At 61.9% G+C, this 115,343-nt stretch carries 92 protein-coding genes, 1 tRNA gene and 2 pseudogenes (2 of these 95 only partly in view); 55 read left to right on the top strand and 40 right to left on the bottom strand.

Annotation, left to right across the window (positions count from 1 at the left end; genetic code table 11):
- The 4 genes in view from HPO_RS03455 to HPO_RS03470 are tightly spaced (at most 53 nt apart) and all read right to left on the bottom strand, a layout consistent with a single transcriptional unit that may run on beyond the window.
- Positions 1–298: the 5' end (the start) of a GNAT family N-acetyltransferase gene (locus tag HPO_RS03455; protein WP_051612223.1), read on the bottom strand. It extends 866 nt beyond the left edge of the window; only the first 298 of its 1,164 coding nucleotides appear in the window; its start codon is at positions 296–298; its stop codon lies beyond the left edge, outside the window.
- A gap of 11 nt (positions 299–309) precedes the next feature.
- Complete coding sequence (locus HPO_RS19540) at positions 310–1,044, bottom strand: glycerophosphodiester phosphodiesterase family protein (protein WP_051612224.1); 735 nt, start codon at positions 1,042–1,044, stop codon at positions 310–312.
- Between the two features lie 5 nt (positions 1,045–1,049).
- Positions 1,050–1,511 (bottom strand): RidA family protein, encoded by a 462-nt coding sequence (locus HPO_RS03465; protein ID WP_035594512.1) that lies wholly within the window; start codon positions 1,509–1,511, stop codon positions 1,050–1,052.
- Positions 1,512–1,564: 53 nt separating this feature from the next.
- A complete protein-coding gene (locus tag HPO_RS03470) occupies positions 1,565–2,839 on the bottom strand; it encodes a DNA polymerase IV (RefSeq protein ID WP_035594514.1) in 1,275 nt (424 codons plus the stop codon).
- A gap of 138 nt (positions 2,840–2,977) precedes the next feature.
- On the opposite strand from HPO_RS03470, the gene HPO_RS03475 reads away from it, so the two are divergent.
- The 3 genes from HPO_RS03475 (at position 2,978) to HPO_RS03485 (ending at position 6,024) form a co-directional block, all read left to right on the top strand.
- A complete protein-coding gene (locus tag HPO_RS03475) occupies positions 2,978–3,370 on the top strand; it encodes a response regulator (protein WP_035592468.1) in 393 nt (130 codons plus the stop codon).
- Positions 3,367–4,734, top strand: a complete 1,368-nt coding sequence (locus HPO_RS03480) for a PleD family two-component system response regulator (protein WP_035594516.1) — start codon at positions 3,367–3,369, stop codon at positions 4,732–4,734. Before HPO_RS03475 ends, HPO_RS03480 begins: the two co-directional genes overlap by 4 nt.
- A 63-nt stretch (positions 4,735–4,797) precedes the next feature.
- Entirely contained in the window at positions 4,798–6,024 is a 1,227-nt protein-coding gene (locus HPO_RS03485) for an MFS transporter (RefSeq protein ID WP_035594519.1), read from the top strand.
- A gap of 66 nt (positions 6,025–6,090) precedes the next feature.
- Here HPO_RS03485 and rpmG read toward each other — a convergent pair whose 3' ends face one another.
- From rpmG to HPO_RS03525, 8 genes are all read right to left on the bottom strand, one after another.
- The gene (gene rpmG / locus HPO_RS03490) at positions 6,091–6,258 is read right to left on the bottom strand and encodes a 50S ribosomal protein L33 (RefSeq protein WP_035594522.1); all 168 of its coding nucleotides are present in this window, start codon (positions 6,256–6,258) and stop codon (positions 6,091–6,093) included.
- Between the two features lie 158 nt (positions 6,259–6,416).
- On the bottom strand, positions 6,417–7,142 hold the full coding sequence (locus tag HPO_RS03495) for an NUDIX hydrolase (RefSeq protein WP_035594526.1): 726 nt from the start codon (positions 7,140–7,142) through the stop codon (positions 6,417–6,419).
- A gap of 167 nt (positions 7,143–7,309) precedes the next feature.
- Positions 7,310–9,628 carry a ribonuclease R gene (rnr, locus tag HPO_RS03500; RefSeq protein WP_051612225.1) on the bottom strand — a complete coding sequence of 773 codons (2,319 nt, stop codon included), beginning with the start codon at positions 9,626–9,628 and terminating at the stop codon, positions 7,310–7,312.
- 59 nt (positions 9,629–9,687) lie between these two features.
- Positions 9,688–10,053 (bottom strand): hypothetical protein, encoded by a 366-nt coding sequence (locus HPO_RS03505; protein WP_035594528.1) that lies wholly within the window; start codon positions 10,051–10,053, stop codon positions 9,688–9,690.
- 64 nt (positions 10,054–10,117) lie between these two features.
- On the bottom strand, positions 10,118–10,456 hold the full coding sequence (locus tag HPO_RS03510) for a hypothetical protein (protein WP_035594531.1): 339 nt from the start codon (positions 10,454–10,456) through the stop codon (positions 10,118–10,120).
- Positions 10,457–10,526: 70 nt separating this feature from the next.
- Positions 10,527–13,115 carry a type I DNA topoisomerase gene (gene topA, locus HPO_RS03515; RefSeq protein WP_035594534.1) on the bottom strand — a complete coding sequence of 863 codons (2,589 nt, stop codon included), beginning with the start codon at positions 13,113–13,115 and terminating at the stop codon, positions 10,527–10,529.
- 72 nt (positions 13,116–13,187) lie between these two features.
- Positions 13,188–14,309 carry an LPS export ABC transporter permease LptG gene (lptG, locus tag HPO_RS03520; RefSeq protein ID WP_035594537.1) on the bottom strand — a complete coding sequence of 374 codons (1,122 nt, stop codon included), beginning with the start codon at positions 14,307–14,309 and terminating at the stop codon, positions 13,188–13,190.
- Positions 14,309–15,451 (bottom strand): LptF/LptG family permease, encoded by a 1,143-nt coding sequence (locus HPO_RS03525; protein ID WP_035594541.1) that lies wholly within the window; start codon positions 15,449–15,451, stop codon positions 14,309–14,311. Before HPO_RS03525 ends, lptG begins: the two co-directional genes overlap by 1 nt.
- A gap of 115 nt (positions 15,452–15,566) precedes the next feature.
- On the opposite strand from HPO_RS03525, the pseudogene HPO_RS03530 reads away from it, so the two are divergent.
- The 3 genes and pseudogenes from HPO_RS03530 to HPO_RS03540 form a co-directional block, all read left to right on the top strand.
- A pseudogene (locus HPO_RS03530) lies at positions 15,567–17,039 on the top strand (leucyl aminopeptidase); the annotation flags it as partial.
- Between the two features lie 226 nt (positions 17,040–17,265).
- On the top strand, positions 17,266–17,739 hold the full coding sequence (locus tag HPO_RS03535) for a DNA polymerase III subunit chi (RefSeq protein WP_035594547.1): 474 nt from the start codon (positions 17,266–17,268) through the stop codon (positions 17,737–17,739).
- A 5-nt stretch (positions 17,740–17,744) separates the two neighbouring features.
- Complete coding sequence (locus tag HPO_RS03540; RefSeq protein ID WP_035594551.1) at positions 17,745–18,053, top strand: hypothetical protein; 309 nt, start codon at positions 17,745–17,747, stop codon at positions 18,051–18,053.
- A 2-nt stretch (positions 18,054–18,055) separates the two neighbouring features.
- Here HPO_RS03540 and HPO_RS03545 read toward each other — a convergent pair whose 3' ends face one another.
- Complete coding sequence (locus HPO_RS03545; RefSeq protein ID WP_035594554.1) at positions 18,056–18,394, bottom strand: zinc ribbon domain-containing protein YjdM; 339 nt, start codon at positions 18,392–18,394, stop codon at positions 18,056–18,058.
- Positions 18,395–18,548: 154 nt separating this feature from the next.
- On the opposite strand from HPO_RS03545, the gene ndk reads away from it, so the two are divergent.
- Positions 18,549–18,971, top strand: coding sequence for a nucleoside-diphosphate kinase (gene ndk, locus HPO_RS03550; RefSeq protein ID WP_035594557.1), 423 nt, complete (start codon positions 18,549–18,551; stop codon positions 18,969–18,971).
- Between the two features lie 162 nt (positions 18,972–19,133).
- On the opposite strand, the gene HPO_RS03555 is transcribed toward ndk, so the two are convergent.
- Entirely contained in the window at positions 19,134–19,847 is a 714-nt protein-coding gene (locus HPO_RS03555) for a DUF1003 domain-containing protein (RefSeq protein ID WP_035594559.1), read from the bottom strand.
- Between the two features lie 105 nt (positions 19,848–19,952).
- Between HPO_RS03555 and HPO_RS19545 the strand changes: the two genes are divergently transcribed.
- Positions 19,953–20,291 carry a hypothetical protein gene (locus HPO_RS19545; RefSeq protein ID WP_051612226.1) on the top strand — a complete coding sequence of 113 codons (339 nt, stop codon included), beginning with the start codon at positions 19,953–19,955 and terminating at the stop codon, positions 20,289–20,291.
- Positions 20,291–20,710 (top strand): phage holin family protein, encoded by a 420-nt coding sequence (locus HPO_RS03565; protein WP_035594563.1) that lies wholly within the window; start codon positions 20,291–20,293, stop codon positions 20,708–20,710. Before HPO_RS19545 ends, HPO_RS03565 begins: the two co-directional genes overlap by 1 nt.
- Here HPO_RS03565 and HPO_RS03570 read toward each other — a convergent pair.
- The 4 genes from HPO_RS03570 to purM form a co-directional block, all read right to left on the bottom strand.
- Positions 20,707–21,720 carry an NADP-dependent oxidoreductase gene (locus HPO_RS03570; protein ID WP_035594566.1) on the bottom strand — a complete coding sequence of 338 codons (1,014 nt, stop codon included), beginning with the start codon at positions 21,718–21,720 and terminating at the stop codon, positions 20,707–20,709. The genes HPO_RS03565 and HPO_RS03570 overlap by 4 nt on opposite strands.
- 14 nt (positions 21,721–21,734) lie before the next feature.
- On the bottom strand, positions 21,735–22,049 hold the full coding sequence (locus HPO_RS03575; RefSeq protein WP_035594569.1) for a GNAT family N-acetyltransferase: 315 nt from the start codon (positions 22,047–22,049) through the stop codon (positions 21,735–21,737).
- Positions 22,050–22,198: 149 nt separating this feature from the next.
- Positions 22,199–22,783: a phosphoribosylglycinamide formyltransferase gene (gene purN, locus HPO_RS03580; protein WP_035594572.1), complete on the bottom strand. Its 585-nt coding sequence runs from the start codon at positions 22,781–22,783 to the stop codon at positions 22,199–22,201.
- The gene (gene purM, locus HPO_RS03585) at positions 22,780–23,808 is read right to left on the bottom strand and encodes a phosphoribosylformylglycinamidine cyclo-ligase (protein ID WP_035594574.1); all 1,029 of its coding nucleotides are present in this window, start codon (positions 23,806–23,808) and stop codon (positions 22,780–22,782) included. Before purM ends, purN begins: the two co-directional genes overlap by 4 nt.
- 144 nt (positions 23,809–23,952) lie before the next feature.
- Between purM and HPO_RS03590 the strand changes: the two genes are divergently transcribed.
- The 4 genes from HPO_RS03590 (at position 23,953) to HPO_RS03605 (ending at position 29,390) form a co-directional block, all read left to right on the top strand.
- The gene (locus HPO_RS03590; RefSeq protein WP_035594576.1) at positions 23,953–24,972 is read left to right on the top strand and encodes a hypothetical protein; all 1,020 of its coding nucleotides are present in this window, start codon (positions 23,953–23,955) and stop codon (positions 24,970–24,972) included.
- Complete coding sequence (locus HPO_RS03595) at positions 24,969–25,700, top strand: P-loop NTPase family protein (protein WP_114105299.1); 732 nt, start codon at positions 24,969–24,971, stop codon at positions 25,698–25,700. The genes HPO_RS03590 and HPO_RS03595 overlap by 4 nt, the downstream gene beginning before the upstream one ends.
- Before the next feature lie 67 nt (positions 25,701–25,767).
- On the top strand, positions 25,768–27,906 hold the full coding sequence (locus HPO_RS03600; protein ID WP_035594819.1) for an RNA degradosome polyphosphate kinase: 2,139 nt from the start codon (positions 25,768–25,770) through the stop codon (positions 27,904–27,906).
- Positions 27,903–29,390, top strand: a complete 1,488-nt coding sequence (locus tag HPO_RS03605) for a Ppx/GppA family phosphatase (protein ID WP_035594578.1) — start codon at positions 27,903–27,905, stop codon at positions 29,388–29,390. Before HPO_RS03600 ends, HPO_RS03605 begins: the two co-directional genes overlap by 4 nt.
- A 7-nt stretch (positions 29,391–29,397) precedes the next feature.
- On the opposite strand, the gene rnd is transcribed toward HPO_RS03605, so the two are convergent.
- Positions 29,398–30,564: a ribonuclease D gene (gene rnd, locus HPO_RS03610; RefSeq protein WP_035594581.1), complete on the bottom strand. Its 1,167-nt coding sequence runs from the start codon at positions 30,562–30,564 to the stop codon at positions 29,398–29,400.
- Positions 30,565–30,661: 97 nt separating this feature from the next.
- Here rnd and aspS point away from each other — a divergent pair, with 97 nt between their 5' ends.
- Positions 30,662–32,485 carry an aspartate--tRNA ligase gene (aspS, locus tag HPO_RS03615; RefSeq protein ID WP_035594584.1) on the top strand — a complete coding sequence of 608 codons (1,824 nt, stop codon included), beginning with the start codon at positions 30,662–30,664 and terminating at the stop codon, positions 32,483–32,485.
- 85 nt (positions 32,486–32,570) lie between these two features.
- Here aspS and HPO_RS03620 read toward each other — a convergent pair whose 3' ends face one another.
- Positions 32,571–33,293, bottom strand: coding sequence for a pentapeptide repeat-containing protein (locus tag HPO_RS03620; RefSeq protein ID WP_162173997.1), 723 nt, complete (start codon positions 33,291–33,293; stop codon positions 32,571–32,573).
- Between the two features lie 177 nt (positions 33,294–33,470).
- Positions 33,471–35,723, bottom strand: a complete 2,253-nt coding sequence (locus HPO_RS20800) for a TSCPD domain-containing protein (protein ID WP_051612229.1) — start codon at positions 35,721–35,723, stop codon at positions 33,471–33,473.
- A gap of 206 nt (positions 35,724–35,929) precedes the next feature.
- On the opposite strand from HPO_RS20800, the gene HPO_RS03630 reads away from it, so the two are divergent.
- The 3 genes from HPO_RS03630 to HPO_RS21185 are packed head-to-tail and all read left to right on the top strand — an operon-like array spanning position 35,930 to position 37,414.
- Entirely contained in the window at positions 35,930–36,322 is a 393-nt protein-coding gene (locus HPO_RS03630) for an NADH:ubiquinone oxidoreductase subunit NDUFA12 (RefSeq protein ID WP_035594587.1), read from the top strand.
- The gene (mlaD, locus tag HPO_RS03635) at positions 36,315–36,866 is read left to right on the top strand and encodes an outer membrane lipid asymmetry maintenance protein MlaD (protein ID WP_051612230.1); all 552 of its coding nucleotides are present in this window, start codon (positions 36,315–36,317) and stop codon (positions 36,864–36,866) included. The genes HPO_RS03630 and mlaD overlap by 8 nt, the downstream gene beginning before the upstream one ends.
- Positions 36,863–37,414 carry a DUF2155 domain-containing protein gene (locus tag HPO_RS21185; protein WP_051612231.1) on the top strand — a complete coding sequence of 184 codons (552 nt, stop codon included), beginning with the start codon at positions 36,863–36,865 and terminating at the stop codon, positions 37,412–37,414. Before mlaD ends, HPO_RS21185 begins: the two co-directional genes overlap by 4 nt.
- Positions 37,415–37,437: 23 nt before the next feature.
- Here the strand turns inward: HPO_RS21185 and aat are convergent.
- The 4 genes and pseudogenes from aat to aroQ form a co-directional block, all read right to left on the bottom strand.
- Positions 37,438–38,034: pseudogene (gene aat, locus HPO_RS20175) on the bottom strand (leucyl/phenylalanyl-tRNA--protein transferase); the annotation flags it as partial.
- Positions 38,035–38,091: 57 nt separating this feature from the next.
- Complete coding sequence (gene accC / locus HPO_RS03650; protein ID WP_035594592.1) at positions 38,092–39,465, bottom strand: acetyl-CoA carboxylase biotin carboxylase subunit; 1,374 nt, start codon at positions 39,463–39,465, stop codon at positions 38,092–38,094.
- Between the two features lies 1 nt (position 39,466).
- The gene (gene accB, locus HPO_RS03655; protein WP_035594594.1) at positions 39,467–39,940 is read right to left on the bottom strand and encodes an acetyl-CoA carboxylase biotin carboxyl carrier protein; all 474 of its coding nucleotides are present in this window, start codon (positions 39,938–39,940) and stop codon (positions 39,467–39,469) included.
- 5 nt (positions 39,941–39,945) lie between these two features.
- Positions 39,946–40,389: a type II 3-dehydroquinate dehydratase gene (gene aroQ / locus HPO_RS03660; RefSeq protein WP_035594597.1), complete on the bottom strand. Its 444-nt coding sequence runs from the start codon at positions 40,387–40,389 to the stop codon at positions 39,946–39,948.
- Between the two features lie 63 nt (positions 40,390–40,452).
- Between aroQ and thiS the strand changes: the two genes are divergently transcribed.
- The 4 genes from thiS to HPO_RS03680 all read left to right on the top strand — a co-directional run bounded on the left by thiS (position 40,453) and on the right by HPO_RS03680 (position 43,890).
- On the top strand, positions 40,453–40,665 hold the full coding sequence (thiS, locus tag HPO_RS03665; RefSeq protein ID WP_035594599.1) for a sulfur carrier protein ThiS: 213 nt from the start codon (positions 40,453–40,455) through the stop codon (positions 40,663–40,665).
- A gap of 115 nt (positions 40,666–40,780) precedes the next feature.
- The gene (locus tag HPO_RS03670; RefSeq protein WP_035594602.1) at positions 40,781–41,578 is read left to right on the top strand and encodes a thiazole synthase; all 798 of its coding nucleotides are present in this window, start codon (positions 40,781–40,783) and stop codon (positions 41,576–41,578) included.
- 22 nt (positions 41,579–41,600) lie between these two features.
- Positions 41,601–42,233 carry an HAD hydrolase-like protein gene (locus HPO_RS03675; RefSeq protein WP_035594605.1) on the top strand — a complete coding sequence of 211 codons (633 nt, stop codon included), beginning with the start codon at positions 41,601–41,603 and terminating at the stop codon, positions 42,231–42,233.
- Between the two features lie 118 nt (positions 42,234–42,351).
- Positions 42,352–43,890 carry a leucyl aminopeptidase gene (locus HPO_RS03680; RefSeq protein ID WP_035594608.1) on the top strand — a complete coding sequence of 513 codons (1,539 nt, stop codon included), beginning with the start codon at positions 42,352–42,354 and terminating at the stop codon, positions 43,888–43,890.
- 76 nt (positions 43,891–43,966) lie between these two features.
- Here HPO_RS03680 and HPO_RS03685 read toward each other — a convergent pair whose 3' ends face one another.
- Together HPO_RS03685 and HPO_RS03690 are read right to left on the bottom strand one after the other, a co-directional pair.
- The gene (locus HPO_RS03685) at positions 43,967–45,103 is read right to left on the bottom strand and encodes a DegT/DnrJ/EryC1/StrS family aminotransferase (protein WP_035594611.1); all 1,137 of its coding nucleotides are present in this window, start codon (positions 45,101–45,103) and stop codon (positions 43,967–43,969) included.
- A gap of 110 nt (positions 45,104–45,213) precedes the next feature.
- A complete protein-coding gene (locus HPO_RS03690; RefSeq protein WP_035594613.1) occupies positions 45,214–46,161 on the bottom strand; it encodes an isopenicillin N synthase family dioxygenase in 948 nt (315 codons plus the stop codon).
- A 156-nt stretch (positions 46,162–46,317) separates the two neighbouring features.
- On the opposite strand from HPO_RS03690, the gene HPO_RS03695 reads away from it, so the two are divergent.
- From HPO_RS03695 to HPO_RS03705, 3 genes are all read left to right on the top strand, one after another.
- A complete protein-coding gene (locus HPO_RS03695) occupies positions 46,318–47,733 on the top strand; it encodes a Wzz/FepE/Etk N-terminal domain-containing protein (protein WP_035594615.1) in 1,416 nt (471 codons plus the stop codon).
- A gap of 78 nt (positions 47,734–47,811) precedes the next feature.
- Positions 47,812–48,519, top strand: coding sequence for a P-loop NTPase family protein (locus HPO_RS03700; protein ID WP_035594618.1), 708 nt, complete (start codon positions 47,812–47,814; stop codon positions 48,517–48,519).
- A 173-nt stretch (positions 48,520–48,692) separates the two neighbouring features.
- Positions 48,693–48,782: transfer RNA gene (locus HPO_RS03705), tRNA-Ser, on the top strand.
- A gap of 61 nt (positions 48,783–48,843) precedes the next feature.
- Here HPO_RS03705 and alkB read toward each other — a convergent pair.
- A complete protein-coding gene (gene alkB / locus HPO_RS03710) occupies positions 48,844–49,494 on the bottom strand; it encodes a DNA oxidative demethylase AlkB (protein ID WP_035594835.1) in 651 nt (216 codons plus the stop codon).
- A 178-nt stretch (positions 49,495–49,672) separates the two neighbouring features.
- Entirely contained in the window at positions 49,673–52,024 is a 2,352-nt protein-coding gene (locus tag HPO_RS03715) for a TonB-dependent receptor (protein ID WP_035594621.1), read from the bottom strand.
- 283 nt (positions 52,025–52,307) lie between these two features.
- Here HPO_RS03715 and HPO_RS03720 point away from each other — a divergent pair, with 283 nt between their 5' ends.
- Positions 52,308–53,750 carry an aldehyde dehydrogenase family protein gene (locus HPO_RS03720; RefSeq protein WP_206742115.1) on the top strand — a complete coding sequence of 481 codons (1,443 nt, stop codon included), beginning with the start codon at positions 52,308–52,310 and terminating at the stop codon, positions 53,748–53,750.
- Positions 53,751–53,757: 7 nt separating this feature from the next.
- Here HPO_RS03720 and HPO_RS03725 read toward each other — a convergent pair whose 3' ends face one another.
- Positions 53,758–55,365 (bottom strand): GMC family oxidoreductase, encoded by a 1,608-nt coding sequence (locus HPO_RS03725; protein ID WP_035594625.1) that lies wholly within the window; start codon positions 55,363–55,365, stop codon positions 53,758–53,760.
- Positions 55,366–55,645: 280 nt separating this feature from the next.
- Here HPO_RS03725 and HPO_RS03730 point away from each other — a divergent pair, with 280 nt between their 5' ends.
- The 3 genes from HPO_RS03730 to HPO_RS03740 all read left to right on the top strand — a co-directional run bounded on the left by HPO_RS03730 (position 55,646) and on the right by HPO_RS03740 (position 59,342).
- Entirely contained in the window at positions 55,646–57,124 is a 1,479-nt protein-coding gene (locus HPO_RS03730) for an AMP-binding protein (protein WP_035594628.1), read from the top strand.
- A gap of 64 nt (positions 57,125–57,188) precedes the next feature.
- Positions 57,189–57,941, top strand: a complete 753-nt coding sequence (locus HPO_RS03735) for an enoyl-CoA hydratase/isomerase family protein (protein WP_035594838.1) — start codon at positions 57,189–57,191, stop codon at positions 57,939–57,941.
- Between the two features lie 78 nt (positions 57,942–58,019).
- Entirely contained in the window at positions 58,020–59,342 is a 1,323-nt protein-coding gene (locus tag HPO_RS03740) for a spinster family MFS transporter (RefSeq protein WP_051612233.1), read from the top strand.
- Between the two features lie 13 nt (positions 59,343–59,355).
- Here HPO_RS03740 and HPO_RS03745 read toward each other — a convergent pair whose 3' ends face one another.
- On the bottom strand, positions 59,356–60,279 hold the full coding sequence (locus HPO_RS03745) for a LysR family transcriptional regulator (protein WP_035594630.1): 924 nt from the start codon (positions 60,277–60,279) through the stop codon (positions 59,356–59,358).
- 133 nt (positions 60,280–60,412) lie between these two features.
- Here HPO_RS03745 and HPO_RS03750 point away from each other — a divergent pair, with 133 nt between their 5' ends.
- The 3 genes from HPO_RS03750 to HPO_RS03760 are packed head-to-tail and all read left to right on the top strand — an operon-like array spanning position 60,413 to position 63,978.
- Positions 60,413–61,318 (top strand): SDR family NAD(P)-dependent oxidoreductase, encoded by a 906-nt coding sequence (locus HPO_RS03750; protein ID WP_035594633.1) that lies wholly within the window; start codon positions 60,413–60,415, stop codon positions 61,316–61,318.
- The gene (locus HPO_RS03755) at positions 61,318–62,781 is read left to right on the top strand and encodes an OB-fold domain-containing protein (RefSeq protein ID WP_035594635.1); all 1,464 of its coding nucleotides are present in this window, start codon (positions 61,318–61,320) and stop codon (positions 62,779–62,781) included. The genes HPO_RS03750 and HPO_RS03755 overlap by 1 nt, the downstream gene beginning before the upstream one ends.
- Positions 62,782–62,784: 3 nt before the next feature.
- Positions 62,785–63,978 carry an acetyl-CoA acetyltransferase gene (locus HPO_RS03760; RefSeq protein WP_035594638.1) on the top strand — a complete coding sequence of 398 codons (1,194 nt, stop codon included), beginning with the start codon at positions 62,785–62,787 and terminating at the stop codon, positions 63,976–63,978.
- Positions 63,979–64,081: 103 nt separating this feature from the next.
- On the opposite strand, the gene HPO_RS03765 is transcribed toward HPO_RS03760, so the two are convergent.
- Positions 64,082–65,227 (bottom strand): aminotransferase class V-fold PLP-dependent enzyme, encoded by a 1,146-nt coding sequence (locus HPO_RS03765; protein ID WP_162173998.1) that lies wholly within the window; start codon positions 65,225–65,227, stop codon positions 64,082–64,084.
- A gap of 470 nt (positions 65,228–65,697) precedes the next feature.
- On the opposite strand from HPO_RS03765, the gene HPO_RS03770 reads away from it, so the two are divergent.
- From HPO_RS03770 to HPO_RS19550, 12 genes are all read left to right on the top strand, one after another.
- Positions 65,698–66,249, top strand: a complete 552-nt coding sequence (locus tag HPO_RS03770; protein WP_051612236.1) for a CinA family protein — start codon at positions 65,698–65,700, stop codon at positions 66,247–66,249.
- Positions 66,246–67,268 carry an SDR family oxidoreductase gene (locus tag HPO_RS03775; protein WP_035594651.1) on the top strand — a complete coding sequence of 341 codons (1,023 nt, stop codon included), beginning with the start codon at positions 66,246–66,248 and terminating at the stop codon, positions 67,266–67,268. Before HPO_RS03770 ends, HPO_RS03775 begins: the two co-directional genes overlap by 4 nt.
- 74 nt (positions 67,269–67,342) lie before the next feature.
- Positions 67,343–69,124 (top strand): glycoside hydrolase family 15 protein, encoded by a 1,782-nt coding sequence (locus HPO_RS03780; protein ID WP_035594654.1) that lies wholly within the window; start codon positions 67,343–67,345, stop codon positions 69,122–69,124.
- Between the two features lie 336 nt (positions 69,125–69,460).
- Positions 69,461–72,478 (top strand): response regulator, encoded by a 3,018-nt coding sequence (locus HPO_RS03785; RefSeq protein ID WP_051612256.1) that lies wholly within the window; start codon positions 69,461–69,463, stop codon positions 72,476–72,478.
- Complete coding sequence (locus HPO_RS03790; RefSeq protein WP_035594658.1) at positions 72,475–73,338, top strand: CheR family methyltransferase; 864 nt, start codon at positions 72,475–72,477, stop codon at positions 73,336–73,338. Before HPO_RS03785 ends, HPO_RS03790 begins: the two co-directional genes overlap by 4 nt.
- Positions 73,328–75,163: a response regulator gene (locus HPO_RS03795; protein WP_035594661.1), complete on the top strand. Its 1,836-nt coding sequence runs from the start codon at positions 73,328–73,330 to the stop codon at positions 75,161–75,163. The genes HPO_RS03790 and HPO_RS03795 overlap by 11 nt, the downstream gene beginning before the upstream one ends.
- A gap of 295 nt (positions 75,164–75,458) precedes the next feature.
- Positions 75,459–76,091, top strand: coding sequence for a TetR/AcrR family transcriptional regulator (locus HPO_RS03800; protein ID WP_206742117.1), 633 nt, complete (start codon positions 75,459–75,461; stop codon positions 76,089–76,091).
- A 149-nt stretch (positions 76,092–76,240) separates the two neighbouring features.
- The gene (locus HPO_RS03805) at positions 76,241–78,517 is read left to right on the top strand and encodes a TonB-dependent receptor (RefSeq protein WP_035594665.1); all 2,277 of its coding nucleotides are present in this window, start codon (positions 76,241–76,243) and stop codon (positions 78,515–78,517) included.
- Positions 78,518–78,521: 4 nt separating this feature from the next.
- Positions 78,522–79,889: a spinster family MFS transporter gene (locus HPO_RS03810; protein WP_035594668.1), complete on the top strand. Its 1,368-nt coding sequence runs from the start codon at positions 78,522–78,524 to the stop codon at positions 79,887–79,889.
- Complete coding sequence (locus tag HPO_RS03815; protein ID WP_035594670.1) at positions 79,886–81,532, top strand: carboxylesterase/lipase family protein; 1,647 nt, start codon at positions 79,886–79,888, stop codon at positions 81,530–81,532. Before HPO_RS03810 ends, HPO_RS03815 begins: the two co-directional genes overlap by 4 nt.
- The gene (locus HPO_RS03820) at positions 81,529–83,145 is read left to right on the top strand and encodes an AMP-binding protein (protein WP_035594673.1); all 1,617 of its coding nucleotides are present in this window, start codon (positions 81,529–81,531) and stop codon (positions 83,143–83,145) included. The genes HPO_RS03815 and HPO_RS03820 overlap by 4 nt, the downstream gene beginning before the upstream one ends.
- 18 nt (positions 83,146–83,163) lie before the next feature.
- Positions 83,164–85,695 (top strand): FG-GAP-like repeat-containing protein, encoded by a 2,532-nt coding sequence (locus tag HPO_RS19550; RefSeq protein ID WP_051612237.1) that lies wholly within the window; start codon positions 83,164–83,166, stop codon positions 85,693–85,695.
- Here HPO_RS19550 and phnE read toward each other — a convergent pair whose 3' ends face one another.
- Genes phnE through HPO_RS03845 form a run of 3 tightly spaced genes read right to left on the bottom strand, consistent with a single transcriptional unit; the run spans position 85,696 to position 88,405 of the window.
- Positions 85,696–86,703, bottom strand: coding sequence for a phosphonate ABC transporter, permease protein PhnE (phnE, locus tag HPO_RS03835; protein ID WP_035594676.1), 1,008 nt, complete (start codon positions 86,701–86,703; stop codon positions 85,696–85,698).
- On the bottom strand, positions 86,700–87,485 hold the full coding sequence (locus HPO_RS03840; protein ID WP_051612238.1) for a phosphonate ABC transporter ATP-binding protein: 786 nt from the start codon (positions 87,483–87,485) through the stop codon (positions 86,700–86,702). Before HPO_RS03840 ends, phnE begins: the two co-directional genes overlap by 4 nt.
- The gene (locus tag HPO_RS03845; RefSeq protein ID WP_035594679.1) at positions 87,482–88,405 is read right to left on the bottom strand and encodes a phosphate/phosphite/phosphonate ABC transporter substrate-binding protein; all 924 of its coding nucleotides are present in this window, start codon (positions 88,403–88,405) and stop codon (positions 87,482–87,484) included. Before HPO_RS03845 ends, HPO_RS03840 begins: the two co-directional genes overlap by 4 nt.
- A 203-nt stretch (positions 88,406–88,608) precedes the next feature.
- Between HPO_RS03845 and HPO_RS03850 the strand changes: the two genes are divergently transcribed.
- A complete protein-coding gene (locus HPO_RS03850; protein WP_051612239.1) occupies positions 88,609–89,511 on the top strand; it encodes a MurR/RpiR family transcriptional regulator in 903 nt (300 codons plus the stop codon).
- A 5-nt stretch (positions 89,512–89,516) separates the two neighbouring features.
- Here the strand turns inward: HPO_RS03850 and HPO_RS03855 are convergent, their stop codons facing one another.
- Positions 89,517–90,284 carry an HAD-IIA family hydrolase gene (locus HPO_RS03855; protein WP_051612240.1) on the bottom strand — a complete coding sequence of 256 codons (768 nt, stop codon included), beginning with the start codon at positions 90,282–90,284 and terminating at the stop codon, positions 89,517–89,519.
- A 227-nt stretch (positions 90,285–90,511) separates the two neighbouring features.
- Between HPO_RS03855 and HPO_RS03860 the strand changes: the two genes are divergently transcribed.
- Entirely contained in the window at positions 90,512–93,115 is a 2,604-nt protein-coding gene (locus tag HPO_RS03860) for a TonB-dependent receptor plug domain-containing protein (RefSeq protein WP_241767857.1), read from the top strand.
- Positions 93,116–93,231: 116 nt separating this feature from the next.
- The gene (locus HPO_RS03865) at positions 93,232–94,770 is read left to right on the top strand and encodes an alkaline phosphatase D family protein (protein WP_035594682.1); all 1,539 of its coding nucleotides are present in this window, start codon (positions 93,232–93,234) and stop codon (positions 94,768–94,770) included.
- A gap of 164 nt (positions 94,771–94,934) precedes the next feature.
- Here the strand turns inward: HPO_RS03865 and HPO_RS03870 are convergent, their stop codons facing one another.
- Positions 94,935–96,248 carry a ferredoxin reductase family protein gene (locus HPO_RS03870; protein ID WP_035594684.1) on the bottom strand — a complete coding sequence of 438 codons (1,314 nt, stop codon included), beginning with the start codon at positions 96,246–96,248 and terminating at the stop codon, positions 94,935–94,937.
- Between the two features lie 442 nt (positions 96,249–96,690).
- Here HPO_RS03870 and HPO_RS20935 point away from each other — a divergent pair, with 442 nt between their 5' ends.
- Complete coding sequence (locus HPO_RS20935; RefSeq protein WP_479682594.1) at positions 96,691–97,092, top strand: HU family DNA-binding protein; 402 nt, start codon at positions 96,691–96,693, stop codon at positions 97,090–97,092.
- Between the two features lie 217 nt (positions 97,093–97,309).
- Positions 97,310–97,882: an ECF-type sigma factor gene (locus tag HPO_RS03880; protein ID WP_051612241.1), complete on the top strand. Its 573-nt coding sequence runs from the start codon at positions 97,310–97,312 to the stop codon at positions 97,880–97,882.
- Between the two features lie 4 nt (positions 97,883–97,886).
- On the opposite strand, the gene HPO_RS03885 is transcribed toward HPO_RS03880, so the two are convergent.
- From HPO_RS03885 to HPO_RS03895, 3 genes are all read right to left on the bottom strand, one after another.
- The gene (locus HPO_RS03885; protein ID WP_035594685.1) at positions 97,887–100,283 is read right to left on the bottom strand and encodes a serine/threonine-protein kinase; all 2,397 of its coding nucleotides are present in this window, start codon (positions 100,281–100,283) and stop codon (positions 97,887–97,889) included.
- A gap of 373 nt (positions 100,284–100,656) precedes the next feature.
- Positions 100,657–102,351 carry a class I adenylate-forming enzyme family protein gene (locus HPO_RS03890; protein WP_035594687.1) on the bottom strand — a complete coding sequence of 565 codons (1,695 nt, stop codon included), beginning with the start codon at positions 102,349–102,351 and terminating at the stop codon, positions 100,657–100,659.
- A 111-nt stretch (positions 102,352–102,462) separates the two neighbouring features.
- Positions 102,463–105,969, bottom strand: a complete 3,507-nt coding sequence (locus HPO_RS03895) for an autotransporter family protein (RefSeq protein ID WP_035594688.1) — start codon at positions 105,967–105,969, stop codon at positions 102,463–102,465.
- Positions 105,970–106,410: 441 nt separating this feature from the next.
- Between HPO_RS03895 and HPO_RS03900 the strand changes: the two genes are divergently transcribed.
- The 7 genes from HPO_RS03900 to HPO_RS03930 form a co-directional block, all read left to right on the top strand.
- On the top strand, positions 106,411–106,971 hold the full coding sequence (locus tag HPO_RS03900) for a DUF2141 domain-containing protein (protein WP_035594690.1): 561 nt from the start codon (positions 106,411–106,413) through the stop codon (positions 106,969–106,971).
- Positions 106,916–107,659, top strand: coding sequence for a response regulator (locus tag HPO_RS03905; protein ID WP_051612242.1), 744 nt, complete (start codon positions 106,916–106,918; stop codon positions 107,657–107,659). Before HPO_RS03900 ends, HPO_RS03905 begins: the two co-directional genes overlap by 56 nt.
- Positions 107,656–109,239, top strand: coding sequence for a HAMP domain-containing sensor histidine kinase (locus HPO_RS19555; protein ID WP_051612243.1), 1,584 nt, complete (start codon positions 107,656–107,658; stop codon positions 109,237–109,239). The genes HPO_RS03905 and HPO_RS19555 overlap by 4 nt, the downstream gene beginning before the upstream one ends.
- A gap of 153 nt (positions 109,240–109,392) precedes the next feature.
- Positions 109,393–111,942 carry an outer membrane protein assembly factor BamA gene (bamA, locus tag HPO_RS03915; RefSeq protein WP_241767858.1) on the top strand — a complete coding sequence of 850 codons (2,550 nt, stop codon included), beginning with the start codon at positions 109,393–109,395 and terminating at the stop codon, positions 111,940–111,942.
- Between the two features lie 98 nt (positions 111,943–112,040).
- A complete protein-coding gene (locus HPO_RS03920; protein WP_035594691.1) occupies positions 112,041–112,847 on the top strand; it encodes an enoyl-CoA hydratase/isomerase family protein in 807 nt (268 codons plus the stop codon).
- 127 nt (positions 112,848–112,974) lie between these two features.
- Entirely contained in the window at positions 112,975–114,099 is a 1,125-nt protein-coding gene (locus HPO_RS03925) for an acyl-CoA dehydrogenase family protein (protein ID WP_035594693.1), read from the top strand.
- A 15-nt stretch (positions 114,100–114,114) separates the two neighbouring features.
- Positions 114,115–115,343: the 5' portion of an acyl-CoA dehydrogenase gene (locus HPO_RS03930; protein ID WP_035594694.1), read on the top strand. 31 nt of this gene lie beyond the right edge of the window; only the first 1,229 of its 1,260 coding nucleotides appear in the window; it begins with the start codon at positions 114,115–114,117; its stop codon lies off the right edge, out of view.

Genomic DNA, 115,343 nt, shown 5'->3' on the forward strand with positions numbered 1-115,343 from the left:
CCCGCTCCCAGGCTTCGGCCCAGCTCTGGTCGAACACGAACTCGCCGCGCGAATGGTATTTGAACCACATCGGCATGGCTGCCCGCAGGCGCCCATTAGCATCGCGAACCAGGATATGCGCGCCGCGCCAGCCGGTGCGGGGCGAGGCCGCGCCGGAGCTTTCCATCGCTTCCAAGAATTCCCAGGTCAGGAACGGGTCGTACGGGGCGCCCGGCGGATTGGCGACGGCGTTCCATTCGGCCGGATCAATACCGGCGAGGGAGGAAACAGAGCTGATCTGGGGGAGGGCGGCGTCCATGACCCCCAAATCTAGGGCGCGACGGCGCCCAGCGCCAGCGCCGGGCTGAAGTGTTCGAAGATCACAGCGGGTTTGTGCGCCTTCAGGGCAGCGAGGTCTGCCTCCGTGCGGACGGTCCACACCACAAACGGGATATCCCGCCCCTCCAGGGCAGCGGCAGCGCGGGCAGCGTCAGTGTAATGGACGGCCAGATAGTCGATCCCATCGGCGATGGCCGCTTCCGCGAAGGCATCGAAATAAGCCTCGCCATACTGCGCGCTGGGCGCGATCAACTGGCCGCGCATCAGGCCTTCCGGCAACGCGCGCACGGCGATGTCGGAAAAGCTCATGGCCGCAGCAAGGCCGGGCCAGTCCATCAACCGCTCGCCCACCCTGCGGGCAAAGGCGGCGGGGTCTGTGCTGCCGTCGATCTTCATCTCCGCCAGCATCGGCAGGCGTTGCGGCCAGAGGGAGAGCAGATCCTGGAAGGAAGGCAGAGGCTCATCCCCGCCATTCAGGCTGCGGGTCTTGAGGGTGCTGGCCGGCAGGGTTTCAAACGCGCCTGCTGCGCCGGTCATCCGCTGCAGATCCGGATCATGGAACACCATCACCTCGCCATCGGCCGAGGGGCGCAGGTCAAACTCGATGCCAAGGCCGGCTTCCGCCGCTGCCCTGAAGCTGCCGAGGGAATTCTCCGGCAGGCCGTCCTTCGTCCACAGCCCGCGATGGGCATAGGCAAAATCCTTCAGGGCAAAGCGGCGGGCCATCGGGATCAGGCGATCTCGAAGATGGCGTCGACCTCAACGGCCACGCCAAGCGGCAGGGTGGGGCACGCCACGGCCGAGCGGGCATGGGCGCCTACTTCCGGGCCGAACACGTCGACCATCAGGTCCGAGCAGCCGTTCACCACCTGCGGAATGTCCACAAAGGATGGCGCCGCATTGACGAAGCCGCCCAGCTTCACAACGCGCTTGATGCGCGAAAGGTCGCCCACGGCCGCCTTGGCCTGCGCGATCAGATTGATGCCGCAGATGCGCGCGGCCTGCTGGCCGGCGGAGAGTTCCATATTCTCGCCCAGGCGGCCCATGATGCGGCCCTCGGCCGTTGCCGAAACCTGCCCCGAAACGAACAGCATGTTGCCGGTGATCACGAAGGGCACGTAGGTGGCGACCGGCTTCATCGGCGTCGGCAGGGCAATGCCAAGGGCATCAAGGCGGGCTTCGGGTGTGGACATGGGGTTACTCCTGTAAGCGTTCGCGCCCGTCCTAACCTGCCGTGGCGGCAGAGTCAGCCCTCAGGTTTCTTCCCATGTTTCGCCGCCCGTCCGGTCACGACCGCGCCGGATCCGAATTTGGCGCGGGCCTTGTCTGAGGCGCGCTCGGCGGCGGCGCGCTTGGCAATCCTGGGGTCGATCAGGTCCACGGCATCTGCCCGGTAGTCGGAAAGCTCGGAAAGGCCGACGCCGATCAACCGGTATTTCACCCGGCCGGTCGCCTCCTTGATCAGCAGCGGCCGGGAGGCCCGGAACACTTCCTGAGCCAGTTGGGTCGGCTCGGCCAGCGAGAGGCGCCGGGTCAGCGGGTGGAAGTCAGAGGTCTTGAGTTTCAGCGTCACCACGCGGCCGGAGACGCCTTCGGCCTTGGCCCTGTCCGCGGTCTTTACGCTGAGGCGCCAGAGATGGTCCTCCAGGATATTCAAGTCGGCAGTGTCCTCGAAGAAGGTCGTCTCGCTGGAGACCGACTTGCGGTCCTCATGCGGATTTACTTTCCGGTTGTCCCGCCCATGGGCGCAGCGTTTCAGCCAGTCGCCCGTCTCGCCATAGCGCCGGATCAGGCTCTTGAGGTCTGCATGCTGAATGTCTTCGATGGTGTAGAATCCGTCCTTGTTCAGCGACTCGGCGAATTTCGGGCCGACGCCATGCAGGAAGTTGACGGGGTGGGGCGCCAGAAATGCCTCGGCCTCCTCCGGCGCGATGATGGCAAAGCCGCGCGGCTTGTCGAGCTCGCTGGCCGTCTTGGCGAGAAACTTGTTGGCTGACAGGCCGACGGAGATCGTCACGCCCACTTCCCGCTCCACAGTCTTCGCCAGCCGGGCAAGGCTGGCGGCGGGCGGGGCGCCGTGCAGGCGCTCGGTTCCGGAGAGATCCAGATAGGCCTCATCAATGGAAACCTGCTGCACCAGAGGTGTCAGATGGTCCATCTCGGCCCGAATCGCTTTGGCCGCTTCCCGGTATTTCCGGAAGTCCGGCGGCAGGACGACCGCGTCCGGGCAGAGTTTCAGCGCCTTGAACATCGGCATGGCCGAGCGCACGCCGTAGAGGCGCGCGATATAACAGCAGGTGGTCACCACGCCCCGCTGGCCACCGCCAACAATCAGCGGCTTGTCCTTGAGCGTTGGATTGTCTCGCTTTTCCACCGTGGCGTAGAAGGCATCACAGTCCACATGCGCAATCGAGAGGCTGAAAAGGGCCGGATGGGTCACGATCCTGCGGCTGCCACAGGCGGGGCAGGCGGCGAGTTCGACCTCGCTCCGGTGCTGGCAATCGCGGCAAAGACTCGACATGACAGTTGTGTTCCTGCCATGTTCCGGGGCCTGCCGCAAACACGCCCTGCCGCAGGCGTAAAGGCGCGTTAATAATTTGCAGTATAGCTGAAGCTGGCGCACCCGCGCCCGTGCGAATCGTCAACTAATCGGAAACCGATGGTCAAGAAGCGATCCGGAAAGGTGCTTGTTGTTGAGGACAATGAACTCAACATGCGCCTCTTTTGCGACCTGTTGGGCGCATACGGTTTCACGACCTTCCAATGCCGTGACGGCGCCAAGGCCGTTGAGATCGCGCGCAAAGAGCTTCCAGACCTCATCATCATGGATATCCAGCTGCCGGAAGTGTCGGGTCTCGACATCACGCGCTGGCTGAAGGACGACAAGAAGGTCGCCCACATCCCCGTTCTCGCCGTCACTGCCTTTGCCATGCGCGCTGATGAGCAGCGGGTGCGCGAAGCCGGGTGCGAGGGCTATCTCTCCAAGCCGATCCAGATCGCTTCTTTCATTCGCGCCGTTGAGGCGCTGATGCCGAAAGAACCGGCGGCATGACAGCCCGCATCCTCGTTGTCGATGATATCGAGGCGAACCGGCGTCTGCTGCAGGCAAAGCTGGAGGCGCAGTACCATACCGTACTTCTCGCCGAGAACGGCCCACAGGCGCTGGAAGTCGCCCGCCTGGAGCATCCCGAGATCATCCTGCTGGACGTGATGATGCCCGGCATGGATGGCTATGAAGTCTGCCGCCGGCTCAAGGCTGACCCGGCAACGTCCTATATTCCGGTCGTCATGGTCACCGCGCTCAGCGAGCTGGAAGACCGGGTGAAGGGGCTGGATGCCGGGGCGGAAGATTTCCTGACCAAGCCTGTCGATGATTTCCTGCTGAACTCCCGCATCACTGCGCTGATGCGTTACAACACCGTGGCGTCCGAGCTGCGCCAGCGGGAGGCGAGCGGCTTGCGCTCCGGCGCGATGGAAGAACTCAGCCGCGAAGAGATAGACCGGCCCTCCCGCATCTTTATCGTGGATGACGATGCCCGCTCCTCCGGCCGCCTTGCCAACACCCTGCGCGCGCAAGGGCACAAAGCCACGACCCTCATGGAAGCCGGCGACATGGGCGAGCTGGCGACCGAGCGCGTCGATGTGCTGATCCTGTCCCTGTTTGCCCGCAGCTTCGATCCGCTGAAACTGATCGCCCATTTCAAGATGAACCCGGTGACGCGGTCCATTTCGGTCATTTTGATCTGTGATCCGCATGACAAGGCGAAGGCCCTGCGCGGGCTTGAGATCGGCGCCAGTGACATGATCACCATCCCGATTGACCGTCAGGAACTGGCTGCGCGCATCCGCACCCAGACGCGCCGCACACGCTATATCGATATCCTGCGCCAGCGTGTGGACCGGGGCCTCGAGCTGTCAGTCATCGATCAGCTCACCGGCCTGCATAACCGGCGCTACATGAACGGCCAGCTTGAGCAGTTCATGCAGCGGGCTGTGCGTGGCAACCAGCCCTTGTCGCTGATGATGACTGACATCGACCATTTCAAGGCCGTCAACGATACGCACGGCCACCAGGCCGGCGATGATGTGTTGCGCGAGATCGGCAAACGCCTGCGCGCGAATGTCCGGCCCACCGATGTTGTCTGCCGCACAGGCGGGGAAGAGTTTGTTGTGCTGATGCCCAACACACCGGGCGATCTGGCCTGCGCGGCAGCCGAGCGTATCCGCAAGGCGGTGGCCGCGGCGGAGTTTCCGGTGCTGGGCGGCACGAAGGAGCTTCGCATCACCGTCAGCGCGGGCGTCTCCACGCTCCAGGGCGCTGGGGATACCATCGACGACCTGATGCACCGGGCCGACACCGCGCTCTACCAGGCCAAGACCGGCGGGCGGAACCGGGTCGAGAGTATCGCCGCCTGATTGACTTTGCGGCACCGGAGGCCCACAGCGGCTGACCAGCCGTGAGGGAGCCTATTCGCGCTCATGTCAGATCGTTTCGAAGCGTTCCGGTACCCGTCCTACACCCGGTACTTCATTTCGCGCTTCTTCACGTCCTTTTCCACGCAGGTTCTCTCGGTTGCCATCGGCTGGCAGATCTATGACGAGACGCGTAATCCCATCTGGCTTGGCTGGATCGGTCTGGTGCAGTTCCTGCCGGCGCTGGGCCTTGTGGTGGTGACCGGCAACGTGGCCGACCGGGTGGGCCGGCGCCTTGTGATGGCGAGTTCGATGCTGCTGATGATGGCGTGCGCGGGCGCCATCCTTTACCTCGCCCTGACTGGCCAGTTCCAGCCGGTGCCTGTGCTGAGTGTGCTGACGGTGTTTGGTGTTGCGCGCGCCTTCTATGGGCCCGCCTCGTCCAGCCTCGTGGCCAATCTGGTGACGAGAGAGGCGTTCCCGAACGCGGTGGGGTGGATGTCGTCCTCCTGGCAGCTGGCGTCCATTGCCGGGCCGGTCGCGGGCGGCCTGTTGGCGGGCATCTCCCCACCTTTTGCTTACGGAACGGCCATGAGCCTGCTGACCGTTGGCGCGCTGCTCATCCTGACGCTTCCCAAGCCTGATCAGAGGATCGAGCGGACACCTACGACACTTTCAAACCTGCTGGGCGGCTTCAGCTATATCTGGAAGGAGAAGATCGTGCTGGGCGCGATCACGCTGGACCTGTTCGCGGTGTTGCTGGGCGGGGCTGTGGCGCTGCTGCCGGTTTATGCGCGGGATATTCTGGATGTGGGGGAAGCCGGTCTGGGCCTGTTGCGGGCGGCGCCGGGGGTGGGGGCGATCATCGCGATTGTGCTGATCACGGCGTTTCCCATCCGCGACTATGCCGGCTGGATCCTGCTGGTTGCTGTGGCGCTGTTCGGGCTTGCCACAGCGGTTTTCGGGGCCTCCACGCTCGCATGGCTGTCGATCCTGGCGCTGGTGCTGGTGGGCGCTTTCGACATGGTGTCGGTCTATATCCGCGACATCCTGGTGCAGATATGGACCCCTGACCAGGTTCGGGGGCGGGTGAATGCGGTGAACTCGATCTTTGTCGGGGCTTCCAATGAGCTTGGGGAGACGCGGGCGGGGTTCATGGCGTTCTTTCTGGGGCCGGTGTTTACCGTGGTGGCAGGCGGCATTGCGGCGGCGGGGATTGCTTGGCTTTCAGCCTTCCTGTTCCCGAAGCTGCGGGACGCGCGCAAGCTGCATGACGGGCGACCAGACACCTGAGCCCAAAAGAAAAAACCCGCGCCGGAAAGCGCGGGTTCTTTGAAAAGCTCCAAAAGGAACAAGACCTTACTTGATCTTGCCTTCTTTGAACTCGACGTGCTTCTTCGCGATCGGGTCATACTTCCGCTGGACCATTTTCTCGGTCATCGTGCGCGGGTTCTTCTTCGTCACATAGAAAAAGCCGGTATCAGCCGTCGAGTTGAGGCGGATCTTGATGGTTGCGGGTTTGGCCATGTCGCGGCCCTTCTGAGTCAGGGTTGAATCCGGAAAACGCGCTTAATGGCGAGGGTTCCAGGTGAAGTCAAGCGGCAGACACGGTCAGTCCTGTGCCAATTCGCGGACAGTTTCGGACAAATCCGGACAATTCGTGACAAATCCGGGCACTTCCGGCGTCACAGGCGGTCAGTCTGGTGACCGGTACGGGTCCATCGCAGGAAGGGCGGGCGATGCGCATCCTGGGGCTTGGCCAGACGCTCGGCAATCTCTCCCAGCATGAAGCGGGTGACCGAGGGCAGGTCGAGCTTCATGGCATCAGCCAGCGTCACCCATTGAAGGTCGGAGAGTTCTGCCCCGTCGACCGGGGGGCGCTCGTCGATCAGGGCCTCTTCGGCCTCGGCCATGAAGAAGCGGGCATCGAAGCGCCGGGGCCGGTAGGGCGGGGTGACGGCGCGGCCGATGAAGGTCAGCGGGGCCAGATTGGGCACCACATCCAGCCTGTGGAAATCCTCCCAGCCGATGGGGCAGGCATCCGGCATCTCGGCGGAGCGGCCCATGATCAGGCCGGTTTCCTCAAACAGCTCACGGATGGCCGTCAGCGCCATGGACCGGGGCAGGCGGCGCGATTGCAGGCGCAGCTTTGCCTCGACCTCGGGGTGCAGCTCCTCCCAGGCAAGGGCCTTGCCGTCATGCGGGTCAACGCGGCCACCGGGGAACACGTATTTGTCCGGCATGAAGGCGTTGGTGCCCGCCCGTTTGCCCATCAGCACGCGGGGCTGGGTTTGATCGCGGCGCACGAGGATCAGCGTGGCCGCATCCTTGGGGCGTGGGCTCGGTTTACCCTTGATGACGACGTCGCCGTCTTCTTCCTTGTCGAACGCGGTTTTGAGCATGCCTGACATATGGCAATCCTACAGGCGGACCGCAGCCTTTGAAAACAGTGACGCTGGGTTAGCCTCCAGCGCCCCTCCGTCTCGCTGCTGTGGCGCGTCGTTCGGCGGGTCATCGCAGTGCGATGCCTGTTCCGCCTCACCCCCGCTTTGCAGGGAAGGGTGAGAAACCAATATTCCTACCGGCGCTTGCCTTTGCCCTTGCTGCCTTTGGGCAGGGTGCGCTTGTCGAACTTTGGTTTGCCGCGGCGCGGGGGACCACCGCCGCTGCTGCGGCCGGCGCCGCCACCCCCGCCGGTGCGCCCGCGGGGGGCGCCGCGTTCGCGGGTGATGGCCTGACGGGCGGCCTTGCGGCCGGCCGGCGCGGGCAGGGGATCGGAGATCATTTCCAGCAGCAGGCCGCCCTGCAGAGGCGTGACTTCCAGGAGCCGTACCCGGACGATCTGGCCAATGGAGAAAGTTTTTCCCGAGCCGCGCGCATAGACGGCGACAGCGGCTTCGTCATGGATCCAGTATTCATCCGAGAGCGACGAGATCGGCACGAAGCCATCGGCGCCAGACCCGGCGAGCGACACAAAGAGGCCCGCCGGTGTGACGCCGGTGATGCGGCCTTCAAACTCTGCGCCCACGCGGTCTGACAGGAAGATTGCCAGATACCGGTCGGTCGCGTCGCGCTCGGCGGCCATCGAGCGTCGCTCTGTCATCGAGATGTGCTCGGCGATTTCCTCAAGGCGCACGGCCGCGCGCTCGGAGAGGCCATCGGGGCCGAAATCATGCGCCCGGATCAGCGCGCGGTGGACGACAAGGTCGGCATACCGGCGGATGGGCGAGGTGAAGTGGGCATATTTGGGAAGGTTCAGGCCAAAGTGGCCCAGGTTTTCTTCCGAATAGATCGCCTGGGCCTGCGTGCGCAGCACCATCTGGGAGATCATGCCTTCACAATCCCCGCCGCGTATCTCTGCGAGCAGGCGATTGAACTTGTGCGTCTGCGGACGTTCGCCAATGTTCCATTTCATGTCCAGCGTTTGCAGGAACTCTGCGAACGCCGCCACTTTCGCGTCAGATGGCGTATCATGCACGCGGTACATGACGGGGCTGTTCTTCTGCTCCAGTGTTTCGGCAGCGGCCACGTTTGCCTGGATCATGAACTCTTCGATCAGCCGGTGGGCATCGAGGCGCACCTTGGTGGTGATGCCGTCAACCTGGCCTTCGGGCGTGAACATGATGCGCCGCTCGGGCATGTCGAGGTCGAGCGGGCTGCGGATGTCGCGCGCCTTGGAGACGGCCGCATAGGCGCCCCAGAGCGGCTTCAGCACCGTTTCCAGAAGCTCGCCCGCCTTGCCTGACGGATTACCATCAATGGCGGTCTGCGCCTCCTCATAGGAGAGCTTGGCGGCAGAACGCATGGTGGCGCGCAGGAAGCGGTGGCGCTTCTTGTGGCCATCCCTGGAGAAGATCATCTCCACGGCGAGGCACGGCCGGTCTTCGCCCTCGCGCAGCGAGCAGGCATCTGCCGAAAGCTCGAATGGCAGCATGGGGACGACCCGGTCCGGGAAGTAGGTCGAGTTGCCGCGCTTCTCCGCTTCCCGGTCCAGCGCCGAGCCTTCGGTGACGTAGGCGGCGACATCGGCAATCGCGACGATCACCTTCCAGCCGCCATCTTCCATCTCTTCGGCCCAGACGGCGTCGTCATGGTCGCGCGCGTCATGCGGGTCGATGGTGATCAGCGGCGTATTACGAAGGTCCGTTCTCGGAACGTCGGCGGGTTCTTTCTCGCGCGCTTCCTTCAGGGCGGCTTCGGGGAAGTCCACCGGAATGTCATGCGCATAGATGGCGATGAGGCTGGCTGATCGGGCATCGGTAATGTGGCCGATGACCTCTTTGATCACGCCCAGCGGCGGACCCATCTGGCGGCGGCCTTGCGGCTTTGGCTCGGCCACGACGAGATCGCCATCCTTGGCGCCCTTGCGGTCGCCTTCCTGAATCAGCAGTTCACGGCGTTCCTTCCGGCTGGCGGGGATGACGCGGCCGCCACGCGGGGCGTGCTCATAGAGGCCGACGATGCGGTCGCTGAGGCGTTTCTCCAGCAGCGTGATGACGTAAGCGCGCCATTCGCCATTGTCGCGCTGGGCAATCTTGCACACGGCCCGGTCGCCCTTCGCCGGAGCGCGGCCACGGCTTTTGCCGGAGGGGCCGCCATAGACGAGTTCGGGGCCGAAGAGGCCGCTATCGCCGACGCACTGGCCGAGGAGGTCGCCGTCCTTGGTGAGGCGGGTGAATTCGACGAGGCCGGAGGGCGGGGGCCGGTCTGCCTGGGCGAAGCTGCGCTTGCCGGTACGCTCCAGCTTGCCTTCTTCTTCAAGCTCCTTGAGCACGTCGCGCAACACGGCGCGCTCGCGGCCCTTCACTTTCAGGCCACGGGCAATATCGGCTTTGCTGGTTGCGCCTGGATTTTCCCTCAGGAAATCAAGGACAGTCTGTCTATCTGGAAAACTCATGAGGCCGCATATAGTGTAATTCGGGCGCAATTGCGCGGGAATTTATGCGGAACGCCTTTTCAGCGCACCAGTTGCACCAGGATCGCGGTGCTGCCGCCTGCTGTGTTTGTCGTCAGCCGGACCAGCCGGGCGGAGATGAACACGCACTGGCCGGGCACGATCACTGTCTCGATCGTGTCGTCCTCGTCAAAATCCGGATCGCCCGAGAGGATGACCGCATTGGCCGCCCCGCCGCCGCCATGGCAAACCTGCAGCACCGGCGTGGACAGCACCTGCGCGCCCTGGGGCAGCGGCTGGCTCACCAGCACGGGCACCACCTCCTTGCCTTTGGCGGTGACCCGGATGGGCGGGGGCACATCGGCGCGGGCGGCCAGCGGCAGGGCCAGGATGGCGGCAAATGTTGCCAGCAGGATTTTCCGGATCATGATGATTGATGTCCCCACGACTCATTCTGACGGGAGGTTGCTTGCAGCAGCGGCGGTGTCAATCTCAGCGCAGCAGGGTGACTGTGGCGCGCAGGGTGCCCTCGCCCTTCCAGACGGCGAGGTCGATCTGGTCGCCCGCAAAGAAGCTGCACTTGCCGGGGGAGAGCAGCTGGACCCGCGCGCCGATATGTACGCTGAGGGTTTCCGGGGCCGGGGTGGAGGCGGCGCTGCGATAGCAGATGCGGAAGACGGGCAGGGTGCCCGCTGCGGCCATTTCCGGCGGAGCGAGGAAGACGGTCTCGCTCGTCTTGTCACGGACGTAGATTTCCATCTCATAGGCACTCGCCCCGCTGGCGGGCGAAGCCATCAGGGCAAGGGCGGAGAAAAGGGCAGGCAAAGGCATGGTCGGGGGCCTCCGGTCAGCTTCCTCCGCATAGGGACAGACGGAATCTGAAGGGAGGGTGAATGGGAGATTACGCCTCGTCCTTCTTCGCCGCCGCCTTCTTCTTCGGAGCGGCTTTCTTCGCAGCTGGTTTCTTCGCGGCGGCTTTCTTGGCGGGCGCTTTTTTCTTCGCGCTGCCGCCTTTGGCGTTTACCAGTTCGATGGCTTGCTCGAGCGTCACCACATCCGGCGTGACGTCCTTGGGAAGCGTGGCGTTGACCTTGCCCCATTTCACGTAAGGGCCATAGCGGCCTTCGAACACTTCGATGGCGCCGCCATCGGGATGGTCGCCGAGGGTTTTGAGCGCGGCTGCGCCGGCGCGGGCAGAGCCGCGGGCTTTCTTGTCCTCGATCAGCGCGACGGCGTGGTTGACGCCGATGGTGAACACATCGCGCGGATCTTTCAGGTTCGCATAGGTCTTGCCATGCTGAACATACGGCCCGAACCGGCCGAAATTGGCGAGGATCATCTCGCCATCTTCCGGGTGGGGACCAACTTCGCGCGGCAGCATCAGAAGCTCGACGGCGCGCGCCAAGGTGAAGCCGTCCAGATTGTCCTTGTCCGCCTTGGTCAGCGAGGCGCGCTTGGGTTTTTCGCCATTCGCCATCTCAACATAGGGGCCGAAGCGGCCGGATTTGAGGAAGATAGTTTCGCCCGTATCCGGATGAACGCCAAGCTCATTGCCGTCCGGGCTGATGGCTGCGCTCTCTCCGCCTTCGGAGGAAAACTGGCGCGTGTATTTGCATTCGGGATGGCGCGAGCAGCCGACAAAGGCGCCGAATTTGCCGAGCTTCATCGACAGTTCGCCCTCCTTGCAGAGGGGGCACTGACGCGGATTTTCAATCGGGTTGCCTTCGGCGTCCTGGCGCGGGAACACATAGGCGCCCAGCGCCTCGTTCAGCGCGTCCAGCACGGCGGAGACGCGCAGTTCCTTGGTGCCGTCAATATCAGCGGCAAATTGCTGCCAGAATTCGCGCAGGAAGGCTTTCCAGTCGAGCTTGCCGTCAGAAATCACGTCGAGCTTTTCTTCCAGCCCGGCGGTGAAGTCATACTCCACATAACGGCTGAAGAAGTTTTCGAGGAAGGCGGTGACAAGGCGGCCCTTGTCTTCGGGCACGAGCGCCTTGCCTTCGATGCGGACATAGCCGCGGTCTTCCAGCGTCGAGAGGGTGGAGGCATAGGTCGACGGGCGGCCGATGCCGAGTTCTTCCAGGCGCTTGACCAAGGAGGCTTCGGTATAGCGCGGGGGCGGCTGGGTGAAGGACTGGTTGGCTTCTGCCTTCAGAAGGTCTGCATGCTGACCTTCCGCCATCTTCGGCAGGCGCCCTTCGGCATCGTCATCATCATCGCCGGCGTCATGGCCTTCGGTGTAGAGCTTGATGTAGCCGTCAAACACGACGACCTGGCCGGTGGCGCGCAGGCCTGCGCGCTTGTCCTTCGAGATCAGGTCGATGGTGGTGCGCTCGAACACGGCCGCTTCCATCTGGGACGCCACAGCGCGGCGCCAGACCAGCGTGTAGAGTTTCTTCAGGTCTCCGTCGCCGTGATAGTCTTCGGGGCGCAGATTGAAGTCGGTCGGGCGGACGGCCTCGTGGGCCTCCTGCGCGTTCTTCGCCTTGGAGGAATAGCGGCGGGTGTTTTCCGGCAGGTAGCGCGCGCCATAGTTTGACTGGATCATGGCGCGGGCGGCGGCATAGGCCTCCTCGGCCATGTTGACGCCATCTGTCCGCATATAGGTGATGCGGCCTTCTTCGTAGAGTTTCTGGGCGGCCTGCATGGTGCGCTTGGCCGAGAAGCCGAGTTTGCGGCTGGCTTCCTGCTGCAGCGTGGAGGTGATGAAGGGCGGGGGCGGGTTGCGCTTGACCGGCTTTGCCTCAACCGTGCTGACCGAATAGCCGCCGGCCTTGACGATTTCCAGCGCCCGGTCTGCGTCGCCCTTGTTGCCAAGGGTGAACTTCTTCAGCGTCTCGCCATCCAGCGAATGGAGCCGGGCCTCGAAATGCGACCCATCGGGCGCGCGCAGCTCGGCGGCGATGTTCCAGTATTCCTGAGGCCGGAACATCTCGATCTCGTTCTCGCGGTCGCACACGATGCGAAGCGCGACCGATTGCACCCGGCCGGCCGAGCGGGAGCCCGGCAGCTTGCGCCAGAGGACGGGAGAGAGGTTGAAGCCGACGAGATAGTCCAGGGCCCGGCGGGCGAGGTAGGCGTCGACCAGTTCCTCGTCGATCTTGCGCGGCTGTTCCATGGCTTGGGTCACGGCGCTCTTGGTGATGGCGTTGAACACCACCCGCTCGACCGCCATGTCCTTTTTCAGCGCCCGGCGCTTTTTCAGCGCCTCGATCAGGTGCCAGGAGATGGCTTCGCCCTCGCGATCAGGGTCAGTCGCGAGGATGAGCGTATCTGCATCCTTCAGGGCGTTGGCGATGTCGGAGATCCGCTTGGCGGATTTGGCATCGGCCTCCCAGACCATTTCGAAGTCGTTTTCGGGGTCAACCGAGCCGTTTTTCGACGGCAGATCCCGGATATGCCCGTAGGACGCGAGGACTTTATAGTCCTTGCCCAGGTACTTGTTGATCGTTTTGGCCTTTGCCGGAGACTCGACGACGACAAGTTTCATGCGGGGGGTCCACCTCTTCAAGGGCGGCAGAGATGGTCTGCCACGGCAGGGGCTGTCAAGGCCGGGACAGCGTCAGCCGTCTTCGCGGTAGGCAATGAAGGCCAGGCTGACGAACAGGAAGAACAGCGGCGGAGACCATGCGGCCACCGCCGCGGGCGCCGCCCCGGTTGCCCCCAGGCTGGAGGAAAATTGCGTGAAAAAATAAAGCCCAATGGCCGCCATGACGCCGGTGGCCAGCAGTCTGGAAGTGCCCCCCAGACGCTGCAGGCGCAGGCAGGCCAGCGCCCCGATAAGGGCCATTGCGGTAAATAGCACGGGTGTCGCCGTAAGGGTGAACCAACGCATCGTATAACGCGAAGTGTCCAGTCCTGCGGCGCGCGTTTCAAAAATGAAGCGCGGCAAATCCCAGAAACCGATGGTGTTGGGCGTGGCAAACTCGTCCAGCAGGCGGACTGCGTCCAGCGAGGTTGGGATCGCCAGCGTGGCACGCCGTTCCGGCACCTGATTGGGCAGGTTCTCGACCAGGTTCTCGAGCTGCCAGAAACCATCGTTCAAAACGGCTCGCTGAGCGTCGATCCGGCGCACAAAGGCAAAGTCATTGGTCGGCTGACGCCCATTATAAAGACGTTGCTCCTCGATGATCTTCACGCCGGTCAGCGTCCGGCCGCCATCTTCAACCCGGCGCGCATGGATCACATACTGGCTGGTATCGTCGCCCTGGCGCAGCCAGATGCCGGTTTCGCCCACCGCAACCGTGCCCCGGCCAATGTTCAGCAACCGGGCGCGTTCGGCCTCGTAAGACTGGGCAAGGCTGGCGGTAAACGGGTTCAGCACCATGGATGAGAACAGGCCCAACATGATGCCCAGCACGATCACCGGCGTGAGGAACCGCCAGGCCGACAGGCCGCTTGCGCGGATGATCGAGAGTTCGGAACGCCGGTTCAGCCGGGTAAACGCCATCATCGTCGCTGCCAGAAGGGCGAAAGGCAGGGTCTGTTCGACAATCATCGGCAGTTTCATGGCCGACAGGCGCAACGCGTCCAGCAGCGTGATCTCCACGTCGCTGCCAACGGTGCGCATCTGCTCCACCACGTCGATCATCATGATCGCCAGCAGCAGGATAGCCAGCACCAGCGCGAGGCCCGAAAGACACTCGCGCAGGATATAGCGCTGGATGCGGGAAAACAGGGGCATCAGGCGCGCGCTCCGGGTATGTATCCCGGTGGGGGCGGGGCAATCCTTTGTTTCCGCCCGATCCGGGCACCGCGTCCGAAATAGATCCAGCCCAGCATCAGGCTGGTCAGCACAGGCACGGCCCAGAGGGCAATATTGAGCTGCGGATCATCTGCCGCTGCCGATTGCAGCGCCAGATGCACCACCAGCACGAAGATCGCTCCGCTTGTCGCGATGCCGATCCGCTTGCTGTAGCCCTGCCGGCTGAAATCCCCGCCCAGAACGGCAAAGATTGCCAGCAACGCCATGACGATGTTGAGCAGGGGCGAGGTGAGGCGCGCATTCGCTTCGGCCAGGAAGCTATCGGCCTCCTTGTTCTCGAAATAGTTCCTCCGGTCCACGAACAGCAGCTCAAACAGGAATTTGTCGGACGCCTTGAGTACCAGTTCGGAATCTTCCTTCATGAAGTCCGTCAGGTCGAACATGTACTGGTCAAATTCCAGGACCGACAGCTGCTGGTTGGCATCCAGCTGCTGGCTGAGCGCGTCGCGCAAGAGAAGGGTGGGGTGCCCGTCGACCGTCACCAGCGCCGCCGACCGGGCGAGAATATCGGTCGGATAGTCCGGATCGGTCATGTCCGAAATCAACACGCCGCGCAGTTCCCCACCCACCTGGTCGCGCGCATAGAATGTGAGCCGTTCGCCATTGGAGGTGAACTGACCGGCCCGGAAAAGGGCTGCGGCAAGGTCTGCCCGCGCGTCGGCCACCGCCTCGCGCATCGCCCGCTGGGACATCGGCTGAACCCACAGGTTCACCGACATATGCGCCAGCATGCACACCACCGCCAACCGCATGACGGGCGAGGCAACCTGCCAACGCGTCATCCCGGCAGCCTGCGCCACCACGATTTCCGAATCCTTGTGGATACGGTTCAGCGACCAGACCCCGGCGACGAACAGCGCCAGCGGCAACAGCAGGGCAATCACCTGTGGCGAGCCGAGCATGACGATATAGAAATATGTGAGCGCCGACTGCCGGTTTTCCAGGATTACATCCGTGCGGGACAATCCCTGCGCCAACAGTGCGACCATCACGAGGCTGCCCACGATGATCAGCACGGCCTGCAGGACCTGCCGGAATAGGTGCAGCTGGATCTTGGTCATAAGCGGGGCGCGGGCACTCTAGCGTCCAGAAATCGAACCGGAATTGGCAGCATTTCTCTAGCTAACGAGTTGCGCTTGGCGCGTCGATGCTTAGTTTCCGCTTCAAACGGAGTTTCCACACATGAAGATTACATTCGCAGAAGCCGCAAAGGCCGACATCGCCGCTTTCATCGCCGATGAAGGGGCTGGTCTGCCGGGCAGCGCAGAAGCGCTCGACAAGGCCGCGGGCGGTCTGATCGCTGAAGCCATCGAGGGGGGGCGATTCGACGGCAAGGTTGGCCAGCAGGTGGCGGTTGTGCTGCCCAAGGGTTCGGACGCGCGCCGCGCTGTCGTTCTGGGCGGTGGCAAGCCGAAGAAGCGCGACGCTCGCGCCCTGGAGAATATCGGCGCCCATTTCATCAAGGCGTTTGCTTCCTCCGGCTTCAAGTCGGCCTCGATTACCGTTCACACCGCCGAGGAAGCTGCGCGTATCGCCGCCGGCGCCAAGCTCGCCGCCTACCGCTTCGACACCTATTTCACCAAACTCAAATCCGACCAGAAGCCCAGCCTTTCGGGCCTGACCATCGTGTGTGACGATCCCAAGGCCGCCAAGGCTGCTTTCGTCCTGCTGGACGCTGCTACGGACGGTACCTATCTGGCGCGCGACCTCGTCAACATGCCGCCCAACGACCTTCACCCGGAAAGCTTTGCCGAGAAGATCAAGGAACTCGCCGATCTGGGCGTGGAAGTGGAAGTCCTCGGCGAGAAGCAGATGGCCAAGCTCGGCATGGGCGCGCTGCTCGGCGTCGGCCAGGGTTCGGTGAAGGAAAGCCAGCTTGGCATCATGAAATGGAATGGCGGCAAGCCGGGTGAGGATCCGGTCATCCTCGTCGGCAAGGGCGTCTGCTTTGATACGGGCGGCGTCTCGCTGAAGCCTGGCCCCGGCATGGAAGAGATGCGCGGCGACATGGGCGGCGCGGCGGCAGTCACCGGCACGATGCGCGCGCTCGCCCAGGCCAAAGCCAAGGTGAACGTCGTCGGCCTCATCGGCCTTGTGGAAAACATGCCCGATGGCAACGCCATCCGCCCCGGCGATATTCTCCGCTCGGCCTCCGGCCAGACCATCGAAGTGCAGAACACCGACGCCGAAGGCCGTCTCGTTCTGTGTGACGTGCTCTGGTACGCGCAGGAGCATTTCAAGCCGAAAGCCATTGTGGACCTTGCCACGCTGACCGGTGCCATCGTCATCTCCCTCGGCCACCATCATGCCGGCCTCTTCACCAACAGTGATGACCTGGCCGACGAGCTGACCAAGGCGGGTCTCGCCGAAGGTGAGCGCGTGTGGCGCCTGCCGATGGGCTCGGAATACGACTCGCTGCTCAAGTCGAAGTTCGCAGACATGCGTAACATCGGCGGGCGCGCAGCCGGCTCGATCACGGCAGCGCAGTTCCTCAAGCGTTTCGTCAAAGACGGCGTGCGCTGGGCGCATATCGACATCGCTGGCGTTGCCTGGGTCGAAGGCGAGAAGTCGCCAACTGATCCGAGCTGGGCATCGGGCTACGGTCCGCGCCTGCTCAGCCGCTGGATTGTGGATAACTACGAGGCGTAATTGCCCCGCTCTCATCGCTCGTCACCCTCGACGGGCAACGCCCGTCTGAGGGCCCATCTCCAAACCTCACCGTCTGCGAAAGCGGAAGGGGCAGGAGATGGGCGCTCAGATGGCTTTCAGCCATCGGGCGTGAACAACGGGTAGGTTCCTTTATCCGTTGCCCCCGGCTTGCAACCCTGCTCATCCTGAGCGAAGTCCAAGGACGAGCAGAGGAGCGCGCCGCAAAGTGTCCCAGCCAGCAGCCCCCGAATGGTGGTTCTACCATCTCTCGCGCAGCGCGCTGGAAGAGGCGGCCGCGCCGCTTCTGCAGAAATGCCTCGAAGTCGGCTGGCGCGTGCTGGCCGTTTCTCCGCGTGCGGAGCGCCTCGCCAAGCTCGACGCGGTGCTCTGGACGTTTGAGGACGCTTCCTTCCTGCCGCATGGCCAGGCCGATGCGCCGGGGCTGGATGTCGCCCGCCAGCCGGTGCTGCTCTCAGCCAAGCTCGCCAACGCCAACAACGCCGAAGCCCTGATGCTGATGGACGGCGTGGAAGCGCCGGTGGACGCCGCCTTCAAGCGCTGCATGGTGATGTTCGAGGACGCCGACACCGGCACCCGCAACAAGGCCCGCGCCCAGTTCAAAGCTGCCAAGGACGCTGGATTAGTGACGCGCTATTTTCAGCAGACGGAGCGTGGCGGCTGGAAAGAGGCGGGGGTTTAATCAACATGAAACGTCCCAAAGTGCGTCTGTCGCGTCTTAGAGACATCGGCTGGAGGCTCTGGGACCCAATCGGCTTGTTGGCAAATGCCGCGAGCTGGGAAACTTGCGGATTTGAAGACGAGTACGATGGCTATCTGATGCGTGCTGCAACGATGGTTCGAGATGGTGAAGCTGCAAGCGTTGTCGTAGATTACTTAATCTGGGCGGAGATAGAGAATATGGGTCTTTCTCTATCGCCGGACGCTCGAGAGAGGGCGGAGGCGGTTGTGAAGGCAATTCAGTCAGACGAACAGATTTGGTCCAACTTGTCCTAGACTCACCCCTTCTTCACAAACTCCGATTTCAGCCCCATCGCGCCCACGCCGTCGATCTTGCAGTCGATGTCATGGTCGCCGTCCACGAGGCGGATGTTCTTCACCTTGGTGCCGCGTTTCACGACCAGGGACGAACCCTTCACCTTCAGGTCCTTGATCACCGTCACCGTGTCGCCATCGGCCAGCACATTGCCGACCGAGTCCTTCACCACCTTCGGCCCGTCTTCAGCGGCGGCCTCGCCCGGCGCCCATTCATGCGCGCATTCGGGGCACACCAGCAGGGCGCCGTCTTCATAGGTGAGGGTGGAGCCGCATTTGGGGCAGGAGGGAAGGTCGGACATGGGCAGGGGTCTTTCGAATGGCGGGGCCTCAACGCCCCTAATCCCCGGCGGGCACCACTGCAACCCCCGGTATGTCCCCGCTTGCCCCGGCGGGCAGGCGCCGCTATAGGCCCGGCAAATCCCCGGAAACAACCAGAACTACAGGAAGCCCCTCATGGCCGTGCAGCGCACCTTTTCCATCATCAAGCCCGACGCCACCGAGCGTAACCTCACCGGCGCCATCAACGCCGTGATCGAGAAAGCCGGCCTGCGCATCGTCGGCCAGCGCCGCATCCAGATGACGCGCGCCCAGGCTGAGCGTTTCTATTCGGTTCACTCGGCCCGCCCCTTCTTCGGCGAGCTGGTGGATTTCATGATCTCCGGCCCGGTCGTCGTCCAGGTTCTGGAAGCTGAAGACGCCATCGCGAAATACCGCGAAGTGATGGGCGCCACCAATCCGGCCGACGCCGCTGAAGGCACCATCCGCAAGCTGTTTGCCAAGTCGATCGGCGAGAATTCGGTCCACGGTTCGGACTCGGCTGAAAACGCCGCCATCGAGATCGCTCAGTTCTTCTCCGAAGCTGACATCACCGCCTAAGCGGCGCGCCCCAGGGCGAAACATCAAGCCGGAGGCTGGGCCCGCCCGCCTCCGGTTTTTTGTGTCCGGAATTGTCCCATCGCTGTCCGAAACTGTCCGGATTTGTCCATGAGAGGGCTGGCGTTGTCACGGGAATGACGCCCGCTGACCCGGTTTTGAGGCCTAATTGCGGGCGCCGTCGCCCCGCGCGGCTTCTTCGAGAAGCTCGATCTGAAGCCTCTGGATCGAGGCAAGCCTTTCCCACTGGCGGTGCAGGTGAAGGTCCAGTTTCTCGTGCAGGTGCCGAATTTCCAGCTCCGCCTTGAGGTTCACCTTATAGTCGTTCTCCGAACGTAGCCTGTCCTTTGCCTCCTGGCGGCGCTGGCTCATCATGATGATAGGCGCCTGCAAGGCCGCAATACAGGAGAGGACCAAATTCAATAAAATGAAGGGGTAAGGGTCAAACCTGCCCAGGATGAATCCCGTGGCGTTTACCAGCATCCAGACTATCAGGATGAAGCAGAACAGCAGGATGAACGTCCAGGAACCGCCAAACCGCGCCACAGCGTCAGCGGCCCGCTCGCCAAAGCTGCGCGCATCGTCCCAGCCGGCATCTGGCTCATCGGCCACCAGGGTGCCCGTCTCCAGGCTCTGCAGAACCTGTTCGTCGAGCGCTGTCAGCTCGCCGCGCTCCTTTTCCAGCAACTGCTCAAGATACAGCCGCCGCATCCTCGCAATATCAGGCAGGCAGACATGCTGGTCCGGCTGGATGTCAGGCAATTGCGCGCGCAGGGCCGCCTGCGTGCCCGGCGTTGAGTCGCACACTCGCCGGACTTCCGCGAGAGAGAAGGTCTTGTGACATACCGCGCAGGTAACGTCGCCAGTATCCGCAGCCATCAGCTTTTCCCATTCAGAGTAAAATTGGCCGGTTAACCTTCATCCAAAAACAATAAAAATCTGATATTGCAAATGCTGGAAGTAAATTTTCAGGTAGTATGTCCCATGTCCAAAGCGCCCAAAAATACCGAAGCAAAACAAGGCTCAGAAGACCTGGAAGCCCGGCTGGTATCGCTGCGTGCGGAGATTGATGAGATCATGGCGGCTCTCGCGGAAAAGGCACAGGCTGAGGCTGAAGAAGCAACGCAATCTGCTGCAGATACTGCAGAAGACATTGGCGAGGAAGTTCTCAAGGAAGCCCGCCGTGCCCTGAAACAGATCCACAAGCAGGCCAATTCGCTGGAGAAGACGCTGGGCGTGCAGACCCGCGCCAACCCGCTGCAGACACTGCTGATCGCCTTTGGCGCCGGCTTCGTTGTTTCGCTGCTGATGACGCGCCGCTGATGTTGTCTTTCTTGTCGTCGTTGCTGCAGGGCCAGGTAGGCGAGCAGGTGAACCGGGGCATCAAGGGCCTTGGCACGCTTGCCGTCGTCGGTGTCATGCTGCTCACGGCTTACATCGCGGCTGTGGCGGCGCTGGCATTGTTCCTGGCGGAACGGATGAGCCCCTGGGCCGCCGCTGCCTTCATCGCGCTCGGCTTTTCCCTGATGGCAGGGGCGATCCTGCTGGTCATGTCGATGAAGAATAACGCGGAGAACCGCGCCGAAGAGGCCGCTGCCAAAGCCCGTCAGGACGCGCAGCAACAGATGCTTTCGGCCCTCACGGGCGGAGAAGGCGGCGGCAAGCAGGCGATGGTGATCGCCGCGATTGCCGGCATCGTGCTTTCCAGCCTGCTCGGCAAGGGCGATGGCGACGACGACTAATCCGCGCCGACCCTGACCACGCGGCGGCCGGTATTCTCGCCTCTGAAAAGCCCGCAGAAGGCTTCCGGCATCGCGGCGATGCCCTCGAAGCGTTCTTCCTGCGTCTTCAGCGTGTCGCCCGCGATCATCTTCGCCATGCTGCCGAGTGCTTCGGGGAAGCCGCGCGCAAAGTCGAACACGACGAGGCCCTGCATGTTTACCCGGTGGGTGATGAAGGGCTTGGTATTGACGATGCCGGGGGTCTCCTCGGGTGTCAGGTTATAGTCGGCGACCTGCCCGGAGATGCAGATGCGTCCGTTCAGCGCCATCAGCGGCAGCACACGGTTGACCATCGCATTGCCGACATTGTCGAACAGGATGTCGACGCCTTTGGGAAATTCGGCGGCGATGGCGGCGGTGAGGTCGTCGGCGGACTTGTAATTGATCGCCGCGTCGAAGCCGGCGACCTCCGTCAGCCAGCGGCATTTCTCATCCGATCCCGCCACGCCGACGACTTTCGAGGCGCCCCAGCCTTTGGCGAGCTGGCCCGCCGTGGCGCCCACCGGACCAGCGGCGGAAGTGATAAGCACCGCGTCGCCTTCCTTGAAGCGGGCCACATCCTTCATGCCGAACCAGGCCGTCAGCCCCGGCACACCCAGGACGCCGATCCAGGCCGAAAGCGGAACGCCCGGCACATCGGCCACCTTGCCGATGAAACCTTTGCCGGATTGGAGCGAATGGGTTTTCCAGCCGCCAGCGCAGAACACTTTCGTGCCCACCGGCCAATCGGAATGGTTGGAGGCATCAACCACACCCACGCTGAAGCCATCAATGGGTTTGCCGAGCGGCAGTGCGGCGGCGTAGCTGTCTCCGCCAGAAAGGCGCGAACGGGTGCCGGGATCGACCGAGCACCAGGCATGGGCGACGCGAAACTGGCCGTCCTTCGGCTCTGGCAGGGGCAGGGTTTCGAGGCGGAAATCAGATGGTTTGGGCGCGCCCTCGCAATACTGGGCCAGCACGATCTGCTGCATGGATTGGTCGCTCCTCAAGGATCTTCACCCGGCTTGGTTGTGAACAGATCGGACCATTCAGGATGCTTGGCATATTGCCCGCGCACATAGGGGCAAACCGGCACGATCTTGAATCCCTTGGTGCGGGCGTCTTCCAGCATGAAATCGAGCAACGCGCGGGCCACGCCGCGCCCGCCCATCGCTTCGGGGACGCGAGTATGGTTGGCGCTGATGATGCCGGGGGCGGGATAGGTGAACTCGATCTCGCCGACCGCATCAATGCCGTCGATGCGCGCGGCATAGCGGCCTTTAGGCTCGCCATCCTCGCGGTTGATCACGATGTCGCTCAAGCCAGCCTCCGATGCCCTGTTCCGCCATGCCTTCGGGGATAGCGGCTGGAGGCTGCGGTGTCCACAAGGGCGCGGAACCGCCTCATGCATCCAGACTGAACCAACCTCCCGAACGGCTCACCCTGAGCGTTGCGCTGGGTGGCTTGGGGTCAGGTCCTCAGCCGCGCGCAGGCGATGGCGAGGGCGCGGGGATACAGCCTGTGCTCCTCCGGCAGCAGGCGCGCGGCGAGGCTGTCGGCGGTATCGCCCGGCAGGATGGGGATGGCGGCCTGCGCGATGATCTCGCCCTCATCCACGCCCGCGCTGACCCAATGCACGGTGCAACCGGCTTCGCGGTCGCCCGCATCAATCGCGCGCTGATGGGTATCGAGGCCTTTGTATTTGGGCAGCAGCGAGGGGTGGATGTTGATCATCCGGCCTTCCCAGCGGGTGACGAACCAGGGCGTCAGCACGCGCATGAAGCCCGCCAGCGCGATGATCTCGATGCCAGCATCGCTCAGCGCCTTGTCCAGTTCGCGTTCGAAGGCTTCGCGGTCTTTGCCGTAGAGTTTATGGTCGATGGCGAGGGTGGGGACGCCGGCGCGGGCGGCGGTTTCGAGACCTTTGGCATCCGGGCGGTTGGAGAGGACCAGCGCGGGCTTTGCCGGAAAGGCGGGATCTTCGGCAGCCTTCAGCAGGGCTTCCATATTGGAGCCGCGCCCTGAAATCAGGATCGCCAGTTTCAGGTGGTTCATGCGCTGGCGAGCTCGCCGACCACGCGGGGGTCTTCACCGGCAGCTGTCAGCTCGGCCATAACGGCGTCTGCCTCTTCAGGCGCAACGGCCAGCACGAGGCCGATGCCCATGTTGAAGGTGCGGTGCATCTCTTCCAGGTCGACCTGACCGGCATCCTGCAGCCACTGGAACACCGGAGGCGGCGTCCAGGCGGCGCGGTCGATGCGCGGGACCAACTCGTCCGGGCACATGCGGGGGGTGTTCTCGGTGAGGCCGCCGCCTGTGATATGCGCGAGGCCTTTCAGCTTTCCGGCGCGGATCAGCGGCATGACGATGGGCGCGTAGAGGCGTGTCGGTGTCAGCAGCGCTTCGCCAAGGGTTTCCGAATTGGAGAAGGGCGAAGGGCCGCCATAGAACAAGCCCTCGCGCTCCACGATGCGGCGGATCAGCGAATAGCCGTTGGAGTGGGGGCCGGAGGAAGCGATGCCGATCAGCACATCGCCCGGTTTCATGTCGCCCATGCGGGGCAGCACTTTGGCGCGGTCCACAGCGCCGACGACGAAACCGGCGAGGTCGTAATGGCCGGGGGGATACATACCGGGCATTTCGGCGGTTTCCCCGCCCACGAGGGCGCAGCCAGAGCGGCGGCAGCCTTCAGCGATGCCGGAGATGACGGCTTCAGCGATGCCGCCTTCGAGCTTTCCGGTGGCGAAATAGTCGAGGAAAAACAGCGGCTCAGCGCCTTGGGCGAGCACATCATTGGCGCACATGGCCACAAGGTCGATGCCGACGGTGTTGTGGATGCCGGTCTCGAAGGCCAGCATCAGCTTGGTGCCGACGCCGTCTGTGCCCGAGACGAGGATGGGATCGTCATAGCCGGCAGCCTTCAGATCGAAGAGGGCGCCAAAGCCGCCGAGGCCGCCCATAACACCGGCGCGGGCGGTCGCTTTCGCCATCGGTGAGATTGCATCGACGAGGCGTTCGCCTGCCTCAATATCGACACCAGCGTCACGGTAAGAGAGAGGCGTCTTGGATGGAGTGTTCATCGGATTCTAGCCCCTCGGTTTGCCTGAATCGGCGCGTTAGCATGAGCAGGGGCCAAGTTCCAGTGAAGCTTCGGAAGTGAAGCAGCAGGTTCCCGCAGCCCGGATGGCTTGTTAGAAGGGGCACCGACAAGGAGTTTAACCACGATGATTCGATGGGTACTTGCCGCCGCGTTCCTGATTTTTGCCGCAACGCCGCTGGCTTTCGCTGACATCCGCGATGTTTACACGATCCGCGATATTGAGGTGGATCAGCAGGCCGCCACGGTGATTGAAGCGCGCGAAGCGGCGATGGCCTCGGCCCGTTCTGCTGCGGCGCGCGCCCTCATCAACAAGATCACGCTGGCGTCCGACCGGAATGCCGCCGGTGGCATCCCGATTGATGGCGCGCTGGCGGCCCGCATGACGGCGGCTGTCGATGTTCAGGAAGAGACCGCAGGCGCAGGCCGGTATCGCGGCAAGCTGGCCGTGGTGCTGAACCCGCAGATCGTGCGGGCGCATCTGGACTCCCTGAAAGTGCCCTATCTGGATGCCCAAGCCCCGCTGGCGCTGATGGTGCCGGTGACCTCCAACGCCGCTTCGGCAGATCTCTGGCGCCAGGCCTTTGGGGAACGCAACAATGGTGCGCTGGTCCCCTATGTGACCGCTGTGGGCAATTTCTACACGGCCTACAGCGCCTGGCCCGAAATCTCGGCTGAGGCCGTGCCGGTGAATGCCCGCCGCGCCCTGATCGCTGATCTTCAGGGCCGGGAAGGCGCTTGGCGCGTGGTTGTCTCGTCTGTAACCGCCGTGGGTAATGAGCCCGTAGGTGCAACGCCGCCGGTGGCAACGCTGGCAGATGCGGCGAAGGCGGTCTCGACCCTGCTGGGCGAAAGTTGGAAAGAAGCCTCCATCGTACGCGATGGCAGCCGCACCAGCGTGGAAGCCTCGGTGCGCTACACCTCGCTGGCCGAGTGGAACACGCTGCGCGGGGCGCTGGCACGCTCGCCGCTGGTGTCGGATTTCCGTACCAAGGCTGTGGCCCGCGAAGGCGCGCTGGTATCGTTTGCCTATGCCGGTGATGAGAACCGCCTGCGCAGCGATCTGGTTCAGCGCGGTGTGAGTATCGGCCGCGAAGACGGCAGGCTGACGCTTCGTTCGGCCGTTTCAACGACCGGTATCCAGTGACATCTGATCCTAACGGACCGCAGGACAGTCCGGCGCAGCCCCTGCTTTCCTTCCCGGCACCCGAGGCGCACTGGGATGGGCTGGTGCGCGGCGCGGCCAATGATGTGGCCGCCGGGCTGGCAAGCCGGCCGGAGGCGTGGGCGACCCATGCCCTCTGCGTGACGGGCCCGGCCTTCTGCGGGCTCAGCTATCTGGCGCGGGCGTGGGCAGACCGGTTTGGCGGGCAGTATTTGACCGCGGCAGAGTTCAATACGCTGAAACTCGGCGCGCTCGATGCGCTGGCGGCCGGGCACGTGTCGCTTGATGATGCTGATCTGATCGTGGCCAAGCGGGATGAGCAGTTTCTGTCCTTCTACAACATGGTCGGCGCCAAGGGCGGGCGGTTGCTGTTGGTGGCCCATTCCGGGCCGGCGGCCTGGCGCACGGGCATTGCCGATCTGCGCTCGCGGCTCAACGCCATGCCGCTGGCTGAAATCAGCCAGCCGGACGAGGATCACCTCCGGGCGCGGCTTCGAGCCGCAGCGGCGCAGCGTTTCATGAAACTGTCGCCGGAGACGGTCAATTACCTCGTGCCCCGTATTGACCTTTCCTATGAGGCGATTGAGACCCTGATGGACAGGCTCAGCGGGGCAGTGAGCATGGCCGGGAAGGCGCCGGGGCTGGCACTTGCCCGCGCGGTGCTTGAAGGTTTGGATGAAGACGGCGAAGAAGACGAGGGCGCAGGCTGAATGCCGGGCGCCGGAGCAGGGGTGACCGATGCCGGACGGGCAACAGCAGCGCGCAATCAGACAGCTCATGGCGTCGCCGCAGAGATTCCTGAACCGGGAGCTTTCCTGGCTTCAGTTCAACCAGCGTGTGCTGGACGAGGCGGATAACCCCGCCCATCCACTACTGGAACGGCTGCGGTTCCTGTCGATCTCGGCCAGCAACCTCGATGAATTCGATATGGTGCGCTATGCGGGCCTGCGCGAGCAGGTGCGCGCCGGCGTGACCAGGCCCAGCCAGGACGGCCTGACCCCGGCCCAGCAGGTAGCCGAAATCGAGACCGCGTCGCTGCGCCTGATCGCGGCGCAGCTTGACCAGTGGCGAAAGCTCAAGGCCGAGATGGCCGAGCAGGGCATTTTCGTGCTGGAGCCGAGTGAGCTGACCCGCAAGGAGCGGGCGGAGCTGCAGGAATATTTCAATACCAATATCTTCCCGATCCTGACGCCGCTGGCAGTGGACCCGGCACATCCCTTCCCGTTCATTCCCAATCTCGGCTTCACCATTGCCTTCGACCTCGAGTCCGAGACCGGCGGGGAGGGGCAGGTCGGCATTGTGCCGATGCCGACTTTCGTGCGCCGGTTCATCCGCCTACAGACGGGTACCAAGCCGGGCATCCGGTTTATTCCGCTGGAGGATGTGATCGGGATGTTCCTGGGAAACCTATTTCCAGGATTCAAAGAGGTGGGGCGCTGTCTTTTCCGTATCGTACGCGACAGTGATATCGAGATCGAGGAAGAGTCTGAAGACCTTATCCGCGAATTCGAGGTGTTGCTGAAGCAGCGCCGCCGGGGCCGGATTGTCCGTCTGCGGATGCAGGCGAGCGCGCCGGAGAAGCTGCGCGAGTTCATCATGCGCGAGATGGGGGCGGAGCCCTCAGATATCGTGCTTTATGATGGCATTCTCGGCATGGCGCGCCTGTCTGAGCTGATCGTGGATGACCGGCCTGAATTGTTGTTCCCGGCCTATGAGCCGCGGTATCCCGAGCGCATCCGTGAGATGGGCGGGGATATATTTGCGGCCGTCCGGGCGAAGGACATTCTGGTTCACCACCCCTTCGAGAGCTTTGACGTGGTGGTGGAATTTGTGCGCCAGGCGGCGGCAGACCCGCTGGTGGTCGCGATCAAGCAAACGCTTTATCGCACGACCGTGAATTCCCCCATTGTGGGCGCGCTGATCGAGGCGGCGGAATCCGGCAAGACGGTGACGGCGCTGGTGGAGATCAAGGCGCGCTTTGATGAGGAGGCGAACCTGCGGCTGGCGCGCGACCTGGAACGCGCCGGTGTGCAGGTGGTTTACGGCTTCATCGAGTACAAGACGCATGCGAAGGTGTCGCTCGTGGTGCGCCGCGAGGGCAATGAACTTCGCACGTACACGCACTATGGAACCGGGAACTACCACCCGATCAATGCGCGGATCTATACTGATCTTTCCCTGTTCACGGCGGATCAGGGGCTAGGGCGGGATGCCAACCGCCTCTTCAACTATGTGACGGCGTATCGAGAGCCGCCCGAAGTGGCGCCGCCCTTTGAGGTGATCGGCATGTCACCCGTTACGCTCAAGAAGCAGTTGATCGAAATGATCGAGGTGGAAGCCATGGCCGCCCGGAAGGGCAAGCCGAGCGGCGTCTGGGCCAAGATGAACAGCCTGGTTGATCCAGATGTGATCGACGCGCTTTACAAGGCCAGCCAGGCGGGCGTTCCGATTGTTCTGGTGGTGCGGGGCATCTGCTGTCTGCGGCCGGGCATTCCCGGCGTGTCGGAGAATATCACGGTCAAGAGCATCGTTGGCCGTTTCCTGGAGCATTCGCGCATCCTCTGCTTTGCCAATGGCGAAGCGCTCCCCTCGGCGAATGCGAAGGTGTTCATGTCCTCGGCGGACTGGATGCCGCGCAACCTGATGCGCCGCGTGGAAGTGCTGGTGCCTCTGACGAATCCTACCGTTCATCGGCAGGTGCTCAATCAGATCATGGTTGCCAATCTCAACGATGAGCGCCAGACGTGGCTGATGCACTCGGACGGCACCTATGAGCGGTTTCCTGTGTCTTCGCCTGAAACAGCCTTCACAGCGCACGGATACTTCATGGACAATCCCAGCCTATCTGGACGCGGCAGCGCGCTGGAAGTCAGCCTTCCGCCGCGCCTCTCCTATCGCGAGATCCAGCCTAAATGAGTTTTCCCAAGTCCAGGCTGGCGGGCGTTATCGATATCGGGTCGAACTCGGTGCGCCTGGTGATTTGCGAGGTCATGGGGGCCTCGATCCTGCAGACCTTCAATGAAAAGGTCATGGCGGGCCTAGGTGAAGGGATGCCGAAGACGGGCCATCTCTCCCCCAAGGGTGTTGAAGCGGCGCTACAGGCCTTGAGCCGTTACCGCGCGATCCTGCGCGCGCTGAATGTGGAGACGTATCAGGCTGTCGCGACGGCTGCCGTTCGGATGGCGGGCGATGGCGAGGTATTTCTCAAACAGGCCGCCAAGGTGCTTGGCCGGCCTGTCCGCCTGCTGAGCGGGGAGGACGAGGCGCGGCTTTCTGCGCGCGGCGTTGATCTCAGCATCCACAACCCCATGGGACTGATCGGGGATCTGGGGGGCTCCAGCCTGGAGCTGAAGCGCATCGGTTTGGAGAAGGGGCTGGACGCGGGCGAGAGCCTGATGCTGGGCCCCTTGGCGCTGGGCGATATCGTCAACGATCCCAAGGAGCTGCGCAAACGGGTGCGCGAGGCACTCAAGGCCAGCGAAGTGATCAAGGGAGCCAAGGGACGATTTTATGCCGTGGGCGGCGCATGGCGCGCGTTCGGCCGGCTCGTGATGGAAATGGACAAGTATCCGCTGCATGTGCTGCAGGGTTTTCAGATCAATGAAGGGCAGGTGGCGCGGGCGGCAAAACTCTGCCTCGATTCATTGACCAACCCAGCGGCCCGCCAGCAGATCGAGACGATCGACAAGAAGCGCGCGAAACATTTCCCGATGGCGGCGGTGCTGATCGAAGAGATCCTTTCTGTCAGCGCGCTGGAAGGGGTGACTATTTCTGCGGCGGGTGTTCGTGAGGGTGTCCTGCACGACCTTCTGAGCATGAGCCTGGATGATCCGCTGGCGGATGGAATCATCGCCTATGCGCGGTTGGATCATAACCAGATTGCCTTCGGGCGCGCGCTGCACGATTTCATTTCGCCTGCGCTCATCCCGCAGCCTGACCTGTTCGGGTCGCCCGCCGCAGACATCCGTATAGAGATGGCTGCGTGCATGATGGCGGACAGCGCGGGACGGTTCCATCCTGATCACCGCGCCGAGATGGCCTATGATCAGGCGCTGCGCGCGCCCTATCTGGGTGTGACGCATCCTGAGCGCGCGATGATCGCCCATGCCATCGGCTGCCGCTATGAGAAGGATTTCAAACGCCCGGTCGAACATGTGGCCCTGACCACGGAGCAGCAGGCGGAACGGGCAAAGCAGATCGGCCTGCTGATGCGCCTGGGCGCGGTTTTCTCCGGCCGCTCTGGCCCCATTTTGCAGCGCGCTTCACTTCGCCGGGAAGGCGACGTCCTGGCGCTGGAGGTTCACCGCAAGGACGCCAACCTCATTTCAGAAACGGTCGAGCGGCGCCTTGCGCAGGCGGCGAACATGCTGCGCCTGAAATCAACCACGCTGGTGCGCTGAATACGCCTTACACGTCGAACAGGCGAACCTGGCCGCCGGCGAAGGACACAGCGAGCTTGCCTGACAGGAGGGCGATCGCCTTCTTGCCGAACATGTCATAGCGCCAGCCGGTCATGGCCGGGATGTCTTCGCTGGTCTCGCCGCGGGCGATCCGGTCGATGTCGCTGGAGTTGGCAATCAGGCGCGGCACGACATCGTGTTCGTCGGAGATGTGCTTGAGCAGCACTTTCAGCAGCTCCGGCGCACCTGCCGGGATCTGCGGGTTCTGCACCGGGCGTGTCAGCTCGGGCGCAAAGGCGTCCGGGTTGGCGAGCGCTTCCTTGATGGCCTCGATCAGGCCCTGGCCATGTTTGGAGCGGATGAAGCCGTTGGGCACCGCGCGCAGCTGGTTGAAGTCTTCTTCGGTGCGCGGCTTCTGGGCGGCGATCTCCTGGATGGCGTCATCCTTCAGGATACGGCGGCGGGGTTTGTCCAGCTCCTGCGCCGTGCGTTCGCGCCAAGCGGCGACGGCGACGACGATGGCGGCATAGTCTTTCTTGGGCATGCGCAGTTTCAGGCGCTGCCAGGCATTCATCGGGTCGGTGTCATAGGTGGCCGGGTCTTCAAGCTCGGCCATCTCTTCGCGCACCCAGTTGAGGCGGTCAGTCTTCTCCAGCTCGTCGCGCATCTTCTGATAGGCGTCGCGCAGGTGGGTCACGTCGCCCAGCGCGTAGACCAGCTGTTTCTGGCTGAGCGGGCGGCGCATCCAGTCGGTAAACTGGCTGGACTTGTCGATATGCTTGCGCAGGACGCGCTGGATCAGGTTGTCGTAGGAAATCGAATCGCCAAAGCCGAGCGCCATGGCGGCAACCTGGGTATCGAACACCGGGCCGGGGGGATGGCCGATCAGCCGGTTGAAGATTTCAATGTCCTGACGGGCCGCGTGGAATACCTTAGTCTGGCGGTCTGAGGCGATCAGATCCAGGAAGGGCCGGATATCAAGGTCTTCTGCCCTGGGGTCGATCAGGCCCTCAACGCCGGGGGCGGAGGCCTGGATCAGGCAGAGTTCCGGCCAATATGTCGTCTCCCGGTGGAACTCGGTGTCCACGCAGACAAAGTCGGATTCGGCGAGCGCGCCGCACAGATCTTCCAGTGCGGACTGCTCTGTGATGGGGGTCAGGGTGTTGTCAGTCATCCCTTGAGCGCTTATCGCACCAACTTGACAAAGGCGAGGGGGTCTGTGCCCTACGCCGCTTCTTTCTGATTCAGCGATTTTCCGGAGATTTCGCCCGATGCATGCCTATCGCACCCATACCTGCGGCGAGCTGCGCAAATCCCATGTGGGAGAAACCGTAAAGATTTCAGGCTGGCTGCACCGCCGCCGGGATCATGGCGGGGTCATGTTCATCGACCTGCGCGATCATTACGGTCTCACCCAGATTGTCTTCAATCCGGGCTCGCCGGGCTTCGCCACGGTTGAGCGCCTGCGCGCGGAAAGCGTCATCACGGTTGAGGGCAAGGTGGTTGCCCGCGACGCTGAACTGGTGAACGCAAACCTTGCCACCGGCGAGATCGAAGTGGTGGGCGGGGAAGTCTCCGTCCAGTCCGAAGCCGCCGAGCTGCCGATGCCCGTGTTTGGCGACCACTCCTATCCGGAAGAAATCCGCCTCAAGCACCGCTATCTGGACCTGCGCCGCGAGCAGCTGCACAAGAACATGATCCTGCGCAGCCAGGTGATCGCCAGCCTTCGCCGCCGCATGGTGGCCGAAGGCTTCACCGAATACCAGACGCCGATCCTGACGGCCTCCAGCCCTGAAGGCGCCCGCGACTTCCTCGTGCCGAGCCGCCTGCATCCGGGTGAATTCTACGCCCTGCCGCAGGCGCCCCAGCAGTTCAAGCAGCTGCTGATGGTGTCGGGTTTCGACCGTTACTTCCAGATTGCGCCCTGCTTCCGCGATGAAGACGCGCGCGCCGACCGCTCGCCCGGTGAGTTCTACCAGCTCGATATCGAGATGAGCTTCGTGACGCAGGAGGACGTGTTCGGCGCGATTGAGCCGGTCATGCGCGGCGTGTTCGAGGAGTTTGCGGACTGGGAAGGCAAGGGGCGCACTGTGCCCGCCGGCCCGTTCCCGCACATTCCCTACGCTGAAGCGATGCTGAAATACGGCGTCGACAAGCCGGACCTGCGTAACCCGATCATTTGCTCGGATGTTTCCGACATCGTAACGCGCGATGACGTGACCCTCGCCGTGTTCAAGAAGATTGTGGCGGGTGGCGGCATCGTGCGCGCCATTCCGGCACCGAATTCCGCTGAGCAGCCCCGCAGCTTCTTCGACAAGATGGACGCCTGGGCGAAGAAGGAAATGCAGGCGCCGGGCCTCGGCTACATGCGATTCGTGGAAGAGAACGGCCAGCTGGCCGCGACCGGCCCGATTGCCAAGTTCTTCGAGCCGGCTGCCCTGGCGGCGCTGGCTGAGCGCGCCGGCATCAAGGCAGGCGACGCGCTGTTCTTCTCTGCCGGCGACAAGACCGCCGCCGTGAAGCTGCAGGGACAGGCCCGTATTCGCATCGGCGAGGAACTCGGCATCATTGAACCCGGCGTGTTCCGCTTCTGCTGGATTGTCGATTTCCCGATGTATGAATGGGATGAAGACAACAAGAAGGTGGACTTCAGCCACAACCCGTTCTCGATGCCCCAGGGCGGCATGGAGGCCCTGCTGGCGGCCGATACGGTCGAGAAGCAGCTGGACCTCAAGGCGTTCCAGTACGACATCGTGTGTAACGGTGTGGAGCTGTCTTCGGGCGCGATCCGGAACCACCGCCCGGATGTGATGCTGAAAGCGTTCGAGTTGGCCGGCTATGGCCCTGAAGTGGTCGAGGCGAAGTTCGGCGGCATGCTGAACGCGTTCCGCTATGGCGCCCCGCCCCATGGCGGCATTGCGCCCGGCGTTGACCGGATTGTCATGTTGCTGGCCGAAACCGACTCACTGCGCGATGTGATCCTGTTCCCGATGAACCAGCAGGCCCGCGACCTGCTGATGGGCGCGCCGAGCCCGGTAGACGAGCGCCAGCTGAAGGAACTCAACATCCGCCTCGCGCCGGTGGTGAAGGCGTAAGCCTCACCCCTGAGCCTTGGGCCTGAAAACGAACCGCCGGGCGACGAGCCCGGCGGTTTTGATTCGTGGCTGTGATCGGGCGGGATCAGTCCTCAGTTTTTATGAGAGACACATCGCACATGGGCAGGCTCATATTTGCCGGCAGGCGGGTGGTGAGTGAACCGCAGGCGCCGGCAAAGTCTGCCGTGGATGCGCCGGTGATACCGGTCAGGTCTGCGCCCGGCAGGCGGGCGTCCCGGAAGGAGGCGTTGGACACGTCTGCCCCGGCAAAGCTGGCATCTGTCAGGTTGGCGCCATTGAAAATGGTGCCGCGCAGATTGGCCCGGTCCATCACAGTGTCGGTGCAGTTGGCGCCGGAGAGATCTGCGGTTTCAAGCCGTGCGAAGAGGAGCGTGGCGCCTTCGAAATTCACGCCGATCAGGCGGGCTTTCTCAAGGTTTGCGCCCTGCATGCGCGCGCGGCGGAAATCAGCGCCTGAGGCGAGTACGTCCTGCATACGGGCGTTGTTGAACACGGCATCGGCCAGGCGCCCGCTGGTCAGATCTGCCCCGCGCAGGTCGGCGCCGGTAACATTGGCGTTCTGCATATTGACCGCAGTGGCTCGCACGCCGCGCATGAAGGCGTAATCGAAGCGAGCACCGGAATAATTGGCGCCGTTCAGTGTCCATCCGGCGAGGTTGCGCCCGGAGAGATCACAATCAGCACATGCACCAATATAGCTGGGAGACCATGCAACGGGCTGGCTTTGAGCCAGAGCCGTGTTGGCAAACGCAGCCGTCATGAGACCGGCCAGTGAGATGAGACGCATTTGTGGCGCGAACATATGACTTGGATAATGGCAATTCTGAAAACTCTAAACTGAACAAACAGTAAGAAGTGTAAAAGCCGCGTAACTGTTGCATGCGTGCAATAACTCTTGCACTTGCCGCTTGGTTAATTGCCTGCCCCGAGGGGCAATTTACGGCTGGTCACTCGCGTGTGGGGATTATTGGGTGGCTCTGCTTTCTTCACCGCAGGTGTCGCAGGCGTGGTGTCCGTCCGGGCCTGCTTCAAAAAGGGTAAAGCTTCCGCAGGCCGGGCAGGCTTGGGCGAGATAGGCCGGCGTCAGGTCAATCGTGCCGTCATCATCTGCATCTGGCTCCTCCGCAGCCTTCTCGGCCCGCCGCTTGTTCAGAATCACGATGTTGTCCGGCAGCTGGCCACGGGAAAAACCGCGGGAGATAATCTGGGCTGCTTCTGTGGTGAACGCGGCAGTCTGCGCGCCGCGTGTGGCGTCGCCCGCGCCCCGGCCGAGGCCATCATGGGTGACATCGGCTTCGGCAAGATCATCGCGGCCCAGATAGGAGAGGGCAAGCTCGCGGAAGATATAGTCGAGAATCGAGGTGGCCTTGGTGATCCGGTCATTGCCGGTCACTTCCCCGGCCGGTTCAAACCGGGTGAATACGAAGGCGTCTGCATACTCTTCCAGCGGCACGCCGTATTGCAGGCCCAGCGAGACGGAGATGGCGAAATTGTTCATCAGGCTGCGGAAGGCGGCGCCTTCCTTGTGCATGTCGATGAAGATTTCGCCCAGGCTGCCATCATCGAATTCGCCGGTGTGGAGATAGACCTTGTGGCCGCCGACGGTGGCTTTCTGGATATAGCCTTTGCGGCGATCCGGCAGGCGTGTGCGGCGCACGGGTGGGCCCTGCTCTGTGAGCACCGGCAAGGCGGGCAGGGCTTCAGCGTCCTCGGCAAGTTCTTCGGCGAGCGAGAGGATCTGTTCCATGCGCTCCCGCACGTCTTCCGAGGGCGGGGTGCGGTGGCCGGTAAGCAATACGGAGAGGCCAGCCGCCATCGCCGCCTCGGCCATGGCCAGCCCTTCCTGGGCAGGCACGCGGAGCATGGCCATGCCATTGAGGGCCCGGGCGGCTGCGGAGGTGAAGCGCAGCTCGGCATCCATCGAAACGTTCAACGAGAAGCCGGCAGTGGCGAGGCCTTTGCCGGCAATGTCTTCCACCGCGCCGTCGATGGCGGCTTCTGCCGAGGCAATGTCTTTTTTGGAGAAGCCGACGGCGGACAGCAGCGCGCGGCCATCGGAGTCGAAACGCTCCGGCGACAGGCGCAGGTCATTGGTGATGATCTCGTCGCCCAGCACCCAGCGGGAGAAGGCCGCATTCAGCGGCAGGCCATCGCCAATGGCGCGGGTGACGCGCTCAAGGGCATCGTCACTGAAGCCGCGATCCCGCAGCTTTGAGCGGCCAAGGGCGGCGTCCAGATCCTGCTCACCGGCACTGGCTAGCCGGCCCAGCAGGACCGGGAGTTGTTCGGGCGCGCGGCGGGCAAGGCCGAGGCGGGCGGCCCGGCCGAGGGAGGGAGATTCCTCGCCATAGGCGAGCACGGTGCGGACCGGAGCGGCGCCTTCGCTTTCACAATCTGGCAGGACGCCGCCAAGATCGCTCAGCGGCAGGATAGCCACCTGGCAGCCCCGCCGTCCGGCAGCCTTGATGGCTTCAAGGCCCAGCACCCGGGCATGGGCGGCCGGCAGGGCAGCGCCGGTCGCGGCGGTGCGGACGAGCGCAGTGAGGGCGGCGCCAGCAGCGATGCCGGCTTCGGAAGCATAGTCGAGCCCGAGGGACATGACCGCCGCGCCAAGCCCGGCGATGACCAGCACGCCATCTGGCAGCGAGCGGGCAGCTGCGTCGGCAGCGCTCACGAGATAGTCCGCCTCAAGCCCGCCAGGGCCGATGGCAGCCGCCACATCAATCACGCGGCAGCGGGTGGCCGCGTCGGGCAGGGGCGCGCGGGCAAGATGGATCTCGGCGCCTTCGTCCAGCACCGCATCGAGGGCGGCGCGGACGGGCGCGTCGAGATGGCCGGTTTCGAACATGCCGGGGCGGGGCGAGGGCGTGCTGACGGCTGCCGCACGCAGGGCAGCCGCGGTTTTCTGGATACCGCCAGGCTGGCGGAGGGCCTCTTCCAGGACATCCTGCGGCAGGCCGGCGGCAATGGCTTCGGCAAGCTCGGCATTACGCGGCGCATCCCCGAGGCGCTCAAGCATTTCGGCGGTGGCCAATTGGGAGACCCCGAGGAGATTGGCAGCCGACCAGGCGGCCCGCACCTGTTCCAGAGCGGCGGGCGTCAGCGGCTGAAGGGCGCGTCCGGCCGAGCGGGAAATGTCCCGCATCCTTACCTCTCGGGAGATCAGCCCATCGGCTTCTGCTGCTTCGAGGATTTCCGAATGCGATTTTGCCGCCATCTGTCCCGTGCTCCTGCCGAATCAGTCCTGGTCAGGGTGCCTGCTCGCCCTCTTTGCGGCAACCGCTTTTCAGGCGCTCAAAGCAGTGGATTGCCTGTAATGACGCGCCCCGCGCGCCCAGGGCGCATTGCCTGCCTGCCATGGATGGATTAATCGCCGGGGCATCGCCATATTGCGGCCATCAAACACGGTCAGGAAAGCCTCAGATGCTGAAGCAGATATTCACCTGGTGGAGCGGAAACACCGTCGGAGCCGCCTTCGACATCAAGCGGCGTTCGGCCTTTGTCGGCACCGATGAATACGGCAACCGCTATTTCGAAGAGAAGAAACCCTCGATCGAAGGCCGCCGCCGCCGGTATGTGATGTATAACGGGTTGGCAGAACCCTCCAAGGTGCCCGCTGACTGGCATGGCTGGCTGCACCACACGCTGGACGCGCCGCCGACCAAGATGCCGCTGGAGCGCCGCGAGTGGGAGACCGACCACATGCCGAATATGACCGGCACGCCCTATGCGGTGAAGCCCAAGGGCTCTCTGTCCAACCAGCGTGAGCGTCAGCGCTCCGACTCCGATTACGAGGCGTGGACCCCGGATGCGTGAATCGTTTTTTGAAACCCTGATCGGGGCCGTGGTCGTTGGTGTCGCTGGCTTCTTCCTCTGGTTTGCCCTGGCACGAGGCGGCGATTCGAGCGGCATGGGCGCCAACCAGTACGAAGTGACCGCACGCTTCAACAGCGTATCGGGCATCTCGCGCGGATCAGACGTGCGCATTGCGGGCGTGAAGGCCGGGGTTGTGAAATCCATTGATGGCGACCCGCAGACCTTTGAAGCGGTGCTCAAGCTCGCGCTCGATTCGAAGTGGGAGCTGCCCGACGATACCGACGCGCGGATTTCCACGGATGGTCTGCTCGGCGGCGCCTATATCGCGCTCGAGCCCGGCGCCGGTTTCGACAACATTGCGCAGGACGGCACGGGCGAAATCCAGTTCACGCGCGGCAGCGTCGATCTGCTGACCCTGTTTGCATCCTTCGCATCAGGCGGCGGTGGTGGCAGCAGCAATAGCGGCACGTCTTCTTCTTCGGCCGCAGATGATTTCGGCCCTGTGGATCCCCCGGAAGTTCCCTCTGATGGAGCTGGTGAATGAAAATTGCTTCGCGCCTTCTGGCAGCTACCGGCTTTGCCGTAGTGGTGGCTCTGACCGCTTCGGCGAGTACGATGGCGCAGAAGAACCAGGCGACGCTGCGCGCTCTGGACAAGATTACCGGGCGCTCGACGGACATTGTCGTGAAGGTGGGCGAGCCGGTGACCTTCGGGTCGCTGCGGGTGGAGCTGAAAACCTGTTATCAGGCGCCGCCTGAAGAAGTTCCCGAAAGCGCTGCCTTCCTGCGGATCGCTTCGACCCAGCCTGTGGCGGTGGAAACCATGGAGGCTGTCGCCGCCAAGGACGCGCCCGCTGCGGCCGCTCAGAACCCCACCCTGTTTTCAGGCTGGATGTATGCCTCTTCGCCGGGTCTCAACGCGCTGGAACATCCGGTTTATGATATCTGGGTGATCCGTTGCACGGCGCCGGAGCCGGTAAAACTGCCGGAACGAGTAACCATCCCGGAAAGTGTCGAGCCGCTGTATGATGACATGCCGGCCGGTGTAACCGAAACTGAAACCCCGCCGGACGAGGACATCCCGATCGACTGATCGGAGAGCGCCTCCGGCAGGCTTCCATGAAAATCTGCATCGACCTTCAGCGCCGCCTTCAGGCGCGCCTTGAATGCGTCGCGGCTGATCTCGATCAGGCCGAACTGCACGAGGTGCGGGTTGTGGAATTGCGCGTCCAGCAGCACATAACCCCGGTCAATGAGCCGGGCGACCAGATGCACCAGCGCAATCTTTGACGCGTCCGTCGCGCGGGAGAACATGCTCTCGCCAAAGAAAGCGCCGCCGAGGGCCACACCATAGAGACCGCCCACAAGCTCGTCGCCGTCCCAGCATTCCACCGAATGGGCAAAGCCCTGCCGGTGCAGCGTGCTGTAGAGGTTCACGATGGGCGAGTTGATCCAGGTGTTCGGGCGATTGTCATGCGGCTCCCCGCAGGCTTCGACGACGCGCGTGAAGGCAGTGTCAAAGCTGACCCGGAACGGGTCCTGGCAGACCCGGCGCTTCAGGCGTTTGGGAATGTGGAACGCGTCCAGGGGCAGGATGCCCCTGAAGTCCGGGTCGACAAGGAACAGCCGCGGATCATCCCGCGAGTCGGCCATGGGAAAAACGCCCCGGCGGTAGCAGGCAAGCAGGTCTTCAGGGCCGAAGCGGGCGGACATCAGATCAAGATATGGGTTGCGCCGCGTTGACTGTAAACGCGGCGCAATGACGGGCCCTTATTCGCCCGGTTGGATCTTGTTCTCGGCCAGGAATTTCTCGAGCCAGTGGATGTTGTAATCCCCGGCCTGAACGTCATCGTTTTCCACAAGGCGGCGGTGCAGATCGAGTGTCGTGTGAACGCCGCCGACGACCATTTCCTGCAGGGCGCGCTTGAGACGCATCAGGCATTCGCGGCGGGTGCGGCCGTGGACGATCAGCTTGCCGATCAGCGAGTCGTAATGCGGCGGGATGCGGTATCCGGCATAGGCGGCGCTATCGAGGCGCACATCCGGGCCTCCCGGCGCATGGAACTCGGTGATGAGGCCCGGCGATGGCACGAAGGTTTCCGGATGTTCGGCGTTGATGCGGCACTCGATGGCGTGGCCGACGAGCATCACATCTTCCTGGCGGAAAGAAAGCGCCTTGCCGTCGGCAATGCGGATCTGCTCGCGCACAAGGTCGATGCCCGTGATCATCTCGGTGACAGGGTGTTCGACCTGAAGGCGGGTGTTCATTTCGATGAAATAGAACCGGCCATCTTCGTAGAGGAATTCGATGGTGCCGGCGCCGCGATAACCGAGCTTCTGCATCGCGCGGGCTACGATGCCGCCGATTTCCTCGCGCTGCACCTGATTGAGTGCTGGCGAGGGGGCTTCCTCGAAGACTTTCTGGTTGCGGCGCTGGAGGGAACAGTCGCGTTCCCAGAGATGGGCGACGTTGCCGTGGGTGTCCGCAATCACCTGGATTTCGATGTGGCGCGGGCCCTGGAGGTATTTTTCCAGATAGACAGCGTCGTCACCGAAGGCGGCCTTGGCCTCGGTCTTCGCTGTTTTCACAGCGTTTTCGAGGTCCGCCTCGGTCATCGCCAGCTTCATGCCGCGGCCACCGCCGCCGGCAGACGCCTTCACGAGCACCGGGAAGCCGATTTTCTTGGCAGCCTTTTTGGCTTCGGCGATGGTTTCCACCGCGCCATCGGAGCCCGGCACGCAGGGCACGCCAGCCTCGATCATGGCCTGTTTGGCGGCGATCTTGTCGCCCATGACGCGGATATGTTCTGCCGTCGGGCCGATGAAAGCGATGCCGTGGGCTTCGACCATTTCGGCAAACTGGGCGTTTTCCGACAGGAAGCCATAGCCGGGATGGATCGCGTCAGCGCCGGTGATTTCGGCAGCGGCGAGAATGCGCGACTTCTTCAGATAGCTTTCCGAAGACGGGGCAGGCCCGATGCAGACGCTTTCGTCAGCCAGGCGCACGGCCATGGCATCGCGGTCTGCCTCGGAGTGAACGACGACGGTGGAAAGGCCCATTTCCTTGCAGGCGCGGTGGATTCGCAGGGCGATTTCACCGCGATTGGCGATCAGGACCTTCTGGATGGGACGGGGAGCCGACATGCTACTCGATCAGGACCAGGGCTTCGCCAAATTCGACCGGCTGGGCGTTCTCGACATAGATTGCCTTCACGGTGCCTGCGCGGTCTGCCTCGACGGGGTTGAACGTCTTCATGGCTTCGATGAGCATGAGCGTGTCGCCCTTTTTCACCTTGTCGCCAATGGCGATATAAGCCTTGGAGTTCGGGTCGGGAGACAGGTAAACCGTTCCGACCATTGGAGATTTTACGGCATTGTCTGAAGCCGCAGCCGCCGCTGGAGCGGCGGCGGGGGCTGGCGCGGCAAGCGCTGCGGGGGCCTGCATGGCCGCCGGCGCAGCCGGAGCCACGGCCTGAACCATGGTTGGTGCAGCCGGTTTGGAGACCCGCACACGCAGGCCTTCATGCTCGACTTCCAGCTCGCCCAGGTCGGCTTCGCGCAGGATTGCAGCCAGTTCCCGGATCAGGCCGGTGTCCAGCTTGTTCTTGGCAGTACTCATGTTTTTTAGCTCCTCGCCTCTCCCGATAGCCTCAGGGCCGCGCTCAGCGCGAGTTCATATCCATAGGCACCTAGCCCGGCAATTGTACCAACTGCAACAGGCGCCACGTAGTTGACATGCCGGAAAGCCTCGCGCGCGGCGGGGTTCGACAGGTGTACTTCGATCAGCGGAATCTTCAGCGTTTTCAAGGCGTCATGCAGAGCGATCGACGTGTGCGTGTAAGCGGCTGCATTAAGGATCAGAGCCCGGCCCTCACGGGCGGCCTCCTGCACCCAGGACACGAGCTCACCTTCAGAATTCGTCTGACGCGCGACAATTGCCACGTCGCCTGCAAGCGCCCTGAGTCGGGCGTGGATATCTTCGAGCGTATCCCGCCCGTAGATTTCCGGCTCGCGCGTACCCAAAAGGTTGAGGTTCGGCCCGCCGAGGACATATACCGGTTTCGACATGCGCCTTCGTTTGCGCTGTAACGGCCAGCGTGGCAAGAGGGCAACAGTCAGGGAATTTTACGGATGCAGATCACGCTGAACGGTGAGGCGCTCGAGATCGCCCCGGGCACGACGGTTGCGCAGCTTGTCCACCGGATATCCGGCGAGACCGGCCGTGATCCGCGCGGGGTTGCCGTGGAGCGCAATCGCGAGATTGTGCCCAGGTCCGAACATGCCATGACCGTCCTCACCGAGGGGGACAGGCTGGAGATCGTGCAGTTCGTAGGGGGTGGATAAGGGGCGAAAAAAACTCCAACGGTTCCTCCAACGAACGCCCGGATTCCTCCAACAAAACGCCAACCGCAGCGCCCCTACGCGCCCCATTTTGAAGTTCAGTCAGGAGACACGCCCCGTGCCCGACACCGCCGCCCAGAGCCCCGTCAACGACCCGCTGGTGATCGCCGGCAAGACCTATGCCTCGCGCCTGATCGTCGGCACGGGCAAATATGCCTCCTATGAGCAGAATGCCGACGCCGCGCGCGCGGCGGGGGCCGAGATCGTCACCGTGGCGCTGCGCCGGGTGAACCTGTCGAACCCGAACGAGCCGCGCCTGACCGATCATGTGAAGCCGGACGAGTTCACCTATCTGCCCAACACAGCGGGCTGTTACACGGCCGACGAGGCGGTGCGCACGCTGCGCCTGGCGCGCGAGGCGGGGGGCTGGAACCTCGTGAAGCTGGAAGTGCTGGCTGATCAGAAGACGCTTTATCCGAACATGCCGGAGACGCTGAAGGCGGCTGAGGCCCTCATCAAGGATGGCTTCGAGGTGATGGTCTATTGTTCGGACGATCCGGTCTATGCGCGGCTTCTGGAAGAGGCGGGCTGTGTGGCGATCATGCCGCTGGGCAGCCTGATCGGTTCTGGCCTCGGCATCATGAACCCGGTGAACATCCGCCTGATCATTGAGGCCGCGCGCGTGCCGGTGATTGTCGACGCGGGCGTGGGGACGGCATCTGACGCCGCGATTGCGATGGAGCTGGGATGTGACGGTGTGCTGATGAATACGGCCATCGCGCAAGCCAAAGACCCGATCCGCATGGCGCGGGCGATGAAGCATGCCGTGATTGCGGGACGCGAAGCCTATCTGGCTGGCCGGATGCCGAAGAAGCGGTATGCTGATCCGAGTTCGCCGCTGGCGGGGCTGATCTGAGGGGAGTGTGAGGGGGGAGCACATGGCCACAAAACCTGACCTCATCATCTTTGATTTTGATGGCACGCTGGCCGATAGCGTGGGGTTTTTCCGTGAGCTTTTGCCGGAGCTGTCGCAGAAGTTCCGGTTCCGGTTGCCGAGCTTTGAGGAGCAGGAGGCGATGCGGGGGCATCCGCCACGGGAGGTAATGCAGTCTCTGGGCATTCCGGGATGGAAGTTGCCGCTGATCGCCGTGCATGCGCGCAAGCGGGCAAAGGCGGCGGAGACGTTTCCGCTGTTTGAGGGCACGCGGGACCTCTTGGATACACTGATGGCGCGGGGCATTCCTGTGGCGGTGGTATCATCCAATTCCGAAGCCGTTGTGCGCCGGGCACTGGGGCCGGAAATCAGTTCACGGATTTCTGCCTGGAGCTGCGGGGCGGGCATGTTCGGCAAGGCCAAGCATTTCCGCGATGTGATGAAGCGCCTGAAGGCAGACCCGGCGCGGACGCTGGCAGTGGGCGACGAGATCCGCGATATTGATGCGGCGCGGGAAGTGGGCATCCGCTGCGTGGCCGTGAGCTGGGGATTTGCGCCGCGCGAGGCGCTGACCGCCGCGCGGCCAGACCATGCCTTTGGCTGCGGGGAAGACCTCAAGGCTTTTCTGGCCGGCTGAGGCAGCGCTTAGTTGCCCGCGTGCGGAATCTGTTGCGTCCATGCCCCAAAAGGGCTGGACAGGCGGCCAGATTTTTCCGAGGCAAAATGTAATATTAGAACAGAGAAGGACACCGCCCATGAAAATATGGATCACCGCCGCTGTTTCCGCGATGGCGCTGGCGATGCCGGCGCTTGCCGAAGTGCCGGGCATCGATTTTGCCAAGGCGGAACGTCCCGCCAGAGGCGCTGTGGCGCTCCCTGTGGGCAAGGATGGCGCGCTGGAGGGGATTTCCCGCGACGCCGACCGGGCTGCGAAGGGGGCGATTGCCGAGGCCATCAAGACGGCCGGTTTCAAGGGCGCTGCCGGGCAGACGCTCACACTGTACGGCGTTGGCCCCTACGGGGCGGTGCTGCTGGTGGGCACAGGTGAGGGACTGAAATCCGCCACCGACCTGCAGACCTATGGCGCCACAGTGGCCAAGGGGACCGCAGGCTGGACGGCGACAGTGAATGTGGCCGTTCCGGACGCAAAGGATGTGGCCAATGACGCGGCCATTGCTGCGCAGGGCGCGATGCTGGGCGCCTATGATTTCGGCAAATGGGGCAAGGCTGCGCCGGCCAGCGAGCCCAAAGTGACACTCACCTTTCTGGCGCCCGACGCCAATGCCGCGCGGCGCGCTTGGGAAACCGATGCCCGCGCTGTGGCGGAAGGCGTGTTCTTTGCGCGCGATCTCGTCTCCACGCCGTCGAACATCAAGACGCCGGCCTGGTTTGCCGATCAGGTGGTGGAAAAGTTCCAGGGCTTGCCGAATGTGACGGTGACGGTGCTGGACGAGACGCAGATCGAGGCCCTCGGCATGGGCGCGCTTTACGGCACGGGGCAGGGCTCTGTGCGCCCGCCGCGCCTGGTGGCCGTGGAATACAAGGGCGGCACGGCAGGCGAGGCGCCGATTGCGTTCGTCGGCAAAGGCATCACCTTTGATACGGGCGGGATCTCGATCAAGCCGAGCGCCAATATGTGGCGTATGCGGATGGACATGGCCGGGGCGGCGGCATCGGCTGGCGCGGTCCTGACGCTGGCCAAGCGCGAGGCAAAGGTGAACGTGGTGGCGGTTCTTCCGCTGGCGGAGAACATGCCGGATGGCAATGCGATCCGGCCCGGTGATGTGCTGACCTCGATGAGCGGCAAGACCATCGAGATCATGAGCACAGATGCCGAGGGCCGCCTGGTGCTGGCCGATGGCCTCTGGTGGACACAGGAGCAGTACAAGCCGAAGCTGGCCGTGACGATTGCGACGCTGACCGGCGCTGTCGGCGGTGCTCTGGGGTCTGATTATGCGGGCCTGTTCACGAACGACGATGCGCTTGCCCAGAGGTTCCTGGCGGCGGCGGATGCGTCGGGTGAGGGGCTTTGGCGCCTGCCGGTGCATCCCAATACGTTCAAGGCGATCCGCAGCGATGTGGCAGACGTGAAGAATGGCGGCGAGGGCGCGCCGGGCGCCTCGGTGGGCGCGGCGTTCATCATGGAGTGGGTGAAGGAAGAGACGCCCTTCGTTCACCTCGATATTGCGTCGATGGCCTGGCAGAACTCGGGCAATGCTGTCGACCCGAAGGGCGCGGTTGGCTATGGCGTGCGCCTGTTCGACGAGCTGTCGCGCACCTACGAAACCAAGTAATCCACTGGCGGAATAAAATGGTGAGCCCCGGCTGGACGAATATCCGGCCGGGGCTTCGCTTTAGGGGGGGCAGGGTTCAGGCGGCGATGCCTTTGGCGATGCGGCGCATCAGGAAGGTGGGATACTCCAGCCCCATATTGACGACGCAGGTGCGGTCCAGAATATCCAGCGTGCGGGCGCACATATCCGGGGTATAGGTGATCTCACGCTTGGCCCAGGCCCAGGGGCTCATCTTCGGATGGAAGGTGCGTTTGGAGAGAATGGGTTCCCAGTTGGTATAGATGTGCTTGGAGCTGTCGCGCAGGCGGTTCCAGATGCCTTTGCGTTCCTGCAGCGCGACAGCGGCCTCGACGGTGGGCGCAACCAGGGTGAGGCTGACGGCGCTGTCTGCGTCGTTGTGGGGCGTGAGCTGATAATCCGTGCCTGTGGCGAGGATTTCCGCCATGGCGGCGCGGCGTTTGCGCTTGCGCTCGAGCATGGGGACAACCTTTCGCAGCTGCACACGCGCCATCGCGCTCTGGATCTCGTTGACCTTCATGTTGACGCCGACGAAGGCAGGCTCGTTGTAGCGTTCCTCATGGCCGCGGATCATCGCGCCGAGATCGTGATAGGAACGGGCGCGGGCGTAATATTGGTCGTCATTGGTGAGGACGGCGCCGCCCTCGCCAATGTTGACGTTCTTCATCTTGTTGAAGCTGAAGGCGCCGAGATGGCCGATGGTGCCCAGGGCGCGGCCCTTATAGGTGATGCCGACGGATTGGCAGGCGTCTTCGATGACGATCAGGCCGTGCTTCTTCGCAATCGCCATGATCGCGTCCATGTCGCAGGGGGCGTTGCCCATATGCACGGGGATGATGGCGCGGGTGTAGGGGGTGATCTTCCGCTCGATGTCTTCCGGATCGATGGTGAGGGACTCGTCGATGTCCACCAGGATCGGAACCGCGCCGACCATGACGGGCGCAGCCGCCGTTGCCATCCAGGTATAGGCCGGCACCAGGACTTCATCGCCTGGGCCGATGCCGGCAGCAGCGAGGGCAGCGATCAGCGCGCCGGTGCCGGACGTGACGGCCAGGCTGTGGCGGGCGCCTGTCAGCCGGCAGAGGTCCTGCTCGAACTCGTCGGTGAAGTGAGCCTTTTCGGAATAGCGCGTGAGTTGGCCCTCCGCGATCGCGCGTCCGGCGGCGATCCATTCGCAGATACCCATAGCTGGCATTTCGGCGCCTCCCAGATTGGCTCAGGCCATCCAGGGGACACTCAATTTATGTGCCAGAGGGCAAGTTTGGGAACGTCGGGTGGATTGGGCCCCCCGGGGAGGCCCGGTCTTCAGCTGCGTTCCTTGACCAGGCCGATCTCGCGCAGGCGCTCCATCAGGAAGTCCTGAGCGGTGATGGGAGGTTGTGCCTTGCCCCCTTCGGCGAGACAGCCGGGGAGGGCTTCAATCAGAAAATCCTGATTGAAATGAAGGAAGAAGGGCGTGGAGTAACGCGGGAACCGGGAGCGTTCGGGGGCCGGATTGACCACCCGGTGTGTGGTGGATGGCAGGATGCCGCCAGTGTAGCGCTGAAGCATGTCGCCGCAATTGATCACGAGCGCGCCGGGGGGCGGGTTGACCGCCAGCCAGGCACCAGAGCGGTGTTTCACTTCGAGACCGGCTTCCTCAGCGCCGAGGAGCAGGGTGATGACGTTGATGTCTTCATGTGCGCCAGCGCGGACCGAACCTTCCGGCGGCGGGTTCATCTGCGGGGGATAATGCAGCAGACGCAAAATGGAGTTACCGAAGTTAACCTTGTCGTCAAACCAGGTTTCCGGAAGGTTCAGATGCAGCGCGACACCTTTGAGGAGATCAGCGCCAAAATCATCCAGGGCGGCATAAAGGGCGCGGGTCGCCCGGTCGAAGTCTGCCACTTCGGCGACGCTGGGGGTATCCTTCATGGTGGTCCGGTAGGGCGAGCCGGGGGGAAGGTCGCGGCCGGTATGCCAGAACTCTTTCAGGTCGGCCTGTGCCTGGCCTTTGGCGTTTTCCGTGCCGAAGGGGGTGTAGCCGCGCTGGCGCCCGCCGGGAGCATCGTGATATTTTTCCTTCACATCCTCGGAGAGGGCGAAAAACGCCTTGGTGGCGGCAAGGTTTGCATCAATCACGGGCTGGGCCACGGGGTGGCCGGTGATGACGGCAAAGCCTGTTTCCCGGAAGGATTTTCCGAGCTTGTCCGCGAAGGCGGCCTTGTCGGTGTGCCACAGGGGGTAGGGGATGGGTTCGAAATATTGGGTCATGGAGAAAGTCTGCCAGAAGTAGCGCCGCGCCGATAGATGGCGGCCTGACGCGGGGGATTCCAGCCTCCCTCTACAGTTCCTTGATGCTTAACGAAATCTCAAACGCGCCATGGCATCTGTGACAGGTTGAGTACCCGCAGGGAGCGGCGCGAACCCATGTCCCCAGCCGATGCCGGCCAACCTGAAGCGCGGGCAGCGCAGCCGCGCTTGCGGCCACGCCTGGGCGCAGGGGATGTGTTGGTGCATCTGTGGCGGGCGAAATGGCTGATGCTGCTGGTGTTTCTGCCGCTGTTCGCGCTTGGCCTGTTTGCGGCACTGATGCTGCCCGAACGCTATGTGGCGCAGGCGCGGGTACTGGTTTTTCCGCCAACCGAGCGCGCGGACGCGGAGAGCGCCGCCCGGTCCGAAATCGAGCTGATGCGCAGCCCGGTGGTGGCGCGCGCGGCACTTGAGAAGGGGACCCTGGCGCGGGCTTATCCGGCACTTGCCGCCCAATGCGGCCGGAAGGACTGCGCCCGTATCGGCGCGGACCTTCTGGCGGATAATCTTCAGACGGAAGTTTTACCGGGGGGAAGGGCCGTCAGGCTGCAATTTGGCCATGCTGATCCTGAAATGGCCGCGGTCCTGCTCAACGCCCTGACGCGCGCTTATCTCGATTATCGCCCGGCGGTGCTGGGGGAAGAGCCTGCCCTCAGTTTTGGCGCCCAACGTGAACGGTTTGAACGCGAGGTAGCCGACGCCGAAACGGCGATCCGGACCTATCTTGCGCAGAACGGTCTGACCGGGCTCGAAACCGAACGGAGCACACAGCAGCGCCTGTATGAGGCTGCGAGCCTCGAGTTGATGATGGCGGGGGCCCAGAAAGCGCAGCTTGAGGCAGAGCTGGCAAGCTACCGGCGGAAACTTGCCGGGCTGCCGGCCGACCAGGTGATGTATACGGAAGACACCGCGCAACAGCGCCTGCAGGAACTTTACGTTCAGCGCGAAGAGTTGCGGGCCCGGCTGGCGCCCAATGCCCTGGCGCTGCGCGATCTGGACAACCGTATCGAGAGGATCGAGGGGCTGGTGGCGGCGCAGGGGGATACGGCGAGTGCTGCGCGCCGCGGGCCTGATCCGCTGTATCAGGAGGTTCGGTTGGCCATTGCGCGGCTTGAGGCAGAAGTCCAGGCGGCAGCCCGTCAGCAGGCGGAGCTGCATGCGCAGATCGCCAGCCTTGAGGCGCGGGATCAACACTTGCGGGAACTGGCACCAGGGCTGGCAGAATTGGTTCGCCGGCGGGATGTAGCGGCCGATGCGGCGCGCCAGTTTGGCGCCCGGGCCGCCGAAGCGCGGGCGCGCAGTGATCTTGCCCGGGAGGGCGCTGGAGATGTCCGCCTTGTAGAGAGCGCGGCGGTGCCAATGCGGGGGGAAAGTCTGCGGATTCCCGCTTCCTTCGCTGCGTTTCTCCTGGCGGCGCTGGCCGCGCTTGGCGCCGGCCTGGCGCATGCGTTCAGCCGCCGGGGCTTTGCCACGGCTGCCGCCCTGGAGCGGACAGTGGGACTGCCCGTGCTTGCCACCGTCCGTCCGCGCTGAGCGCCGGCGAGCGATTTTCCTAAAGACGCATTAACCATCGCATGCTAGCGCTCCTGCGAGAAGAAGCGAAGGCAAGTCATGCGCGATCTGCGGCAGGATCTTTCCGGCCTCTGGCAGGCCGCAACGCGGATCACCCCGCGCGCGGGTGGCCGCGTGCTGATGTTCATGTCGGCCCGGGAAGGGGAAGGCACGAGCAGTGTTGCTGCTTCCTTTGCCCTGATGGCCGCCGCCCGGGCTGCCCGCATGACGTGGCTGATTGATCTCGATCTGCGCGAGAACCCTCTTTATACGGCCTTTTCAAAAGGAGTTCTGAGTGGCGTGGGCCGGCCGGGGCATCCGCTGGATGCCTCCCTTGGAGTGGAGCAGATTTACTCTGTCTCCGGATCAGAAAAGGTGCCAGCCCTGACAAAGCTGCTGACAGCGCATCAGATTGATGGTCTGCGCCTTCTGGTGACGCGCTTTCGGAATGAGCGGCTGTCGCCGGGGCACAGTGTGCGCATGCTGGCGGCGCCCGGCTGGTGGGGGGCGCTGCGGCGCAGTGCGGACTGGGCCATCATCGATGCGCCATCGCTTTCGCGTTCTGCGGCGGGGCTGATCTATGCGCCTTTGACCGATGGGGTGGTGCTGGTGGTGCAGGCCGAAACGGTGGGCGCAGACGAGGTGGAGGACCTGCGCGCCGCCGTTGAAGCGGCGGGGGGGAATGTGATCGGGGTCGTCATGAACCGGTTGAAATCTGGCCGGGCACGTGCCGGTAATCAGCGAATGGGGGGCTGGCGGGCCTTTTGAGGCGCCGGGCAGGCCTGTGGAATTACAGGCTGGCGGCCGGGGCTCCGGAGGGGACATGCCGTTTTCTTCTGCCTTATTGGGGCGTCTGGCGACTTTTCCGGCCCGATGGCGCCCAATCACCGCAATTCAGACTTGCCCCAATTCCCCCTCATCTATAGGGAATTCCGAGCGCTGGAGAGGTGGCCGAGTGGCTGAAGGCGCGCCCCTGCTAAGGGCGTATACGTTAACGCGTATCGAGGGTTCGAATCCCTTCCTCTCCGCCACTTTTCTGGGAAAGTATTTCAAGGGTTCTCACATTTCATCTGTACCGCGTGTAGCCTTGCCTTAGAGGGCTCGGCGGAAGGTCAGATTTAGTCTTGCCCGCCCGACCTTCGGATGTTCGCCGTCTTTCAGGATCGGGACACCGTGATAGCAGAGGCGCGAGGGGCCGCCCCAAACGGCGACATCGCCATGGCGGAGTGCATATTTCTTGATTGGGTCGGCGCGCTTCAATCCCCCGAACTGGAAAATTGTGGGTAGCCCGAGGGACACAGAGACAATGGGATTGGCTAAGTCGCGCTCGTTCCTGTCCTGATGAAGCGACAGCCTTGCGCCAGGCTCATAGCGGTTGATGAGGCATGCATCGGGGCGGAACTTACAATATCCCGCCTCGGCCGCGGCTGAGACCGCAAGCGCGATGAAACTGCCGGGCATCGGAGGCCATGGTTTTCCGGTTTCCGGGTCAATTGCATCATAGCGATAGCCCTGGCGATTAGTCACCCAGCCCGCCTGACCGCAATTCGTCATCGCGACGGACATCACGTGGCCGCCTGGCGTGATCATCCTGCGGAAGGGTGATAGTTGGGCAACTTCCCGGACCGCGGCGAGCAGATCTTCCTCGAGATGCCGTGCGAAGCCGCGCAGAATGACTGCTCCCTCAGCCATTTCCTCGCGCGTCGTCTGGTTAGGTTCCTCTCCTCCGAACAGGTCTATCATCATCTTTGTCTCCCTGGTGAGCCGAAGGATGCAGGAGAGGCCTATAGCACGCCAGCGGCCCAGCAGAGGGCAATATTTGTACAGCGTTTCTCCCGCCTCAACTTCCAGGACAAGGCAGCAAAAAAAGTTCAGCAGGCGGCCCTGGGCCACCTGCTGATCAGGAGAGGAGGCGGGAGCCTCAGAATGAGCGGGACAGGGAAATGCCGAAGCTCCGCGGCGCGCCGGTGTACCGCCGGATCACATCAGAGGTGCGCGCAACGTTGTTCCAATAGTATTCGTCCGTGAGGTTTCGGACAAACACGCTTGCCTGCCACGCACCATCCGCCGCTTCGATACCAGCGCGGGCATCAACCACCGTATACGCATCAATATCAAGACGCGGGTCGTCTCCGAAGCCGGATGTTGTCGCACTGCGATAATTGGCGTTCACGCCTGCGAACGCATTGAGACCCGAAGTGATGGGGGTTGCGTACTGTCCGTCAAAGACCAGCTGATATTTTGGTGTGTAAGGGAACGCATCGCCCTTGAAGTTTGCCGCCAGGCCGAGGATGCTGAAATTGTTGAAATCCTCGGTGACTTCGGAGTCTATATACGTGCCCGCCAGGGTGAGCGTGAGGCCTTCGAGTGGGAAGACGTTGGCCTGAAGCTCTGCGCCACGGATTTCCGATTTGGGCACATTCACAAGGCCGGGCAGCACTCCGAGAATAGTGGGCAGGCGTCCTTGCAGCTGCTTGTCTTCATACTCATAGGCAAACACGGCGCCCGTGGCTTCGATCAGGTTACGGACGAGAGGGGCTTTGAAGCCGGCTTCATAGGCAAGAACCGATTCCTGCGTAACAGGAGCGAGTTCGGATTGTTCGATTGCCGGGATGGTGGGCGAGCTTCCGGTCTTGTAGCCCTTGCTGATGTTAGCATAGAGCAGCACGCCGTCTGCCGGGGTCCAGTCGAGCCCAGCACGCCAGGAGACGTTGTCTTCGTTCAGCTTGTCCCGGCGGAAGCCCGGCGTCAGCGTCTGATCAACCGAAACGCAATCGCCCACACCAATGACTACCGGCGCCAGACCGGCGCGGCCGCGGATCACATTGACCAGTGTACCGTAAGTGGCGGCCGACGTGGGGCTGCCGGCTGCCGCGCACCCAACCGAGGTAAGTTCAACCTCCGTATACCGCACACCTGCGTGTGCGGTGACCGTCGAGGTGAGGTCGTAGTCCAGATTGGCAAAGATCGCGGACGTGTCAAATGTCTGGTCCCCGATCAGGCGGACTGCATCGGTGCGCATACCCGGGATCGTGGAGTAGGAGCTGGTTGTGTAGGGAAATTCGAACAGATCGTCTTCGCTTGATTTGTCCCGGGAGTAGTTTCCACCAAGCACCACATTGCTCCGCTCTCCCTGCCAAGCCAGGCGCAGTTCTTGGGAAAAGGAAGACAGTTCCCCGGCGACTTCGGTAAGCGAGGCTTTGGCCGATGTTCCGTCCTGATCGACGAGCTGGTCGACGTCCATTGCGGAGTAAGCGGTCAGCGAGGTCAGCGTGAGGCTTGGCGACAGGTCATAGTCTGCCCGCACGGAGGCCTGCCAGAAGCTGTTGTCCTTTTTCAGCGCTTCGCCCTCGTCCCAGTCTGCAATGCGGTTGTCTGACGGGGCGACGGGATAGTTCGCCACAATCGGAACCTGGCTGATATAGGCCGGCGCCGAGTAGATCGTATCGATCCGCTGGGCAGCCTGGGTTTCGGAATTGTCGACGAAGCCGTTGAGATTGATCAGCAGCGAGAGGTTTTCTGCAGCCTGCCAGTCAAACTGCAGGCGTCCCTGATAGAAGCTCTTGGCGCCAAGCGTATCATCGCGTGTGAGGCTCTCCTGCCATCCGTCGCTCACAAGGGCGCGTGCGGAGAAACGGGCATTGAGCGTATCCGAAAGCGGCGCGTTGACGTGGCCTGTTGCGTCCAGCGTGTTGAAGCTGGAATAGCTTGCCGCGATTTTTCCCGACATATCGGAGCGGGGCTTGGCAGCGATGTAGTTGATGGCGCCGCCGGTGGAGTTCTGGCCGAAGAGTGTGCCTTGCGGCCCTTTCAGAACCTCTACCCGGTCGAGGTCAAATGCGGCGCCCTGGGCCATGATCGAGAAAGGCAGCGACACTTCATCCTGATACACGGCAACGGTTGGCCGTGAGCCGAGCGTCGTGTCAAAGAAGCCGACGCCGCGCAGCGAATAAACCGGAACGCTGGCACCGCTTTCAACATAGCTGAGGCCGGGCGTGAACTTCACCAGAGACTCGATATCGCTCACGCCGCGTGCGGTCAGCTGATCGCCGGACAGGGCAGTGATCGACATTGGCACTTCGTTCAGCGATTGTTCGCGCTTCTGCGCGGTGACAACGATGGTGCCGAGCGTGCGGGCCGTTTCTTCGCTCGCTGGCGCGGCTGTTTCTACGGTTTCCGGCGGGGAACTGGCTTCCTGCGCGAATGCAGGGGCGGCCAGGGCCATGACAGCGCTGGTGCTCAGAAGAATAGTCCGAATACAGATCTTATGCATTCTAATTGCCTCCCTGCGGACGTCGTCTGTGCCACGTCCTTGTTGATCTTTCCCGATCTGGTGAATTCCCGGCTGCCAATCGTCAAATTCTTTTCTGGGCGCTTCTATTCTTTCTGGGAATATTGCCGCGAGACAGAAATGCACTGCGGGAATAGGTGGTGCCTGATATGAATTGGTTCATTCCCGGACCGAATTGGTAAGAGGACGGGCAAAAGCAAAGTGCGGGAAGGGACAAGCGAGGATGTTGGAAGACCGACGGCTTTCGGAAGAAACGCGTCAGCGGATGAGCCGGCCATTCCAGATGCTCATCGGCGGAAAGTGGTGCGATAGCAGTTCGGGCAGAACACTCGCGGTGCTCAATCCGGCGACAGGCGAGCAGATTGCCGTCATCCCGGAAGGCGATGCGGGTGATGTGGATTTGGCCGTCGAGGCTGCAACCGCGGCGTTTGTGCGCAAGTTGTGGAGCGGGCTCGCGCCGGGCAGGAGATCAGCCATTCTATGGCGTGCAGCTGACCTGATAGACCAGCGCGCGCGTGAGCTGGCCGAGCTGGAAACGCTTGATAATGGCAAGCCCCTGACCGCCGCGCTCGGCATGGATTTACCCATGGCGGCGAGCGTTTTCAGATACTGGGCGGGATGGTGCACCAAGATAGCGGGCACGGCGCCCGTCGTGGACCTCCCGGGCGATTTCGCTGCGATGACGGTCAAGGAGCCTGTTGGTGTCGTGGGCCTGATCGTTCCGTGGAACTTTCCGCTGCTGAACGCTGCGGTCAAACTCGGGCCTGCGCTCGCAGCAGGCTGTACAGTTGTGCTGAAGCCGGCCGAGCAGGCTTCGCTGACGACCCTGTGTCTGGGGGAAATTCTTCTGGAGGCCGGTGTTCCCCCGGGCGCGGTGAACATCGTGACAGGGCTGGGGGCAGTGGCAGGCGCCCGCATTGCAGAGCATCCGGGCATTGCAAAGATATCATTCACAGGCTCGACGGCTGTTGGCAAACAGCTGATCGCTGCCTCCCAGGGCAACCTGAAACGCCTGACCCTGGAGCTTGGCGGAAAATCGCCCGCGATCGTGTTGCCGGATGCGGACCTCAGCCGTGCGGTCCCGGCGGTAGCGAACGGCATTTTCCGGAATGCGGGGCAGATCTGTGCGGCGGCGTCCCGGCTGCTGGTGCATCGCAGCCTGTTTGATCAGACGGTTGAGGGCATCGTGCAGCTGGCGCGGCAGCATGTGCTGGGCGACGGGCTGGACCCGTCTACAACCCTCGGCCCGGTAATATCGCAGGCGCAGTTCCGGCGTGTGCTGGGGATGATCGAGGACGCGCGGCAGGCAGGTGGCGATATCATTACAGGCGGCGGCGCTGTCGAGCGGCCCGGATACTTTGTTGAGCCAACCGTCATTGCCGGCGTTTCTGCGACAAAGGGAATTGCCGTAGACGAAGTGTTCGGCCCCGTGCTTGTGGCGCTGCCATTTGATGATGCCGAGGAGGCTGTCCAACTGGCCAACACAACCGAGTATGGGCTTTCGGCGAGCATCTGGACACGGGATATCGGACAGGCCCATCGTCTTGCCCGCGCTGTTCATGCCGGGACGGTTACGATCAATTCCGGGATGATTGCCGGCCCCGGGCTGCCATTTGGCGGGTTCAAACAATCAGGATGGGGGCGCGAAGGCGGCGCTGAAGGTCTCGATGCCTATCTGGAAACCAAGACCATCGTGACCAGCTTCTGAGGTTTGGTCAGCGCCCGGCCCGAATGAAATCTGCGGCCCGTTCGCCGATCATCACGGCCGGCGCATTTGTGTGCCCCCCGATCAGGGACGGCATCACGGAAGCGTCAGCCACGCGCAGGTTTTCGGTGCCGTGAACTCGAAGCTCCGGACTGACGACGGCTACGGATGGGTCGGTGCCCATCCGGCATGTCCCGACGGGATGCTGCGCCGTGACGACCGTTGAGCGGATGTAGGCGTCCAATGCCGCATCACTCTCAATGTCCTTGCCCGGAAATATTTCATCGCCGGCAAATTCCGAGAGTGGCGCGGTGCGCACCAGATCCCGGAACCAGCGAATGTTATAGCGGAGGCGGTCGATGTCCTCCTGCGCCTGCAGAATGTTGAGCCGGATGACCGGCGTGGCTTCGGGATCGGCAGAGCGCAATGTGACGCTGCCGGTGCTGGAAGGATGCAGCACCACGTTCAAATTGGTGAGCACTTCAGGCTTTGGACTGACGATTCCCGGAAACCAGACGCGCGCATCCAGCGCCGTGGGCATGACGATGTTTTCAAGGTCAGGCCGCTCGAGGCCGGGTTGGGATTTGTGGTAGATGATGGCCGAGAGCGGAACGGTGGATGGGAAGCCCCTACCCGTGAGCATCCAGCCAAGCCCCGACAATGCCAGCCGATCGGCCCGGATCTTTCCGGAAAAGCCAAGAGGTTGACGGGCCTGGAAGCCCATGGCGGCGAGCGGGTGCTCCTTCAGGTTCTGGCCGACGCCCGGAAGATCGAGCACCGGAGTTACACCGGCCCGGCGCAGGTCGTCACCGCGTCCGATACCGGAGAGCATGAGGAGGTGGGGGGAGGCATAGGCGCCGCCGCACAGAATGGCTTCCTGCCCGACGGCAACCCGCTGTGGGACGTTGTTCCGGACATATTCGATGTGGGTGACCCGCCCTCGATCCAGGACAAGCCGGGTGACCCGGGCAGAGGTGATGATCGTCAGGTTGGGGCGACTGCGGGCGGGATTCAGAAAAGCCTGGGAGGCGCTCGCCCTTTTGCCGCTCGCGGTTGTCAGATCGGGGAGGCCGACGCCCTCAGGCTGTTCCCCCTCGAAATCGTCGGTGACGGGCAGCCCTGCAGCCTGTCCGGCTGACTTGAGCGCGCGGGTGAGCGGCGTATCTGCGTCCGGCCGCGAGACGCCCAGGGGACCATCTGCTCCATGCCAGTGGGAAGCCCCGCGCCAATTTGATTCCGATTTCCGGAAGAAGGGCAGAACCTCTTCATAGGCCCATCCGGTTGCTCCCATTTGCGCCCATTGGTCATAATCGCGCGGATGCCCCCGGGAGTACATCATCCCATTGACCGAAGAGGAGCCACCGAGAACCTTGCCCCGGGCTGCCGGAATGGAGCGGTCCCGCGCCCACGGTTCGGGCTCCGTTTTCAGTCCCCAGTCGTAGAGATTGGTCATGCGCAACAGCCGGAACGCCAGCGGCATTTTCAGGAAGAGGTTATTGTCGCCCGGCCCGGCTTCCAGAAGCAGAACCCGCGCGCCAGGGTCTTCACTCAACCGCGCAGCCACCACGCAGCCTGCAGAGCCGCCCCCTGCCACGACAAAATCAAAGCCATCAACCATCAGGCGCCCTTTCCGGTCAGCGTGTCCCCGGTGCGCCGGGAAACGGTGTGATCTCAGCGTTTAGGTCCCGGCTGGCCGCTGCCAAGTCAAACAACCTTTTCGGCAGGCCCATTCCTGCGGCGCATACCGGGTCGCGCGCAGTCTGTCATTCCTCTGGCTCATGAAGGCAGAGAGCAATGAATTAGTAGAAATCTGAAGACCCGCTCTAGACTCCGGAAAAATAAATTGCCCGATGCGGCCGGACGTCGCCGGACATCGGGTATGGGAGCACACAGCAGGCATGAGCAGACAGGTTCCGCTAAGCGACATTCTGGCAGTGCACGCTGCCCGCGACCCTGAACATCCTGCAGTAACCCAGGATGGGGTAACGCTGACACGGGCGCAGCTTGATGCGCGCTCCAGCCAGCGGGCGCGTAATCTTGCCCGGGAAGGCGTCGGCTATGGGGATACGATCCTTCTGGCGCTTCCCAACTCGCTTGCCTTTTTCGAATACACCTTCGCGATCTGGAAACTCGGCGCGATCCCGTGTCCGGTGTCCCCGCGTTTGCCACACCATGAACTTGCCGCGCTGGCCGGACTGGCAAAGCCAGCGGTGGTCATCGGGGCGCAGATCGAAGGTTTCCGGTGCCTGAAGGTGGAGGATCCTTTCGAGGCCGATGAAAGTATTGATCTGCCGGATAGCCCTGTCTCGCGCCATTGGAAGATCATGACCAGCGGGGGATCAACCGGCAGGCCCAAGCTGATCGTTACCCAGGCGAAGGCCGTGTTCCCGGCAGAGGGAACCGGATATCTTGGGCAGGAGCCGGAAGGAACTATCCTGAGCCCGGGCCCGCTCTATCACAATGCAGCTTTCAGCGCGGCGCATCATTGCCTCTTTTCGGGCGGACACGTCGTCTGCATGGGACGCTTTGATGCCGAGCAGGCCCTTCGCCTGATAGATCAGTACAAGGTGCATCATGTCGTGGTTGTTCCCACGGTCATGAGCCGCATATGGCGTCTGCCGCAGGAAGTGCGCGACAGGTATGACCTCTCCAGCTTGAAGACGGTGGTGCATCTTGGGGCCGCCTGTCCGCCCTGGCTGAAGCAGGCCTGGATCGGGTGGATCGGGCCGGAGCGCCTGCTGGAGGTTTATGCTGGAACGGAAGGTATCGGCTCAACCGCTATCCGGGGGGATGAATGGCTCAGCCGGCCCGGATCTGTCGGCAGGCCAACGCCGGGTGTGCGGCTGCGGATTGCCGATGCCTCGGGGAATACGTGCGTACCCGGAGAGATTGGCGAGATACAGTTCCAGGCTGGCGAGGAAGGGTGTCTGGGCTTTCAGTATATCGGCGCCGTAGCCGGGGTGAGCGATGGCTGGATTTCGCTGGGGGATCTGGGGCATGTTGATGCCGACGGGTATCTCTATATTTCCGACCGGCGGACGGACATGATTGTTTCGGGCGGGGTGAATCTGTTCCCGGCCGAGATCGAGGCGGCGCTCGACCGGCATCCTGGCGTGCGCGCGAGTGTTGTCATTGGTTTGCCCGACGATGATCTGGGCAACCGGGCCCATGCCATCATTCAGACCGATCCCGGAGGGCCGGTGCCTGGGGCCAAGGAGCTTGTCGCATTTCTCCGCGAGACACTCGCCGGATTCAAGATTCCCAAGACGTTCGAATTCACGACGCGTGAGCTGAAGGATGAGGCTGGCAAGGTGCGCCGTTCGGCCCTGCGGGCAGAAAGGATCGGCCCTGCCGCCGCGAACGAGGCTGGCCGCTGAGAGCGGCGCTGGACACGGAGTATTCATGACGCGCATCTACCTAGGAGAGAGCAACGCCATGCCGTTGTCTGACCATACTGTTTCTTTTCAACGGTCTGGCGCGGTGGCGCTGATCGAGTTTTCCCGTCCGCCGGCAAACTTTTTCAGCGCGGCGCTGCTGGCCGAGATTGTTGCCGCATTCGAGCGGGCCGATGCCGACCCTGATGTGCGTGCGATCGTGCTCGCTTCGGAGGGAAAAAACTTCTGCGCCGGCGCGGACCTGGCTGGAGAGGACAATGACCCGTTCGAGCTCTACGATCAGGCCGAACGTCTCTTTGCTATTCGCAAGCCAAGTGTTGCGGCTGTGCAGGGCGCCGCGATCGGAGGGGGGCTGGGACTTGCGCTGGCGGCTGATTTCCGTGTCGTTACGACGGGAACGCGTCTATCTGCCAACTTCGTCAAGCTGGGGATGCATCCTGGATTTGCGATGACGGCGACGCTGCCCCGGCTCGTGGGGGATCAGTGCGCCGCACTGCTGTTCCTCACAGCGCGGCGCGTGAGCGGCGAAGAAGCGGTGAATATGGGGTTGGCTGATATCATGGCCCCGTCAGAGGATCTGCTCAACGCAGCGCTCGCTCTCGCCGGGGAGATCGCGGAGAATGCGCCCCTCGCGGTGGAGGCGACGCGCGCCACGCTTCGCAGGGAGTTTTCTCAGCACGTGCGGCGCCATACGTCTGAGGAAGCGCGCCGTCAGCTGCAGCTGAAACGAACCGAGGATTTTGCCGAGGGGGTCGCGGCGGTCAATGCGCGGCGGCCGGGCAACTGGAAGCGCCGGTGACGGATTACCCTAAACAACTCCCTATCTGCTGACTGTGTCTTGAGCACAGAGGCAGCCACCCTTCGAGAGGCCAAAGCTGTGAACACTCCCGTAGTATCCGCTCCAACGGATGAGGCCGCCAGCACCCGGTACCGATACATCGTCGTCTTCGTGCTGGCCTTTGCCTACATGCTCAACTATCTCGACCGGCAGATCCTTTCGGTTCTGGCTGAACCGGTCAAACAGGATCTCGGCCTCTCGGACACTCAGCTGGGGATGCTGACGGGCTTGATGTTTGCCTTGTTCTACACGGTCTTTGGCATTCCGATCGGTGCGCTTGCAGACAGATGGAACCGTGTGCGGATTATTGCGATATCCTGTGGCATCTGGAGTGTGTTTACGGCGCTGTCGGGCCTGGCCACAAACTTTGTTACACTCGCCCTGGCCCGGATCGGGGTCGGGGTTGGAGAAGCGGGCTGTTCGCCGCCTTCCTATTCGATCATCTCCGACTACTTTCCCCCCGAGCGGCGGGGCGGCGCGCTGGCACTTTATGTGCTGGGGGTGCCTGCCGGCAGCCTGATCGGCACCATGGCGGCTGGCTGGATCGCGGTGGAGTATGGCTGGCGGAGTGCGTTTATTCTCGTCGGCCTGCTGGGCGTGTTGTTTGCACCCATTATCGTCTGGGCCGTGCGGGAACCTGTGAGGGGCCGCTATGACAACCCGGAAAAGGGCGGCGCGCAGGACACAGGCCAGAAAGCAGGGTTCTTCGAGGCGTTTCTGTTCTTCTGGAAATCCCCGACGCTTGTGCTCAACGCCATCGCGGCGGGCGCCACATCCTTTGTCAGTTACGGTCTCATGAACTGGGCGCCGGCTTTCCTGATCCGGGTCAGGGGGATGGAGCTCTCTGAGATCGCGCTCTATTACAGTGTGGCTCTGACGGGCGCTTTGGTTCTCGGCGCATGGCTTGGCAGTGTCATCTCCGACCGCTTTGGCGCGAAAAACCCGATCTGGTATTCGCTGCTGCCAGGGGCGGGGCTATTGGTGTCTACACCCTTCATATTCGGATTTACCTCTGTGGCAGCCTGGCCGGTTGCCATGGCTTTCCTGATCGTGCCGCTGGTGCTCAAATCCGTCTATCTCGTTCCTGCGCTCGCCCTGTTGCAGAACCGGTCGCCAGCGCGCTACCGGGCAACGGCCAGCGCGGTGATGCTGTTCCTCCTCAACCTTATCGGACTGGGTTGTGGCCCGTTATTCGTCGGTATGATGAGTGACTATCTGGAACCGCGTTATGGCGTGATGGCGCTGGGCTACTCGCTGAACTGGCTGGCACCGTTCATGGTACTCGCTTTCCTGCTGCAGTGCGCGACTGCGCTCAGCATGGTGCGGGATCGCCGCCGCAATGCAAACGCCGGCCACGCCTGACTATCAGCGCGGATCAGCTCTGCGCGATATGACTTTGTTCAGAGACCGCCGCCTCGCTATCCTTCATGGCGCGGATGAAAGCGCGGACAGCCGGTTTGGGCTCCCACCGCTTGCGGGTTGCGCAACACATGACGGACGGGGGGAGCATGTCGCTGAGTTCGAGAATGGCAAACCGCTCCTGGAAACTGCGGCTCTGGGCGTAGATTGCAGACGTGATGCCGATGGCGTCAGAACGCTCGACGATGCGTTTGACGGCTGGAAAGTAATCAACCGTATGCACACAATGCTGCCAGTCCAGGCCCCGGTCTTCGAATAGTTTCCGGATGGCAACGCCATAGGGTCTGCCTTCTGACGGGCTGATATAGGGGTAGTCGGTCACATCCCGAAGCGACAGGGACGGGCGGCTGAGGAGCGGATGCCCCTGCCGGACAAAATGCACCGAGCGCACCGGGGCAATCGGCTCGCGCCGGATATCTGGCCAGTCGGCGAAGGCAGCGTCAAAGCCCAGGGCCACATCAATCGCTCCCGTTCTGAGAAGCTGGACGGTGCGTTCAAAGGTGGAGCCGGAAATGTCAAACCGGATGGACGCATGGCGGCGCAGGAGGAGATTGAGGGCCGGAACCAGGCGCCACTCGATGGAGGCAGGGCCGACGCCGATACGCAGGGCGCCCGCCAGATGGTCAGTCGTTTTTCCCGGCCGCTGCAGAAGCTCCTTGGTGTCTTCCAGCAGGCGGGAGGCGCGGTCCACAAAATCCCGGCCTTCCTCAGTAAGGAATGAGCCCCGCGAGGTTCTGTGGAAGATTGCATACCCAATCTGCTGTTCGAGATCCGCAATGCTCTTGGTGATCGCTGACTGGGTGACGCCAGCATCTTCCGCGGCCGCCGTAAAGGAACCGTTCCGGGCCACGGCCACTACGTATTTCAGCCTGGCATCCATGCAGTGACATTCCCTCCAATCATGATGTCGCCAGATAATGAATTTGACGAACGTTCGCGTCAAGTGAGACCCACGGTGGGCAAAACAACACACAAAGGGCCGCCGCCTGTGCGGCAGCTGTCTCAGGGTAGAAATGCTGGAAGATAAAGTCGTCATCGTCACCGGGGCCGGCCGGGGGATCGGCCGGGCCATAGCCCGGCTCTGCGCTGCAGAGGGCGCGCGGGTCGTCGTCAATGATTTGGGCGGAGATCCCGCCGGGCGTGGCGCGGATGCAAGCCCAGCTGAAACGGTCGTGGACGAAATCCGTGCCGCAGGTGGGCACGCGGTCGCCAATACGGGCAGTGTCGCTACGCAGGCGGGCGCCGCTTCAATCGTGCAGGCTGCAATTGACGCGTTTGGACGGGTGGACGCGGTCGTCAACAATGCGGGCTTTCTGCGGGACGCGATGTTCCACAAGCTGTCTCCTCAGGACTGGGCCGATGTGCTGGACGTGCATCTCAATGGCACCTTCCTCGTTTCCCGCGCTGCCGCGCCGTATTTCCGGGCGCAGCAGTCAGGTACCTTTGTCCACTTCACCTCCACAACAGCGCTTTTGGGAAATCGGGGGCAGGCCAATTATGCGGCGGCAAAGTCCGGCGTCTTGGGGCTGTCTTATGCCATTGCCCTGGACATGGAGCGCTTCGGGGTGCGCTCCAACTGCATCGCACCGACAGCATGGACGCGCCTGGTTGGCACTGTGGCAACTGAGAGTGAGGCGGACCAGAAGCGGCTGGAGGCCGTTCGCGCAATGACGCCGGAGAAGATCGCGCCCCTGGTTGCCTATCTCTGCACGGACAGGTCCGCCGCGATTACCGGGCAGACGTTTGGTATACGGAAGGATGAAATTTTTTTATACAGCCGCCCGAAGATATTGCGGACGATGCACAATGCCAACGGCTGGACGCTCGATTCTCTGGACGCGCAGCTGGTGCCAGGCTTTCGCGGTAGTTTCGAGCCTCTACACACGACTCCTGATACAATCGCCTGGGAGCCTCTATGATGGCTGGCATACTGTCCTATGGAAGTTACCTGCCGATGCGCCGCTTGCCGCGGCAGGTGATCGCCGATGCTACAAGCTGGTTCAACGGCGCCCTCTCAGGCCTTGGGCGCGGGGAACGCAGCGTTGCCAACTGGGACGAAGACACTTTGACGATGGCAGTGGAAGCCTGCCGGAATTGCCTGCCGGAAGCCGGCCGCGATGCCATTGGCCAGCTGGTTCTTGCTTCGACAACACTGCCTTTTGCGGATCGCCAGAATGCGGGCATCGCGAAAGAAGCATTGTTGCTGAGCGACCGCACGCATACGCTCGACATAACCGGTTCGCAAAGGGGGGGCACGTCGGGCCTGATTGCGGCCCTCGAGGCAACTGTATCTGGCAAGACCACGCTGCTGGCGGCCGCTGACCGGCGCCACGCGCCGGCTGCTTCTGCGGCACAGATGATCAATGGCGACGCGGGCGCAGCGCTGCTTGTCGGCCCGGGCGAACCGCTGGCGGAACTCGTCTGTGCCCGTTCTATGTCTGTAGATTTCGTAGACCGGTTCCGGGCGAGTGACGCACGCCACGATTACGAGTGGGAAGGGCGTTGGATACGCGAAGAAGGCTATATGAGCCTTGTGACCCAACTGGTGACTGAGACCCTGGGCGAAGCCGGGCTTCGCGCAGAGGAGGTTGATCATTTCCTGTTTGAAACGCCGATGCCGGGCGTAGAGGCCCGGCTGGCAAAAGCTTTGGGCATTCGCGCGGGCGCAGTGGCCCGGCCCCTGTTCCTTGAGGTAGGCTACACCGGTTGCGCCCATCCATTGCTGCAACTGGCCGCAACGCTGGAGCGGGCCACTGCGGGGGAGGTTATCTGTCTTGTGGGGTTCGGTCAGGGCTGTGACGTGCTGCTCCTGCGCGTGACCGCCGCCAATGATGGCCGCAAGCCGGCAGCGAGATTTCAGGACCAGTTGGCACGGCGCAAGGTGGAAACCAACTATACGCGTTTTCTGTATTTTTCTGGAGAGTTGGAATTTGAAGAGGGCATGCGGGCGGAGCTGGATATCAAGACCCCGCCTTCGATGCTCTATCGCGACCGCAAGACGATTCTGGGGCTAGTTGGGGGAAAATGCCGTGAGACCGGCGTGGTGCAATATCCGCGGTCTGATGTGTCAGTGGCCGGTAATGCCCGCACGCGCGGCACGCAGGAAGATTATCCGCTCGCAGACCGAATTGCCCGTGTGCGGTCATTTACTGCAGACTACCTTGCCTATTCACCGGATCCGCCGAGCTGTTACGGTATTGTAGAGTTCGAGGGGGGCGGGCGGATGATTGCGGATTTTACTGACCTGCCGGAGCCTTCCCTGGAAGTGGGGCAGGCCGTCAGGATGGTTTTCAGATTAAAGCGCACAGACCAGCGCGGCTTCCGCCACTATTTCTGGAAGGCCGTGCCGGTCACCGATCAGAACACCGGAAGGCAGGATTGAACCATGGCAAGCGGCATCAGAGACAAGGTAGCCATTCTGGGAATGGGGTGCAGCCGGTTTGGGGAGCGCTGGGATACGGATGGGCCGTCGCTGATCGTTGAAGCGTTTCAGGAAGCCATCGCGGATGCCGATATTGATCCGGGAGAGCTGCAGGCTGGATGGTTCGGACATGCCGGGAATGCGGTCGGACCAGGTGCCGTGCCGCTGGCCCTTGCGCTCAGATTGCACAATATTCCCGTGACGCGGGTGGAGAATGCCTGTGCTACCGGCACAGAGGCCCTTAGAGGCGCCGCTTATGCAGTCGCCAGCGGGGCGTGTGACTTTGCCTTTGCGCTGGGTGTCGAGAAGCTGAAGGATTCCGGGTACGGAGGGCTTCCGGGAGGATCGCGAGGGCCATTCTACGACGCCACGAATGCCAACATGACAGCGCCGGGAACCTTTGCGCAACTTGCTTCAGGCTACCGGGCCCGTCACGGCATGGCAGCAGACGACCTGAAGCGGGCGATGGCCCATGTCTCCGTCAAAAGCCATGCGAACGCGACCTTGAACCCGAAAGCCCATCTGCGAACACCGATCACGATGGAGCGGGCTGTAAACGCACCCCTCGTGGCGGCGCCGTTGGGGCTTTTTGACTGTTGTGGCGTGTCGGATGGGGCAGCTTGCGCCATCGTAACACGGCCGGAAATCGCCCGCGCTCTGGGCAAGAAAGACATCGTCACCATAAAGGCGCTGCAACTGGCCGCAACAGGAGGCTGGGAAGCGCAGGGGGCGGGCTGGGACTATAGCTATGTTCCGACGACGCGCGCGGCCGCGGCGAGGGCTTACAGTGAGGCTGGCATATCCGATCCCGCGCGCGACATCGGACTTACGGAAGTGCATGACTGTTTCTCGATCACGGAACTGGTGACAATGGAGGACCTCGGCCTGAGCAAGGACGGCGCGGCCTGGCGCGATGTTCTGGACGGTCGGTTCGATGCAGACGGCCAAATCCCCTGCCAGATTGATGGCGGTCTGAAATGCTTCGGGCATCCGATCGGTGCGACAGGGATCCGAATGGTCTATGAAAACTACCTCCAGCTTTTGGGGCGGGCTGGCGAACGCCAGGTCAGCAAAGATATCGGGTTCGCACTCTCTCATAATCTGGGCGGGGCACCCTTTCACAACATCTGCTCTATCGCGATCGTGGGACGGGGTTGAGCCCTCTTGAGTGCGGCTCGCCGCTCCGCAGGAACCGCCTCAGGCAGCGTCTCGTGAGCATTGTGAGGGTACACACACCAGCCAAGAGCCTATGCTCATCTGGTCATGCAATCTCCCTGACGCGCCGCAGTACGGCCTCTATTTCCGATGGGGAGTTGCGGATGCTTGGTGTCAGGCGGGCATGGGGCACTGCATAGGGCGCCGCTGAAGCTATTATGCGATGATGGCGCAGACGTTCGACAGTCTCGCGCGCGGATTGCCCTTCGATATCGAAAGAGACGATACCGGCAGAGAAGGCGCGGTCCAGGGGCGTATGGACAGTCACGCCGGGGATGGAGGCAAGCCCTTCCTTGAGCTGGGAAGCGAGCGCGTGGGTGCGATCGGCAACCGCCGCCTTTCCGATCTCCATTTGCCACGCAACGGCGGCTGGCACCGCGAGCTTGTGCTCGAACGCCTGAAAGCCGCCGGGCGTCATGCGTTCCGCATTGTTGTCCCGGACCTCATCATCGTCCAGAATCCACGCATCGAAAGCGCCGCTATTTTCAATGAAACTAGGGACCGACGGGACCAGCATTTCATAGCCTTTTGACCCTGCCGCAATAAAGCCGGTGCCGCGCGGGCCAAACAGCCATTTGTGGCAACCCGACATGAAGAAATCACATCCCAGATCGGAGAGTTCAAAATCCTCGACGCCAAATCCGTGTACCCCGTCTATTCCGACGAGGATCTGGCGTGAAGCTGGCCGGCTGGCGTTCAGATCTGCGATGGCGCTGGTAATTGCATGGACTGGCAGCTTGTAACCGGTGCTGGAATGCACCCATGTGAGCGCGACGAGCCGTGTCGCATTGCTGACGCCGGAAAGTATTCGGGCAACAGCCTCTTCTTCAGTAAGGGTAGGTGGGCGGTCGTAAAGCGGCACAGTGCGGACGATGGCGCCATATCGGGACGTCATCTGACGGAGGGCTTCGAAGGTGACGTAATAATCCTGCTCGGTGGTCAGCACCTCGTCGCCTGGAGCGAGCACCAATCCGTTGTAAGTTATGCCTACGGCATTCGTCGTACTGTTGGTGAGGGCGATCCTGTCTGTTCGTGTTCCGAGATAGGTGGCGATTGCTTCGCGAGCGGCTGACAGGCCAGGCCGCATATGTTCTTCCAGATAAATGACGGGATTGCGGTCAAGGCCGTTGCGATGCTCCTCGATGGCGTTTCGAACGGGCGCGGGATGGGACGCCAGCAGCATGGCGCTCATATGAATAAAATCCGTATCAAGATTGAAATCGGAACGGATACGGTCCCATACATCCGCAGCGGGCCCAGAATTTTGATCGGGCAGGTCTGTACGGGCATCCGGCGCGGGTGCGCTTTGGTGCGGACTGTCCGGGTTCTGGCCGGAACCGCAGGCAGCAGCCAATCCTGTCAGCGCAATTCCTGTTCCTGCTCTCAGGACGCTCCGCCGGCTTACCACCATCAGATCCGAACTTTCTCGCCTATTTGGAAATCATGTGGGTTCCAACCGCTGTTAGCGACATAAGTTCCGCGCGATCCCAAAATGAAGGGAGTCGTTAATGAAGGGAGTCGTTGTTGAGGGGCGCGCTTTGGGGGGAACTTCCGGCCACTTTTTTCGTTAGCCACGTATCGTTGAGCGGATTGTATGCATGACGCTCGCTCATTTCGCCTTTCCCGACTGTTGCGGGTCATGGAGGGCGTAGGGAGGTTTCAATGCGGCCGGTTGAAGAGGGTGAGCGACTGGCTTTCCGGCTGGCGAAGGATGTATTGCAGGCGGCCGATATCACTGGGGTCAGCTTGGTGACCGCTGAAAGCTGTACCGGCGGCTACATCGCATCTCTGCTGGCAGGTGTTGAAGGTCTGAGCCATCAGTATGAGGGCGGTGTTGTAGTCTATTCGGACCAAACCAAAATTGCGCTCTTGGGCATTTCACCCGAAGCCCTGTCGCGGCATGGGTCGGTGAGCCGGGAAATTGTCAGCGAGATGGCGGTGAGAATCCGTGGTCTTACCTCTGCGCAGCTCGCGCTGGCTGTGAGCGGGAATACAGGCCCTCGCGGTGAAGCAGAAAATGGGCGGGTGCATATCGCGGTCGCAGACACCAGCGGCATACAGCATCGATATTATGAACTCGGCGATGTCGATCGGTACGAGGGCCGCTGGCTCGTAGCCATTCAAGCATTGGATATGCTGTTGCAGGCATTGACGGCCACGGAACGTCAAGCGTCCCGCAGGGAGGCTGGCGTGCTCAAGCAGGACGTTGGATGAGAAGGCGGCAAGAGAATTTTACGGGCAAGGTGGTTGTCATCACGGGGGCGTCGGCAGGCGTCGGCCGCGCCACAGCGATTGCCTTTGCCCGCGCGGGTGCTCATCTGGCCCTGATGGCGCGCGACGCTCGCGCGCTGGATAAGACAAGGCAGGAGGTGGAGGCGGCGGGCGGCTCCGCACAAGTATTTCCGCTGGATGTGAGCGATGCGCATGCAGTCTCGGTGGCTGCCGCGAAATGCGAGGCCGCATTGGGGCCCATCGATATCTGGGTGAACAATGCCATGGTCACCGTTTTTTCCAAGGTAGAAGATCTGACTGCGGAGGAGGTTGAGGCAGTCACCGCAACCACGTATCTTGGATATGTGCACGGCACGATGGCCGCTCTAAACAGTATGCGGCCGCGCGGACGGGGGCTGATTATTCAGGTTGGGTCGGCGCTGGCTTACCGGGGTATCCCATTGCAGGCGGCCTATTGTGGCGCAAAGCATGCTATCCGCGGCTTCACAGATTCCCTCAGGGCGGAATTGATTGCCGACGACTGCGGTGTACAGATTACCGCACTACATCTTCCGGCAATCAACACGCCGCAGTTTGACTGGGCCCGTTCGCATCGAAAGCGTCTGCCCCGGCCAGTGGCACCGGTTTATGAGCCGGAAGTGGCCGCAGAGGCCATTTTGCACGCCGCACGCCGGCCGGCACGGGAATATTGGCTCGGAAGCAAGACGCCGCTCCTGATCATGGCGAATACGCTCTTTCCGGCTCTGATTGATCGTCAATTGGCCGCTGAGGCTGTGACCGGTCAGGATCGTCCGCGCAGCCGTCTACCGGGCCGCAAGGACAATCTGGAATCGCCGGTTCCCGGCGGGCATGGAGTAAGGGGGGCATTTGGCAGAGAGGCAAAGCCACGCGCAATGATTGTATCGGAAACCCGGATCCGGGCAGGATGCGCCATTGGAGGTGGGCTCCTTCTGCTCGCCGCTGGGATAGGTCTCGGCCGGTACTTTCTCCAGCAGCGCTGAAAATCCTCACCCGGAATAAAATGCCGAGACGAGCCCGCGCTCGGGCCGGCAATGATCAGAGGAAACACGGTAGATTGGTACATAGCACACCCATTGAAGACTACGCCTTGATCGGCGATTGCGAGACTGCTGCTCTGGTTGCGCGGAGCGGGTCCATAGACTGGCTCTGCTGGCCGAGATTTGACTCGTCTGCCTGCTTCGCTGCCCTCCTCGGCGCGCCGCAGCATGGGCGGTGGAAGCTGTCGCCCGCCGCAAAGGTCGTGGAAACGCGCCGCAGATATGCAGGTGAAACTCTGATCCTTGAAACCCGCTTTGAGTGCGCGGAAGGGGCGGTCATCCTGACGGATTTCATGCCGGTACGCAGACAGCATGAGATTTCCGAAATTGTGCGGATTGTGACAGGCGTCAGGGGGAGCGTGCCGATGCGGATGGAGCTGGATATCCGCTTTGATTATGGCCGGATCCGTCCCTGGATGACCTGGGAAAAGGGGCGGATGCGTGCGGTCGCCGGGCCCCATGCTGTCTTTCTTGCTCTGCCGGATAAGCTGGAAAGGGCCGAAGAGGTTGAACGACTGGAATTCACCGTCTCCGCGGGAGAAAGTGTGCCTTTCACCCTGTCCTATGAGGCATCCCATCTTCCGGCGCCCCGGGCCTGTGATCCGGAGGGGGCCCTCAGAGATACCCACCAGTTCTGGTCTGGCTGGGCCGAAAAATGCCGGTATGAAGGTCCCTGGCGAGAAGCGGTCATGCGCTCCCTGATCACTGTCAAAGCGCTGACTTACCGGCCGACAGGCGGCATTGTCGCGGCGCCGACAACTTCATTGCCAGAGAAGTTCGGCGAAGAACGCAACTGGGATTACCGCTATTGCTGGCTGAGAGATGCTTCTTTCTGCCTTCTGTCGCTGATCAATGCCGGATACCGAGAGGAGGCAGAGGATTGGTGCAACTGGTTGCTGCGGGCCATCGCCTGCGACCCGGCCGGCGTGCAGCCTCTTTACGGACTGGGGGGCGAACAGCGGATATCTGAACAAACCCTCGACTGGCTCCCGGGCTATGCCGGTTCGCGTCCGGTGCGGATCGGGAACGCAGCTTACGACCAGCTCCAGATAGATGTCTTCGGGAACATTCTCGATGCGGTATACCAGGCGCGGCTGGCTGGCCTCTCCCTACATGCCGACTGGACCAGACTGATCCCGCAATTGCTGGATCATCTTGATGAGGTCTGGACTCAGCCCGATGAAGGCATCTGGGAAGTGCGTGGGCCGCCCCAGCATTTCGTGCATGCAAAGATGATGGCATGGGTTGCCTATGACCGGGCGATCCTGCTGGCGGAAGCGTTTGATCAGCCTGGGCCGGTGGCGCACTGGCGGGACCAGCGGTCGCTGATCCGTGCAGAGATAATGCAGCGTGGGTTTGACCGGGAGCGGGGTGTCTTCGTCCAGGCCTACGGGCGTCCCAGCCTGGATGCGGCGCTTTTGCTGATGCCTCTTATGGGATTCCTCTCCGCCGATGACCCGCGGATGGTGGCGACCGCAGAAGCGATTGAGCGTGAGCTTTCCCGTGCTGATCTGGTCCACCGGTATGACACAGATGAAGCCAGTGATGGTCTATCTTCAGAAGAGGGCGCCTTTCTTGCCTGCAGTTTCTGGCTGGCTGACAACAAGCTGAAACAGGGAAAGCGCGAGGCTGCTGAATCTCTCTTCAGGCGTCTCTTGTCTTTGCGTAATGATGTAGGGCTATTGGCCGAACAGTATGACAGCGAGCGAGGGGCCATGACCGGCAATTTTCCACAGGCATTCTCGCACTTCGCCATGATCGATACGGCGTTGCGGCTGTCAGGTCATGAAGAATGCTGAAGTGTCTGTGGGGCGAAAGCAGAGCGGGTCGCTTCCGCGCCCCGGTTTGACCAAGACTGGCCCTGAAAATTTTTTTGATGTGGGCGGGGAACCGGGAACAGACTTCTGCGTTCAGTCACGCGTTTACTAAATGTTTGCATGGGGTCTTTTCAGGTTTTGCCTTACCTTTCAGGGCCTGCGCCGGGGAATCCGGTGTGGCGGAAGGGGGTGAATAGGCTGAGCCACCGGCAATTTAATCAGGATGGACCGGTGCAGATTTTACCTAAAGACCGCAAAGAACTTGGCGCTTTGGCGGGGATCTTCGCATGCCTTGCCGGTGTCTTCATTCTGGATCTGATGACCCCGCTGGGGTTCGCTGTTTGGATTCTGTACCTTCTCCCCCTGCTGCTCGCTTTTCGTGGCAATGAGCCCACGGCGCCCGTAGTTGTGGGCGTCCTGGTATGGGTCGCTCTGGCAACGGGTTATTATCTGGGCGCCGATGGCATCAATCCGGAGATTGCCGGGATAAACCGGCTCATGGCTGCCGTCATCGTAGCCGGCGTAGCGCTCGCCGGCCGGGCCTTGATTCTGGGCCGCAACCGCTTGAGGGATGCCGACTGGGTACAGAAGGGCGAGGTGGACATCGCCCGCGCCGTTCAGGGCGACCTGACGCCCCGCACCCTCAGTAACCAGGCACTTGAAGTGCTCGGCGCACGTCTGGGGGTCCGAGCAGCGGTCATCTATGAGTGCGGGGCGCGAGGTCTTGAGCGTGTCGCCACCTGGGGCGCCAATGCCGATGCGCTGCCCGAAGTGGTCCGGCCGGGCACGGGACATCTCTGGCGCGCCGTCAGTGAGGAGCGGTTGATCGAGATCGAGGCGACCCCTGAAACTGCGCTTGGTTGGATGTCCGGTCTGATGCAGGGCCGGGCCGCCTACAGCGCCCTGGTGCCCCTGCACGATGACAGCCAGATCAATGCGGTTCTCGAACTCGGCATGGATAGAGCCCTTACCGAGCGGGATCGCCGGATGCTGGAGCGTGTCGCCGAAAAGGTCGGCATTGCATTCCGGTCGGCGCTTTACCGGTCCCAGTTGCAGGAATTGTTGGAGGAAACCCGCCGCCAGTCTGAGGAGCTTCGCAGCCATGGCGAGGAACTCGCGGCGACCAATGAGGAGCTGGAAGAGCAGACCCAGGCGCTGAAGGAAAGTCAGCGTATGCTGGAGGAACAGCAGTCCGAACTGGAGGAACAGAACGCCCAGCTGGAAAGCCAGACGCAGGAGCTGGAAGAGCAGCGCGATGCCCTGGTCCGCTCGCGCCAGGCACTGGCCGAGCAATCGGAAACCCTGGCGCGCGAGAGCCGCTACAAATCCGAATTCGTGGCCAACATGTCCCACGAACTGCGCACCCCGCTGAACGCCCTCCTGATCATGTCGCGTCTGCTTGCCGAAAATCGCGGTGGGACGCTGACCGAGGAGCAGATCCGGTGGGCTCAGACAATAGAAAGCTCGGGAAAGGATCTCCTCGCCCTCATTAATGACATCCTGGATCTCTCGAAGATTGAAGCCGGCCGAATGGATCTCTCCGTCAACGAGGTTGATCCGCAACTGGTGGCAAGGAAGCTGGTGCGCAGCTTTGAGGCGCAGGCGAGGTCAAAAGGCATCAGCGTTACCGCAGAAGTTGCCGCCGACGCTGGTATGCTGCAAACGGATGAAGTTCGCTTGGAGCAAGTGCTCCGTAATTTCCTGTCGAATGCTCTCAAATTCACCGAAAAGGGCAGGGTGACGCTCGCTGTGCGCGCCCAGGGCGGCGATATTGCATTCTCGGTGAAAGATACCGGTATCGGTATCGCGCAAACCCAGCAGGACACTATTTTTGAGGCCTTCCGGCAGGCTGACGGCACGATTTCCCGCCGCTATGGAGGCACTGGCTTGGGCCTGTCCATTTCGCGGGAACTTGCCGACCTGCTTGGCGGCACAATTACGCTGGACAGCGCACCCGGCAAGGGCAGCACCTTCACGCTGACCGTTCCGAGAAACATCGCCGCTCAGGCCAATGCGGCACCGGAAGTGGCGCCGCCGCCGCTGCGCGAAGGGATCGCGTCCGGTCCGGCCAAAGAGATATCTGATAACAATGCCCCACTTCATGCGCTTGCTGGACTGGAAGATGACCGGGCACACATCGCCGAAGGTGACCGGATCATGCTGGCGGTGGAGGATGATCCGGCCTTTGCGCGGGTGTTGTATGAACTGGCGCATGAGCTGAAATTCAAATGTATTTGCGTTGGCCGCGCAGACGATGCGATTCGGGCCGCACGGAAATACCTGCCGCAGGCGATTGTGCTGGATGTCGGGCTCCCCGATCATTCCGGCCTGACGGTTCTGGACCAGCTGAAACGCGACGTGGCGACACGGCACATCCCCGTTCACATGGTGTCGGCTGATGACTACACCCATGAAGCGCTATCCCAGGGCGCCATCAGCTACATGCTGAAACCCGTCCAGCGCGCAGATCTGTCCCAGGCGATGCAGAAGCTGGAGCAGCGCCTCGAACAGAGAATGCGCAGTGTGCTGATCGTCGAAGATGATGAAATTCAACTCGAAGGGCTGCAGGCGCTTCTCGGGAATGACGGTGTTGAGACCGTTGGTGCGACTACGGCCGCAGAAGCCCTTACCGCGTTCCGCGAGCGTAATTTTGACTGCATCGTCCTCGACATGACGCTGCCGGATGCTACTGGGCTCGACCTGCTCGAAAAGCTCGCCGCTGATGAAGATACAAGCTTCCCGCCCGTGATCATCTATACCGCGCGCACGCTCAGCGAGGCGGAGGAGCAACGGCTGCGCCGCTACTCCAAATCCATTATTATCAAGGGTGCAAAATCGCCGGAGCGCCTGATCGATGAAGTAACATTGTTCCTGCATCAGGTGGTGTCGGATCTGCCGGCCAAGCAGAGGGAAATGCTGGCCGCTTCGCTCAACCGGGACGCGCTGCTGGAAGGTCGCCGTATCCTTGTCGTTGAGGACGATATTCGCAATGTCTATGCGCTTACCGGCATATTTGAGCCGCATGGGGCCACCGTCCAGATAGCACGCAACGGCCGCGAGGCGCTGGACGTCCTTGGGCGGATCGCTGATGGAGCGCAGCCGCGGGTAGACCTTGTGCTGATGGATGTGATGATGCCGGAAATGGACGGTCTCACTGCCACGCGCGAAATCCGCAAGATTGACCGGTGGAAATCCCTGCCGATTATCATGCTGACGGCCAAGGCAATGGCCGAAGACGAAAACCAGTGCCTTGCCGCCGGCGCAAATGACTATCTGCCCAAGCCGGTGGATGTCGACAGGCTTCTCTCATTGACCCGTGTGTGGATGCCCCGATGACGACTGCGGCGATTACTTCCGCATCGGTGGAAATGGTCGAACTGGACCTGTTCCTCGAAGCTCTTTTCCGGCGTTACCATTACGACTTCAGGTCGTATTCGCGGGCCTCATTGCAGCGCCGGGCAGAGGTGGCCTGCATGCGCTTGAATTGCCCAACCCTGTCCGATCTGCAGCGCCGTCTTCTGCATGAGCCTGATGTGCTGCCGGAGGTGATCGACGCAATGACGGTTCAGGTCAGCGCCCTGTTTCGAGACCCTGAATTTTATCTCAGCCTGCGGCAGGATGTGATCCCCTATTTGCGCACTTTTCCCTCGATCAAGGTTTGGGTTGCGGGTTGCGCGGATGGGGAGGAGCTCTATTCGCTCGCTATCCTCTTCCGGGAAGAAGGCCTGTTCGAAAGGACCGTATTCTACGCCACGGAAATCAATCGCCGTGCGTTGGCGAAGGCGGAGACGGGTGTCTACGACATAAGCCGGATGACGGAGTTTTCCCAGAACTACCAGCAATCAGGCGGGCGTTCCTCGCTCTCGGATTACTACACTGCCGGGTATGGCCGCGCTGTGTTCGACCGGACCCTGCGCAGCCGGACGGTATTCACGGAGCATAATCTGGCGACGGATCAGGTTTTCTCCGAAGTCCATCTCGTATCCTGCCGGAATGTTCTCATCTATTTCGATCATGCGCTGCAGGAACGGGCAATTGGCCTGTTTGCGGAGTCGCTCGCGCGCGGAGGGTTCCTTGGTCTCGGCGCGCATGAGACATTGAGATTTTCCGGCCACGCACAGGCTTTCATTCCATTTGATGAGACCCAGCGCATCTGGCGCCGTTCTGCCGTTCAGGAGGTACACCATGCCCGATAAAGCCATCCGCTTCCTGATCGTAGATGATATGGTCGAAAATTTGATGGCGCTGGAAGCGCTGCTCCGCCGAGACGGGCTGGAGGTCCATCAGGCGCAGTCGGCGGCTGAGGCGCTGGAGCTTTTGCATGTCAATGACTACGCCCTGGTGCTTCTCGATGTCCACATGCCTGAAACGGACGGGTACGAACTGGCAGAACTGATGCGCGGGGCAGAGCGGACGCGTCTTGTGCCGATTATCTTCGTGACCGCTGTGGAGAAGGACGAAACACGACGTTTCAGGGGCTATGAGGCCGGCGCCGTCGATTTCATTTTCAAGCCCATTGATCCGGTTATTCTGAAATCCAAGGCAGAAGTTTTCTTCCGCATCGGCCAACAGGCACGCGATCTTGCAAAGCAACGCGATGAAATGCGCGCCATCGCCCAGCACCGTGACCAGGCAATGGCCCGGCTAAGGGCGCATACGGATAATTCTCCGCTTGGCTTTGTCGAACTGGATGGCGGACTGGTGATACGCAGCTGGTCACAGGGGGCCGAGCGGATATTCAGCCGGCCCGCCCGCCATATGCTTGGTCAGGCCCTCAAGGCGAGCGGATGGCTTCCGGACGAAGCCACGGAAACGTTGAAAGGGTGGGTCGATGAACATAGCGACTCTGATCGCTCGCTGCGACATAGCCTCGAGGTGGTTGCAAGAACGGCTGATGGCCGTGAAGTGACCTGCGAAGTTTATGGGTCTGTGCTGATCGAGGCGGATGGACAACATCGTTCGCTGAGCCTGCAGGTGCTCGATATATCCCCGCGGCGGCAGGCCGAGGAAGTGCGCTCGCTGCTCATCGGGGAACTCAATCACCGTATCAAGAATACACTCGCCAATGTTCAGGCGATTGCGCGTCAGACCTTGCGCCAGTCCGCAGATCTTGCGGAGTTCGATCGCAGCTTTTCAGGGCGGCTTCAGGCCCTCGCGCGGGCGCACTCGATTTTGTCGGATGCAACCTGGTCCAGCGCGCCTCTGGATGATCTCATCGAAGACCATATCCGGGCCGGCACGCTGGCAGCGGATCGCCTGCGCCGCACTGGGCCAACGGTCGAAATTTCTCCCGAGAATATGCTCCGCATGGCGCTCACCCTGCATGAGCTGACCACCAATGCCCAGAAATATGGCGCGCTCTCGGTGCCGGGTGGCGAAGTTCATCTCGACTGGAAACTGGAAGGAGAAGGGCTTGTGCTGCGCTGGCAGGAAAAGGGTGGCCCGCCCGTGACCGCGCCTGCTCGCACTGGGTTTGGTCTGACGCTGATTGCGTCCAGTGCCGGGGGCGAGGAAGGAACCGTTGCCGCTGAATGGAGCCGTGAAGGTGTCGTATGGACCATCCGTCTCCTGAGGGGTGTCTCGCCCCTTAAAGGCGTGCCGGCAGCGCCCAAGCCTTCTTCCGTCTTGGCCGTCGCGCCCGGGGAGGAGCTCGCCGGCCTCCACGTACTGGTGGTAGAGGACGAGCCGCTGGTTGTGCTCGACCTGACACATGAAGTCGAGGACGCCGGAGCTGAAGTGGTCGCCGTCGCAAGAACGCTTTCGGAGGCGCTCGATGCCGCCAACGGCGACGGAATAGACCTGGCCATTCTCGATGGTAATCTCCGAGGTGAGAAGGTGGACGCCGTCGCTGAACTGCTGGCACGGCGTGATATCCCGTTCTGCTTTGTGTCCGGCTATGGACCCGAGCATCTTCCGAGCGCATTCCGCTCTGTGCCAGTCATACAGAAACCGTTCAGTTCAGCGGGCCTGCGTGCCGTCCTTCGCCGCTTGGCAAAACCCCGGCAAGCTCAGGTGGCCTGACGGACTTGCGGCACTTTGAGCGCCGGGCTGGGGCGCCAGCTAAACCGGGATTGAGGTGCGCAGATCTGCGGCCTGGAGGCTGTGTTGTCGCAATCGGGCTTCAACATAGACCCGCTTGATTTTCCTTACGGATACGTGGGTAATCAGATGGAGAAACCTGATACGTGCAGGTGCAGCCCTGTCGGCTAGACATCCGGGCAGCCCCTGTTCCTGTTGAACTGACGCCGGAGAAGGCATGACATCCGAAACTAAAAAACCACCAAGACGGTCGAAGAAGGCCGAGCAGAGAGCAGAGATGACTGAACAGATTCTCGATGCTGCCGAGTATCTGTTTTCCATCCACGGCCTGCATGGTGTCACGCTTCGGGATGTCGCCAAACGCGTTGGCGTCCACCACAGCCTGCTGAACTATTACTTCACCGACAAGCGAGAGCTGTTTGACGAGGTGTTCAAGCGGCGCGCCGAAGTGACCCGGTCGCTGCGCATGAAGGCGCTGGACGAATATGAGGCTTCATGCGGTGGAAAACCGACCGTGGAGGGCGCGCTGCGGGCGTTTCTGGATACTGACCTGGATCTCTACATCCAGGGCGGAGAAGGCTGGCAGAACTTTGCCAGCCTTGGCGCGCAGGTGGCCAATACGCCGCTCGGCGCCGAACTGTTCGACGAACATTTCGACGAACTGGTGCTGCGCCTGGTGGGCATTCTGAAGCAGGCGCTTCCGGAGTGCGATGATGTGGATATCTTCTGGGGCTATCACTTTGTCACCGGCGGATTGATGCTCACCCTGGCCCGGACCGGCCGGATTGACCGCTTGTCCGGCGGGCTGTGCAAGTCCGATGACTTCGCGGCAGTCAAAGAGCGGATGGCGCGGTTCATGGCGGCGGGCTTCATCGACATCTGCAGACAGTCGGCCGCTTCGCGCGGCTGACGGCGGTGTTGGAGCGCTCGCAAGAAGAGTGAGTTTGTCCGGTTCGAAAATAATATTCACTCACGGGTGAGTGAATATTGACAGTGCGCCCGGAATGGCGCACCAAACTCCCAAGCGCCCATCAACGAGGCGCCTCAGGGAGGATCATCATGAAGATCAGAATTCTCGCTTCCGCGAGCGCGGCAGCCGTTCTTTCCATGCTTGGAGGCGCAGGCGCCCAGGAAGCCGGGCAGGCACCAGTCCGGTCAGAAGAGCCGGAGGCGCAGCGAAGCCTCGACAAGGTTGTGGTTACGGCCACGCGGCGTGAGGAAAGCCTGCAGGATGTCCCCCTCAGCGTGACGGCCTACCAACAAGAGGCCCTGACTGAGAAGGGGATTGTCAGCTATGATGGCCTTGCCCGCGAAACGCCCGGCGTTGTGATCAACCAGCCGACTGCCAACTTCAACAACTTCACGACCCGCGGTATCGCCACCAATGGCTATGGCGCCAATCTCCAGGCAGCCACTGCCATCTACATCGATGAACTGCCGATTTCGTCGAACGGAAACTCGACCATTCTTGACCCGACACTCTATGATGTGGAGCGTGTGGAAATCCTGCGCGGTCCGCAGGGCACGCTGTTTGGCGCGAACTCGCTATCCGGTGCTGTCCGTATCCTGACAAAAAAACCCAACACCAAAGAATTCGAAGCTTCCGCGCTGGTTGATTATGGCCTGACGGACGGCGACGCGTTCCGCCAGCGGTATAACGGCATGGTCAACATCCCGCTGGCTGAAGACAAGCTGGGCCTGCGCGTTGTCGGCTTCTATCGCGACGAAGAGGGCTGGGTCGATAATATCGGCACCGGAATCGAAGGCGCCAACTCGCTGACTTCCTATGGCGGCCGCGCGATCTTGCGCTGGGAACCGACCGACGCGCTCGATATGCAGCTGATGGTTATCCATGAAAACAGCCAGCCGGATGACTCCGGGCTGACCAATCCAAACCGCGGCGAGTTTGTTCGTCTGACGGACCGGCCGGACCTTTTCCAGTCTGATTTCACCACCTACAATTTCGCGCTCGACTATGATTTCGGCTTTGCCAACCTCACCAGTTCATCGACCTACTCGAATATCGATGGGAAATTTATCGTCGACCTCGCCGGCACGTTCGGCCAGCTGATTCCGTTCGCTCTGGATGCAGTCGGCTATGATGAGACGTTCGTGCAGGAGGTGCGCCTGGCTTCCGCAGATGGCGGCAACTGGGACTGGATCATCGGCGGCTTCTATTTCAACAAGCGCCGCGACATTACCTATGACTACCGCTCGTCTCAGGAATTCCTTGATACACGCGGTCTCACCGGCTTGCCGGATGAATATTACCTCCGCTTCACCAGCTATTTTGACCAGTTCGAAACGGCAGGCTTCGGTGAGCTCACCTACCGCTTCTCGGACCAGTTCTGGATGACCGGCGGCGCGCGCTACACAACGACTTCGGTGCAGAGCTTCACCAATGAAGGCGGCTATAACAGCAACTATCTGGCGCTCGCCCTTGGTGGGGCCACCAATGTTCCGATTACGGTGTTTCCGGTGGCTGCCGTGGAGGGTCTGAAGGTCGAAGGTGACAAGCTCTCCTATAAGCTCAGTGCTTCCTACAAGCCTGTCGACAATGTCACAACTTACGCTTCTATTTCGACCGGCTTCCGCTCCCCGGTGGCCAACGCACGCGCTGGCGCTGTCAGTATCGTCAATCCGAATGATCTGGTCATTCCAAACGGCGCAGAATCCGACTCGCTGACAAACTATGAAGTTGGTGCGAAAGGCTACTGGCTGAACGGCAAACTGGCGGCAAATGTCGCGGCCTACTACATCGACTGGCAGGACATTCAGGTGCAGGCAAACCGCCTGTCAGACCAGGTTCAGTTCGCAACTAATATCGGCGGCGCGGTCAGCAAGGGTCTCGAATTTGAAATTGCGGCATATCCGGCGAAGAATTTCAGCTTCTTCCTCAACGGATCTCTGAACGATTCTGAAGTCACCGACGTGACACCGACAGAGGCCGCCATGTCGGGGGCCGAAGAAGGCATCTCGCTTTCCTTCCCGACTTTTCAGGGTTCGGCCACGGTCCGCTACGACTGGAGGATGGGGGGCGAGACCGATGCGTTCGCCGCGGCAACTGCGGCCTATGTCGGCGATTTCCCGGGGATGTTCCCCAACGTACCGGGTAACCCGAACCTCGTCGCTCCAACCTTCGATTATACGGATGCGTACACGGTTGTGAATCTTCAGGCCGGGATGTCGCGCGACCAGTGGAAGGCTGTTGCCTATGTCGAGAACGTTCTGGACGACAGCTCTATTACCTATGTCCACCCGGAAGCTTTCCTTGACGGGCGTTATGCAAGGCTCCGTCCTCGGACGGTCGGTGTCCGCCTGAGCTATGAGTTCTGAGCCGATGTCCGGCCCAGACAGCGCGGTACAGGCCGCCTCCCCGCCCGGAACCGCTGTCCCGCCGGCCGCGCCCTATGCGCGGCCGGATGGGAAGGCCTGGTTCGTTCTCGTGGTTCTGTGTTTTGTCTATGTACTGAACTTTCTGGACCGGCAGATCATTTCCATCCTCGCCAAGCCCATTCAGGATGAACTCGGCATTACAGATGGTCAGCTTGGCCGGATCACCGGCCTCTATTTTGCGCTGGTCTATTGCATCCTGGGCATTCCCGTCGCCTGGATTGCAGACCGCACGAACCGTGTGAAAGTGCTGTCGTTTGCCTGTGCCATCTGGAGCGCAGCGACGCTTTTCTGTGGCCTCGCGCGCAGCTATCCGCAGCTGGTGGTGGGCCGGCTGGCGGTCGGCGTTGGAGAGGCGGGTGGTGTGCCGCCATCCTACGCCATCATCTCGGACTATTTCCCTCCGGGGCGGCGCGGAACAGCGCTGGCCCTGTTCAATTTCGGCCCTCCCATCGGCATGGCGCTCGGTGTGGCGTTCGGTGCCTCCATGGCGGCGGCATTTGACTGGCGCATCGCGTTCATCTCGCTCGGCGTGGTTGGAATAACCACCGCGCTGTTTGTGTATTTCTTCGTGCCTGAGCCTGAAAAGGGAAGGCTTGATGCCCCGCCATCAGCACCGGCCGTTGAGGCATCCGCAGGCAAAATACCTTCGGCAGGATCCGGCTTCTGGAGCACGATACGGATGTTCTTTGCACGGCCGGTTTTGATCCTCACGGCGCTGGCCAGCGGCGCTATCCAGTTTGTCACCTATGCCACGCTGAACTTCACGACGCTGTTCCTGATGCGCGAGAAGGGTATGACGCTACAGGAACTGGCGCTGTATTATTCGATCCTTCTCGGGGTCGGGGTTGCTGCCGGCATGTATGTATCTGGCTGGCTGGTCGACCGGTTTGGCCAAAAGTCAAAAGTTGCCTATGCGCTGGTGCCGGCTATCGGCCTGGCGGCGGCCATTCCCTTTTTCCTCGGTTTTGTCTGGGCGCCCGGATGGCCCCTTGCGCTGCTGTTCCTGATCGGGCCGACTTTCTTCAACTATTTCTATCTCTCGCCAGCCGTCACCCTGGTGCAGGAAGAGGTTCGCCCGGATCAACGCGTGCTGGCCGGCGCTCTGCTGCTGTTGATCATGAACCTTATCGGCCTCGGTCTTGGGCCGACCTATCTCGGCATGGCGAGTGACATGTTCAGAGTGGCAAACCCGGAAAACTCGCTCCAACTTGCATTCTACACACTGACACCGTTTTACGGTCTGGCGGTCCTCCTGTTTCTTTGGCTGGCCCACGCAATCCGGAAGGAAGAAGCGCAGAGGACAAAGCCATGAAACGCATGAATTCTATTCTTGCAGGCCTCACGGCCGTGCTTCTGGCTACTTCGTGTGCAACGCAGGCCGGCGGCGCTGTTCCTGTCATCAGCGCTCCGGCTGGCATGATAGCGGGAACCACGACGGGAGATGTCACGGTCTACAAGGGTATTCCGTATGCGGAGGCGCCTGTCGGGGAGCACCGCTGGAAACCGCCTGTTCCAACTGCCCCCTTCGAGACGGTATTTGCCGCCTCTGACTTCGGTCCGGCCTGCATCCAGCCGCGCCCCAGAGAAGGCAGCATTTATGCCAATCCGCCCGAAACGGTGAGCGAAGACTGCCTGACACTCAACATCTGGGCGCCGGCAGACGCCGCATCTGCGCCTGTGATGGTGTGGATACACGGCGGCTCTCTCACCGCGGGTTACTCGGGTGAACCCCTCTATGACGGAACAGCCCTGGCTGAGGCTGGCGTGGTACTGGTGTCGATCAACTACCGGCTGGGCGTGCTGGGCTATCTCGCCCACCCGGAACTCAGCGCCGAATCGCCTGAGGGTGTGTCCGGCAATTACGGCCTGCTGGATCAGATCGAGGCGCTGCGTTGGGTCCAGCGCAATATTGCAGCCTTTGGTGGGGATCCCGCCAACGTCACGGTTGCCGGCGAGTCTGCCGGGGCGCTGAGCGTAATGTATCTCATGGCGGCGCCGGATGCCCGGGGGCTTTTTCACAAGGCGATTGTCCAAAGCGCCTATCTCATTCCGACGCCTGAATTGAAGACGGCGCGATATGGTCATTTCGCTGCGGAGGATGTGGGCAGCTACATTGCCCAGGCGACTGGCGCAAACGATCTTGCCGGTCTACGCGCACTGGACGGTGAAACTCTGACGGCTGCCGCGGCGACAGCAGGGTATGCGCCCTGGGGCACAGTTGATGGCAGAATCCTGAAACGGCAACTCGTCGACACATTTGATGCTGGCGAGCAGGCTGGCGTGCCTATTCTTGCCGGGTTCAACAGCGGGGAAATCCGGTCCATGCGGTTCCTGATGTTGCCCGTGCCGGAAAGCGGAGAGGCGTATGAAGAGTCCATCCGAGAACGGTATGGGGATTTGGCCGATGAGTATCTTCGGCTTTATCCGTCCTCTGATCTTGTAGAGGCAGCTCTCGCCGCGCCGCGCGATGCGCTCTACGGCTGGACGGCAACGCGGTTGGTGCGGGATCAGGCCGCGCTTGGCGAAGCGGCCTATCTCTATCATTTCGATCATGACTATCCGGCCGCCTCGGCGCTGGATCTGAAGGGGTTCCATGCCGCCGAGATCCCCTATGCGTTTGGAAATCTCCGGAAGACGCCGCGTTTCTGGCCCGAAATACCAGAAACTGCAGAAGAGCAGGCGCTTTCCGATGGCATGCTCGGCTATTGGGTTTCATTCGCGCGGGATGGCCGGCCTGCGGTGACTGGCGCTCCGGAATGGCGCCCCTTTGCGCCTGGCAAAGCGTATATGAGCTTTGCCGGAACGCCCCGGCCGGCCAGCGATCTCGATCCCGGCATGTTCGATCTGCATGAGACAGTCATGTGTCGGCAGCGCGCGGAGGGATTGCAGCTCTGGAGTTGGAATATCGGCGTGAAGGCACCTGTCATCCCGCCCTCAGGAAATGACTGCCCATGAATGTAGACAGTATGCAGGCCTATGACCTGACCCTCGATAAATTCCTCAGCCATGCCGCCAAATGGCATCCGGATGCGGAGCTTGTCACGGCTGGGGATGTGCTGGGCGCGGCGAGTGACAGGGCAGGCTATGCGGCGCTGGAATCTCGGTGCCGGGCAGTTTCGGGCCTCTTGTCTCGCTTGGGCGTGAAGCCTGCAGATCGTGTGGCGACGCTTGCCTGGAACACTCGCGCGCATGTCGAGGCATGGTACGGTATCATGGGAATGGGGGCAGTATGCCACACGCTGAACCCACGTCTGACGGCCGAACATCTTGCCGCGATGGTGACCCAGTCTGAAGCGCAGATACTGATCGTGGACGGTGATCTTGTGCCCTTGGCTCGCCAGGTGGCCGAGCAGGTGCCTGGGATCAGGCAGATACTGGTCATCAATACGCCTGAGGCGGAGGAAAGCCCGGAAGCAGGCCTTTCGACGGTCGCGTCATTGGAGACGCTGCTGGCCGAAGGAGCGAACGCGTCGGTGGTCTGGGGGGGATTTCCCGAAACGGCGCTCTCGGGCCTCTGCTTTACCTCCGGCACAACTGGCGCGCCCAAAGGCGTCGCCTACACCCATCGTTCCAGCTATCTCCATACGCTCCGTGTCCTGCAGGCCGATGTCATGGCGATTACGGCGCAAGATGCCGTGCTGGCCGTGGTTCCGATGTTTCATGCCAATGCCTGGGGGCTTCCTTTTGCGGCCCCTGCGGTGGGCGCCAAGCTCGTCCTGCCGGGGCGGCGCAGTGATGGTGCCAGCCTGGCCCGGCTTATCAGCGAAGAGAACGTAACCATCGCTGTCGGCGTGCCCACCGTCTGGCTGGGGTTGATCGATTATCTGGATGAAACAGGTCTACGGCTGCCCTCCCTGAAGCGTATCATTGTGGGCGGCGCGCCGATGCCGCCCGCGCTGATGCAGCGGCTGGAGGAAGGACTTGGCATCATCGTGCAGACAAGTTGGGGGATGACGGAGCTTTCTCCGCTCGGCGTGATCATGCCGCCAGATGCGCCTATGCGCTCCCACGAGTTCTCTGGCCGCCCTGCCATCGGCATGGATCTCCTCATTACCGATGCCAGCGGAAAACCCCTACCACGGCAACGCGGCGCCGAGGGACATCTCAAAGTGCGTGGTCCATCCGTGGTCGAGCGGTATCTTGGGCAGGATCAGTCTGCTGCTGGTGATGATGGATGGTTCCCAACCGGCGATCTGGCACGGATCGACGAAGACGGACATCTTATCATCACCGGGCGCGCCAAGGATCTCATAAAATCTGGCGGGGAGTGGATAAACCCGGCTGAAATAGAAGCAATCATCAGCGCATTGCCGGAAGTGTCGCTCGCCGCTGTGATTGGCCAGCCGCATCCCAAATGGGGCGAGCGTCCGCATCTGATCGTCGAACTCCGCAACGACAAGGAGATAGATGATGATACTCTTCTGGCGCCGCTCGAAGGAAAAGTGGCAAGCTGGTGGATTCCTGATACCGTGATCCGCCTGTCCTCAATGCCACTGGCTGCCACAGGCAAGATCGACAAACAAAAGCTCAGGGCTGATTTCGGAGTCTTACAGGCTTACCTTCCGTGAGCAAAAGGAAACTGGCCGATGAAATTCATCTCCTGTCTGGCATCCGCCGCCCTACTGCTGGCAGCCTGCACGACCACCCCGGCCGGTCTCAAGGGTAACCCGCTTCCGGAAACCCTTCCGGGCTGCTCTCAGGCCATCGCCTATTCGCAAGCCCATCGCGGCCTTTCCGTCCTTGTGCTGCAAAACGGAGATGTCGTCTGCAGCACGGGAGGGGCGAGCACTGAAACGCCATATGAGCTCTGGTCCGGAACGAAGAGTTTTGTGGGCGTCCTCGCGGCAGCCGCGGTTCAGGACGGTTTGTTGTCCCTGGATGAATTCGCCGCAGACACATTGCCGGAATGGGCCGATGACCCGGTTAAATCTCGCGTCACGCTGCGGCAAATCCTCTGGATGGTGGAGGGCCAGCCCAGCGAGATCGGAAATCCGCCAGGGTATGCCGGCGCGGTCGACGTTGGCTTCAACGCGGCGCCCGGGGAGCGGTTCCAGTATGGCCCTGTGCCCATGCAGCTTTTCGGCGAGATCATGCGCCGCAAGCTTCTGGCCGCGGGGCTGGACGCAGATCCGCTTGCCTATTTTGACCGGCGTATTCTTGGCCCCCTGGGCATAACCGGCTATCGCTGGCGGCAAGGCACAGATGGATATCCACTGATGCCCCAAGGCGCGCTGATGTCCGCGCGTGAATGGTCCGTGTTCGGTGAGTTCGTTCTTCGCGGCGGCTATAGCCCGGATGGGACGCTGCTCGTTGCCCCGGATGCTTTCGCCGAAATGTTCGAGGGAAGCGAAACGAACCCGGCCTATGGCTTGACCTGGTGGTTGGCCCGTCCGTCGTCATCTCCTGATCCGGTAACGCGTGGGTCTGACCTCCGCCAGAACCTTGACCGGTTTCCGCCTGATCTTGTCCTCGCTTCGGGGGCGGGCGGACAGCGTCTTTATCTCATCCCCTCGCGCGGCCTGGTGGTCGTGCGGCAGGCGGACCTTGACTTTGAAGCGCTCCGGGCCGGGCGGGGATCAGACTGGAAGGACACAGAGTTTCTGAGCCTGTTGCTGGGCGATACCGAGACGCCGAGGCCACCCCCAAACGTCGCCGAAATGATGACGCAGGCCCGGTCGCCCGATGGCCATTTCATCAGCTGGCGCGAACATCTGATTGATGCGGAAGATGTGAATGGCGGTGTGGCCATTCGCGGCGGCGACGGGGTTGCGATGGCTGACCTGGATCGTGACGGAAAGGCAGACATCGTGTCGGTGCATGAGGATTCCGGACATATCCGCATCGCTTTTGCTGGCACGGGTCCGCAGGACTGGCATCTGGTAACGCTGGGCGAAGGCGCCATGGTCGCCGCCGTGGAGGATGTCGCAATCGGCGATCTGAACGGGGATGGCTGGCCCGACATCATGGCGGCGTGCGAAGAAGGCCACCTCATCTATTTCGAAAATCCCGGGCCGCAGGCGCGCTCATTGGCCTGGTCGTCAATCATCCCGGAGGTGACCACGGGACGAGGCTCCTGGCTGCGCGTGTTCCTGGCTGACCTGAACGGAGATGGCCAGCTTGACGTTACCGCAGCAAACAAGGGTGGCACGAATATAATCGCTCCTGAAGACCAGGAGCGCATCAAAAGCACTACCTCATTGTTCCTGCTGGATGGGCCGCCTCTGGATCAGAGCTCCTGGCGCGAGCAGGTTCTCCTCAGCGATGAAATCGCCAACACCGCCCAGCCTGTAGATGTCGATGGGGACGGCGATCTGGATGTGCTCGCTGCAGCCCGGAACAGGCAGGAAATATTCATCCTGGAGAACCGGTCGGTGCGTGCCGATGGCACCCTTGATATGACCGTGCACAGAATTAATATCAGAGCTGCATTTGGCGTTCCGAGCGGGTGGGAGGCGCGTGCCAATGCCTTTCAGTCCGACTGGGCCGACCTTGACGGTGATGGCCGGCTGGATCTGGTCGTGAATGTCCTTGAGACGGCGCCAGACACACCGGTGCACATGGGCTTGGCGTGGCTGAAACAACCTGAGTCCCTCGGCCAGCCCTGGATCATGCGCCGTATCGGCGACGTGATGCCGGACTGGATAGCCGGTCTCAACCTGGCGGACATTGACGGCGATGGATACCTGGATGTGATCACGGGCGGATATTCGGGGCTGAACATTCTGGCGGGTACATTCTCCGGCGCTCCCCGGCTGATGGATGATCCTGAGGCGACACCCTCGGATACGCTTGGACGGATGGCCTGGTTCCAGAATCCGGGGGCGGAGGAGGGCGCCTGGACACGGCATGACATCTCCCGCCGGGTGCGCGGCATGTATGACGCATGGATAGCCGTCGATATGGATGGAGATGGGGATCTGGACTTTGTGTCGACACGCGGCAATAGCGGCGCGCTGGATGGCGTGTTCTGGATAGAGCAGATGCGTAGTCCGGCGCCGGCCCGGAGTTTTACACCCGCCCGGCCCGTGGACAGCCAGGAAATGCCTCTGCCGCCAAAGAACTGGCTGAAGCAGTACCGGCGCGATCAAACATACAGGCCAGCAGACAATACGGACTGATCAGATCAGGCGCCGGCGCACCTGGCTGGCGAACGCATCCAGGGCGAGCACGGTGGCGAATATGACCAGAAGGATGGTTCCCACATGCCCATATTGCAGCATGTCAAACCTCCCCTTCAGCTCCTGTCCGACGCCGCCCGCTCCCACGATTCCAATAACTGTCGCCATACGGATATTCCGGTCCACCACATAAAGCGTAAGCGCCACGAATGAGGGAACGACGTTTGGCAGGACTGCCAGGCGGAGTACCGTCAGACGGCTTGCGCCGAGTGCGGCCAGCGCTTCCTGTGGGCGTACATCTGCGGTCTCCACGTCGTCTGCATAGAACTTTCCCAGAAATCCGATGCTGTGAAGCGTGAGGGCAAGAATGCCCGCAACAGGGCCGAAGCCGAACAGAAGCACCAGAAACAGCGCGCTCACGAGTTCCGGTATGGTCCGCAAAAGCGAAACAAGGGAGCGTGCAGCCGTGCGGACTATGTGGTGCGGTGTAAAGTTCCGTGCGGCGAGCGGCATCAGGCAGAGGCTGGCCAGCATCGCGAAAAGACTCGCCCAGATTGCCATCTCTATTGATTGGAGCATCTTTCCGCAGACATAGAGCAGATAACCAAATGGCTGCACCAGATATCGCTCTGTAATCTCGCGCGTCTCGATCTCGAGGGTTTCAGGGTTCAGCGCCGTTTCGTGCCGCGTCACCTCTTCAATGCGCGAGGGCCAGGCGCGCGTTTCACTACCCGCTTCCAGAGGCGTTCGCTCGTCCATCACCAGCGGGAACATCTTGTCTTCGATCGAGGCGAGCCCGCGCCCGATCTGGGAGCTGTCAGACCCCGTGCCGATATTGGCTGCAAACTCCTGCACATTGCGTACAAAGACGTTCAGTTCCACGCGCGGCGCCGACCATACAAGAAACGCAAAGCAGGCCAGAACGGCCAGCAGTGTCCGGCTGCCGTAGACCGGCTTTAACCGCCACGCCTCAGGCGGGCGAAGATCGCCGGCAGCATTCCGCGTCATGCTGTAACGCTCCGTTTAAGGATCGGTTCGGGTGTGTGGGGGCTGTCGGAAAGTGCGTGCGGAGCGCCGTCAAACTCTTTGTGCCCGGCTTTGATAACCAAAATCCGGTCTGCAAATTCACGTGCCAGGTCCGTCTGGTGCAGCGAGCAGAGCACCGCGGCGCCGCGTTCCTTCGCCGTTCGCCGTAAAAGGGCGATGATGTCGCGTGAAGTTGCCGGATCGAGACTTGCGACGGGTTCATCCGCCAGGATGATGGCGGGCCTTCCCATCAATGCCCTCGCAATGCCCACACGCTGCCGCTGGCCGCCGGAAAGCTCCCGCGCCCGGCGGTTTACATGGCTCTCGTCAAGCCCCACTTCGGCCAGAAGGCGGCATGCTTCGGCTTTCACAGCCGGGGGATAGAGACGCAGCATCAGCCGCCAGAGCGGCAGTTCGCCTGCCAGGCCGGCCATGACATTCTGGACGGCGCTTAACCGGTCGATCAGCCCATGGTCCTGATGCACCATTCCCAGTTTACGCTGAATCTGCCGGCGTGTGACCGAGGTAAGCTGGATGCCCTGCAATGTGATCTGCCCGGAAGAGGCGGGCACCAACCCGGAAATTACCCGCAACAAGGTCGATTTCCCCGAGCCTGACGGGCCAAGAATGACGCAGAACTCACCCGCACGGAGGTCCAGATCAATCCCCTGAAGCGCAATTATGCCGTTATAGGCTGCGCTTACGCCCGAAAGACTAAGTATGGCCGGGCTCAGGCTGGGGCCGGTGTTTCGCGCGTCCGTCACCGGTAAGTGCCCGCGCGCCGCACCAAGGCGGCCGTAAACGCGCTATCCACACCTGCTACGGGGCGAAAGGCGGTTTCAAAGTCATCGTCCGTGATCGTAATATCGTACCGGTCGACCCGCTTTCCGCCATATCCGCGAATATCATCGGCAGATATGCCGGGTTGTTCATGCAGAGCGCCAAGGGCGGCGCGCAGTCTGGACTTTACGGCTGGCGGCAGCGCTTGGGCCGACACCATCGGAGGGTTGGGAATAGGGGCCGAGCGTCCCACGATCCGAAAGCGGGATGCATCAATCGCGCCCGAATTTGCTGCGCGTTCGAACGATACGAACGACGCAGCGGCGCCGTCCACCAGGCCGTTGTCCAGGGCAACAAGTCCGCTGGTGTGGCTATCCCCGATGCGCACCTGAGAGAGATCCTTCCGCGGATCAATGCCTGCGTCCAGAAGTATGCCGATGGGAAAAACAAAGCTGCTTGCCGATTGCGGTGGGCCGAACGCCACAGACCGCCCGCGCAGATCCTGCGCGCTGGAAATGCCGCTGTCTTTCAGCGCAAAAATTCCCGCAAAATAGGTCGCGCTGCCATTGGTGGATTCCACGGCCAGCAACTCGGCGCATCCGCGATCACGGGCCTCGCGATAGGATGTCGGGCCAAGCCAGGCGACGTCCGCAAGTCCCGTGCACACTGCTTCGATGGCCGCCGCATAGCTCTGGCCAACGCGCACACGGAAGTGCAGGCCGCTTGTCTTGGTCAGCGCATTGAACAAGGGCAGGAAATCCGCCCGGGTGCCGTCTTCCGTGCCGCCATCCGCCGGGATCAGGATGACCTCCAGAGGTTGGCGGACGCTGCCGTCCCTCGCTTGGGCCAGCGCGGGGAGCGTCCCCAACATCCAGATGAATAGCAAAGCCGCAATGATGCGCATGGCTAACCCCTTTTTACGTCCGCCCGCAGGCTAGCGGCTCGCCGCAACACTAATGTGACGTGAAGGGAAAATTTCAGGGTTGTTTGTGAATTTTATTCAATTCTGCCTGTGCTAGATTTTATTTTCCCGCAAAGTGCGGCAGATGGGTCTCTTCGGGCAGCGGGCGCCCGGCACAACACCCGCAGGTGTTCAGGGAGCAGGCAATGAAGAAAAAAGAGACGCAGTCCAAAAGCACCCCAGGCGTGAAGAAGGATACGGCAGTTGTCAGCAATGTCCTGAGCCGCATCCGTATCCGGCAGGCGTCCCTGGGGCCCAGCACGAGTTCCATTGCCGAGTTCGTACTCAACAACCCGCGCCGCGTTGTTGGCATGTCGGTGACCGAACTTGCCGCTGAGACGGGGGCAAGTGATGGCAGTGTTGTCAATTTCTGCCGCCAGCTTGGTCTGACCGGATTTCAGCAACTGAAGCTCAGCCTGGCGCAGGACACCGTTCAGCCCGTGCAGTTCATACAGGAGGATCTCCAGCGAGGAGACGATACGGGAACCATATGCCGTAAAATGTTCCATGCCGGCATTCAGGCGCTGCGCGATACGCTGTCGGTTGTGGACGCTGACGCGATTGATCAGGCTGTGCAGGCTATCCGGGCGGCCGACCGGATCGAGATCTATGGAATCGGATCCTCCGCGCCCATAGCGGAAGACGCACAATACCGTATGCTGCGGATCGGCATCGATGCGCGCGTCGTGGTGGACAGCCATATCCAGGCCATCAGCGCTTCACGTACGGGCCCGAATGTCGCGGTGCTGACCATCTCGCATTCAGGCGCAACGCATGAAACTCTTTCCGCTACCCGCCTGGCGCATGAGGCCGGCGCCAAAACCATTGTCATCACGAATTTCGCCAACTCTCCCATCCAGGCTTATGCCGACATCAAACTCTACACGATGTCGAAGGAAACCCGCTTCCGTACGGAAGCCATGACCAGCCGGATCGCCCAGCTTTGCGTCATCGATACGCTGATTGCGGCCCTCGCCATGGCGGATTACGACCATGCTACCGAAACGCTTCGAGAAACTTTCGACGTCCTTTCGATCAAGCGCTTCTGAGGGAGTCAGATCAGCCTCGCGAAGAATTCCTGCGGGGTCGGCGCAACCAGAAGGCAGGGCATCCCTATCTGGACTGCCCCTTTAATGTCGGTATCCGGGTTATCCCCCAGCATCACGGTGCGGTGAGGGGAAGTGCCGATGATCCGGCACGCTTCACGGAAAAAGCCCTCGCTCGGTTTGCCAATAATCTCGGTCTCGGCCTGAGACAGATCGACCGCCGCTTCAAGGGCGGCGTGAAAAGCGCCGGTCTCAAGCCGGATACGTGCATTGGCCCCGCGGTGCGAGCCGTCCGGATTGGCGACGACGAGTTTTGCGCCGCCGGCCAGGCAGTTTGCCGCGCGTTCCAGCGCAGCATAGGTCACCCGTGTATCCCGCATCAGAATAACAACCTGAGCTTCTTCCCGCACAACTTCAATGCCGGAGCGTTGGGCTAGGGCTTTCATGGCGGGACTTCCGATGATCATGGCCCGATTGAGCCCCAGATCCCGCGCCCGCTTTATGGCAAACATGCCGGCCAGCAGTATGCGTTCCGGAGGCAGTTCAATGCCGGATTTGTCCAGAATGGCGCGCATTTCGTCCGGGGTGTGGGTGGAATTGTTCGACACAATTGCCAGCCGATTCTGATGGGCGCGCAGAAATACTGCGGCTTCAGGAACGAGAACATTGTCAATTGCGCAGCACCCATCCCAATCCAGAAGAAATCCGTCAGCGGACTTTATGAGTGATTTGGGGTCCCGGCTGCGCAGCTCTTCAAGGGGAATAACATTCTTCATAGCGGCGGCTTAGACGAAGTGAAAATAATTCAAAAGATAGAAAATTTGAGATGAGCAAATTTTATATTTGAATTACACAAACTTCACCGACGCGTCACATTCACCGGCTACCCGAGCCCTGCGCAGAACTGATTGCGCGCAAAGCTATTGCGGTTGCCCGGCCAGACCGGCGCAATCTGAACCTCGGAGGGGTGACGGTGAGATACGATCTGAGAAAGAGACTGTTGTTGAGTGTTGGGGCCGCGTTGGTCTCGGCCAGCTTCGCGGCGCCTGTGATGGCGCAGTCCGAAGCTGCGGAAGAAGATGAGGCCCGCCTCAGCACAGTGCTGGTCGAGGGCCGCCGCGTGGACCAGGCAACGCCGATGGCGATTGACCTCGTACAGTTCGGCAACCAGGTTCAGCTGATCGATGCCCAGAAGATTGAAACGGGCGGCTTCACGAACTTTGGGGAAGCGGCTGCGGGTCTGATCCGCGGCGCAAACATTGGCTATTCGCCTGATGAAGGCGAGTTCACCATCCGCATCGACGGCGGTACGGACCGTGATACGCTGCTTCTGGTAGATGGCGTTCCGTATTTCGACCGGTCCAGCCCGTCAGAAGATCTGTGGCCAGCTACCGCTATCGATCCGCGTATGATCGACAGCGTTGAGGTCTATCGCGGCGGTCAGTCGTTGTATTTCGGCTCAAACGGCGGTCTCGGTGTTGTCAGTGTAAAGACTAAAGAGCCTGACGGCACCAAAAAAGGCCAGATCGGCGTCTATGCTGGGTCATTCAAGACCCGCGAAATCTACGGCAATGTGTCGATGCCGGTAGACTCCGAAGGCAAGCACAGTTTCCTGGTGTATGGTCGGTCGTATCATTCTGATGCGCACGAGCTTTTCGATGTTTCCGCCTATGGTGATAACGTCCTCGCCCTCGGTGGCTTCCAGCCCTACCCGTATGATTTCAACAGCATCGGCGCGAAGTATCTTTGGCAGATTGATGCGACCTCTGAACTGCGCCTGGGCGCAAGTTTCTCCACCATCGACTTCCATGACTCCTTCCCGAACTCGACAATTTACACGCCCAACTTCACCGAGTTCCCGATCTATACGGCGAACTACAAGAAGTCGTTTTCGGACAATCTCCGGATTGAGGTCGACTCTCACTGGCAGAAGCCGCAGCTGAAAAACCATGAGTTGCTGGCTCGCGTCTGCCGCACGCCTCGCCTGCAGGATCTGCCGGCAGACGTGCGCGCGATTGCGTCGTCCCAAGGGATCACAGGCTTCGCAACGGCAGCACAATACGAAGCCTTTGCTGCCACAGTCCCGAACCTCCCGGCTGGCTGCGTGACAAATCCCTACGGAACGACAAGCGGCGCAGCCACGAGCGCGCAAAATGGCTGGATGGTGAACCAGAATCCGAGCAGCCCCTATTTCGGCCAACCCTATGGCACCATTCAGAACCCGTTCCCGATTGGCGCGCCTATCGGATACGTGATCGAGACGACCACCTCCTTCGGTGACAACACACCGGTCAAGGGCTGGGGATCGACGGATAACCGCCGCTCCGGTTACATTGACTATGGGATCAATGCCCGCGGCACATACCGCCTGAACGATCTCGTCGAAGTTGTTGGCGGTGTTCAGTATACCGCCTATGAAGATGCGTCCGACGCCTCTTTCGGGGTCAAGGACGTGAAGGTCACGTCGACGGGTGTCTATGGTGACCTGCGTCTCAGCCTGCCGGTTCTGGAAGGCCTCAATGGCTCCTTCGCCGTCCGTCAGGATTTCAATGATGGATTTGATGATGAGATGATCTACAAGATCGGTCTTCGTCAAAACCTTCCGGCTGGCCTCTATGCCCGCGCTAGCGGTGGTACATCCTACTCGGCGCCCAAGATCGACGAAATCGGCGCCTATGGTGCCAACCAGAACGTCAATCCTGGCCTTCAGCCGCAATCGGTTGAGGCGTTGAATGCCGGTATCGGTATGGATGGCTCGTTCCGTGGCGGCACTTTCAATATCGAGATGGGATACTTCAAGACCGACATCAAAAACCAGTTCGGTACGCGATCGGTTGAGTCGGTTTGCACGCAATATGAGGGCAATCCCTTCGGCCTCGACATCATCAACCGGAACCGGGCCAGCATCGTGCCCCCTGACGCCTTCTGCGCCACGGCGGCGGGTCTTGGCCTCGACGGATCGGAAATCGTAGCTGTCAACACCCTGGATATCCAGGAAATCGAAGGCTTCACAGTCGATCTCGCCTTCGACTACGGCCCGTTCTCCGGCGACGTGTCCTACACCATGATGGACTCCCTTGAGACCAACCCGGTATTTGGTCTCCCGGCCCGTCTGGATGGGACCACGGCAAACCTGGGCTTCGTAACCCCTGGTGCGGCAGGGTCTCAGGAGAAACGCCAGTCCGGCGAACGCCCGGAATGGACCCTATCTGCCCTATTGACGTACAAGCCCACCGATCAGTGGGTCTTCGCGCTTAACCCGCGCCTTCAGGGGCCGGAATGGGCCTATGCGCCGACAACCGCAGCCCGCCTCGTCGACGCCAATGGCAACCGTGTGGTCGATGACGTCAACTTCGGCAACTATTTCGTCCTCAACGGGTCCATCCAGTACTTCTTCGGCAAGGACCACGAGCACCGCATTCTCATCCGCGGCGTGAACCTCCTCGATGAGGGTTACTATGAGCGCTATTCGGGCGGCGCGAGCCTGACGCTCGATCGCGCTGTGGTCCGCGGTGAGGTCGGTGTCAATGACAGCGCTTACTACCGCCAGTATGGCTGGAACGGCAAACCGCGTTCTGCCTGGATCCAGTACGAGTACCGCTTCTGATCTGCGTGATGGCGGCGATCATGTCGCGCCGCCATCCGCTGCTACCGGCCAGTGGCTTTCCCCGGGCTGCTGGCCGGTCCTCTGCTCGCCCGCCTTCCATTCAGGAGAAATCACGCATGTTTTCCCGCAGGTCGTTTATTGCGCTTACTGGTGCTGCTGCCGTCGCCATGGCGTCCCAACGCAGCTTCGCTGACAATTCAGCTGCCTACTTCACGCTTGGTATTGCCTCGGGCGCCCCGCGCCCGGAGAGTGTCATCCTCTGGACACGGCTTGCGCCCGATCCGTTGAGAGGCGGCGGCATGCCTCCCGGTCGTGTCGAAGTCCGCGTGCGCGTCGCCCGCGACCCTGCCATGCGCGATGTCATCCGTGACGAGATGGTGGCCACATCTGATGCGAAGGCACATTCGGTCCACTATAAATGCGAAGGCCTCGAACCTGGCCGGGAATACTGGTACCAGTTCAGCTACAATGATGAAGATACCGTCATAGGCCGGACACGGACGACAAGCCCCAATGACGACAAGGCCCGCATCGCGCTGGCCTACTGCCAGCACTATGAGGCCGGCTATTACGCTGCCTATCGCGATCTGGCCGAATGGATGCCTGATCTCGTCATTCACACAGGCGACTATATCTATGAGGGCGGCGTCGGCACGCTCGGCTCCTATATGCGGGACGTTGGCGCCGGCGAACGGCGCCTGTTCGAAACCGTGCGTCTCCACAATGGCCCGGAAATCGTCACGCTCTGGGATTACCGCAACCGCTACGCCCTCTACAAAACGGATCCCCATCTACAGGCCGCGCATGCGATTGCGCCCTGGATCGTCGCTATGGACGACCACGAGATCGACAACAACTGGGCTGGCGCGATCCCTCAGGATCCCGAAAAGCAGACCGATCTAGAGTTCCGCGTTCGCAAGCTCGCCGCATTCCAAGCCTATTATGAGCATATGCCGATCGAGACGCCGCCCTGGGTCAAGGGCACCGAGTCCGGCCTCTTGATGCATGGCGCTTTCCGCCTCGGTCCGGCGCAGGTTCATCTGCTGGACACGCGCCAGTTCCGCACCGACCAGCCCTGCGGCGATGGCCGCAAGGCCTATTGTGAAGAAGCCAACGATCCCGCCCAGACCATGATGGGCAAGGCGCAGGAAGAATGGCTGCACACGGAACTGAAGCGTTCCGGCGCCGCGTTCAACCTGATTGCCACGCAGGTGTGGTTCACGCCCTATCGCTACAACGCGCCGCCTGAAGCGCCTGTCACCAATCTTGACAGCTGGGATGGCTATCCGCTCGCCCGTCAGCGCCTGGCGGATATGCTGGCCACCGGTGTGAAGAACCCGGTCTTCCTCACGGGCGACTGGCACACCGCCATGGCGTCAACGCTCTATCAGACGCCTTTTGACACCCGCTCGAAGCGCATCGGCCACGAGCTTGTAGGCAGCTCCATCTCCTCAGGCTGCCCCTGGGCACGTGATATGGAAGTGACGCGCGAGGCGAACCCTCATGTGTCGCATCTGAATGGCAAACAGCGCGGGTATCTGCGTGTCACGGTCAGCAAAAAGGATTGCGCCGGTGATTTCCGGGTCGTCGAAGATGCTGGCCGCCCAGATTCCCGTGTGTATACGGACGTCGAGATCCGCACCCGCGATATCTGATCTATTCTCGAAAAAGAGGGGGGAGGGCTGGCCGGAACATCTCCGGCCAGCCTTTTTCTTTGCGTGCGTCATCGGTTGACTGCAAAGGCAAACAGCAGCGCCAGAAGGACGGTCCAGACAAGGAGGAGGGCGGCGATCAGGGTGGCGAGGATAGGGCGCATGATTCACACCAGGTCGAAGATTTCAGAGTCGATGCGCCAGAGCGGTACACCCATTGCCAGCAGCGCTGCGCGGGCGGCGTCCGTCATGGGCGGCGGGCCACACAACATATGAGACCAGGCGCGCGTTTCTTCCGTCAGGTGGCGCTCGAGAATTTCTTGGTCCAGGAACCCGCTTTCTCCGTCCCAGTCCTCCGGCGGTTTTTCCAGCACATGGACCACCTTCAAATCCATATCGCGGGCCAGAGCCTCCAATTCTTCCCGTAGGGTCACCTCGCTCCATTCCTTGTTGGCGTAAAACAGGATTACTTGGCGCGTGTCACCGCGTGCCCTCATGGACCTCAGATTGGCAATCATGGGCGTAATGCCGATGCCCCCGGCGATCATCACAAAGCCGCTGGTCGCCGCCTCCATGTCTATGGAAAATGCTCCGTATGGACCATCAATCCATGCCGGCGTTCCCGGCTCTGCCTTGATGACCTCGCCGGTAAAATCCCCCAGCGGCTTTATGGAAAGAGACACGGCTGGGCCGTCTTCAGGTGCATTGGAAATCGTGAAAGGGTGTTCGCGCAGGCCGAAGGGGGAATTGCCAATGGTCAGCCATGCAAACTGCCCCGGCATCCAGCCTTTGAGCACCTTGCCGCGCGGCTCCAGAACCAGCGTGTGAACGCCTCCGCGTTCGGGAATGTTCTTGACGACCTGCCAGGGGTTCCGCGTCTGACGCCAGGGCCGGATCACGCGCACCCAGACAAGCAACAGAAGCCAGCCCGCACTTGCGCCAAAGATCATTGCGCGCTTGTCCGCCGCCGCTGTGAAATGCCCAACGCCGAGCACATGCGCGATGGCGGCAGCAAAGGCAATGATCGCCAGCGCCACGTGCATTGTGCGCCACCAGCCATATTCTACGTTCAGCCGCTTGCGGAACTCCGAGGTAATCACCAGCAGCGCAAACGCGACCAGCGCAACGCGGCCGATGGTAAGCTCCCAGCGGGCCGTGAGCGGATTAAGATCTCCCAGCGCCGGCTCGAACCAGATGTACAGAATGCCGAAATGAGCCAGCATCAGGGCCAGTGCGCCCATCGCCATATAGCGATGAAACAGGTAGACGATATCGATGCCGAAAGGCTGCACCATGCCCCGAAATCGGGCCGTCAGAATAAATTGCAGGCCCACCACAGCCAGAGCGCCAAAGCCAAGGCCCTTCGAGAAATCCCATAACAGGCTAGTGCCCGGTGCAGGTTGGCCGGATATCAGTATAAGGAATGGAACAGCCAGAACGCAAAAGGCTGCAATAACCCAGAAGGCGGCGCGCTTTTTCATGGAAGCGTGAAGGGAGCTGGCATCATTAGTGCCAAACGCGCCGCAGATAGGATGGTTCCATAGGTAGCAGGCGGTCTTACCCTACGGGCTGGTCCTGCGGTTCTTACCCGACAACTATAGTCCGTCTAGGGACTAAGAATCGAAGATTGCGTAGCCTGCGGGCGCAGTTTGTCTCGCCCAATCGTAATCTTGTGGGGCTCCATTCCGCAGCAATTTTGTGCAAGAATAAGCGAAAACCAGCCGTTTTGCGCCACTTGCGCAGTTCTTGCGGTGGCGATATGCGATCAATCCACGTCGAATCGAGTTTATCTGAAAGAGTTTAAAGCAGACGAAAACCCCGTGTTAAGGCTGCTGCTGTATCAACCGGACCTACTTACTGAAGGAAACAGAAATGGCCGTTAAACCGACCACCGCCAAGAAAACCCCGGCTGCCAAAGTCGCGGTGAAAAAAGCTCCCGCCAAGAAAGAAGCCGCAGTCAAGAAGCCTGCTGCGAAGGCCGCGCCCAAAGCTGCTCCCAAGGCAGCCCCGGCGAAAAAAGCCGTTGCGAAGAAGGCCGCTACGCCTGAAGTGCTGACCCTGAAGCACATTGCTGCAGAGCTTTCTGAGGCCCATGAGATGCCGAAAAAGCAGGCTGAACTCGTCGTCAGCGACTTCATCGACCGCATGGGCGGCTACCTGAAGAAGGGCAAGAAGCTGCGTATCTCGGGCCTCGGCATTCTGCAGGTTCGCGCGCGTCCCGCCCGGAAAGGCCGCAACCCGGCAACCGGCGAAACCATCAAGATCAAGGCGTCCAAGAAAGTTGCTTTCCGCCCGTCGAAAGATCTCAAGGACCGGGTTCTCTAAGCAGCGGTTCATTCTGAACGGAAACACCCGGCCCGCGCCAGCAGGCCGGGTGTTTTCTTTTAGGGGCGTGGCAAAAGCAGTGAGCGGAGTAATAGGCAGTGGGCCCCTCGGCGCCCACTGCAAGAGTTGTGGCCGGTCCGAAAGTCTGTCCAGGTTACCGGTTGTCCCTGCGCGCCTGGGCCGCTACGTTGGGGCGCAGATCGCGAAAGGGTGGTTCGTGTCAGAATCTGGGTCGGAATCGGGGAATTTGCAGCCGGGGGAAGGGGAGGTTCAGCGTCTGATCGACGCCCTCTATCCGGAGCTGAAGCGAACGGCGGCGGTGCTCGGCCGCCGGGCAGGCTCGCCCGAAACGCTCCGCTCCACGGTCCTTGTGAATGAGGTGTTCCTGAAGCTGCGCCGTTCGGGGGGATATGCGGATGAAAAGCATTTTCTGCGAACGGCAGCGCTGGCGATGCGCCAAATTCTGGTAAACCACGCCAAGGCGCGTCTGGCGGCAAAGCGGGGCGGCGGCAGGCTGGACCCGCTGGACGAGAATATGCCGGTCTATTGGGAGAGCGACGAGCGGCTGGTGGAATTGAGTGGGGCGCTCGATCAGTTGGCGGGGGTTTCGCCTCGCCTGGCGGAACTCGTGCACTACCGTTTCTTTGCCGGCTATTCGGAAGCCGAGACCGCCGCCTTGATGGGTGTTACCGACCGTACGGTGCGGCGCGACTGGGTGAAGGCGAAGGCCTTGCTGATGATGTTCATTGAGGGACAGGAGCCCCCGCAGGAATCTGAAACGCCTGGTTAAGCCCTCAAAGCCCGTATTTCTTACGTACGTCCTCTGCCGCCTGTTGCAGGCGTGCTCCGGATGGGCCAAGGGCGGGAAGATCGGTCTCTGCGTGTGCGAGCGCCTCCCGTGCCTGGTCCGGCTTTCCGGCATCCGCCAGTGCCCTGCCGTGGGCGATGTTGGCCATGACACGCGCCGCAGGATTTTCGCCCGCCAGTCTCACGGCTTGTTCCGCCGGCGCTTCGCCGCTGGCGCCATTGGCGACCTCAGCTTCAGATAAGCCCGACAGCGCTGCCACATGCAGCAATGATCCCGGGCCGGAGTATCGCGCGGCCATATCGACCGCCTCGGCAAGCAGGGGCCGGGCTTCGGCGGGGCGCTCCAGCTGCAGCAGAACCTTGCCGTAATTGTTCAGCAGCGCCGCGGTGGCCGCAGAGGGTCCAAACAGATTGCGCCGCAGGCGAAGCGCCTCGGCAAACAGCGGCGCAGCCACCTCCGCGCGGCCTTGAAGCATTTCGACAGCGGCAAGATTATTGGCGGTGTTCAAGGCATCTGGCGTTTCGGAGAGGCCGGTTGTCCGCCAAATTTCCCATGCCGCTTCCATTGCCTGCCGCGCTCCGTTCAGATCGCCCATCGTCTGCAGGGTCACGCCCAGATTGTTCTGGAAGACGCCTGCCTGCCGGTTCGCCGAGCCATGCAGCGCGATATGGTCGGCCAGCGCCGTCTCCAGCAACCGGGCAGCGGCTGCGGGATCGGCAGCGCGCAAAATCTGTGCCTCCACCAGGCGGCTATCAATCAACCGTATACGCCATTTCGACGGATCAGCGCTCCAGAATGCCTGCGCTTGTCTCAGAAGGTCTGCGGCTTCCTCCATCCCGCCTGTGCGTACCAAGGATTGGGCAAGGTCAAACCGCGCCAGCGCCAACGTATCAGGCGGCGCGCCGGCTTCTTCTCCCGTCAGGATCAGCGTCCGGAGAACGGAGATCGCCTCTTCATAGTCGCCCATGAAGAAATAGAGCTCTCCCAAAGCATGGAGAAGGGGCGCGGCTTCGGCGGGATTATTCACATATTGCTGGCGAATGCGGCTGGTAGCGCGCTGGAGCACTTCGCGGCCCGTTGCGTCTGTTCCGCCCGCTTCGGCGCTCTCACCCAGCAGCAGGTAAAGAGATTGGCGCACCGCGTCTCCGCGCGTTTCTTCGGCCAGCGCCGCATCGCGCGCGGCGACGGCTTCGTTGCGCTGCCACAATGTGGTGACGAGGCCTGCAGTGAGGCTCAACATGATGGCTGCCGCCGCTGCCACCGGCCAGCGCCATTGCCAAAGCTGCCGTCTCAGCCGGTATCCATTCTCTCCGGCGCGCGCTTCCACGCCGTCCCCGCTGAGCACCCGCCGCAGGTCTTCGGCCAGCGCTTCCAGGGTAGCGTAGCGATCTCCCGGCGGCTTGCGCAGTGCCTTCTGCAGCACGGCGTTGAGATCAGCAACCTGCCGGGTTCGGGCTGTTGCCAGCACCGGCGAGGCTGCCGCATTCAGCGGCGCGGGCACGGTATCCAGGATGCGTCCCACGCCCAGCGCCACGGGAACGCCCTCAAGGCTGATCGGCGGCTTGCCCATCATCAACTCATACAGCAGCGCAGCGGCCCCATAGACATCGCACGGCGGGCCAACAGGCTCACCCGTCAGAAGCTCGGGCGCCGCATAAGGCGCTGACAGCGGCAGCAATCCCTCTGTGCGTGCACTGAGATCCATCTGCTTGGCAATACCAAAGTCGATCACCCGGGCGCGGCCGCTCGCGTCAATCAGCACATTCGCCGGCTTGAGATCGCGGTGCAGCACCAGGGCCTTGTGAGCGAAGGCAACCGCCTCAATCGCCTCAAGCGCCTTGTGGATGCGTTTGGAGAAATCGGCCGCATGGTCCCGGCACCAGGTATCAATCGGTCCGCCTTCAATCCGCTCAATCACCATCCAGGGCTGGCCCCCGGCATCAACCCCGCCATCATACACGCGCGCGAGGCCGGGATGGTCCAGCCGCGCCAGAATCTGGCGCTCCGCCTCAAACCGCCACCGGCCCTCGTCCGAGCCTTCTGGCAGGCGCTTCAGCGCGCCATGCTGCTCAAACCCGCTATCCTGCCGGGATACTGCGTAAACCGCGCCCATCCCGCCCCGGCCTATCAGCCCATCGATGCGCCAGGCGCCCACACGTTGTCCAAGATTGTCCGGAATTGTCCGGCTTTGTCCGTCAAAGGGCAGGCGGTTTTCCAGAAAGTCTGCGCTTTTTTGCATTCGCTGCAGCATTTCGCGCGCCGAACGGCGCAGGTCTTCGTCGCCACGGGTTTGCGCATCGATGAAGTCCAGCCGGGCCTCTTCGGGCAGCTCCAGCGCCTCGTCCAGAAGCGCCGAGAGGCGTTTCCACTGTGCTGCGTCCATGGATGGCGGCTCCCCGTCTTCCCCCGCCAAATTGACCGGAACCCAGCGCTGCGCGCAAGGCCAGACCTCCCAGAAGGTTTACCGCGAAACTTTTTTCGCTCGGCATGTCCGCTTTTTCGCTCGAACGCTGTTTTCAACAACAGATGCCTTCCTGCAGGCGTCCGGAGAGCCGATCATGCCTGGCAGGCTGTGGGCTTCTTCTTCTTCGGTTCTGTTCTTGTGCTGGCTGGAATTGGCGGCCTCACGCCGTCAATGGGGACGCACGCGCAAGAGGGACAACAGAACCCGGAGACAGGCTTACCGGCCTGGCTGAATGGCGCTGCCGCCGCCTCGTTCCTGCGCCTGAAACGCAGCGCGCGGCGGCGGCAGCCGGTTAGGCGGATACCTTCGGGGTCAGCTTGTCACGCAGTTCCCTTTTGAGGAACTTGCCGCTCGCATTGCGGGGCAGGGGCTCGTCCAGCATCCAGATATAGCGGGGTACCTTGTGCTTCGCCATGATCGCCGCGCAATGCTCGCGCACGGCCTCGGCGCTCAGCGCTTCGCCTGGCTTGGCCACCACGGCGACACCCACTTCCTCGCCCAGCCGGTCATCGGGCACACCGAATACGCAGCATTCCGCAACGCCATTGTGGCGATAGATCGAGGATTCCACTTCGGCGCAATAGATGTTCTCCCCGCCGCGCAGCACCATATCCTTCTTGCGGTCCACGATGAAGATGAAGCCATCCTCATCGATGCGCGCCACATCGCCGGTGTGCAGCCAGCCATCCGTGATGCTCGCGGCAGTTGCCTCCGGCCGGTTGATATAGCCCTTGATGACGGATGATCCGCGTACCCACAGCTCGCCCACTTCGCCTGGGCCAACCGTCTTGCCATTATCGTCGACGCATTTGGCTTCAAAGCTCGGCATGGCCGGCCCCGCGCTGTCAGGCTTATCAACGAAGAAGTCGCCGGAAACGGACGTGATGATCCCGCAGGTCTCCGTCATGCCATAGCCAGTGGAAGGCCGCGCCGTGGCCACCTGTTTCTCGATCTTCAGCACCAGGTCCGGCGGCACCTGCGCGCCGCCCCCGGCCAGCGCCAGAAGGCTGGACGTGTCGGTTTTCTCGAAGTCGGGATGGTTGATCAATTCACGCGCCATCACAGGCACGCCGCTCATGCTGCTGACGCGTTCCTTCTCGATGATGCGCAGCGCCTCGCCCGCTTCCCAGCGATACATCAGCACCAGCTTGCCGCCGGCCGCCGTGGTGGCATAGGCGCCGCAATTATTGGCGGTCACATGGAAGAGGGGCGTGGTGATCAGCGTCACCGGGATCGGCGGCTCGGCTGGCGGCGAAACACCGGTCGCCCGCTCAACGGCCAGCGCCGAAGACGCGCCGGCAAACAGCATGTTGAACAGGTTCGACACACAGCCCCGATGAGTCAGCTGCGCGCCTTTGGGAAAACCGGTGGTGCCCGATGTGTAGAAGATGCAGGCATCAGAATCCGGGTCAACGGTCACCTCCGGCAGCGCGCCCCCATGCGCAGCCACCACAGACCAGTCGATCAGCCCCGCCGGCATGTCCGGAATGCGCACGCCCACCAGCTGCATTCCCTTCACCATGTCCGGTTTTTCCTGAACCCGCGCCAGGCGCTCGGCATCCAGGAACAGCACCTTGGGCGCAGAGTCCGAAAGGCCATAATCCATCTCTTCGGCCGTCCACCAGGCGTTCATACCCACCACGGTGATGCCGACGGCAAGACACGCCCAGTAGATCAGCATCCATTCAGGATAGTTGCGCATGGCAATGGCCACCCGGTCGCCCGGCTTCACGCCCTGCGCGAGCAGCCAGTTGGCCGTGGAGTTGGCAATCTCGTGCGCCTCGCCATAAGTCAGCCGCTCGTCCTGATAAACGAGGTAGGGGCGGTCGGCGAATTGCAGGGTGGAGAGCCAGACTTCCCGCACGCTGGGCGGGGCGTTCTTGTAGGTGCGGATGCGATTGCCGAGGATATCCGCCTCGATGATCTCAAACGCGCCTCCGGGGCCGGTCAGTTCTTCACGCGCCTTCAGCAGCTCGGCATAATGCATGGTCTCTCCCCAAAATCCTGTTTTGATCGTTTTGGGGGATCATACACACTCCGAAAACCGAAGGAACATTGACGCGACGGGAAGGGCTGCCAGGCCCTCTGCCGGCCGCCCTCAGAACCGCAGGACGCCCGACGCGCCGATATAGTGGATCGCCCCCGCCTCGGAGAGTTCCACATCATAGGAGGCCCGCGCCGTGAAGATGCTGGAACTGCTGTTGAAGGAGATCCCCGCGATCAGCGCGTCTCCGAACTCTTCCTCAGACCGGACGAGGAATGTCTGCTCCCCGTTGAGGAAGCGCGCAGTCGCTCCGTAGGGCGTCTCCAGCAACTCATGCCGCGCGCCGATCCGGGCTTCCGGGAAAATGCGGTAGAGGCCGTTCTCCACGGTCCAGTCTGCGCCGAGTGCCAGGATCGCGGAGGCCGAGGCCCGCTCGGTATCAGCCTCGCTCAGTTCAAGCGCCAGCGCGGCATTGCGCAGTGCACTTTCCTTGTAGCCGTCCTGATGCAGGCGGAAATAATCAACCGAGATCTCGGGCCGCGCATAGAAGCTGCCCGCCTTGAATTGATGGCCGGCCGAAGCGGTGCTGGCGAAGCTGTATCCGCCCCAGTCCCCGCTCATGGAGTCGGAGATGTCCTGCTTGTCCAGAACATCTGCGCTATCGAGAAAGCTGTCAGCCTCGCCGGAGATGATATTCAGCTCCCGCAGGCTGCTGAAATTCACGCTGGATGCTTGCGCCGCCCCGCGCAGGAAGGTCGCGTTCCATTTCTTCAGGCCATACACGCCCAGCCCCGTGCTGGAAGTGTTGACCGGATTGTTGCCGCCCGTCTTCTCTTCATACCGCCCGGAATTGAAGCTCATCATCACCCCGAACGCGTCCAGAGACGGCATCGGAATGTCCAGCCCGCCCGTGAACCCAAAGCCTGTGCCGTTGTAACCTGGCGTGTTGTCGGTGGTCTTGATGTCGGTGAAGGTCACGCTTTCCTGAACCCAAGCCTTCATGCCCTTTCCCGGCGAATTGGCCAGCAGGTTCATCTGGTCGGCCATCGCTCCGAATGTCGAGGTTGACTGTGCCCGCAGGAAGCGGGTCGACGCGTCTGTCCGCGCTGGCAACAGCTGGTCATAAGCCTGAAAGAAGGCCCCCTGGCTTGAGATGCCGGCAAACGCTTCGCTCAGCGTGTCGGAGGTGCCAAACAGTTCCAGCACGGCATCGAAAGCGGCCGTCTGATTGATGTCGAGGCCGAGTTCTTCGGTGGTTTTCAGCCGGTAGACGAGGTTCAACTGATCGCGCGCGCCTTCGATCAAGTTCAGTTCGGTCTGATAAATGTAAGGTGTGTCCGCAACCAGGGAAACGTCCCCGGAGGCAAGATCGGCCACGATGCCGGCAGCATCCACAATAGTGAACGTTGCTGCCGAATCCGACACCCCAGCAAACACCGGCGAAATCAGAACGCCATTGGCAAGCGACGCGGTGCCGCTCACCGTGAAGACAGGTGCATCCTGCACGCCGTCATCATCAATCTCCAGAATGAGGGTCGCGCCATTGCCCATCACAAGATTGGAAAGGGCCAGCGCCGTTCCGTCGCTGAGCTGCGCGCGCGATGCGTCCAGAGTGAGGGAAAGATCGCTGGCTGTGTTGGAAATCAGACCGGCATAGGTCGATCCGCCCGCAATCAGGAAGTCGGACGTGCCGGTATTGCTGAAGTCAATATCGCCTGTCAGGGTCGATTTGTTCAGCAGGCGTATAAGTGCGCCGTCACCTCCGAAGCTGACATCGCCAGTTATTGCGGTGTTGCTGGAATTGAGTTCGTCCGAACCCGCGCCAAAATCCACATCCCCGGTCAACTTGCCCGCTTCCAGCTTCAACAGGTCGTCGCCGCTGCCGAAGAAGATGTTGCCTGTGATCGAAGGATCGAGGGTATCCAGCGAATTGATCACATCATCGCCGTTGGCGTCATAGGTTGCTTCGCGCTCATATTGGCGCAGCGTCACGCCGGTGGTATTCGCCCGCAGATCAAAAGCCGTCGCATCGCTTCGCGTGGTCAGGCTCACCCCGTCATTCAGATAGGTCGCAGTGATGGTGCCTGTATTGGTGATCGTGCCCAGTGTTCCGGAAAGGTCGCGCACCGTGATCGCCTCGCCTGCATTGCCGGTAGAGCGTGCAAGCAATGTCCCCGAGTTCACAAGCGAGGTGAGGCTGGCGGTTTCCCCAATCTCCAGCGCAATTGCATTGGCCGCTGTCTCCGTTGAGATCAGCGCCTGGATGGTGCCCTGGTTGTTCAAGGTGGGGGTTACGACATTGGTCCCCAGCCGGATGGCCGTGGCATTGGCTTCATAGGCAGACGCAGAGATGGTGCCGATATTCTCGATACCGCCCGTGATGATCACCGAATGGCCAGTGCTGGCAGAGCCTTCGATCAGCAGGGCCGTGCCGTCAAAGCCCACATTGGTACCAGCCCCGGTAATCGCGCCGCGATTGATCAGGCCGTAATCATACGCGAACTGCGCCAGGACTTCGTCCGTGTCGTCATCATCATCGTCGTCAAGTGTATCCCGAACGGTTTCCAGAACGGTGCCCAGAACCAGATCTTCGCTCGCCGGTCCGTTCCAGTCGGCGCTGATCAACAGGGCTGGCGCAGAGCCATAACTGGTGATGCTGCCGGTTGAGCGGTTTTCGTTGAAGTCTTCGATCGTGTCCTTGGTCTCGTCATCATCCTCGTCGTCACTGAGGTCGGGGTCAGGCGCCGCGCCATTGATCAGAAGGCCCTGGCCAAGGCTGCCGCCCACCACGAAGGCCGGGCCTCCGGTGAGCAGTTCATCCGCATCAAGCCGCTCTTCCAGCGGCGTGGTATCGGTCGTTACCAGAGAAGGAGCCACGTAGTTCGTGGTCGAACTATATACGAACCCCGTCGAAATGACGCTGCCATTGACAGCAACAGCGCCCGTGGCGCCGTCATCAAGCCGCACACCGGTCGCGTTTTCTCCTCTGGCGCTGACAGATCCGCCAATGGTCACATCGCCGTCCACACGTCCCGTGGCCGTGATGCCCTGCGCATTGTCGCCGGTAACGCTGATGCTGCCCTGGGTTCTGAGATTGCCATTCAGCGGGCTCAGCACCACCACCCCGGCAGAATCGTTGCCCTCAACCTGTATATACGAGCCGGACTGCAGGTGGATGGATCCCTCCATCGCCGCGCCTTGGCCCAGCAGGATGCCTGTCCGGTTGGTGCCGATGGCAAGCGGGCCGTCATCATCGTCATCATCATCGGTCTCGTCGCGGGTATAGTCCTCTATCAGCTGCACGGTGCCACTGATGGTAAGATTGCTCTGCACGCCGGGCTCGATACGTATGCCCACCGTATCGTCGGAATCCTCGATAAGGATCGTGCCATCCACCACCACATCATTGTCGGAGTCGATGGTCACGGCGGTGAAGCCCGGCGTGTCGGCCACCTCGATCGCACCGTCATCGGTGATCGTGAGGTCATCGGGCGCGCCGGTATTTACCGTGGAGGTTCTTACTGCCGCTGTTGTGGTGGTCGTGATCTCGGCCGCACGGGCGCCGGTTACAATGGCAATGGAAGAAACGCTGAGAACAAGGATCTTGCGAAACAGGGGCATCAACAATCGGGTCCGTTAAATTTCAGGGGGTCCCCCTCGGAGGGGTGGGGGAAGCGCCGCGCTGTGGCTCCAGGGGGAGAAGGAGTGCAGAACGGTCGAAACCTCCGAGGGGAACGTCAGACAGGCACGGGGGGTGGGGGAGTGCGCTCTGTCTGAGCCCTGCTTCTATCCCCGGGCTCACTGCAAATGTGTGCCGCGAAACGGGGCTTGGCAGGCCCGATTATGGCGGGACGACACAACTTGTCCGGCAAGAAGCCGGAGGCGGGCAAAGGACTGACAAGCTTTATGCTTTGTAATGTCAGGTGGCGGCGCCGGGATGTCCGGAATTGTCCGAAACTGTCCGGTGCCTGAACCGGCCGTGCCACGAATTTAAGCTGCCGCGGCAAACTCCCGACACCTCTTGGCGCCAGATAGCCAGGGTCAGATGAACAGGCCTGAACCATGCATACCCCTTCCGCAGGCTCCATCCTTTTTGCTGGCGGGCACAGTCTTTCGCCGGAGGTTTTCCGCTTCGGGGACATTCGCCTGCTGGTGCGCAATGGTGAACGCGGTTGGCAGGGCGGCAGTATCGCCGTCTGTCTCTGGGAGGAAACCGATGGTTTCCCCTGGCAGCCCCGGCTGGCCAGGCGAACCGCAATGATCGACCCGGTTTCGGGGCAGAAATCCGTTGTGTTCATGGGGCTGCGGCCCGGGCGATACGCCGTGACCGCCTTTGCCGACAGGCACCGGAAAGGGCGGCTGGGGCGCACCCTTTTCGGCTGGCCTTCGGTGCCTGTTTTCCTTTCCGGATCAATGCTCTGGCAGCGGAACATGCGTTTCGACGATTACGCCCAGCGCATTACACAAAGCACAATCCTGGAGCTCAGGCTCGCACATGCCGAACTCAGCTTTGGCAGAACCAGTAATGGGGATAAGAACAATGACCGCAACAATAGACCAAGACAGAATGCAGACCCCACCGGAACAGTCCGCCGACCTGCCGCGCCTGCTCATCGTCGATGACGACTGGAACATTCGCGACAGCCTGAAACGCTTTTTCCAGTCTCAGGGTTTCGATGCCGATGTGGCTGAAAACGCCGTCGCGGCGCGCCGCAAGATACATGAGCGCGCGCCGGATCTGGTCATCCTCGATATCATGATGCCGGGCGAAGACGGCCTAAGCCTCTGCCGCAGCATTGCCGAACTCAAGACCATTCCGATCATCCTCGTAAGCGCCAAATCCGAGGAGATCGACCGTATCATCGGCCTGGAAATCGGGGCTGACGATTACGTCGCCAAGCCGTTCCATCCCAGGGAGTTGCTGGCGCGGGTGCGCGCCGTTCTGCGCCGGCTGGAAGCCAGCATGAGCGTTCAGTCTGGCGATGATGGCAAGCAGTTCTTTGAGTTTGACCGCTGGGTACTCGACATTCCCAAGCGCCGCCTGCGCCGCGATGATGGCATGGTCGTGCCGCTCAGCGCCACGGAGTTCCAGCTTCTGTTGGTCTTCCTGAAAAATCCCCGCGTCGTGCTCTCGCGGGAGCGTATCCTTGATCTCACCCGCATCAGCGATTCCGATGTGTTCGACCGCAGCGTCGACAGCCAGATCAGCCGCTTCCGCCGCAAGATCGAGATTGATCCGCGCGAACCCAAGATCATCACGACTGTCTGGGGTGGCGGCTACATGCTCGACGCTGACGTGCGCCGCCTATGAAACGCCTTTTTGCCGATACCCTCCTGACCCGGTCGATCGTGATCGTGGTGGCAGCCCTTATTGTTGCCCAGCTTCTGGCGATTATTACCTTCACGCTCATTGCACGAAATGTCTTCATTGCCATGCAACAGAAGGCGCAGGTGGAAGCTGCGCTTGACCTGATAAAGCTGGCCAGCGAGCAGCCCGATGAAGCGGCATTCGCTGAGGCGGCATCTGCCCACGCCAACGTTCTCTTCGTTCGCCGTGAAGACCGCGCCTTTGTGACGGCCGAAGACGAAACCGGTATGCAGGTGCATAACAGATGGGCCGCGTCAGGCCGCAACGCCGGGCAGATAACCTCCTTCCGCATCAGCAGTGGACACAATGGCCTGGCAATGAATGTTCCCCGGCTTGATGTGGCCAGGCCAGCCGGTCAGCCGTCTGAAGAAGTAATGTTTCCTGGCCCTCCGCCACGCCGCGAAGATCACCGTTGGGAGGTTCCTGAGGGAGAAACCGGCTTGGAACGCCGGCCGCAAGGGCCATTGTCTGGCACTCCGCCTCGCGGCGAGGGCAAGCCTCTCATGCCGCCGGGTCCCGGTGGCGATTTCCGCCGGCCCCTTGGTTTTGGTGGTGGGGATGGCGAAATCAGCTTTCCCTCCAGGCTGGTGAATGTGTCGATCGAGTATACGCCGGGTCAGTGGGTCAATGTGCTGATGACTTCCGGAGCTGATCGCGGTCCTCCCATACAGCCTTTCGTTTATGTGCTGTCTCTCTCATTGCTCGCCGTTGCCATCGCCGCTGGGTTTGCGGCCCGGTGGATTTATCGTCCGCTGGAAGACCTGGCGCGCGCGTCCAAAGCGCTCGGCCGGGGCGAAAAACACATGCCGCTTCCGGTGTCCGGTCCGCGCGACCTGCGCAATGTGATGCAGGCGTTCAACACCATGGCCACTCGGCTTGAGGCGACTTTGCAGTCCCAGAAGGATGTCCTGGTCGCCATCGGGCACGATCTGCGCACGCCCCTCACCGCAATGCGGATACGCGCCGCCATGATCGAAGACGAAGCCGAGCGCGAAAAGATGGAACGAGCGCTGGATGAACTTCAGAGCCTTACAGAAGCGGCCCTGCAAGCTGGAACTTCCAGTTTGCGTACGGACGAAAAGCTGATGACCGACCTCGGTGCGTTGGTCGAGAGCCTCAGCGAAGACCTGCGCGACATCGGTCAACCAGTCGCCTTCAATGAGCCAGATCAGCGCTTCGTCATCCGCGCCTGGCCGGAAGACCTCACCCGCGCCTTACGAAATATTATAATGAACGCCGTGCGCTATGGTGAGCGGGCACGTGTCCATCTGGAGGACAGGGGAAGTGAATGCGCGGTGATCATCGATGATGATGGCCCCGGCATCCCGGAAGCGCAGAGGGAGGCTGTCTTTGAACCTCTGGTTCGCCTTGAAAAATCAAGGAATACGGCAACCGGTGGCCATGGGCTCGGCCTTCACATTTCCCGCAATATCATCCTCGCGCATGGCGGTCATATCGAGCTTGCCAATCGCCCGGAAGGCGGCTGCCGCGCCACGGTAATCCTGCCGATCAGCAAGGCCTAGCGGGGGCAAAGCCAGATTGTGGCGCGCTGCCACAGTCTGGCGCATCTGCGGCAAAACCAGGCCAGCCCTGGCGGGATATGCACGCCAGACAGCCCGGCGATACCGGTTTTCCGGATCTGCCGGGATATGCTTCCAGCCAGGAACTGACTGCCCGTGAAAAACAAGCTTCTGAGCCTGACGGCACTTTGCCGTGTTCCTTTCATTGCCTCCCTCAGCCTCGGCGCCGTTCTTCAGCCAGTGCTCCTCCCGGCCGCTCTGGCCCAGGAAGATCTGCTCGAAGGCACGGTTCGCACAATCCTTGTCGAGGGCAATCAGCGGATCGAGGCGCGCACCATCCAGTCCTATCTGCTGTTCGAACCGGGAGACAGCTTCAACGCCGAGCGCATTGACCTCTCGCTGAAGACACTCTTCGCAACCGGTCTGTTTGCGGATGTTGCCATCGACCGGTGGGGCAACGATGTCGTCGTGCGGGTTGTGGAAAATCCCATCGTCAACCGCATCTCGTTTGAGGGAAACAAGGCCCTCAAGGAAGACAAGCTCCGGGAAGAGATCCAGATTGCGCCGCGCAGTCCGTTTACGGCGGCGCGGGTGAGTTCGGACGTCAACCGCATGATCGAACTCTACCGGCGCTCGGGCCGCTTTTCCGCGCGTATCCGGCCTGAATACAAAACTTTGTCCCAGAACCGGGTGGATGTTGTTTTCGTTATCGAGGAGGGGCCGACCAGCGGTGTGCGCGGCATCAACTTCATCGGCAACAAGGAATTTTCAGACGCCCGCCTGCGCAGCGAAATCGTCACCCGGCAGTCCCGCCCCTGGCGCTTTTTCAGCTCCAACGACAACTACGATTCCTCCCGTATGGAATACGACCGCGAAAAGCTTCGCGAGTTCTATCTCGACAAGGGCTATTATGATTTCCGCGTTGCCTCGGCGGTCGCCGAAATGGCGCCGGGGAAGAATGACTTCTTCATCACCTACACGGTGGACGAAGGCGTGCCGTACACCTTCGGTGAGATCAAGGTTGAAACCTCGCTGGCAAAACTTGATGCGGGATCCCTGCAGCGGCTTGTGCCGATGGCAGACACCGACCCTTTCCGCGGCAAGATGATCGAGCAGACGATTGACTCGCTCACTTATGCGGCTGGCGTAGCTGGCTACGCCTTCGTGGACATTCGCCCCATCGTGAAGGCGGACCCTCAAACCCGGCGCGTGGACATCACGTTCGTCGTCGATGAAGGCCCGCGCGTCTATATCGAACGGGTCAACATCGTCGGCAATACCCAAACGCTGGACCGCATCATCCGCCGGGAACTACGCATTGCTGACGGCGATGCTTTCAACCGTGTACTGATTGACCGATCCCGAAACCGTGCCCGCGCGCTTGGTTTCTTCAAGAATGTGACAGTGGAGGAAACCCCCGGCAGCGCGCCAGACAAGACCGAAGTGACCTACACCGTCGAGGAACAGTCCACCGGCGAGCTGTCCTTCTCGGCAGGCTTTTCGTCTACGGACAGTTTCCTGTTTGATGTGGGGCTCTCGCAGGCAAACCTGCTCGGCACAGGGCGCTCTGCAGGCCTTGATCTCTCGCTCAGCCAGCGCCAGCAGATAGCCTCCTTCCGTTTCACCGAGCCGCGCTTCATGGACCGCACCCTGTCTGCCGGCCTGATGGGATGGCTGTCGAGCTATGACTATACCGACGTGTCTTCCTACGAATCCACCTCTTACGGCGCTGGTCTCAACATGGCGTTTCCAGTGGCTGACCGCACCCAGCTGGGGCTGCGATACCGGCTGCAATATGACAGCGTGAACATCACAGACCAGAACATCGTCATCGATACGGAGGGGAACCTCGTATCCACCACCGTGCGCGATGCGGATGGCACTGTCCGCTCGCCGGTACCGGGCGACATCACCGATCCCAGCCAGCTGGTCGTAGATGTATGCGACATCCGCTATCGCTTCCGCAGCTCCAGCTGTACCAGCGAGACCGAAGGTATTTCCTCCATTCTCGGCTATTCGCTGACATGGGATGGCACCAACGACCCAATCGAGCCAACGCGTGGGATGAACATGCAGCTCAGCCAGGATGTTGCGGGCCTGGGCGGCGATGTGCAGACCCTGCGCACGGAGGCCAATGCCACAGGCTATTACGGTCTCACGCCCGCTCTGCGCGCTTCGCTGCGTCTGTCGGCCGGTCATATCCAGCCATGGGGCGATGACATGACCGTGCGGATCAACAACCGCTTCTTCCGGGGCGGTTCCAACTTCCGGGGCTTCGATGTGGCCGGCATCGGCCCGCGCCAGGTCGTGCGTTATTATGATCCCGATACAGGCGAACAGGTGAGCATGGAAAGAGGGTCGGCGCTCGGCGGGAATTTCTATTACCAAGGCACGTTCGAGCTGACCGTGCCAAATTTCCTGCCCGAGGAATATGGCATCAAGAGCGCCTTCTTCGTCGATGCCGGGGGGCTCGGCAGCCTCTACGACCAGGACATCGTCGCCCCCATCGCCTATACGGATTCCACCACCGGTTATGATGCCATTCAGTATACGGAAACAGACGCGGCCTTCCGCGCGGCCACCGGCCTCAGCGTGATGTGGGACTCCCCGTTCGGCCCGCTGCGCTTCGACTTCTCCCAGGTGCTCCGCGCCGAAGACTATGACAAGAAGGAGACGTTCCGCTTCTCCACCACCACGCGGTTCTAGGCAGGCTTCCACTACGGCATGCTTCCCCGGCGTCCGGTCTGGACGCGTGGCCCCGGCGGCGCTTCACTCCGCCGGAAAACGGCAAGGGAGACCGGCTCATGACCAGGCAATATCAGGCGCTCATCCTCGATCAGCAGGGCGGCGTGCTGCGCATCACGATGAACCGGCCCGAAGCCCTGAACGCCTTGAACACCCAGATGGTCAGCGAGCTGCGTGAGGTATTCCAGAACCTCTACTACGACCGCTCGGTTCGCGTGGTGGTCCTGGAAGGGGCAGGGCGCGCCTTCTGCGCCGGGCTGGACCTGAAGGAATCCTCCAGCCGTCAGGGCGGCGGTACGCGGCGCACGCCGGAGCAGGGGCTCGACGGCCAGCGCGCGATTGCCGAAATCTACGTCGCCATGCGCCGCTGCCCTCAGCCGATCATCTCCATCGTCCAGGGATCAGCCGCTGGCGGCGGCTTTGCCCTCGCGCTCGCCTCCGACATCCGCATCCTCAGCGAAGACGCGCGCATGAACGCCGCCTTCATCCGCATCGGCCTTTCGGCTTGCGATATGGGCGTGTCCTATTTTCTGCCGCGCATGATCGGCATGTCGCTGGCCAGCGAATACATGCTGACAGGCCGCTTCATCACGGCCGAGCGCGCGATGCAGATCGGTCTTGCCAACCGCGTCGTGCCGCATACGGAGCTGCGCAAGGAAGCCGAAGCATTCGCCGAGGATATGCTCCACGCCACGCCCCTCGGCCTGCGCCTCACCAAGGATGGGCTCAATCAGGCCGTGGATGCCGGTGGGCTGGAAGCGGCCATGGCGATTGAGGACCGCAACCAGATCCTCACCTCCACAGACCCCAATTTCGCCGAAGGCATCGCCGCCTTCTTCGAAAAGCGAAAGCCGAACTATTCCTGACGCGCCTGTCTCTGCGGCATGGGTTGACCTGCCGCAGGGAGCGTCCTGAAACTCGCACCAATCATAAAATCGGGAGAAGGCGCGGGGCTTCGGAAGGCCTGCGCCTGTCAGAAACTGGAGGCCCTTCGTGAACCTGGATTTCTCGGACGAACAGAAGCAATTGCGCGAACAGGTGCGCCGCTTCCTGAGCGAGAACTGCACATCTGAAACCGTCCGCGCCATACTTGAAGGCCCGGAAAGCTACGACAAGAAACTCTATCAGGGCCTTGCCGAGCTGGGCGTTCTGGGCGCGGCGATCCCTGAAGAATATGGCGGCGTCGGTCTTGGCCATCTGGAACTCTGCGTGGTGGCAGAGGAACTCGGCCGCGTCCTGGCGCCGGTCCCGGTCTCCTCCTCGATCTACCTCACTGCCGAGTTCCTGATGCTCGCCGGCTCGGAAAAGCAGAAGGAAGCCTGGCTACCGAAACTTGCCGCAGGGGAAGCCATCGGCGCCTTCGCCTATGCCGAAGGGCAGGGCCGCATGTCACCGGCCAAGATCAAGACCACCGTCTCCGGCGGTAAACTGACAGGCACCAAATCTCCTGTCGCCGATGGCGATGTGGCCGATATCGCCGTGATCGCCGCGAAGAATGAAAAAGGGCAGGTCTCGCTCTATCTCGTCGACCTTTCCGGACCGGGCGTCTCGCGCGAAACACTGGAGTCGATTGACCCGACCCGCAGCCAGGCGCGCCTTTCCTTTGACGGCGCGCAGGCGGAACTCCTCGGCGCAGAAGGCGACGGTTGGCACATTGCCAGCCAGGTGCTCGACCGCGCCGCCGTCCTCATGGCGTTCGAACAGGTCGGCGGCGCAGACCGCTCCCTCGAAATCGCCCGCGACTATGCGCTGGAGCGTATGGCGTTTGGCCGCCCCATCGGCTCCTTCCAGGCGATCAAACATATCCTCGCCGATATGTATGTTTCGGCGACGCTCGCCCGCTCCAATTGCTACTATGGCGCCTGGGCGCTGAACTCCGGCGCGGCCGAATTCCCGGTCGCGGCCGCCACAGCCCGCGTCTCGGCCACCACGGCCTTCCAGCACTGCGCCAAGAACAACATCCAGGTGCATGGCGGCATGGGCTTCACCTGGGCGTTTGACTGCCATCTCTATTATCGCCGGTCCAACGCGCTGGCCGTCGCGCTCGGATCGCTGTCGACCTGGGAAAGCCAGCTGATCGAACGCATGAGCGCCGGCAACGCCGAAACGGCCGCATAAGGGGAGGAAAGAGACATGGATTTCAAAGATACACCTGAAGAAGCCGCCTTCCGCGCCGAAGTCCGCGCCTGGATCGACGCCAACGCGCCCAAGCACCTGCTTGAAGAGCTAAAGAATGCCAGCTTCGCGTCCAACGGCGTGGTGAGCGAAGACCCCATCGCTGCCGGTAAGGCCTGGCAGAAGAAGAAGGCAGAGGCTGGCTGGGCTTGTCTTCACTGGCCGAAGGAATATGGCGGCGGCGCGCGCACCCCTATTGAGCGCGTGATCTGGGGCCAGGAAGAAGGTCCGTATGCAGCGCTTACCGGCGTCTTCACTATCGGCCACGGCATGTGTGGCCCCACGGTGATGTCCTGGGCCAGTGAAGAGCACAAGCGCAAGCTGTTGCCCCCGCTCGCCAGCGGCGAAACCGTCTGGTGCCAGCTTTTCTCAGAGCCCGCCAGCGGCTCAGACCTCGCCGGCCTGCGCACCCGCGCTGTGAAAGCCGAGGACGGTTCGGGCGACTGGATCATCAATGGCCAGAAAATCTGGACCAGCGGCGCGCAATACTCCGACTGGGGCCTCCTGATCACCCGCACCAACCCCGATGTACCCAAGCACAAGGGCCTCACCATGTTCTTCCTGGACATGAAGAGCCCCGGGGTGGAAGTGCGCCCGATCAAGCAGGCCAACGGCCAGTCGAGCTTCAACGAGGTCTACTTCACAGACGTCCGTATCCCCGATTCTCAACGCCTCGGCGAAGTAGGACAGGGCTGGGAGGTGTCGCTCACGACGCTGATGAATGAGCGCCTGTCGATCGGTTCGGGCATGTCCACCGGCTTCCCGGAACTCTTCCGCTTCTGCATGGAAGCGGAAATTGACGGCGAACCTGCTGTGAAGGATTCGGGCGTGCGGTCCAAACTGGCCCAGTTCGCGGTCAAGCAGAGCGGCCTGAAATACACCGGCATGCGCGCTATTTCCGCCCTGTCGAAGGGCGAGATCCCCGGCCCGGAAAACTCCATCGGCAAACTCGTCGCCGGCGCCACCATGCAGGAACTCTCGATGTTTGCGCTCGACCTTCAAGGCGAGGCCGGCGTGCTCTGGAATGAGGAAAGCCCCCAGCAGGGCCGTTTCCAGGCCATGCTGATGCGCTCGCCCGCTACCCGTATCGAAGGCGGCTCGGACGAGATCCTGCGCAACATCATCGGCGAGCGCGTTCTCGGCCTGCCGGGCGATATCCGCGTCGACAAGGATGTTCCGTTCAAGGA

It is taken from the genome of Hyphomonas polymorpha PS728, assembly GCF_000685315.1.
GTDB lineage: Bacteria > Pseudomonadota > Alphaproteobacteria > Caulobacterales > Hyphomonadaceae > Hyphomonas > Hyphomonas polymorpha.

Coding starts and splice junctions, on each gene's coding strand:
- HPO_RS19540 (WP_051612224.1), bottom strand. CDS start 1,044: ATGGCCCGCCGCTTTGCCCTGAAGGATTTTGCCTATGCCCATCGCGGG.
- HPO_RS03465 (WP_035594512.1), bottom strand. CDS start 1,511: ATGTCCACACCCGAAGCCCGCCTTGATGCCCTTGGCATTGCCCTGCCG.
- HPO_RS03470 (WP_035594514.1), bottom strand. CDS start 2,839: ATGTCGAGTCTTTGCCGCGATTGCCAGCACCGGAGCGAGGTCGAACTC.
- HPO_RS03475 (WP_035592468.1), top strand. CDS start 2,978: ATGGTCAAGAAGCGATCCGGAAAGGTGCTTGTTGTTGAGGACAATGAA.
- HPO_RS03480 (WP_035594516.1), top strand. CDS start 3,367: ATGACAGCCCGCATCCTCGTTGTCGATGATATCGAGGCGAACCGGCGT.
- HPO_RS03485 (WP_035594519.1), top strand. CDS start 4,798: ATGTCAGATCGTTTCGAAGCGTTCCGGTACCCGTCCTACACCCGGTAC.
- rpmG (WP_035594522.1), bottom strand. CDS start 6,258: ATGGCCAAACCCGCAACCATCAAGATCCGCCTCAACTCGACGGCTGAT.
- HPO_RS03495 (WP_035594526.1), bottom strand. CDS start 7,142: ATGTCAGGCATGCTCAAAACCGCGTTCGACAAGGAAGAAGACGGCGAC.
- rnr (WP_051612225.1), bottom strand. CDS start 9,628: ATGAGTTTTCCAGATAGACAGACTGTCCTTGATTTCCTGAGGGAAAAT.
- HPO_RS03505 (WP_035594528.1), bottom strand. CDS start 10,053: ATGATCCGGAAAATCCTGCTGGCAACATTTGCCGCCATCCTGGCCCTG.
- HPO_RS03510 (WP_035594531.1), bottom strand. CDS start 10,456: ATGCCTTTGCCTGCCCTTTTCTCCGCCCTTGCCCTGATGGCTTCGCCC.
- topA (WP_035594534.1), bottom strand. CDS start 13,115: ATGAAACTTGTCGTCGTCGAGTCTCCGGCAAAGGCCAAAACGATCAAC.
- lptG (WP_035594537.1), bottom strand. CDS start 14,309: ATGCCCCTGTTTTCCCGCATCCAGCGCTATATCCTGCGCGAGTGTCTT.
- HPO_RS03525 (WP_035594541.1), bottom strand. CDS start 15,451: ATGACCAAGATCCAGCTGCACCTATTCCGGCAGGTCCTGCAGGCCGTG.
- HPO_RS03540 (WP_035594551.1), top strand. CDS start 17,745: ATGAAACGTCCCAAAGTGCGTCTGTCGCGTCTTAGAGACATCGGCTGG.
- HPO_RS03545 (WP_035594554.1), bottom strand. CDS start 18,394: ATGTCCGACCTTCCCTCCTGCCCCAAATGCGGCTCCACCCTCACCTAT.
- ndk (WP_035594557.1), top strand. CDS start 18,549: ATGGCCGTGCAGCGCACCTTTTCCATCATCAAGCCCGACGCCACCGAG.
- HPO_RS03555 (WP_035594559.1), bottom strand. CDS start 19,847: ATGGCTGCGGATACTGGCGACGTTACCTGCGCGGTATGTCACAAGACC.
- HPO_RS19545 (WP_051612226.1), top strand. CDS start 19,953: ATGTCCAAAGCGCCCAAAAATACCGAAGCAAAACAAGGCTCAGAAGAC.
- HPO_RS03565 (WP_035594563.1), top strand. CDS start 20,291: ATGTTGTCTTTCTTGTCGTCGTTGCTGCAGGGCCAGGTAGGCGAGCAG.
- HPO_RS03570 (WP_035594566.1), bottom strand. CDS start 21,720: ATGCAGCAGATCGTGCTGGCCCAGTATTGCGAGGGCGCGCCCAAACCA.
- purN (WP_035594572.1), bottom strand. CDS start 22,783: ATGAACCACCTGAAACTGGCGATCCTGATTTCAGGGCGCGGCTCCAAT.
- purM (WP_035594574.1), bottom strand. CDS start 23,808: ATGAACACTCCATCCAAGACGCCTCTCTCTTACCGTGACGCTGGTGTC.
- HPO_RS03590 (WP_035594576.1), top strand. CDS start 23,953: ATGATTCGATGGGTACTTGCCGCCGCGTTCCTGATTTTTGCCGCAACG.
- HPO_RS03600 (WP_035594819.1), top strand. CDS start 25,768: ATGGCGTCGCCGCAGAGATTCCTGAACCGGGAGCTTTCCTGGCTTCAG.
- HPO_RS03605 (WP_035594578.1), top strand. CDS start 27,903: ATGAGTTTTCCCAAGTCCAGGCTGGCGGGCGTTATCGATATCGGGTCG.
- rnd (WP_035594581.1), bottom strand. CDS start 30,564: ATGACTGACAACACCCTGACCCCCATCACAGAGCAGTCCGCACTGGAA.
- aspS (WP_035594584.1), top strand. CDS start 30,662: ATGCATGCCTATCGCACCCATACCTGCGGCGAGCTGCGCAAATCCCAT.
- HPO_RS03620 (WP_162173997.1), bottom strand. CDS start 33,293: ATGCGTCTCATCTCACTGGCCGGTCTCATGACGGCTGCGTTTGCCAAC.
- HPO_RS20800 (WP_051612229.1), bottom strand. CDS start 35,723: ATGGCGGCAAAATCGCATTCGGAAATCCTCGAAGCAGCAGAAGCCGAT.
- HPO_RS03630 (WP_035594587.1), top strand. CDS start 35,930: ATGCTGAAGCAGATATTCACCTGGTGGAGCGGAAACACCGTCGGAGCC.
- mlaD (WP_051612230.1), top strand. CDS start 36,315: ATGCGTGAATCGTTTTTTGAAACCCTGATCGGGGCCGTGGTCGTTGGT.
- HPO_RS21185 (WP_051612231.1), top strand. CDS start 36,863: ATGAAAATTGCTTCGCGCCTTCTGGCAGCTACCGGCTTTGCCGTAGTG.
- accC (WP_035594592.1), bottom strand. CDS start 39,465: ATGTCGGCTCCCCGTCCCATCCAGAAGGTCCTGATCGCCAATCGCGGT.
- accB (WP_035594594.1), bottom strand. CDS start 39,940: ATGAGTACTGCCAAGAACAAGCTGGACACCGGCCTGATCCGGGAACTG.
- aroQ (WP_035594597.1), bottom strand. CDS start 40,389: ATGTCGAAACCGGTATATGTCCTCGGCGGGCCGAACCTCAACCTTTTG.
- thiS (WP_035594599.1), top strand. CDS start 40,453: ATGCAGATCACGCTGAACGGTGAGGCGCTCGAGATCGCCCCGGGCACG.
- HPO_RS03675 (WP_035594605.1), top strand. CDS start 41,601: ATGGCCACAAAACCTGACCTCATCATCTTTGATTTTGATGGCACGCTG.
- HPO_RS03680 (WP_035594608.1), top strand. CDS start 42,352: ATGAAAATATGGATCACCGCCGCTGTTTCCGCGATGGCGCTGGCGATG.
- HPO_RS03685 (WP_035594611.1), bottom strand. CDS start 45,103: ATGCCAGCTATGGGTATCTGCGAATGGATCGCCGCCGGACGCGCGATC.
- HPO_RS03690 (WP_035594613.1), bottom strand. CDS start 46,161: ATGACCCAATATTTCGAACCCATCCCCTACCCCCTGTGGCACACCGAC.
- HPO_RS03695 (WP_035594615.1), top strand. CDS start 46,318: ATGTCCCCAGCCGATGCCGGCCAACCTGAAGCGCGGGCAGCGCAGCCG.
- HPO_RS03700 (WP_035594618.1), top strand. CDS start 47,812: ATGCGCGATCTGCGGCAGGATCTTTCCGGCCTCTGGCAGGCCGCAACG.
- alkB (WP_035594835.1), bottom strand. CDS start 49,494: ATGATAGACCTGTTCGGAGGAGAGGAACCTAACCAGACGACGCGCGAG.
- HPO_RS03715 (WP_035594621.1), bottom strand. CDS start 52,024: ATGCATAAGATCTGTATTCGGACTATTCTTCTGAGCACCAGCGCTGTC.
- HPO_RS03720 (WP_206742115.1), top strand. CDS start 52,308: ATGAGCCGGCCATTCCAGATGCTCATCGGCGGAAAGTGGTGCGATAGC.
- HPO_RS03725 (WP_035594625.1), bottom strand. CDS start 55,365: ATGGTTGATGGCTTTGATTTTGTCGTGGCAGGGGGCGGCTCTGCAGGC.
- HPO_RS03730 (WP_035594628.1), top strand. CDS start 55,646: ATGAGCAGACAGGTTCCGCTAAGCGACATTCTGGCAGTGCACGCTGCC.
- HPO_RS03745 (WP_035594630.1), bottom strand. CDS start 60,279: ATGGATGCCAGGCTGAAATACGTAGTGGCCGTGGCCCGGAACGGTTCC.
- HPO_RS03750 (WP_035594633.1), top strand. CDS start 60,413: ATGCTGGAAGATAAAGTCGTCATCGTCACCGGGGCCGGCCGGGGGATC.
- HPO_RS03755 (WP_035594635.1), top strand. CDS start 61,318: ATGGCTGGCATACTGTCCTATGGAAGTTACCTGCCGATGCGCCGCTTG.
- HPO_RS03760 (WP_035594638.1), top strand. CDS start 62,785: ATGGCAAGCGGCATCAGAGACAAGGTAGCCATTCTGGGAATGGGGTGC.
- HPO_RS03765 (WP_162173998.1), bottom strand. CDS start 65,227: ATGAGCGCCATGCTGCTGGCGTCCCATCCCGCGCCCGTTCGAAACGCC.
- HPO_RS03770 (WP_051612236.1), top strand. CDS start 65,698: ATGCGGCCGGTTGAAGAGGGTGAGCGACTGGCTTTCCGGCTGGCGAAG.
- HPO_RS03775 (WP_035594651.1), top strand. CDS start 66,246: ATGAGAAGGCGGCAAGAGAATTTTACGGGCAAGGTGGTTGTCATCACG.
- HPO_RS03785 (WP_051612256.1), top strand. CDS start 69,461: ATGACCCCGCTGGGGTTCGCTGTTTGGATTCTGTACCTTCTCCCCCTG.
- HPO_RS03790 (WP_035594658.1), top strand. CDS start 72,475: ATGACGACTGCGGCGATTACTTCCGCATCGGTGGAAATGGTCGAACTG.
- HPO_RS03795 (WP_035594661.1), top strand. CDS start 73,328: ATGCCCGATAAAGCCATCCGCTTCCTGATCGTAGATGATATGGTCGAA.
- HPO_RS03800 (WP_206742117.1), top strand. CDS start 75,459: ATGACTGAACAGATTCTCGATGCTGCCGAGTATCTGTTTTCCATCCAC.
- HPO_RS03805 (WP_035594665.1), top strand. CDS start 76,241: ATGAAGATCAGAATTCTCGCTTCCGCGAGCGCGGCAGCCGTTCTTTCC.
- HPO_RS03810 (WP_035594668.1), top strand. CDS start 78,522: ATGTCCGGCCCAGACAGCGCGGTACAGGCCGCCTCCCCGCCCGGAACC.
- HPO_RS03815 (WP_035594670.1), top strand. CDS start 79,886: ATGAAACGCATGAATTCTATTCTTGCAGGCCTCACGGCCGTGCTTCTG.
- HPO_RS03820 (WP_035594673.1), top strand. CDS start 81,529: ATGAATGTAGACAGTATGCAGGCCTATGACCTGACCCTCGATAAATTC.
- HPO_RS19550 (WP_051612237.1), top strand. CDS start 83,164: ATGAAATTCATCTCCTGTCTGGCATCCGCCGCCCTACTGCTGGCAGCC.
- phnE (WP_035594676.1), bottom strand. CDS start 86,703: ATGACGCGGAATGCTGCCGGCGATCTTCGCCCGCCTGAGGCGTGGCGG.
- HPO_RS03845 (WP_035594679.1), bottom strand. CDS start 88,405: ATGCGCATCATTGCGGCTTTGCTATTCATCTGGATGTTGGGGACGCTC.
- HPO_RS03850 (WP_051612239.1), top strand. CDS start 88,609: ATGAAGAAAAAAGAGACGCAGTCCAAAAGCACCCCAGGCGTGAAGAAG.
- HPO_RS03855 (WP_051612240.1), bottom strand. CDS start 90,284: ATGAAGAATGTTATTCCCCTTGAAGAGCTGCGCAGCCGGGACCCCAAA.
- HPO_RS03865 (WP_035594682.1), top strand. CDS start 93,232: ATGTTTTCCCGCAGGTCGTTTATTGCGCTTACTGGTGCTGCTGCCGTC.
- HPO_RS03870 (WP_035594684.1), bottom strand. CDS start 96,248: ATGAAAAAGCGCGCCGCCTTCTGGGTTATTGCAGCCTTTTGCGTTCTG.
- HPO_RS03885 (WP_035594685.1), bottom strand. CDS start 100,283: ATGGACGCAGCACAGTGGAAACGCCTCTCGGCGCTTCTGGACGAGGCG.
- HPO_RS03890 (WP_035594687.1), bottom strand. CDS start 102,351: ATGCATTATGCCGAGCTGCTGAAGGCGCGTGAAGAACTGACCGGCCCC.
- HPO_RS03895 (WP_035594688.1), bottom strand. CDS start 105,969: ATGCCCCTGTTTCGCAAGATCCTTGTTCTCAGCGTTTCTTCCATTGCC.
- HPO_RS03900 (WP_035594690.1), top strand. CDS start 106,411: ATGCATACCCCTTCCGCAGGCTCCATCCTTTTTGCTGGCGGGCACAGT.
- HPO_RS03905 (WP_051612242.1), top strand. CDS start 106,916: ATGCAGACCCCACCGGAACAGTCCGCCGACCTGCCGCGCCTGCTCATC.
- HPO_RS19555 (WP_051612243.1), top strand. CDS start 107,656: ATGAAACGCCTTTTTGCCGATACCCTCCTGACCCGGTCGATCGTGATC.
- HPO_RS03920 (WP_035594691.1), top strand. CDS start 112,041: ATGACCAGGCAATATCAGGCGCTCATCCTCGATCAGCAGGGCGGCGTG.